This window comes from Catenulispora yoronensis (assembly GCF_039531695.1).
Taxonomy (GTDB): Bacteria; Actinomycetota; Actinomycetes; order Streptomycetales; family Catenulisporaceae; genus Catenulispora; species Catenulispora yoronensis.
The window spans coordinates 1-115343 of sequence record NZ_BAAAQN010000031.1 but is presented as its reverse complement, the minus strand read 5'-3'; the positions used below and the strand labels follow the sequence as shown (position 1 = coordinate 115343).

The following is a 115343-nucleotide window of genomic DNA, read 5'->3' as shown; positions in this document are numbered from 1 at the left end:
ACGACCTGTTCGTCAACGGCTGGGGCGCCGGCAAGCTGTGGGGCGCGCACTACCTGATGGGCTGCTACGCCGACCTGGCCGGCTGCACCGGCATCGGCCTGGGCGCGGTCAACCGCAACGAATACGACGTCTGGCTGGAGTTCTTCGCCGAGCGCAAGGTCACCTCCTTCGGCGGCACCCCCAGCGTGCTGCGCCCGATCATCGGCCGGGCCCGCGAGATCGGCATCAAGCTCCCCGAGCTTCGCAGTGTCCTGTATCTGGGCGAGGAGTGGAACCCGGGCCTGGACGAGGACCTGCCGCTGGTCGCCCCGAACGCCAAGCGCTGGGGCCTGTTCGGCAGCACCGAGACCTGGGTGGCCGGCACCAACACCCCCGAATGCGCCGCCGACACCTGGCACCTGCTGCCCTCGCAGCTGGTGCACGTCGGGGAGAACCAGATGCTCGACTTCACCTCGCTCAAGCCGCACGGCCTGAACCCGGTCCTGCGCTACCAGACCGGCGACGCGGGGGAGTGGGTCACCTGCACCTGCCGCGAGTCCGGCCCGGCGCTGCGCGTGCTCGGCCGCCGCGACGGCGAGGTGAAGTTCCGCGGGCTGCTGCTGAACGCCGACACCCTCACCGCCGAGGTCTGCGCGCACAGCGGCGTCTCCCAGGCCCAGCTCGTGCTCACCGAGTACGCCTCGCGCGGCAGCACCCTGGAAGTCCTGATCGTGCCGTCCCGCGACGCCGTCGCCGGCCTGGCCGAACGGGTCCGCGACCACATCCTCGGCTCGGCGTTCGGCGGGCCCTCGACCGCGTTCCACCGCGACCCCGAGGCCCTGGTGGTGCGGCTGGTCGAGGAGCTGATCAGCAACGAGCGCACCGGCAAGACCTCCAAGCTCGTGCAGCGGCGGGAGCCGTGAGCGCTGCCGCGGCCGGATCGGCCCCCAAGCCCCCAAAGCGCCCGGAACACCCGGAACGCCCGGAGCACCCAGAGCGCCCGGGCCGCCTGGGGCTGGGCCGCCAGTTCAACCTGCTGTGGGCCGGACAATCGGTCAGCTACATCGGCGACAAGGTCAACATCTTCGTCGTCCCGGCCGTGATGATCCTGCTCCTGCACGCCTCGGCGTTCCAGGTCGGCCTGGTGGCGATGGCGCAGTACCTGGCCATCCCGCTGCTGTCCCTGGTCGCCGGGATGCTGGTGGACCGCTGGGACCTGCGGCTGACGCTGGTCGCCTGCGACCTGATCCGGTTCGCGGTCATCCTGCTGGTCATGGCCGCCTACTGGGCCGGCCACCTGTCCGTGGCGCTGCTGTTCTTCAGCGTCGCGATCGTCAACGCCACATCAGTGTTCTTCAACATCGGTTACACCGCGACCATCGCCAACGTCGTCCCGGTCGAGGGCCGGGTCTCGGCGTACTCGAACATGGAGACCTCCCGGACCGCCTCCGAGGTCGTCGGCCCCGCCGTCGCCAGCCTGCTGTACCAGCTGATGGGCATCGCCGCCCTGCTCGTCGACGCCGGCAGCTACCTGTTCTCGGCCGGCGCCATCCGCTCCATGCGGTCCTACGGCGAACGCAAGAAGATCGAGCAGACCATGTGGCAGCGGCTCAAGGCCGGCGTCGCCCTGAACTGGACCGACCCGGTCCTGCGCGGCACCCTGATCGGCACGTTCATCATGAACGTCGGCGGGCCGGTCTACGTCACCGTCATGCCGATCCTCGCCTACCGCGGCCTCGGCCTGTCGGTGGGCGTCTACGGCATCGCCATGTCCGTCGCCGCCGCGGCCGCGCTGGCCGGCGCCCTGGTCGCCCAGCGTGTCAGCAGGCTGATCGGCCCGGCCCGGCTGATGCCGATGGCGGTGTTCGCCCACTCGGCCGTCGGACTGGGCATCCTGCTCGCCCCGCGCCTGCCCTCGGCCGTCGTCGTCGGCGCCGTGCTGTCCCTCTACGGCGTGACCATGGTCTGGTACAACGTCTGCACCGCGGCCGTCCGGCAGGTCCGGATCCCGGTCGCCGACCAGGCCGTCTCAGCCGCCGCCTTCCGGACCCTGACCTGGGGCATCATCCCCGTCAGTGCCCTGATGGCCGGGGTCTTCGTCGAGATGCTGACCCCGGGCCACGGCATCCGGAACGCCTGCAAGATCACCATGGTCTGCGCCACGCTGATCGGCACCCTCTTCGCCTGGCCGCCGGAGGCCGGGATCCAACGCAAGCTGAACCGTGAGAAGGCGCTGGCCGAGGCGGCTCCGGCCGCCGGCACCGCCGCGCCGGTGGGGAGCACCGCATGAGCCGCGACAACCGCGTAGTCCTGATCACCGGATGCTCCTCGGGCATCGGCCTGGAGACCGCGCTCGCCGCCGCCGGCGCCGGCTGCACCACCGTGGCGACGATGCGCGACCCGGACAAGGCCGGACCGCTGCTCGCCGCGGCCGCCGAGGTCGGCGTCACCGTCGACGTGCGCCGGCTCGACGTCACCGACGAGCAGTCCATCGACGCCTGCCTCAAAGAGGTCGTCGCCGACCACGGCCGCCTCGACGCCGTGGTGAACAACGCCGGCGGCGCCAACACCTTCGCCACCATCGAGACCGCCTCGATGGCCGAATACCGGGCCAACCTCGAAGTCAACTTCTTCGGAGTGGTCGCCGTGACCCGCGCGGCCCTGCCCCATCTGCGGGCCTCCGGCGGCCGCGTGGTCACCGTCGGCAGCAGCCGCGGCCTGATCGGCCAGCCGTTCAACGAGGGCTACTCGGCGGCGAAGTTCGCCGTCGAGGGCTTCATGGAATCGCTCGCGCCGACCGCCGCCGCGATGGGCGTCTCGATCGTGCTCGTGGAACCCGGACCGGTGCTCGGCACCGCCTGGGGCCCGAACTCCGGGCTGACCCGCCAAGGACTGCTCGACGCCGCCGGCCCCTACGCCGAAGTGCTCGAACGCTACATGGACTGGGTCGCCCACTCCGGCTATCCCGGCGCCCAGAACGGCGCCGAGGTCGCCGAGGTCGTCTGCGACGCCCTGATCGCCGAACACCCCGACTTCCGGATCCCGACCTCGGACTGGGTCGCCGAGTACGCCGCGCTGAAACTGGTCCAGATCAGCGGCGCGGACCTCCAGGACATGGCGCGCTCATGGCTGACCTGACCGGAACCCGCCCCGCGTCGCAGGCTGCTGACCTGACTAAAGTCCCTCCCGCGTCGCAGGCCGCTGATCTGATTGAAACCCGTCCGGCGTCGCAGGCCACTGACCTGCTCGCCGACTTCGCCGCCGCGGTCCGCGCCCACCCGGACCGGATCGCGGTCCTCACCGACGGCGTCCCGCTCACCTACGCCGAGCTGGCCGAGAAGGTCGCGGCCCGGGCCAGCGAACTCGGCCCCGCCCCCGGCGCCGTCGAAGTCCCCACCGCCCGCGCCCCGGAGACCGTCGTCGGCCTGCTCGGCGCCCTGACCGCCGGCGGCGCCTACTGCCCGGTCGACCCGGACTTCCCCGCCGAACGCCGCGCCGCCATGCGCGACGCCCTCGACGCCGACCTGCCCGCCGACACCGCGTACGTGCTGTTCACCTCCGGCTCGACCGGGGCCCCCAAACCCGTCCTCACCCCGCGCACCGCGATCAGCACCGTCGTCACGGCCCTGCGCGGCCTGTTCGAGCTCACTCCCGATGACAGGGTCCTGCAATTTGCGTCCCTGAACTGGGACACCTGCTTCGAGGAGATCCTGCCGACCCTCACCGCCGGCGCCACCCTCGTCTTCGACCACGAAGCCCACACCGGCTCCTTCGCGCGCTTCCTGCGCATGATCGAGCAGCACGGCGTCACCGTCGTCGACCTGCCCACCGCGTTCTGGCACGAACTCGTCCGCCACCTCGCCGAGGACGGCCGCGGCCTGCCCGCCTGCCTGCGCCTGGCCGTCATCGGCGGCGAGGCGGCCAACCCGGCGCGGGTCACCGAATGGCTCGCCCTGGCCCCGGACGTCCGGCTGCTCAACACCTACGGCTGCACCGAGACCACGCTGATCACCCACGCCTGCGACGTCGACGGCGTCCCGGTGCCGATCGGGCGCGCGCTGCCGCACGTCAGGGAGCTGATTACGGACGACGGCGAGCTGCTCGTCGGCGGACCGGCGCTGGCCGCCGGCTACCTCGGCCGCCCCGAGGCCACCGCCGAGCGGTTCGTGGTCCGCGCCGGCGAGCGCTGGTTCCGCACCGGCGACCGGGTCCGGCGCCGCGCCGACGGCCTGCTGCTGCACGAGGGCCGCCTGGACCACGTCGTCAAGATCCGCGGCGTGCGCGTCGACCCCGGCGAGGTCGAGGCGCAGCTCACCCGGCACCCGGCGGTCGACGCCGCCGCCGTGGTCGGAACCGCCCTGGCCGGCCGCACCGCGCTGGTCGCCTACGTCGTCGCCCGCGACCGGAACGACGACCTGCTCGGCTGGCTGCGCGCCCGGGTGCCCGCGCACCTGGTGCCCAGCCGCCTCACCTACGTCCCCGCCCTCGAACTCACCGCGAGCGGCAAGGCCGACCGGGCGGCGACGCACCGGCGCCACGCGCCCGTACGAAAGGCAGAGAACCGATGACCACCGCCGACGTCCTGGCGATCTTCCGCACCGTGCTGGAGACCGAGGACATCGCCGCCTCCGACGACTTCTTCGACCTCGGCGGCGACTCGCTGCTGGCCACCCGGGTGCTCAGCGCGCTGGCCCGGGCCGGCGGGGCCGAGCTCACGATGGAGGACTTCCTGATGGCCCCGACCCCGGAACTGCTCGCGGCCCGGGCCGCCGGGGCCGCCGGGGCGGTCGTGTCGTGAGGGTCCTGATCGTCGGCGCCGGCCTGGCCGGCCTGGTGGCCGGCGACCGCCTGCGCCGGTCCGGCGCCGCCGTCACCGTGCTGGAGGCGCGCGACCGGGTCGGCGGCCGCACCCACGGCATCGAGGTGGCCCCCGGCGCCTGGGCCGACGCCGGCGCGGCCTACCTCGGCGACCGGCACACCGAACTGCTCGCGCTGCTCGCCGAGCACGACCTGAAGACCACGCCGACCAGCACCGAGGGCGCCAGCCGCTTCGAGCTCGGCCCGGCCGCCGACGGCCCGCTGACCCGGCCCGGCCGGTTCCCGCCGCTGAACGCCGTGGCGCTGGGCGAGCTGTTCGACCGGCTGGCCGACCTGACCAGCCTGGTCGACGTGGCAGAGCCCTGGCACACCCCGGGCGCCTCCGACCTGGACGGCACCACCGCCGCCGAATGGGCCGAGGCGAACCTGCGCCATCCCGACGCCCGCGTCTTCTTCCCGCTGTTCCTCGGCGAGATGATGGCCGCCGACCCCGCCGACATCTCCGTGCTGCACATGGCGTTCTACCTCCGCTCCGGCGGCGGGCTGCGCTACCTGAACGCCTTCGAGGGCGGCGCGCAGGAGTACCGCGTCGACGGGGGAGCGCACCGGCTGTGCGAGCGCCTGGCCGCCGGGCTCGACGTCCGCCTCGGCTCGGTGGTGACCGCGGTGCACCAAGACGCCGCCGGGGTCCGGATCCGGACCGAGGACGGCGGCGCTTTCGAGGCCGACCGGGCCGTGGTCGCGGTCCCGCCGGTGCTCGCCGACGGGATCGACTTCGCCCCCGGGCTGCCCGCCACCCGCTCCACCTCCCGCACGGCCCCGGGCTGCGCGGTGAAGGTCCACCTCGTCTACCCCGGGCCGGCCTGGCGCGACGAGGGCCTGTCCGGCTGGTCGGTCAACGCCCGCGGCCCGCTGCTGTCCACCGTGGACGACTCCCCGGCCGATTCCGCGACCGGAGCCCGGGTCGGGGTCCTGACCGGCTTCGTCACCGGCGCCGAGGCGCACCACTTCTCCGCGCTGCCGCCCGGGGAGCAGCGCGACCGGGCCCGGGCCCAGGCCCGGCGCCTGTACCCGGGGCTGCCGGAACCGGTCGCGGTCCACGTCACCGACTGGATCGCCGACCCGCACGCCCGCGGCTGCTACGCCGCGCTGTTCGGACCCGGCGACTGGCTGCGGCTGGGGCCGCGGCTCACCGCCGCGCACGGCCGCGTCCACTGGGCCGGCACCGAGACCAGCACCGAGTTCTTCGGCCTCATGGAGGGCGCGATCCGTTCGGGCCGGCGCGCCGCGGCCGACATCCTCAATCAGCCCGGAGCCTGAAGGAGATCGCGATGAGCGACACCAGTCCCCTCGCCCCGCTGTCGGTGCGCGAGAACTTCATGACCGAGCCGGACCTCGGCGCGGGCAACTTCCTGGACTACGCGCTGCGGGACAACCCGAACCGCGACGTCCCGTATCTGTACAGCCACAAGACCGATCACCGCGGCCAGGTGGTGCTGCGCGGTCACAGCCTGACCGACCTCGCCGCGCTGCGCGACCGCTACGCCAAGTGGTACCACGCCAACGGCGTCCGCCCCGGCGACCCGGTCGGCGTGCTGGTGCCCGAGGGCTTCGAGCCGCTGGTGCACTTCCTGGCGCTGTCCGCGCTGGGCGCCGTCCCGGCGATGATCAACGACGCGATGCGCCCCGACGTGCTGGTCCGCTACCTGGACCACGTCGGCGTGGTCGGGGTGGTGGCCTTCGACACCACCCGGCTGGCGGCCGCCTATCGCGAGGATCCGCGCAGCCGGCCCCGGTTCCTGGCCCTGGCCAGCGAGGTGCAGGCGTTCGACGCGTCCAGTGCCGCGCTGCCGGAGCAGTACCCGTACCGGCACGCCGCCGACGATGTCGTGGCCCTGATCCACTCCTCGGGCACCACCGGCATCCCCAAGTCCACCATCCTCGGCCACCGCCAGTTCTGGGACGGCAAGCAGCCGCGCATGACCCGCTTCCCGGCCGAGCCCTACGACAAGCTCATGTCGCTGATGCCGCACACCCACGCCGGCGGCCTGAGCTACTTCCTCACCGCGACGCTGCTCGGGCTGCCGACCGTCGTCATGGGCGACTGGACCCGGGCCGGCGTCGAGCCGGTCATGGAGGCCTTCCAGCCCACGATGATCGCCTCGTTCCCGCGCACCTTCGTGGAACTGGCCACCGGCGACCTCCCGGCCAAGGGCGCGGCCCGGATCCACAGCTGGTTCAACACCGGCGACTCCGCGCACTACGGCCACATCCGCCGCCTGGTCACGCTCGGCGAGCGCCCGGCCGGGCTGATCAAACCGTGGCTGCTGCCCTCGGAGCGGGCCGCCGAGCAGGCGCAGCCCGGATCGCAGTACGTCGACGGCCTCGGCTCCTCCGAGATGGGCATGGCGAACTTCGGCCAGGTCTGGACCCCCGAGAGCGTGCGCGACGACCGCTGCGTCGGCAAGAAGCTGGAGACCGTCACCGAGGCCGCGGTGCTCGACGGCGACGGCAACCCGCTGCCGGACGGCGAGGTCGGGCTGCTCGGCGTCAAGACCCCGTCGCGCACCCCGGGCTACTGGAACGCCGCCGAGCTGACCCGCTCCTTCGAGCTGAACGGCTACTGGCTCACCGGCGACGTGGCCCGCCGCGACGCCGACGGCCGCTTCTACCACCTGGACCGCACCGTCGACGTGATCGACAGCGTCGCAGGGCCCGTCTACACCCTGGAGCTGGAGGAGGTGCTGCTGGCCGACGTCGACGAGTTCGTGCAGGACTGCTCGGTGTTCGGCGTGCCCGGCCCGGAGGGCGCGCAGGTGCCGGTGGCGATGGTCCGGTTGCAGGCCGGCGCCGCCGAGGCGACCGAGGAGCGGGTGCTGGAGGCGGCGAACAAGCAGCTCGCCGACGCCGGCCGCACGCCGCTGGCCGCCGTCCGCATCGCCCGCCGGGCCGCGGACTACCCGCTGGGCCCGACCGGCAAGGTCCTCAAGCGCGAACTCCGCACTCGGTTCGCGACCTTGTTCACCGCCCAGACCGGCCTCTGATGGCGCCGGGGACCGACCTGGCGCGCGAGGAGCCCTACCGCTATGTCCGGCCGACCCTGGTCGAGCCGGACTGGCGGCGGCTCCCGGGCTGGCACGGGGTCACCGCCGAGCAGTGGCGGGACCCGCAGTGGCAGCGCGCGCACAGCGTCAAGACGGTCGCGCAGCTGCGCGACGTCATGGGCGGCCTGCTGTCCGAGGCCTTCTACGACGACCTCCAGGCCGACCGCGAACGCTTCGCGACCATGGCGCTGCTGGTGCCGCCGCAGATGCTGAACACGATGGTGCCGGACGCGCCGCCGGACGACGCGTCGTTCCTGGCCGACCCGGTGCGCGGCTATCTGCTGCCGGTGGCCTCCGACCGGGACCCGGACTGGCCCAGCCACCCGCACGCCCAGCGCGACTCGCTGCACGAGGCCGAGATGTGGGTCGTCGAGGGCCTCACCCACCGGTACCCGACGAAGGTGCTGGCCGAGCTGGTGTCCACCTGCCCGCAGTACTGCGGGCACTGCACCCGGATGGACCTCGTCGGGTCCAGCACGCCCCAGGTCGCCAAGAATCGGCTGGTGCTGCGGCCGGCCGACCGCCAGGAGGCGATGCTCGACTATCTCAAGCGCACACCCGGCGTCCGCGACGTCGTGGTGTCCGGGGGCGACGTGGCGAACGTGCCGTGGCCGCGCCTGGAGGCGTTCCTGCTCCGGCTGCTGGAGGTGGAGTCGGTGCGGGACATCCGGCTGGCCACCAAGGCCGTCGTCGGGCTGCCCCAGCACTGGCTGCAACCCAAGGTGCTGGAGGGGATGGAGCGGGTGGCGCGGCTGGCCGCGCGGCGCGCGGTGAACCTGGCCGTGCACACCCACGCCAACCACGCCAACTCGGTGACGCCGCTGGTCGCCGCCGCCGCCCGGGCGCTGCTGGACGCCGGGGTGCGGGACGTCCGCAACCAGGGCGTGCTGATGCGCGGGGTGAACGCGACCCGCGACAGCCTGCTCGACCTCTGTTTCGCCTTGCAGGGCGAGGCGAACATCCTGCCCTACTACTTCTACATGTGCGACATGGTGCCGAACGCGGAGCACTGGCGAGTGGCGCTGGGCGACGCCATCGCATTGCAGGACTCGATCATGGGCTACCTGCCCGGCTACGCCACGCCGCGGGTGGTGTGCGACGTGCCGCTGGTCGGCAAGCGCTGGGTGCACATGGTCCAGGCCTACGACCGGGAGCTGGGGGTGTCGACCTGGGACGGGCAGCAGTACTACGACCCGATCAGGACTCTGCCGGAGGCGGGGCGGCAGTGGTGGGCGGCGCGGCAGGCCGTCCCGACAGCATGACGCTCTGCCCCCGGAACTCGGCGATCACCGCGCCGTCCTTGGGCCGGCGCACCGTCACGTCGTAGACGCCGGTCCGCCCGGCCCGCTCCCGCTCCACCGCCTCCGCGACCAGCTCGTCGCCGGGCCCGGCCGGTCGCAGGAACATCACCTGGGCCGACTGGGCCACGGCGGCCGGGCCGTGGGAGTTGCACGCGTACGCGAACGCGGCGTCGGCCAGCAGGAACAGATATCCGCCGTGGCCGATGCCGTGTCCGTTGACCATCCGCTCGGTCAGGCGCATGGACAGCACCGCCCGGCCCGGCGCCACCTCGTCCAGCGCGATGCCCAAGGACTGGCAGGTCAGGTCCTGGGCGAGCATCGCCTCGGCGCGTTCGCGGACAGTCATGGGGCTCCGTTCGTCGTGCGGGGGATCGGGCCGGCGGACCTGCCGGGGGTCGCGCTGGGAGTCAGCCCGGAGGCCGTCTCGGGGTTCGAGTGCACCGCCGGATGCGGAGCCGGGCGCGGAGCCGGATGCGGAGCCGGGCGCGCCGCGCCGCCGGCCGCCGGGCCGTCCCGGCGCTCCGAGCCGCGCAGCGCCGGCAACGCCTGGCCGATCGCGATCATCGTCCGGGCCAGGGCCCGGTCCGGCGCGCTGACCCGGGGCGCGTCCAGACACCGGCTCAGATGGCTGAGGAAGTCCTCGCCGGCCCGCCCGCCCGACGCGGCCACCGCCCGCTCGAACCGCCCGCCGACCGCCGCCTCGCCCAGGATGAGGGCCTGGGCGAAGCGTTCCTGGCCTTTGCGGACGCGCCCCGACCCGGCCAGGACGTCGGCGTACCCGGCCAGCGCGATCGCGTACGACAACGGCTCCCGGCCCGGATCCAGGCAGCTCAGCGTGTGCTCCATCGTCGCGCGCGCCTCGTGCGGCCGCCGCTGCCGGGCCCGCAGCCGGCCCAGCCCGAACGCCGCGGCGCACGACAGCCGGTCGCTCTCGGCCTCCAACAGCTCCGCGGCGCGCGTCAGATGCCAGTCCACCTCGGGCAGCTGCCCGGGATCGGCCAGCAGCGCCATGCCGAGCTGCGCGTGCGCGGCCCCGAGCAGGCGCGGATCGTCCAGCTGCGCGGCTGCGGCCAGGCCCAGGCGGCACACCTCGACCGGCAGCGCGGGCTCGGTGTCGCCGGCGAACTTGACGAACCGCCACGTCAGCTCGGCGTCGTCGCGCCCGGCCAGCCAGCGGGCCACCGGCACCAGGTTCGGGCGCTCGAAGTCGAGGAACAGCGAAGCGTCCTCGCCGGTGAACGGCAGCCACTCGGCCGGACCCTCGGCGTCCCGCGCCGCCTGCGGTTCGCGCGGCCGCGGCTGTGCCGGGTCGCGCAGCCAGGCCGGCCCGGGCCCGCCGCCCGGCTCGGTCTCCAGGGCCACGGCCCGGGAACAGGCCTCGAAGGCCTGCACGTACCAGCGGGCCACCCGCTCCTCGACCACGTCCCGGTCCGGCAGGTCCGCGCCGCAGTGCCGCGCGTATCGCAGGACCATGGCATGCAGCCAGTAGCGGTCCGGGCCGGTCTCGACGACCAGGTTGGCCGAGATCAGCTCGTCCAGCAGCCGCCGGGCCCGCAGCACCGAGACCCCGGCGGCGGCCGCCGCCAGCTGCAGGCAGGCCGAGCCACCGGGCAGCAGGCCCAGCTGCCCGAACAGCCGCGAGGCCGCCGGGCCGAGCCCGGCGCGGGTCTCGGCCAGGGCCGCGCGCACCGTGCGCGGGTCCCCGGCCACGGTCAGGGTGTCGACCCGCTCGCGCAGCTCCTCGGCGAACGACGCCGGCGACTGCCGGGACCGGGCGGCCAGCGTCGCCCCGGCGATCCGCAGCGCCAGCGGCCAGCCGCCGCACAGCTCGACCAGTTCGGCGACGCCCGCGCCGCTGAGCCGGTCCGGGCCGACGATCGCGCTCAGCAGGTCCCGCGAGGGATCCGGGCCCAGCGGCTCGATGGTCAGGGTCCGGACGGCGTGATGGATGGACAGTGCCGTGAGCCGGCTGCGGCTGGTCGCTACGATCAGGCTGCCCGGCGTCGGGGGCACCAGCGGCAGCAACTGGCCGACCGCCTGCACGTCGTCGGCGACCACCAGGACCCGGCGGCCGTGGACCAGCGTCCGGTAGAGCGCGGCCCGCTCCTCGGTGCTGACCGGGAGCTTGTCGGCGCTGACGCCGAGCGCCAGCAGCACCGCGCCCAGCGCCGCCCCGGCCTGCGGCGGGCCGCCGGACCGGGCCGGGCGCAGGCCGACGAAGATCTGGCCGTCCGGGAACCGGTCGGCGATCGCGTGCGCCCAGCGGACGACCAGCGCGGTCTTGCCCAGGCCGCCGGCGCCGGAGACGACGAGCACTCGCGGCTCGTCGCGCGGCCCGGGCAGGGCGGCGGTCAGCGCGGCCAGATCGCTGTCCCGGCCCAGGAAGTGCCCCGAGCTGGCGGGCATCTGCGCCGGCGGTGGGGCCGTCGGCGAAGTCTGCGCGGCCTGGGGGCCTTCGGAGGACTCCGGCGGGGAGCCGCCGGACTCGGGGTGGTGGGACTGGTGGTGGGAGCGGGGGTGGGACCGGTGGTGGGAGTCGAAGACGTCCGATTGTCCAGCGTCCGCCTCGAATGCGGACCCCAGATCGTCCTCCGTCCCCGGCTCCGCCGCATCCGGGAGAACGGTCTTCCGGGTCTGCGGCGCGGGGGCCGTCCTCGGTGCCGGGGCGGCCGGCCGGCTGTCGTCGGAAAACGCGCCGGGTCCGCCCGCACCGGACGCTCCTATATTCGGATGCGGCGGGCCGTTGCGGCCCTTCTTGATCTGGGCCGCCAGACTCACGGCGGCGCCGGGGTCCTCGGTGAGGGCGGCGGTCCGGGGCCGGGGCACGACGGCCGGAGCCGGCGGAGCAGCTGGAAGCGCCGGGGGTGCCGGAGCTGCCGGAGCCGCGTGAACCGATGGAGCCGCCGGAGCCGCCGCGGCCTTGCCGGCGCCCGGAAGCGGCTCGCCCCGAAGAATCAGGGCCCGCAGTTCGCGGACGGCCGCGCACGGCTCGGAGCCGAGTTCCTCCTCCAGCCGTTCCTGCAACGCGACGTAGGCGCGGACGGCATCGGCCTGCCGATTGCACTTGTACAGCGCCGCCATCAGTTGCAGGACCAGCCGTTCGCGCAGCGGATACGCCGACACCGCCGCCGCGAGCTCGCCGACGACCTCGGCGTGCTGGCCCAGCGCCAGCTCGGCCTCGAAGCACTGCTCCATCAAGGAGACCCGGAGCTCCGCCAGCCGGGCCCGCTCCGGATCCGCGCCCGGCGCGCACGCGCCGTCCAGCGGCTCGCCGCGCCACAGTCCGAGCGCCGACCGCGCCAGTTCGGCCTTTTCCCTGGGCGCCGGCGCGGCCCTGACCCTCCGGGCCAGCGCCTCGCAGCGTCCGACGTCCGTCGCCGTGGCCGGCAGGTCGAGCAGGTACCCCGGCTGCCGGGTGACCAGCGCCGCGCCCACCTTCCGCCGCAGTCCGGATACCAGGCCCTGGACCCGCGAGCGGGGCGCGGCCGGCGGCCGCTCGCCCCACAGCCCGTCGATGATCCGGTCGGTGGACGACACCGTCCCCGGCTGGAGGGCCAACAGTGCCAGCAGGTCCCGCTCCAGCGGGGCCAACGGCACACGCACCGCGCCGGCCCAGACCTCGACCGGCCCGAGCAGGAGAATCTCCATCAACGCAGCATCCTCCCCAGAATGCCCAATGCTCACCTTGACCCGAGCGTGACGACGAACATCGCACCGCGGATCCGGCACTCCTGGTACGGTCCGCGGCCGAGCGCGGTTCAGGGCCCGGACGACCGGTACGGACACACACCGCGTGTCCGCCCTTGGGTGGCATGTCAGGCGTCTCGCTATTCGGATCGTACAGCCGTACAGCCCAAAAAAGTGAGATCGAAGAAAGCTGATTCACAAGACGTCCGAGAAGGATTGAACGGCCGGTGGCAGGGGTAAGCACGGCGCCGGTATTGCGCCCGGATCACCTGCGAAGCCGTTGGCAACCGAAGGATATCGTCCGGTGACGGAGCGGAATTGTTCCGCGCCTGTCCGCGACGGTTTCCCTAGGTAATCTTCGGGTTGCCGACGTTGCATTCTTGGGCGATATCAATGCATTGCGCGTGGCTGGCGGGCGCCGGGCTCCGCATCCGGAAAGGGTGATTCCCACCGATATGATGCGTGGAATGGGAAGAATGCCCGGACAGCGGCCGACTCGATGAAGCGGATCAGGCCGCGACGGTCTCCGCGGTGACGTACTTGTATACGTAACCTGCGACAGCTCCGCCGACCAGCGTCGCGACCAGCCAGAGCCAGATCTTCGCCCAGGAGAACAAGCCCATGGTGGCGGCGCCGAGCGCCACGGCCGGGTTGAAGGCGCCCCCGGAGATGCCGCCGACGGCGAACGCTCCGGCGGCGACGGTGAAGCCGATCGCCAGGCCGTAGAAGGAGTTGTCCTTGGTGTCGTCGCTGGTGGCGACGTTGAGGACGACGTAGGCCAGGGCGAAGGTGAACAGGGCCTCGGCCGCCATGGCCTGCCAGAGCGCGCGGCCGCTGGGGGACAGGGCCTTCACAGCCGGCGGATCGACCAGCCACTTGGCGACGGCGGCGGCCAGGAAGGCCCCGGCCAGCTGGGCGATCCAGTACCCTGCGACGTCCTCCCGCGAGATCCGGCCGCGGACGAGGACGGCGAGGGTGACCGCCGGGTTGAAATGCCCGCCGGAGATGTGGCCCCCGGCGTAGACCATGGTCATCAGCACCGCGCCGATGGCCAGCGGAGCCAGAGCGACCTGGCCGAGGACGGCGACGCCGACGGTGAGGACGAGGAAGAAGGTGCCGATGAACTCCACGATGTATCTGCGCACGGGGTGCCTCCGGATGGGTGGTCGGGGTCGGCTGTGCCGGGGGTCGGAGCGGTCAGGGGTGGAACGGTCAGGGGTGGAGCGGAGACCAGTGGAGCGGTCGAGGTTCTAGCGGTCGAAGTCCTGGTGCTCAAGGTCCTGGCGCTCAAGATCGAACCGGTCCAGCTCCATGACCTTGCTCCAGGCGGCGACGAAGTCGCGGACGAACTTCTCCTCGGCGTCGGCGCTCGCGTAGACCTCCGCGAGCGCGCGGAGCTCGGAGTTGGCGCCGAAGACGAGGTCGGCACGGGTCCCGGTCCACCTCCGCGCCCCGGACGCGTCGTGCGCCTCGAAGGTGTCGGCGCCCGCAACCGCGGTCCAGGTGGTGGCGACGTCGAGCAGGTTGACGAAGAAATCGTTGGTGAGGACGCCGACGCGGTCGGTGAGGACACCGTGCGCGACGCCGTTGTGGTTGGCGCCCAGGACCCGCAGGCCGCCGATCAGGACGGTCATCTCCGGCGCCGACAGGGTCAGCAGGTTGGCCTTGTCGACGAGCAGGTATTCGGCCGGGAGCCGAGTGCCCTTGCCCTGGTAATTACGGAAACCGTCGGCCGATGGTTCGAGGGCGGCGAAGGATTCGGCATCGGTGTGCTCCTGGGCGGCGTCGGTGCGGCCGGGGCGGAACGGCACCACGGCCTCGTGGCCGGCGGCCCGAGCCGCCAGTTCGACTCCGACGTTCCCGGCCAGGACGATGAGGTCGGCGAGCGAGACGTGGCGGCCGTCGGTGGCGAAGTCGCTCTGCACGGCTTCCAGGGTGCTGATGACGCCGGCCAGGTGGTACGGTGCGTTCACCTCCCAGGTGTTCTGCGGGAGCAGCCGGATCCGGGCCCCGTTGGCGCCGCCGCGCTTGTCGGAGCCGCGGAAGGTGGAGGCCGAGGCCCACGCGGTGGACACCAGCTGCGGCACGGTCAGGCCGGAGGCGAGGACGCGGGACTTCAGGTCGTCCACGTCGGCGTCGGTGAGGGCCGCCCCGGTGGCGGCCGGGAGCGGGTCCTGCCAGAGCAGTGCCTCGGCCGGGACCTCAGGACCCAGATAGCGGACCACCGGTCCCAGGTCGCGGTGGGTGAGCTTGAACCAGGCGCGGGCGAAGGCGTCGGCGAACTGGTCGGGGTGCTCCAGGAAGCGGCGGGCGATCGGCTCGTAGACCGGGTCGAAGCGCAGCGCCAGGTCGGTGGTGAGCATGGTGGGGGCTGCGGCGTCGGCGTCGTCCTCGGGCTTCCACTGGTGCGCGCCGGCCGGGCTGCGTGTCAGGACCCAATCATGCCGGAACAGGATCTCCAGGAACGCGTTGTCCCAGCGGGTCGGGGTCGTGGTCCACGCGCCTTCGAGCCCTGAGGTGATGGTGTCCGCCCCGGCGCCGGACCCGTGGCTGTTCTTCCAGCCCAGGCCCTGGGCCTCCAGCGGGGCGGCCTCGGGGTCGGGACCGAGGTGGCCTTCGGGGGCGGCGCCGTGCGTCTTGCCGAAGGTGTGGCCGCCGGCGATCAGGGCGACCGTCTCCTCGTCGTTCATCGCCATGCGCCGGAACGTCTCGCGGATGTCGCGGGCCGCGGCGATCGGGTCGGGGCGGCCGTCGGGACCTTGCGGATTCACGTAGATGAGGCCCATCTGCACCGCGGCCAGCGGAGTCTCCAACTCGCGGTCGCCGGTGTGGCGGCGGTCGTCGAGCCAGACGCTCTCCGGGCCCCAGTACACGTCCTCGTCGGACTGCCAGACGTCCTCCCGGCCGCCGCCGAACCCGAAGGTGGCGAAGCCCATGGTCTCCAGGGCGACGTTCCCGGCCAGCACCATCAGGTCGGCCCAGGAGATCGACTGCCCGTACTTCCGCTTCACCGGCCACAGCAGGCGGCGGGCCTTGTCCAGGTTGGCGTTGTCCGGCCAGCTGTTCAGCGGGGCGAACCGCTGCTGGCCGGTGCCCGCGCCGCCGCGTCCGTCGTGGATCCGGTAGGTCCCGGCGGCGTGCCAGGCCATCCGGATCATCAGCGGCCCGTAGTTCCCGTAGTCGGCGGGCCACCACGGCTGGGAGTCGGTGAGCACGTGGGCGATGTCCTGCTTCACGGCGGCCAGGTCCAGCGCGGTGAAGGCGGCGGCGTAGTCGAAGTGCTGGTCGAGCGGGCTGCTGGTACCGGGCCCGGCCAGGATTTTGAGGTTCAGCCGCTCCGGCCACCACTGCCGGTTGCCGCCGCCTTGGGTGGGGTGCGGAGCGCGCACGTCATGGTTCTCGCTCATGGGATTCTCGCTCATGGGATTCCTTCCGAACTGGTCGGATGTGGCTAGGGTTGTTCCCGGAATCCACGAAACGCCTGGAATAGCAGCCTGGTTCGAAGGCTGTGACACCGGCGGGACGAGCGAGGCGAGGCCTATGCGGTAGCAGACAACTGATATCCGTCGGCCTGGAGCCGGAACAGCTCGGCGTACGCGCCGCCGGAGGCCATCAGCGCCTCGTGCGTCCCCTGTTCCTCGACGACGCCGTCGGCCAGCACGACGATCCGGTCGGCGGTGCGGACCGTGTTCAGGCGGTGGGAGATCAGCAGAGTGCTGCGATCGGTGCGCAGCCGGCGCAGGCTGTGGTGGATCTCCTGCTCGGCGCGGGCGTCCAGGCCGGACGTCGGCTCGTCGAGGATCAGCAGGTCGGTGTCGGAGCGCAGGACGGCGCGGGCGATCGCGATGCGCTGCCATTGGCCGCCGGACAGGGTTACGCCGGGATCGCTGACGGTGCCGTTGTTGCTGTTGCTGCTGCCGCCGCTGCCGCTGAACATGCGGCTGAGCATGGTCGACAGGCCGTGGGGGAGGCCGTCGACGAGGTTGGTCGCGCCAGCCGTGGCGGCGGCCTGGTGCAGGCGGGGGTGGTCGTCGGCGGCGGTGAGGTCGCCGACCGCGATGTTCTCGGCGGCGGTGAGGTCGTAGGTCATGAAGTCCTGGAAGACGGCGCAGATCCGGGAACGCAGGTCGCTGATGTCGTGATGGCGGATGTCGACGCCGTCCCAGGCGATCTCGCCGCGAGTCGGTTCGTAGAGGCGGCACAGGAGTTTGACGAGTGTCGACTTCCCGGCGCCGTTCAGCCCGACGAGGGCGACGGTCTGGCCGCGAGGGATGGTGAGGTTGACGCCGCGCAGGATCCAGTCGTGGTCCTGGTGGTAGCGGAACCAGACGTCGCGGAGTTCGATGCTGGTGGTCAGGCGGGGGTGGCCGGCGGGTGTGGTTTCTGGTGTCGGATCTGGAGCTGATGCCGGTGTCCGGGTGAGCTGGACATAGTGGCCGAAGAGGATCAGCATCTGGTTCGCGGTGCCGAGTTGCGCGACGATCCCGGCCAGCCCGCCCTGCACAGCGGCCAACGCCGCGATCAGAATACTGAGGTCGCCGATACTGCCGTGCCCGGCATGGATCCGCGCGACCGTCATCAGCAGCGCCACGCCGGACACGACGGCGGTGAGCGTCGACAGCCCGGCGTCGACACGCAGCGTCGTCCGATCGACGGCGCGCTCGGCGGACTGGATGGCCGTCACCTCGGTGAGCATCCGCTCCCGCAGGAACCCGCCGAGGCCGAACAGCCGGATCTCCTTGGCCGCGCGATTGTCGGTGAGCAGCATCGAGTAGAAGATCTGCCGCCGAGCGCGAGGAACGGTACCCACGGTGACCTCGGCCCGCCGTCGACTCAACGCCAACTGCGCCCCCAACGTCGGCCCGGCCGAAGCCAGCACCAGCACCGCGACCAACGGCGACATCGCCACCAACGTGACCACGAACCCCGCAATAGTCAGCCCGGCCTGCCCGATCGCCAACAGCGACCCCGCCAGCAACTGCGGCCCGTTCTGCGCCGACTGCTGCGCCAACCGCAACCGATTCTGGAACTCGGGATCCTCGACCTCCGCCAACCCCGGCAACCGCGTCACAGCGGCGAACACCTCAGCCTGCGTGAACCGACTGACCCGACGCGCGATCTCCCGATCCGCATAACCACCGACATGCTGAACAACCGCACCAGCAGCGGTGACGACCGCGATGGCCGACGCGCTGGTCCACAACGAGAGTCCACCACCGTCCCGACCGGTGAGCTGGTCGAGAAGCCCCTTGGTCAGCCACGCGACGACGACCGGCGCCAGGCCGGTGACTAGCACCGAGACCAGACGGAGCGCGGCAGTGAAGGGCGCAGCGCGGATGTAGACGCCGAGCGCGGTGGCCAGGAGACGCAGGGGAGCGGGAGTCGAGTCTGCCGCAGACCTCTGCTTCCGCCGCGAGATCAAGTTGCGCAGCCGGCTCGCTGACTTGCTTATTGCTGCCCTGCCCGCCATCGGCTCGCCCGCTCCCGACTTACTCACTCCGGTTCGCTGCCATGGCTTGCTGGTAACGAGCCTGCGTGTCTTTGTGCTGCTTGTCGCGGTCGGCCAGTCTCGGTGACCGGTCGTACCACCCGGCCGACCAACTGTCGGGCGTCGAAGTAGCCGTGTTGTCTTGAATCCGAGCTGTGTTCGGTGTTGTCGCCGAGCAGCACCAGCTTTCCTTGCGGAACAACCAGCTCCGCCGCGTCGGCCAGGGCCGGGACTTCTGTGCGCGGCACCGGGTCCCCAGGCGCGGCCGCGACCCGCTTGACCAGCCAGAGCCGTCCCGGCACCGGGTTCGACAGCGGGTCCGGCGTCAGCACCACCACGTCGCCGGCCCGGATCCGCCCCGGCGCGGTTCGGCCCACTACGAGGCGGTCGCCGGGGCGGAAGGTCGGCGCCATGCTGAGGCCGGCCACCGTGACCACCACGTAGCGTCGGCGCATGGTCAGGGCGGTGGTCGTCAGGGCTATGAGGAGCGCCGAGCCCGCGCCGATCGCCGTGATCGTGGCGATCCCGGCGAGGGTCACGAGGCGCTCGCCGGGACCAGGGTCGGGCGCGGCCGGATCGCGTCCAGGGAGGCGCCCGCCGCCTCCACGGTCCCGTCCGGTCCCATGCGGACCAGGGTCGGGAAGCCCGACAGGTCGAATGCGCGGACCATCGGTCCGTCGGGTGCCTGTACCACGACCCGTGCCACGCTGCTGAGCTGCGCGATCATCGCCTCGTCGGCGGCCGGGGTGGTCGGGGCGGTCGGGGCGGTCGGGGCGGCCAGCACGGCCACCACGTCGTCCGGGTCCACGCCGAGACCGGCCACGTGGTCGACGAACCGCGGCAGCAGTTCCTTGCAGGGCGCGCAGTCGGTGGTGAAGAAGCCGACGAGGGTGCCGGCGGTCAGCTGGTCGCGCTCGACGGGTCGCCGGGCCAGATCGGCGGCGGCGAAGTCGTCCACCTGGTGCCCGGGTCCCGGCCGCAGCGGCGGCCGCCCGGCCATCTGCGCGTCGAGCAACTGCGTGTGCTGACGCAGCCGGCGGATGACCCCGGCCGTGAGCAGCAGATCGAGCAGGCACAGGACGCCGACGAGCGCCACGGCGGCACTGAGGTAGGCCATCGGGATCATCTCCTTGGGTGGGGCGGGGGACAGCCACGCCGAGGCTAGGCCGGGCCCGTACACGATCCGTATACTCCGGCCGCGCGGCCAGGTCACAGCACCGGAAACGCACCGAATCGGCTCGTCCCGCGTCCTCGGCGTGGTGAATCGGCGAACACACCTTGTCCGGAGCATGTACGGGCCTTGTATCTCCGTGGTACGGCGCCTCGTTACGTTGCGGTCACCACCCACTGAAAGGAGATCAGGATGAAGCGACTCACCCAGGTCGCCGACCGGATGCTCGACCGGTTCGCGCCGAAGGCCACCGCGATGGCGGCGGTCTGCCCGCTGCCCTCGGACTGCTACTACACCGGCCACCGCTCCACCGGCCCGTGCTCCGGCGGCTACATCTACGAGGTCCAGTGCGGTCCGCGCGAGGGGTACGCCCACTGGTTCCAGTGCCACTGCTGATCGGCTGATCAGCCGCGACAAGGGTCGGGCCGTCGCCTCCGGGTGGTGGCCCGACTGCGCGCGAAAAATTTCGAACTTCTGTCAGAATCTTGCAAGCCCACCTCGGTACTCGCTACCCTCACCGCTACACGGGCACTGCACACGCACAGCGAACGCGCTGCGAGTGCATAACGGCCGGGAAGGACCCACGGGGTGAGAAGGGACATCCGGCGCGCGCTCCGCCACGCTACGCACCAGTCACGCACCGGCCTGCCGGCCACACTGGTCGCGACCGCCGCGGCGCTGGTCTTCGCGACGCTCGGAACGTTCGTCACGGCACTGACACGCTCTGAACCGGCCGCGGTGCTGCACGCCGCCCAGCCCGCGGACCGCGTGATGCGGTACCTCGGCTCCTACCGCGCGGACATGGGCACGCAGGACGCGGCAGTCGCCGACGCGGCGCGACGGTTTCTTGGCGACGTGCCCGGAACGGTGTACCGGATCGACGCTTCGCGGCCGCTCGCGGTGGCCGGCGAAGGCGCGGCCGGGGGAGCGGCGGAGCCGTTCAGCGACGGTGCCGTGGCGATAGCGAGTGCTGATATTGCCGGCCACGCGACGTTGACGGCTGGTCGGTGGCCAGCGGCTCCGAACTCGGCGGCTTCGAGCTCGAACGCTGCGAACTCTGCTGCTCCGAGCTCTGCGGCTTCAAGCTCAGCCGCTCCGAGCTCTGCGGCTTCGAACTCGGCCGCTCCGAATTCGAACCCCAATACTCAAAGCACTGCGAAATCGTCGGGAACTCCCGCTCCCGTCGAAATAGCCCTCCCCGACGCGTTCGCCGGCGCCCACCACCTCCGCCCCGGCGCCACCCTGACCCTCGCGCCGCCCGCGCAGCTCACCGACCCCGGCGCCGCCCGCACCGTCACCGTCGTCGGCACCTACCACCCCGACTCCACCGCCTTCTGGCAGGCGCTCCCGCCCGCCGCGCTCCCGCAGACCGCCCTCCGCCCCGCGCAGGTGCTGGCCGTGGACCCGGCCGCGCTGGCTTTCCCCGACGGACTCGGCCAGGCCGGCACCGTCACCTGGATCGTCGACCCGCACCTGGACGGCCTGTCCCCGGACCGCCTCGCGTCCCTCGCCACGCGCGCCGACGACGCGATCGTCCACCAGGACGCCCGGGCACTGGCCGGCGCCGCGCCGATCAGCCCGCCGGTCATCGTCTCCTCCGCCCTCCCGGCGCAGCGGGTCGTCGCCCGCCGCGCGACCCTCGCCGGGCAGGCCGAGCTCGCCGTCCCGGTCGGCGTCCTGATCCTGCTCGCGGGCACCGCGATGGTCCGCGCGGCCCGCACCGTCGCCGCGCGCCGCCGCGCGGATCTGGCCCTGGCGCGCGGACGTGGCGCGGGGCCCGCGAAGCTGCTGGCCGCTGCCGGGCTGGAATGGCTCGCGCTGGCGGTCCCGCTGCTCGCCGTCGTCCCGGTCCTGGCGCCGCTCGGGGCCCGGCTGCTCGGTGCCGCTACGCATGTCAGAGGACTGGTACATCCTTCCGCGACCGCGCTCGCCGTGCTGATCACGGCCCTCGTCGCGGTCGTCCAAGCTGCCCTCGCCGTGGCCGCCACCTGGACCGACGCCGTCGAGCGCGCTCCCGGCTCCGCCCTCCGCCGCCGAGGCGCGCGGGTCGCCCGCTTCCAGCGCGCCGGGACCGATCTCGTCCTGGCCGCCGTCGCCGCCTGGGGCCTGATCCAGCTCCACCAGTACCGCTCCCCGCTGGCGTCGCGCATCAGCTCTCGGACATCCTCGGGCGCGTCGTCCTCGTCGGCCGGCGGCGCTGATTCCCTCGATCCGGTCCTGATCGTCGTCCCCGCCCTGGTCGCCGGAGCTCTCGCGATCCTCGCCATGCGCCTGCTCCCGCTGCTGACCCGGCCCCTGGACCGGCAGGCCCGGCGGCGGCGCGGGATGACCGGCGCGTTCGGGATGTGGCAGGTCAGCCGCCGCACCAGCCGTCTGACCGGGGCGCTGCTGCTGATGGTCATGGCGATCTCGGTCGGCGCGCTCGCCCTGACCGCCACCGCCATGCGGACTCACAACGCCGACGACCAGGCGGCGTTCGGCGTCGGCGCCGATGTCCGCGTCGACAGCGGTTCGCTCCCGCCTGCGGGACGCCGCGCCGCATATATATCAGTGCCCGGAGTCACCGCCGCGACGCCGCTGTGGTCGACACCGGCGACCACCGCCGACGGGAGCCAGACCGCGACCACGCTGATCGGGGTGGATCCGCACAGCGTCGGGACGGTCATGGCCTTCGGCCCCGGCACCGCGAGCCCGGCTGCGCGCACGGCGCTCACACACCTCGGCGGCGCCCCGCTCGGCGGCCTGCCGCTGCCCGGCCGACCGGTCCGGCTCACGGTCGCGATGACGACTGCCGTCACGGATGGCGCGTTGCCGTCCGAGTCAAAGTTCGAACTCACTCTGGCTGACGCCGACGGGCTGACGGTGACTCGCGCCGTGCCGCTCACTGCGAACGGTGACGTGACGTTCGACCTGTCCGACGCCGGGACGCTCGCCTATCCGCTTCGAGTCACGAACGTCAGCGCGGTGGTGCCGGAGTCGAAGACGGTCCATCGGGTGCAGATCGACATCCACGCCATTGCCGGGACCGATGTTCATGGAGCGGCCACCGATGCCGCCGCCGCGCCCGCCGATGGACGCGCCTGGCAGGTCACTGCGACCCAGCCCGGCATGCCCGGCGACGGGGCCCACGGTGTCGAATGCCCCGATCCGGTCCAGCAGCCGCAGCCCGGGACCGAGGGCGGCGGCATGCTGTGCCAGGTCACGGCGCCGCCTGATGTGCTGTTCACGCTGGCGTTTCTCACTCCAGGGATCACCCTCCCGGTGCATGACGGCACGACCGCCGCGCCTGGAACCACCGCGCCCGGGGACACGGCACCCGGAGCCACGGACACCGACGAAGCCACCGTCCTCCGCCTGCACGGCGCGCTCACCGTCGCGGCCGTCCTGCCCCAACCGCTCGCCGACGGCCTGCCGCCCGCGCTGCCCGCCGTCGTCAACCAGGACCTGCTCACCAAGACCGGTGCACGCGTCGGCGACACCATCGCCCTCACCCCCGACGACGCGACGGTGTCCCACCAGCTGCCCATCGCGTTCGAGGCCGCGCCGCAGCTCAAGGTCCACATCACCGGCGTCGTCGTCGCCATCCCGGGCCGCCCCGCCGGCCCCGCCGCGCTGCTGGACCTCGCGACGCTCGCCGACCAGCTCCCGGGCCTCGGCGTCACCGTGCCGACCGACGTCACCTGGCTGCTCAAGACCGCGCCGGGCAGCGAATCAGGGATCTCCCACACCTTCGCCACCCACCCCGACCTCGGCACCCCGCTCCTCGCGAACACAGCCACCACAGCCCTGCGCCACGACGTATTCCGCGCCGGCTCCGCCGCCCTCTTCACCGCCTGCGTCATCCTCGCGCCGCTGTTCGCCCTCCTCGGCTTCGCCATGGACACCGTCATCTCCATCCGCGAACGCTCCCGAGGCTTCGCCGCCCTCCGAGCCTTCGGAGCCCGCCGCCGCGAACTCGCCTCAGCCCTCCTGATCGAACAAGGCGTCATCGCCACCCTGGCCCTCCTGGCCGGCACCACCATCGGCGCCCTGGTCGCCGCCATCACCGAACCCCTGCTCGCCACCTCCACCACCGGCGCACCGCCCCAACCCGCGATGGCGGTCCTGATCCCCTGGCTCCGCACCGCCGCCCTCGGCCTCGGCACAGTCGCAGCCCTGATCACGGCCCTCTACGCCATCGCCCGCGCCGCCGCCGCACTCGACCTCGCGAAGGTACTGCGCGCAGGAGACGACATATGAGAATCCCGCTCCGCACCCGAACCGCACTCCGTGACCTCCGCGCCGACCGGGCGCTGCTCACCTGCCTGGCCGTGGTGATAGCCATCGGCACACTGATAGCAACGGCCGGCCCGGCACTGGTCGCACGCCTGGATGATCGAGCTCTGCGAAACAGCGTCGCGATGGCCTCCGCCCAAGGACTCGGACTGACCGCGACCTTGAGCGTGGTCGGCATCGATCCGACAGGGCTGGGCCAGGAGAACCCCGCCGCTGCTCCCGCCGCGACTACGCCTCTCGCTGTGGAGACCACGGCAAGTCCGACTGCTGCTTCTGTCGCGACCAACACCAGCACCACCAGCGCCAGCGCCAGAACCACAAGCGCCAGAACCACAAACGCCAGCACCGGCACCGCGACCAGCCCCAGCCCCAGCCCCAGCGCCAGCCCCAGCACCTCCCCCCTCCCCGCCCCCCTCACCACATTCGCCACCGACATCCTCGCCCCCCTCCCGCCCTGGGCCCGCTCCATGCTCGGCCCCCCGACCGTCGACCTCGCCACCCCCTTCGTCGACGCCGCCGGTCCCGGCCTCGCCACCACCGGTGGCGTGCCGCCCGAACTCCGCGTCGAGTACGCGAATCCGATCCCCGGCGGCGTGCGCTACGTCGAAGGCAGCGCGCCGCCGCTCGGTCCGCTCGCGCCCGGGGCGCCCGCGCCGATCGCCGCGTCGACCGCGACCCGCGATGTGCTGCACCTCGCCGTCGGCCAGGTCCTTACCCTCAGCCGGGCCGGATCCCCCGTCGGCGCGGCGCCCGCTGGCGAAGCAGCCGCTCCCGTCACCGCTCGCGTCGTCGGTTTCTTCGAACCCGTTGACACTCTCTCCCCGGCCACCGCCACCTTCTGGTACACCCACCCGTGGCTCCGCGCCCCGATCGCCGGTCCGGGCCCGCCGCGCGATGGATTCAGTCCCCTGATCCAGCGCGCCTCTGTCCTCACCAGCGCCCCCGGCATCCTCGCCGTCCTCCCGGCCGCCGCCTCCGCCGGGCCGGTCACGGCTACCATCGCCTTCCCCCTCGCGCCCGGCGAGTTGACCGCCGACACCGCCGCCGCGCTCGCCACCCAGCTCGGACGCCTCACCGATCCCGCCGCCGGACGCCCCTGCACGCCGGCGGTGTTCGCCCAGCCTGTGCAGTGCGGCCCGTTCGTCGCCACCAGTGCCGGGCTGAGCGTCGCCGCCGACATCAAACCGACTCTCGATCGGTTCGTCGCGGCGCGCGCCGAGGTGTGGGTCGTCGACTCGTTCTCGTTGGCCAGTGTGGCGACCGTCGCGCTGATCACGCTGTTCAGCGCCGCGCGGCTCGCGGTCGGGCGGCGGGAGCGCGACCTTGTGCTGCACCGGGCGCGCGGCGCGTCTATCAGGGACCTGATGACGGTGCGCGCCGCGCACGGCATCCTGCTCACCGTCCCGGCGCTGCTCGTGGGCTGGCTCGCGGCTCGTCTCCTGCTCCACATCGGCCGGCACCGCGCGCAGAGCAGCGGTCCGGGCGCGGGGTGGATGCTTGCCGCGATCGCCGTCGCGGGCCTGGTCGTCCTGCCCGCCCTGACCTGGGCTCGCAGTCGTCCGCGTCCCGATGTCGCGGACCGGGCCGTGGCGATCCGCCGCCGCCTCGCCGTCGAGATCGGCATCCTGGTCCTCGCCGCAGCCGCCGTCGTCTCGCTGCACGGTCGCGGTGTCGACGGCCTGCGCAACGCCGGTATCGATCCTCAGATCAGCCTGGTCCCGGCCCTGCTCGGCGCGGTCGGCGCCGCGCTTCTGCTCCGCCTGCACCCGCTGCTGCTCGGCGGCTCGCTCCGCTGGGCCCGACGACGGCGCTCGGCCGTGCCGGTCCTGGCCTTCGCCCAGGCGCGCCGCGGTCCCGGTCTCGGCGCCGCCGGTCTGCTGGTCCTGGTCCTCACTCTGGCCGGCCTGGTGTTCGGCGGCCTGGTCACGCGGACCGTCACCGGCGCCCACGCCGACGTCGCGAACTCGGTCGGCGGCGATGCCGTCATCCAGGGGCGGGGACTGATCGAGGCGGTGCGTTCGGACGTGGCCGGGGTGGCCGGCGTTCAGCACGTCATCGCCGAGCAGACGCTATGGCTGACCCCTGATACACCGGCGGGGTCGGCCTCAGTGACCTCGGCGCCGACAGCCGTTCCCATCAAGACCGTCGCTGTGGATGTCAAAGCTCTGGCTGCCGCAGATCCGAACTCCCGCCTTGTCCATCTGCTTAGCGGCTCAGCCTCCAGCAACAGCCCCATCTCTGCCTACGCCTCCGCCTCAGCGGTCCGCCAGAACTCCGCCACGCTCTCTGTCGCCACCCCGACCGGCTCGGCCGCTCTCAACCTCACCGCCGTCGGCACCCTCACCCTTGCCGACCTACGCGTCATCGGCGCCGAACTCGGCGACCTCACGCCGCAGGACCCGTTCCTGGTCGTCCCGTTGACCGCGGCGGCCCGCCTGGCTCCCGGCTCGGACCCCGACACCCTGGTCGTCGACGGCCCCGGCATCGCCGAGACCGAGCTGCGCGCGGCGCTCCCGACGGCCGTGACCTACCAGGTCCAGACCCACAGAGCCCTGATGAGCAGTCTCGACACGGCCACCCTCACCGATTCGCTCGACCTGGTCGCCTTCGGCAGCGCCCTGCTCGCCTCGGCCTTCGCTCTGCTCGCGGTGGTCCTGGAGCTGCTCGCCGGTGCCCGGGCCCGTGGGCAGGCGGTCTCGTTCCTGCGGACGATGGGCCTGCGCAGCCGGTCGGCGACGTCGATGCTGATTCTCCAACTGCTGCCGCCCGCCGTCCTGGCCGCCGTCGCCGGCGTCGGTCTCGGAGCCCTGATACCGCGCCTGCTCGGCTCGGCCCTGCGGCTGCGCGCCGTCACCGGCGGCACCGCCGAGCCGCGGATCCGCGTCGACTTCGCCACCAGCGCCGCGCTCGGCGCCGGCGTCGTCGCCCTGGTCCTGCTGGCCGCCCTCATCGACCACCGCCTGGCTCGACGCCGCAAGCTCGGCGCCGTGCTGCGCTTCGACTCCCGATAGCCCCGACCGCCCCGACAGCCGGAGGTGACCATGCCCGCTGGGCCGATCCCGACCACTCTGGACGACCTCGAAGCGGACGCCGTCCGCCCGCGCCCGCGCTACGGGCACGACGCCCACATCGTCTGCGACAACCTGGTCCGCATCTACCGGACCGAGGGCGTCGAAGTGCAAGCCCTGCAAGGCCTCGACCTCCTCGTCGGCAAGGGCGATCTGGTGGCGGTGGTCGGCGCCTCGGGCAGCGGCAAGTCCACGCTGCTCAACATCCTCTCCGGCCTGGACGCGCCGACCGCCGGCGCCGCCTCCGTCGCGGGCTGCGACCTGCTGACGATGAAGGCCCGCGACCGCCTGCGCTACCGCCGCGAGGTCGTCGGCTTCGTGTGGCAGCAGACCGGCCGGAACCTGTTCTCCCATTTGGACGCCATGGACAACGTCATGCTCCCGATGAGCTACGCCGGCACGCGCGGCGCGGCGGCCGAGCGGCGCACCGCCGAGCTGCTGGAGATGCTCGCCGTCGGCCACGTGCGGGACCGTCGTCCCGGCCAGCTCTCCGGCGGCGAGCAGCAGCGGGTGGCGATCGCTGTGGCCCTGGCCAACGCGCCGGAGGTGCTGTTCGCCGACGAGCCGACCGGCGAGCTGGACAGCGCGACCGCCGAGCAGGTGTTCGAGGCGCTGCGGACGGCCAACCGGGAGCTCGGCGTGACCGTGGTGGTGGTGACCCACGACGCGCTGGTCGCCGGCCAGGTGCGGCGCACGGTGGCCATCCGGGACGGCCGGACCAGCTCCGAGACCGTGCGCGAGGCGGTCGTGGACGCGGACGGCGCGCAGCGGGACGTCGCCGAGGAATACGTGATGCTGGACCGGGCCGGCCGGATGCAGCTGCCGCGGGAGTTCGTGGAGCGGCTGGGAATGCGGGACCGGGTGCGCGTCGCGCTGGACGAGGACCACGTCAGCGTATGGCCGACCGCTCGGGAGACGACGGGGGCGCAAGCAGCACCGGGGGAGCCGGCCGTGTAACGGGGATAATCAGCATTCTGCGACCCGGCCCGGGGGCGGAGGGCCGGGCCTTCGGCCTGCTCCAGCACCGGAAAACGGCCCGACGCGCTGATTATTTCAATGATGTGTCGATAGTTTTCTCGCTGTTGTCGAACCCTTGTGATGTCAGAGTCCTGTCGTTACGCTGAGGCAACTTGCTTCGCATCGCACGTGGGCGATGCGCACGCCTCGACGGGGGGATGCGGTGCGCTTTCAGCTCCTCGGCCCGCTCGGCGCCTGCCGGGCGAACGGGCCGCTGCCTTTAGGCACCTCCAAACAGCGCCGGCTGCTGACCGCGCTGCTTCTCGACGCCAACCGCTCGGTGCCCATCGACCGCCTGATCGCGTCGGTCTGGGACGACGACCCGCCCGCCTCCGCGATCGCCAACATCCGCACCTACGTCTCCCGCCTGCGCGGCCTGCTCGTCGACGACCGCGGCAACGAGCGCATCACCCGCCGCGGCACCGGCTACGCCGTCGACGTCGCGGACGAGGAACTGGACCTGGCAGAGTTCCGCGCACTGGCCCGCGAAGGCCGGGCCGCGGCCGCGACCGGCGACGTCGAGCGCGCCGCCGCCGTCCTCGGCGCGGCGCTCGCGGTGTGGCGGGGCGAGCCGGCTGAGGACCTGCCGCCGTCGGACTTCCTGCGCCGCCGCTTGGAGCCGCTGGCGGAGGAGCGGCTCACGGTCGTGGAGGAGTGGGCCGAGGCCCGGCGCCGCGCCGGGGGCGATCCGCGGCTCGTCGCAGACCTCAGATACCTGGTCGAGGACCATCCGCTGCGGGAGCGGCTATGGTACGAACTCGTCCTCGCGCTCTATCGGCGCGGCGACGCGCCCGGCGCGCTTCACGCGTACGCGCAGGCTCGCAAGGCACTGATAGACGAGCTCGGCATCGAGCCGGGCCCGGATCTCGCGCGCCTGCACCAGGCTGTGCTGACCCGAGACCCCTCGCTGGAGGCTCCGGTCCGGGACCTGGGACGGCCGGGGACGTCGGGGGAGCGGTCGGCGGGACAGCCGTCCGGGCAGGCGGCGGGGCCGTTACCGAAGCGGTTGCCGGAGCGGCTTTCGGAGTCGCGCCGCGCCCTCGTGATCGTCGTCGTCGGCGAGGCGGACCCGGCCGATCTCGGCGAGGTGCTGTCCCGGCTCGGAGGCGGCGGTCCGGGTGTCGACGTGCACCGGATTCCGCACGCTGGTCCTCGTCCTCGGCGTCGCCACTAGACGCACTGCCCGGCCCGGCCCGGCCCAATTAGGCGTAGAGGTCGGCGATCTCGTCGAACAGCACCAGGACGAGCGCCCCGACCGCCCCGACCAGCGCGCACAGCACCCAGGCCGGCACCGAGACGCCGTCCCGGCCCTGGTTCCCGGCCGCCCCGGCCAGACCGATCAGCGCGACGGCCCCGAGCAGCAGGTCCCGTACTACGTGGCGCATCCCGAACTCGCGCGGCGTGGTGCCGAAACAGTTGCAGGAGGCTGATGTGCCGCTGCGCAGCACCTTGAGAATCACGACCAAGAAGCTCGTATCCAGGATCACGGCCAGTGCGAAGCCCCACACGATCGTCATGGGCGCCGCCAACAGCGCGGCCACCGCGGCTTCGGCGACGATCACCCCTGGCGCGGCGAGCCCGCCGAGCCCGCCAAGGACTCGCGGCACTCCTGGAAGCTCTCGGACCGAGGCGGCGAATCCCTTCACATCGCGGGCTTTTCCGACCGCGGCCACCAGGAACACGACACCGACCAGTACCCGGGCCGCCGAGACCACCAGATCCACAAGACACCGCCGTTCCGCGACGAACCGCACTCTGAGCTTCCGGCACGGTATGCCCGGCGCGCACATGCGGGGTACATGCCGGATACACAGGCTGGATGGCTAGGCCGCTGGACGGGACTGGATGGCTAGGCGCGGTAGGCCACCACGGACCCTTGTCGTCGACCCTCGCCGCACCCTCGTCGAAACCCTGCGATTACGGACCTTGCGTGTCCATATCCTGCCATGTCATCGCCAACCTCATGATCCGTCAGTACTTTCTCCGGTGATGCCGCTTCATTGTCTTCCCACCGGAGGAACCATGAGATCAGCACGCATACGGCTGGGGGCGGTCGGAACCATCCTCGCCCTGACCGCCGCGCTCCTGACCACCCTGTGGAGCTCGCCCCAGACCGCAACGGCCGCCACGGCCGCCGCCGCGGCGCCCGGGGCCGCCTGCACCCCCGCCCAGGTGATCGGCAATCCGGGCCTGGAGTCCGGAAGCACTCCGTGGACCGCGTCGCCGGCCGGCCTGATCGGGTCGTTCAGCGGCCAGCCCGCACACGGCGGCAGCCGGGTCGCCTGGATCGACGGGAACGGGTCGGCGGCCACCGAGTCGCTGTCCCAGTCGGTGACGATCCCGGCCGGCTGCACCACCGCGAGCCTCACCTTCTGGCTGCACATCGACACGGCCGAGACGACCACCTCGGTGCAGTACGACAAGCTCACCGTCAAGTTCGGCGGCACCACGCTGGCGACCTACTCCAACCTCAACGCCGCGAGCGGCTACCAGCAGCGCACGTTCGACGTGTCCGCCTTCGCCGGCCAGACCGCGAGCCTCAACCTCACCGGCGTCGAGGACGCGAGCCTCCAGACCAGCTTCGTCGTGGACGACTTCGCCCTGAACGTCGGCGGCGGCTCCACGAGTCAGAACCCTGTGGTGACCAACCCCGGCCCGCAGACCTCCACCGTCGGCACCGCGGCGAGCCTCCAGATCCAGGCCACCGATCCGCAGAACGACGTCCTGACCTACTCCGCGACCGGCCTGCCGGCCGGGCTGTCCTTGAACAGCGCCACCGGCCTCGTCTCCGGCACCCCCACCACCGCCGGATCGAGCACCGTCGTGGTCACCGCGACCGACCCGGGCTCGAACGCCGGGACCGCGAGCTTCCAGTGGACCGTGAACCCGAGCGGCTCCCCGGACGCCACCCGCACCCCGGCGCAGGGCTCGTACACGCTCGACCTGACCAGCAACGCGACCGGCACGAACTGGACCGGGCACGAGGGGATCAGCTTCACCAACGTCGCGGCGACCCCGCTGACCGAGGTCTACCTGCGGCTGTGGGACAACGCCCACGGCACCTGCCCCTCCAACCAGCCGATCACCGTCACCAACGTGACCGGCGGCACCGCCGGGGCGCTCGAAGTGAGCTGCACGGCCCTGAAGGTCACCCTGCCGGCGCCGCTGGGCCAGAACCAGTCCGCCAGCATCGGCTTCGACGTCACCATCACCGTGCCCAGCGGCACCGACCGCTTCGGCAGCGACGGCTCCTACAACTTCATCGGCAACGCGATCCCGGTCCTGGCCGTCCACGACGGATCCGGCTGGCACCTGGACCCGTACACCAACAACGGCGAGAGCTTCTACCAGCTGATCAGCAACTACTCGGTCCGCCTGGACCACCCGACCTCGGTCCAGACGCCGACCACCGGCACCGCCACCGAGACCCCCGGCGCCAGCGGCCGCACCATCACCACCGCCACCGCGACCAACGTCCGCGAGTTCGCCTGGGTCGCAGGACCCTTCGTCAAGACCACCGCCACCACCTCCACCGGCGTCGTGGTCAACATGTGGCGCACCTCCGGCGTTTCCGCCTCCACCGCGGCCAGCCTGCTGTCCACCGCCACCTCCGCCATGGTCGGCCACGCCTCCCGCTGGGGCGCCTACCCCTACGGCGAGGTCGACGTGGTCCTGGACAACAACTTCTGGTTCGGCGGCATGGAGTACCCGGGCCTGACCCTCGACACGACCAGCGCCACCGCCCTGATCCACGAACTGGGCCACCAGTGGTTCTACGGCATCGTCGGCGACGACGAGTACAACACCCCGTGGCTCGACGAGGGCTTCACCGACTACATCACCGACGTCCAGCAAGGCATCACCGGCGACGGCTGCTGGACCGGCTCCTGGGCCAGCAGCGCCGAGAAGATCACCAACTCGATGGCCTACTGGGACGCGCACTCCAGCCGCTACAGCACGGTCGTGTACGGCTACGGCAAATGCGCCCTGCACGACCTGCGCCGAACCATGGGCGACACGGCGTTCAACACCATGCTCCGCAACTACGCCCAGTCGCACTGGTACGGAATCTCGACCGTCGCGGACTTCAAGGCGGCGGCGCAGGCGGCGACTTCGGTGAATCTGACGTCGTTCTGGACCACGCATCGGATTGATGGGTGAGGGGTGAGTTGTTGATTCGGTAGTGCTGCGCCCGGTGGTCGGGGAGACCGGCTACCGGGCGCAGCCCATTGCCAATCAGTGCCAGTGAAATCGCCCATTCTCCAGTACGCAGGTCAATGTATTCCCGTGGTCATCCTTCGCGGTCTGACCTGCGTCGGCGTCCGGGCAGTACTCACCACGTCGCGGGATGCCGGAGGTCGCACTCGTCGCGAGCTGAGTCAGACGTCCTTCGACGATCGCTCCGTTCTGGACCACGTAGAAGCCTTCGTAGACCTTGGTCGATCCGTCGGACTGGAGTGCTTCGAGGTGTACCTGCACAGTGTTGCCCTGCACGCCGGTGATGGTGAGCGTGTCGTGCGCCGTGCCCGCGAATCCTGCTGCGAATGCGTCGTAAGTGAAGCCGAGGTTGTCGCCGCCAAGTTGCCAGGCGGTGGCGTAGTTCTGGGCGTTGATCGCGGCGTAGAAGGCTGTCACCACGGCTGCGGCGCCTGGTGCCGGTACCGGTGCTGTTCCCTGCTTCGCGGTCGCGGTCGCGGTTGCGGTCGGCGTTGAAGTCGGAGTCGGAGTCGGAGTCGGCGTCGCGGTCGGGGTCGGGGTCGGCTGTGGGCTGGGCGCCGCGGTCACCGTGACAGTGCTCTGCGGCGAGTTCGTAGTAGTCGTTCCAGAAGCGCATGCGGCGACGCAACAACCCGCCACCGCCACCAGCGCTGCGAACCGGGTGTGCATGGTGTCACCTCGGCGGGGAGCGGCGATCTTCCACCGGTTCCATCATCCGCCTGGAGCAACGGTCCCGCACTTTGGCCGGCGGGTGCGCGGTAGCAACCTAGGTGGCTGATCATCCATCCACTAGGCATGGACCTAGAACGGCGGACGTTGATCCGCATCGCCGGGGCGATGCTCGGGGTGGCGGGGATGGCTGCCGCGTGTGAGCGTTCGGCGCGGCCGGGGGGTTCGGTGGGCGCCGCCGGTGGTGGGAGCGCGACGTCTGCCGCATCGGCTACCGGTAGCGGAAGCGCCACCTCCACCGCCGCTGCGTCCTCGTCGACCTCGTCGACCGCGTCGCCGACCCCAGCGGCACCGCCCGACTCGACTGCCAGCGCGACAGCGCCTGCCTCGTCTGCGCCATCCGTACCCGCGCCATCCGTACCCCCGGCGACGTCCTCCGGCGCGCCGGACTGGCAAGCCCTCCGTGGCAAGCTTCCCGGTGGCCTGGTCCTCCCCGCTGACTCGGCATACACGCAAGCGATGCGGCCCAACAACGCCCTCTTCGACGAGCGCCGTCCCGCCGCGATAGCCCGCTGCTCCACCCCGACCGATGTGCAGGCCTGCCTGTCGGCCGCCGCCGGCCGGGTGCCTGTCGCGGCGCGCAGTGGCGGGCACAGCTACGTCGGGAACTCGGCGCCGGACGGCGGCCTGGTCCTGGACCTCTCGGCCATGTCGACGGTGCGGATGCAGGGCGGCAACGCGGTGATCGGCGCCGGGGCGCGCCTCGCGGACGTTTACGCGGCGGTGGCCTCGGCAGGGCGCGCGCTGCCCGGCGGTTCCTGCCCGACCGTCGGCGTCGCGGGTCTGACGCTCGGCGGTGGCGTCGGCGTGCTGTCCCGCGCATACGGTCTGACGTGCGATCACCTCGTTGAGGCGCAGATCGTCACCGCCGACGGCACGGTCCGGACCGCGTCGGCGGCCTCCGAGCCCGACCTGTTCTGGGCGTTGCGCGGCGGTGGGGGCGGCAACTTCGGTGTCGTCACCTCGTTCACCTTCGCGACCTTCCCGGCGCCGTCGCTGTCAGCCTTCTACATCCGCTACCCGAGCGCCGCGTGGAGCGCGCTGATACCCGCGTGGCAGCACTGGGTCGCGAACGCGCCGCGGCAGCTCTGGTCGATGCTGCACATCGACGCCGGAGATCCGGCCGATATATTCGCCGTGGGCAGCTATGTCGGGAGCGCCGCCGGTTTGAACAAGCTCCTCGATACTCTGACGTCAGAGGTCGGATATGCGCCGGCTGCCTCGTCCGTCCGCAGCTTCGGCTATCTCGACGCGATGCGCTACTTCGCGGGCACGAATGTCCGCGAGGGGTTCGTCGCCTCCTCGCGCATGCTCGCCAAGCCCCTGGCGGACCCGCAGCGCCTCCTCAACCTGGTCCACGCCCATCCCGGTCTGTCGCTGCTGATCGACTCGGCGGGCGGCGCCATCGCCGACGTGGCCCCACAGGACACCGCCTTCTGGCATCGGCAGGCGCTGGCGACGGTCCAGATCTACGGCAAGGCCACCACGGCCACCCGCGCCGCGGTGACGGCGCAGGTGGCGGCGATGGGCGCGGGCCTGTCGGCCCTCGGCGCGGACGGCGGTTACGTCAACTACCTCGACCCCACGCTGCCCGACTGGCTGAAGCAGTACTACGGCGGCAACGCCTCCCGGCTGCTGGACGTGGCCCGCCGCTACGACCCCGACCGCGTCTTCACCGGTCCGGGACTCCTGAACAGCGCGCTGTAGACCTGAACGAACCTCAGCGGATCACAGCTGCGAACACTCAACTGTGAGTATCCGGCCGCGACGCCTTCAACACCGTCAGCGCCTTGCTGAAGACCGAGTCCTTCCCGGCCGCGATCTCGTCGTCCGGGAACACCGGGATCCGGATCTGCGGCGGGATGCCGGTGACGTCGAAGCTGGGGCCGTTCCGCGTCACCGGGTACACCTCGTTCGGCAGCGCGAACTCCCAGCCGTTGGGCAGGACGCAGTTCAGCGTGTCGGAGAACACCCCCTGCGTGTTCTCGCCGATGCGGACCGGAGCCGGGCTTCGGCCCATGAGCGCCTGCGCGAACGTCTCGCCCGCGCTCACCGTCGAGCCGCCGGTCAGCAGCGCGATCGGGCCGTGGTAGACGGGCTGCTCGGACGGCGCGACCCGGATCGGTTCGGGCTTGCTGAACCGGCTCGCGTCGTTCGGGTCGTCGCGGTGCTTCTTCCAGTAGGCCGTATAAGGCTTCGAAGTCAGACGCGACACGACGTCCAGCGCGAGGACGTCCGAGCCGCCGCCGTTGACCCGGTCGTCGATGATGAGGCCGCGCAAGGCGTTCGGCCCCTGGACCCGGTCCCGGGTGAAGATCGTGTCCAGCGCCTTGGTGAGCTCGGCCTCGTCGTCGGCGAAGCCCTCGCTGCCGTCCGCGCTGGTGTAGCCGGTGAAGGAGGAGAGCCGCAGGTAGCCGATGCCGCCGGGAAGGTCCGCGTAGGCGATGTGGCCGCGACCCCATTCCTGGAGCGGCGTCGTGACGTCGTGCGCCTGCACGAAAGCCAGGATGCTGCGATCGTAGGCGCGGCTCGGGCCGATGGTGCCGGGCCGGGTCGGGGCGACGATAGTGGTGCCGTCGCTCAGGCCGGTATGCGCGTCGTTCAACGGGGCGAAGGCCTCGGTCAGGATCCGGAACAGGTCGGCGTCGGTCGTCGTCGGCGTGATCTCGGCCCGCAGCCGCTCGCGCGTCGCTTCCCAATCGACGCCTCGCGCCGCGAAGAACGGATAGTTCTCCTTGTAGGTCTGCCAGAAGACGTCGAACACCGAGCGGGGATCGGCGGGCGCCGGCTGCGAGCAGCGCGCCGGGAGGGCTGCCAGCCGGATGAGGTGCCGGGTCCCCACCGATTCCTGGATCGTCATCGACACCTGCCGCGCGGGCCGGTCGGGGCGCAGGGTGAAAAGCAGGTTCCCCACCGCGAAGGTGGCCTCGCCGTGCGGCCCCGTGGCTCCCACTCGAGTACCGGCGAAGTTGGGCAGACAGCTGATAGCGGTGGTCTGGTAGGCGGTGACGGCGGTGCCTTCGACGCTGAGGACCAGGCCGTAGCCGTCCATCCGCCACACCCCGTCGAGCGCGGGCCTGCCCACCGCCCTCGCCTCGGATCCGACGGCGGTTCCGGCCACCACCAGCGCCGAGGCGGCGGTGACGGCTCCGACCCGGCCGAGCGTCCGGCGGCGGGACGTGCGTCGCATGCTGGTTCGGTTCATGCGATCAGCCTGCTGCGACCGGGCACAGCCGGGCATCGGCCGTCGGTTCTCCGTCTGCCTCATCCTCAGGGATGACCGGCATGGGACCAATGGCTGATCCATATACCCAGCGTTCGAATCCCGCCAAGAACCGTCGAACTTCGGCCATCGATCATCGCGCTGCCGTTATTCTGACTGTGGAATAACGTGCCCGCCGCGGGGGGCTGTCGACGGGAGAAATCACGGGATGATCACTGCTTCACCGCGCGCCGAGATCTTGATCGCCCGAGAAGTCGGCGATGATCAGGCCCGGCGGCTGGTCGATCTTCTCTCCGAGTTCAGCGTGGAAGCCGAGGTCAAGCGGGAGCGAGGGCATCGCGGGGCGGAGGAACTGGGCTGGCTGGTGCTCCTGGCCCTGCCGCTGCACGGATTTCTGAGCGGACTCGGCGAGGAGGCGGCCAAAGGCTTCTATGCTCGCCTATGCCGTACCTTCGGGCGGGGGCATGGAAAGCACCGTTCGGGGACGCCGGTAAATGCATCCAATGCGTCCAATGCGGAGCTCGAAGCCGATGACGCTCCCGACAAGTCCCTGACTTTGCAGGATTCTGTCAGCGGATTGCGAATCGAACTGGAATTCGCGTTGCCGGACGAGGCGTTCGACCAGCTCGCCGTCCTCGATCTGGGCATCTACGGTTCCGCCCGGTTGCGATACGACCGCGAGGCCGGGCTGTGGCGGGCCGACAGCGATCCAGCCGCGCAGTGAGCCCGCACCGTGTTCCCGGGGTCGAAGCTTCGCCGTGGCCGTCGTGCGCTGGAAGCCGGCGCGCGCGCGTTCAGTGAAGGCCGCCTGAATGAGGCGGAAGACACGTTCGCCAAAGCCCGTGACCACGTCCGCGAGGCGGTCGGCACGGACACCACAGCCCGCGCGATCATGGCGCGCGCCGAGACCGGGATCGGGCGCGTCCGGCTGCGGCGCGGCGAGTTCCCTTCCGCCCGCACAGCCTTCACCGACGGCTTGCAGCAGGGGGCGAAGACACGAGGTGACTTCTTCTGGGCCGGATGCGCGGCCGCGCACTGCGGTGACTACTCGCAGGCCGCCGTGCTGTTCACCTCGGCGATCACCACCGAGCCCGGCCTGCCCGGCAGCGCCGAGCCGTCCGGCGCCGCCATCGCCGACGACGCGCCCGCGCTGGGCCGCGTCTACCGCCACCGGGCCTACGCGCACCTGAAACAGGGTCTTTATGACCGTGCTCTCGCCGATCTCCTGGTCGCGGAGAAACAGTCCGCGATGTTGGACAACGACGCGCGGGCCGTCATCGCCTGGCTGCTGTCCCGCAAGGGGCGCTGGACCGAGGCCGGCAAGTACCTGGGGCCTGTCAGGAAACCGAAACCGGCCGCCGTGGACGCGCTCATGGCCTATGTGGCCTTCGGCGAAGGGCGTCCGTTCCAGGCGTTCGATCTGTTCCGGCGAGTATGTAGCAGAGACCGGGAGAACGCGGACCTGCTGCTTGCCTATGGTGTCGCCGCCTATGAGACCGGCAAGTACGACATCAGCCGCGTCGCCTGGGAGCGGGCCCGCCTGGTCGATCCCACCGATTCCCAGTACCAACGACTGATCGAGTCCGCGGAGCTGGCCCGCATCCGCCAGCTCGCGACAGAGGGCGATTACGAGGCGGCCATCGGCCAGTTGCGCGCCATCGACCCCAACCACCGGGCCATCGTCAGCCTCCGGTTCATCGCCGCCTTCGAGGCGGTGTCCAAGGGCACGGCCAGCGCCGCGCGGCTGGCCCAGCTCGCGGAGAGCAGCTTGCGCGGCCAGGGCGGCCTGCGTGGCTTGCGCGGCCAGGGCGGTCAAGCCGGCGCCGACGACCCGAAGCTGTGGCGTTGCCTCGCCCTGCTGAACGCCGTCGAGGGTCTCCACGAACAGGCGCGCGAGTACTGGGAGCGCCTGCTCGCCCACGATCCCGACGACCGGCTCGCCCGCCTCGGCGCCGCCCTCGCCGCGTTCCACCGCGGCGACCCGAAGCGGGCCCTGGCCGATCTGGGGGTGCTGATCGGGGCGGCCGCCCAGGACGACGACATCGGACGGCGGGCTGTCCACGCGGCCGTGGCGCACCACAGCCGGAACGGCGACTGGAAAGCCGTCCTCGCCACGCTGCCGAAGTCCGGGCCGCTGGCCGGCCGGGAGTCGCTCGCCCTCATCGCCGAGGCGGCGTACCGGACCGGCCGCCACGAATGGGTGCTGGCCTCGCCCGACCATCCCGAGTACCTGCCGTGGAAGGCCCTGGCCTGGCTCCGGCTCGGGGCGCCGGGGTCCGGGCCCGAGGCGCCGGAGCAGGCGTTCGTCGCCGCCGCGCTGGCCGACCCCCGGACCCGCGGGCAGCTCGCCCCGCTCGCGCACCCGATCCTGGCCCAGCAGCTCGCCGACCAGAACTGGGACCGCGTCTCCTATCTGCTGACCTGCTTCGGCCCGCTGGCCACCGGCGATCTGGCGCCGGGGCCCACTCCGGTGACGATGTCCGCCGAAGCGGTGGTCCACGTCCTGGCCGGGAACCGGCGCGCCGCGGTCGAGACCATCGAGCGGGCCGGCCACCTGACGCCGCGCAACCACCGCATCGGCTATCGCAGGGCCCTCATCCTGCTGCACAGCGCGAGCGCGTCCGACCTCCAGGCCCGGAAGGTCGCGGACTGGACGGCGTGCATCGCGGCCTGGGTCCAGCTGCTGCACAGCGACGAGTTCTGGAACACCTGGAGGCAGCGGGCCGAGAGCCGCTACGGCGAGCCCGTGACGCCGCGGATGGTCGACACGCTCCAGGATTCCCTGCGGGAGCTGCTCGAAAGCCGGATCGCCGCGAACGACGGGCCCCGGGCCTGGCTGATGGCGCAGTGGAACCGGGAGGACAGCGCGGCCACGATGCTCGCCGCGCACGGCGGCCTGCCGCTGCCGCGTGCGCGCGGCGGCGGGGACCTGGTGTGCGGGCCGCTGCGCATCAGCGAGCTGGAACTGCACCGCGATCTCGGGGACCACCTGTTCACCGGTCCGAAGACCAGGAAACGGGCCGTGTCGGCGACCGACATGTCCTACCAGTTCTCCCGGATCGGCCTGGCCGCCGCGCGGCTGGCCGCCGGGTTCCCGGCCGAGGTCGTGGACCTCGCGCGCGACCTGCGCTGCGCCGAGTGCCGGCGGACCCGCAAGACCAAGGCCTCGACCGTCCCGGCCCGGCCGCAGGTCTGCCACGACGAATGCCCGACGTTCGAGCTCGAGAACCCGGCTCTGAGCGCGTTCGATCCCCAGGCGGCCCGGTCCATGCTCAGCAGGCGGGCCTCCGAACTGTGCGTCAAGGCCCTGATGGAGATGGCCAGGGCGGCGGTGGCCGTCCAGCCGCTGGACAAGGGGGCGCTCCAGGGCCATTGGCGGGACGCGGTCGGGTACGCCGGCTTCACCGGTCAGCAGCCCGCGACCCGCCGCTCGGTCTCGACGATGGCGCTGGGCCGGGCCGTGGTCCTGGCCGCCGACAAGAAATGGGACGACGAGGTCGCCGTCCTGGACGCCGCGCTGGACGTGATCGGCGAGGACACCAAGGCCGATCGGGACAAGGTGGTCGTGGCCCTGGCGCGGTCCCTGGAGAACCGGGCCTGCGAGCTCTACAACGGCACCTACGCGACCTCCAAGCCCAACCTCGCGCGCATCGAGCAGGCCGTCGCCGACGAGCGCCGTTCGGAGTCCTACCGGCCGCACGTCAAGCAGACCACCGAGAACCTCGGCATCATGCTGCGCTTCCTGCAGAATGTGCGGTCCCGCAACAAGGAGACGGGCGCCTACCGGGCCCTCCTGGTCGAGGAGGAGGAGCTCTACGCGCGGGCTCTGACCTTCCGCAAGGACGACGCGGACCTGGAGCGCCGGCTCAACGATGTCAGGGCCCGCATTCTCAAAGAGTTCGGGGGCTGACGCGCCGTGCTGGACTACGAAGAACTGCGCGTGCGGGCCCGCCGGGTCGGGCCGGACCGGTTCCTGCTGCTGGCCAACGGCCCCTCGGCCGCCGCGACCGTGGTGACCGTCGAGGCGGCCGACCCCGGCCGGCTGCGCGCCGATTTCGACCGGCTGATCAGGATCGAGCTGAACCTCCAGCCCAGCGTCGGCACCGACGTCCGCGAACGGCTGCGCGCCCTGGGCCGCACCGTGTTCGGGATGCTGTTCCCGGAGCCGCTGGCCGAGTGCCTGCCCCGGCAGCACGCCGCCGCGGCCGACGGACCGGAGCGCAACCGGCCGCTGCGCCTGCGTTTCGACCTGCCGCCGGAGCTCCAGGACCTGCCGATCGAGGCGCTGGCCGCGCCGACCGGCATGCAGACGCTGGCGCTGCACTCCCGGCTGTCGGTGGTGCGCACCGTGGCCGGGGAGGCGCCGGACCTGCCCGCCGCCGACGAGGACCCGGCGGCCGTCGAGCTGCTCGTCGCCGTCGCCTCCCCGGCCGGGCTGGACCCGCTCGGCGCCGAGGCCGAGATCGACCGGCTCACCAAGCTGCCCAAGCGCAGCGTGCGGCGCACCGTGGAGCCGCACGCCACCCGGCGCCGGATCGAGGACTGGCTCGTCGACCACGCCGACCGGCCCGCGGCGATCCTGCTGATCGCGCACGGCGCCTACGACGCCGCCGGGAACATGGGCACGGTCTACCTGGAGACCGAGGACGGCGGCCCGGACCCGGTCTCGGCCGAGCTGCTCAGCGGGATGCTGGCCCGCGGCCGCCGGCTGCGCCTAGTCGTGCTGAACCTCTGCTCCGGCGCCACCACCGGTCCGGCCGAGCCCTACTCCGGACTGGCCCAGGCGCTGATCGGCCGCGGCATCCCGGCCGTGATCGGCATGCGCGCCGAGTTCACCGACTCCGCCGCCGCGCTGTTCGGCCCCAAGGTGCTGGCCGCGATCGCCGCGAACACCACCGTCGACGAGGCGGTGGTCTCGGCCCGGCAGCAGATCCACACCATCCCCGACCAGACCGCGATCGAATGGGCCACCCCCGCGCTGTTCCTGCACGAGGCCTGCGGCCACGGCTGGCTGCTCAAGGTCCCGGTGGTGCTCGACGACGGCGAGGTCGACGAGGACCCGCTGCGCGACGGGCGGGCGGCGCTCGACCAGGTCCAGGACGCGCCCCGGGTGCGCTCGGCCGACCTCGTGCCCGCCGCCCGCTACCTGCGGGTCCGCCGCGACTGGCCCGGCGTCGTGGACCTGCTCGACATCGGCCGCCGCGGCCCGGAGCAGGCCGCGCTGTTCGCCGAGGCGGACCTGGAGACCGTGTGGCCCGGCATCGAGCGGTTCTGCGCCCTGCTCGCCGCCGGGCACGACCTGGACCTGGCCGAGGAGATCCTGACCGCCGCCCGGCCGCACCTGCCGGCCCCGGTCGCCGACTGCCTGCGCGCGGAGATCGTGCGGTGCCGGGCCGACGCGGCGTACACGGCCGCTGAGAACGCCCGGCTCGCCGAGCGCTGGGCCGACGCCTCCATCGCCTATGCCAGGGTTCTGTCGCTCAACGTCGACGAGCGGCCGCAGGTCCACGCGCACGCCGCGTATGTGCAGGGCCGCACCGCGCAGGCCGACGAGGACTGGGTCCTGGCCGCCGCGGCCTACCACAAGTGCGGCGACGTGCTGGACGCGCTCGGCCGGGCCGCGTACGTGCTGGCCCGGGCCGCCCTGGCCCGCCACGACCGGGCCGAGGCGGCCCGGCACTTCCGGGCCGCCGCCGAGGCCGGTATCGCGCGGGACGAGTGGTTCGACTGCCCGGAGCCCGAGCCCGGGGCGATCCCGGACACCGGCTGGGGCGATTCCGGCGCGGGCCCGGCCGAATCCGCCGCCGACGCCGAGGCCAGATCCGGATACGTGCTGCTCGAAGCGTCGATCGCCGACGAGGACTGGTCCGCGGCGATCTCCCTGGCCGGCGCGCTCGACGGCCTCCAGGCCCTGCCCGCCGCCCGGACCCTGACGACCTACGCGTTCGGCCGGCTCGCGGAGAGCGCCGAGGAATGGGGCGAGGCGGCGGACCTGTACAACCGCTGCCACAGCTACGCCGACGCCGCCGCGCGCGTCCAGTACGCCCGGGGCCGCCAGCTGGAGGGCGAGGCGCAGTACCGGGCCGCCATCGAGTTCTACGCGCACGTCCCCGCGTCCCTGCTCAGCGACGCCGCCCAACGCTGCCGACGGCTGGAGGCGCTGCTGGCCGTGCTGCCGCTGGCCGACCGGGTCGCGGGCGTCCCGCTGGTGGCCGATCCGCTGCTGGTCCGGGACCCGGCGTACCCCTACCGCGTGCTGAGCACGGTCCGGGTGGCCCCGGGATCCTCGACCGTCGAGGTCCGGGACGCGGCGTTCGTGCTCATGACCCTGGGCCTGCTGAACGAGAAGACCAGGCGCGCGTGGGACGACCTCCGGGACCCGGCCAACCGGCTGATGCTCGACGCGCTGTCGCTGCACGGTGTCCGGGATCCCAAGACCCTGATCGACGCGTTGCGCGACGGGCCCGCCGACGCGGCCGCGGTCCAGCTCGCCGACGCGCCGCTGGCCGCGCTGCTGCTCGGCGACCGGGAAGGCGCCCGCGAGGGCTGGCGCCGCCGGCTGGTCCAGGACCCCGCCGACATGTCCCTGGCCCACAGCCTCGCCGTCGCCGCGCTGGCCGATGCCCGCGAACAGGAGGACGCCGGCGAGGAGCTGTCCCAAGCCTTGTGGCGCACCGTGATCGCGTCCTGGGTGGCGCTGCTCAGCGACGAGGCCTACTGGAGCCGGTGGGGCCGGCAGCGCGCCGCCTGCTACGGGGACGTGGGCACCTCCTACGACCCCGCCGTGCTGCGCCCCAGCCTCGGGCGGCACCTGCACGACGTGCTCTCCGGCTACGCCGAGAAGCACATCGTCGCCGGACGGCCCGCCCAGGCCGCCGGATATCGGGAACTGATCCAGCTGCTGGAGGCCGAGCTCGACGCCGCCCGGGTGCTCGGCGAGGTCGAGGGGCTCCCGGGTCCGGAGCCCGGGTCGCCGGAACCACGCCGACTGGTCTGCGGCCCCCTGTACCTGCGGATGGCCGAGCTGTCGGAGCGCTTCGCGCGGTTCGTCGCCCGCGCCGAGGACGCCCCGGACCCCGACGCCGTCCGCCGCCGGTTCCGCCGCGTCCGCTGGGCGTTCTCCGAGCTGGGGCAGGCGTTCTCCTCGACCGAGCACTACGAGTACGACTCCGCGCGCCACCAGGTCGCCGACCTGCTGCACCACCGTCTCAACGACCTGCCCCCGGACTGCGCCGGACCGGCCGCGCACGCGCCCGAGGAGCTCGCCGCCTGCCCCGGGTGCGGTGCTTTCCTCGCCGACGATCCGGCCTACGCCCACCTGCCGCGCCGCCGCGCCCGCCTGCTCCAGGACACGGTCGACCTCTCGATCCGCGTCAACCTGTTCATCGCCCGCGACCTGCTGACCCGGCCCGGGCGGCACGAGGCCGCGCTGGCCCGGATCGCCGACGCCCTGGCCTCCTCCGACCGCGGCCTGATGAGCGCCCGCGCCGACGAGGCCGCGGTCTGGCTGGTGCTCGGCCGGGTCGACGCGCTGACCAACGTCCAGGAGATCCGGATCGACCGGGTCAACGAGGCCATCGACCTGCTGGAGCGGGCGATCCCGGTGGTCCGCCGGACCGGGGCGCAGACCCTGACCGTCCGGCTGGCCGCGCTGCTGACCACCCGCGGCATCTGGTTCGGCACCTCGGCCGACGAGACCGGCGTGGCGCCGGACTACCGCCGCGGCGTGGACGACCTGCGCCGGGCCGCCGAGGCCAACCCCGAGTCGCTGCGGGCCGCGCTCGGGCTGGCCGTCACCCTCGCCTACGACCTGGACCACCTGCCGGGCGGCGACACCGATCAGGGCCGTGCGGCGCTGCTGCGCGAGGCGTTCAGCACCCTGGACGGCGCCCTGAGGCGCTCGACGCGGGCGGACCTGGTGCGCTGCGCGGGGGAGATCCTGGACCTGCTGGACGACCTGGTCCTGGCCCGGCTCCCGGCCGAGGCGCTGACCGCGATGATCGAGGACGGCGACGCCGTCGGCGCCGAGGCCGACAACCCGGCCCGGGCCGCGGCGCTGACCGCCCGCGCCGACGCGGCCGCCGGACGCGGCGCCGTCGCCGAGTACCTGCACCTGCTGATCCGCGCCACGGCGGCCGTTCCGACGAGCGAGCGCGTCCGCGCCCGGCTCATCGCGGTCCTGAAGGAGGAAGAGGGGTTGTTCGCATGATCCGGGATCCGCTCGCCGAATGGGACGGCCCGTACCCGTACGACGAGCTCGCCGACATCGGGGTGACGCCCGACTACACGCACAAGGCGATGGGCGAGGTCACCTTCACCCTGATGACCCAGTCCAAGCTCAGCGGCCGGGCCCGTCAGGCCTGGCACGAGCTGAACGACCTGCAGAACCGGCTGCTGATCGACTTCCTGCTCTACGACGTGGACCTCGTCGGCGAGATCCAGGCGGCGCGCGGCCGGACCGCGCCGGAGCCGGTCGAGCTCGACGAGCCGCCCCGGCTGGCCGGCGCCACCGAACTGCCCAGGGAGATGCTCACCGGACTCGCCGACGAGTTCCGCGCGACGACCTCGCTGGACGAACTGCTCCCGATCCGCGTCCTCCAGGACGTCGACATGTATCCGCCGCTGTCGGTGATCGACGGCTTGCTCCGCTTCGACAAATAAGGATGTCCATGCTTTCCGAGACGCCCGGGACGCCCGACGCGGCGGGGCCGGCAGAGACGGCGGACCCGATGGATCCGACAGGCCAAGCCGACACGACAGGCCAAGCCGACACCACAGGCCAGATCGACACGACCCAGATCAACACGAACCAGATCGACACGACCGGCCCGAGAAACACGACAGATCCGATAGACGCGACGGAGGGACCAGTGACACCCGAGTCGCAGCCGCCAGAACCCGATGCGCCACCGCAATCCGCGGAACCCTCCGCCCCCGGCCCCCGCGCGCAAGCTCCCGTCGAGGCGGTCTCCCCGCTGTTCGACGCGCTCGCCACCCACCGTGCCGGCGTCGTGGAGCTGGTCTACCAGCTGACCCGGGTCGAGGAGGCCCACCGGCGCCTGACCCGCGACATCGTCGACGTCTTCGACCACTTCGTCGAGGTGGAGCGGCTGGCCCGGGAGGGCGACCCGCTCGTCTACCACGCCAGTATCCGCACCAGCATCAACAAGTTGAACGGCCTGCTGAGCGCCCAGCGGATCTCCGTGTACGGCGAGCGCGGCGAGATCGCCCGGCCGACGACCCACGAGGTCATCGGCGTCCAGTACCACCCCGACGCGCCGGAGAACACCGTGCTCCAGGTGCACCACCACGGGATCAGCTTCGAAGGCCGGGTCGAGCGGCCCGCGTCGGTCACGGTCTCGACCCGGAAGACGTCGGACCTCCAGGAGGAGTCATGACCGCGATCGGCATCGACCTCGGCACCACCAACTCGGCGGTCGCCGTCCACGACAAGCAGACCGGAGGGGCCCGCGTCCTGCGCAACGGCGAGGGCCAGGTGCTGACCCCCTCGGTGGTCGGCGTCCACACCACCGGCGCCACCGGCGTCCAGACCTTCGCGGTCGGCACCCCGGCCGTGAACTGGGCCTTCCGCGAGGCCCGGGACACCATCTTCTCGGTGAAGCGGCTCATGGGCCGGGACTTCCTGGACGACGCCGTCGTCGAGACCAACCGGCACATGAGCTACGACATCGTGCCCGGACCGGGCCAGGACCCGCGCGCGCACGTCATGCTGGCCGGTCAGATGTACTCCCCGGTGCAGGTCTCCACCATGATCCTGGAGAAGCTGGCCGAGGACGCCGCGGCCCACCTGCCCGAACCGCCCACGCACGCGGTCATCACCGTGCCCGCGTACTTCAACGAGGCCCAGCGGGTGGCCACCCGCGAGGCCGGCGAGAAGGCCGGCCTGGTGGTGAAGCGGATCATCGACGAGCCCACCGCGGCCGCCGTCGCCTTCGGCGTGGACCTGCGCGAGGGCGACAAGCGCCGGGTCCTGGTGTTCGACCTCGGCGGCGGCACCTTCGACATCTCGATCCTCAACGCCACCCGCGACGCCGCCGGCCGCAACCACCTCCAGGTGCTCGACTTCTCCGGCGACAACTGGCTCGGCGGCGACGACTTCGACCTGCTGATCGTCAAGCGGATCATCGACTGGGTGAAGGAGACCGCCGACCTGGACCCGTCGCACGACGCCAAGTTCCTCTACAAGGCCAAGTACGAGGCCGAGAAGGCCAAGCGCCAGCTCAGCCAGACCCAGGTCGTCGACATCATCATCCCGGCCGCCTACCGCGCCGACGGCGTCATCGTCGACATCGACCTGCAGCTGACCCGCGCCGAGTACGAGGTGATGATCGCCGGGCTCGTCGACACCACGATCGGCCTGGTCCGCGCCGCCCTGGACCGGCAGAAGCTGGTCCCCGACGACATCTCCGACGTGCTGCTGGCCGGCGGCTCGACGCTGACCCCGAAGGTCTACGAGTCCGTCGAGGCGCTGTTCGGCCGGGACAAGGTCCGCCGCAACGTCGACCCCATGGAATGCGTCGCCCTCGGCGCCGGCATCCTGGCCGGCACCCAGCACGGCATCGAGTGCGGCGACCCGGCCTGCGCCACGGTCAACGACGAGAAGGTCACCGAATGCGTGGCCTGCCACCGCCCGCTGTTCGACGCCCGCGCCGTCGGCGACACCAACCTCTACGAGGTCACCGGTCAAGCCCTGGGCATCGCCGCGGTCTACGGGATGAACGGCGACTCCTTCGTGTCGATCATCCCGCGCGGCACGCCCTACCCGGTGACCCAGCCCCTCAAGCGCACCTTCGAGGCCACCAACGGCCGCAAGATCGTGGTCCCGGTCTACGAGGGCGACGACCCGGTGGCCAGCCGGAACCAGGAGATCGGCCGGCTGGACTACGACCTGCCGCACGAGATCGCCGCCCGCGCCAAGGTCGACGTGGAGTTCCTCTACGACCGCAACCGCACTCTGTTCATCTCGGTCATCGTGCCGGGCACCGACCTGCGGCACTACGCCACGCTGCGCCACGACGCCCCCCGGGAGGGGACCGAGCAGGTCACGGTCCTGACTCCGGGCGAGGACGACGAGGCCGACCAGATGCGCCAGCTCCTGCTGCACGTCGTCGAGGCCGCCGAACGCTTCCAGCTGCGGTACCAGCCCTACGTCGACCCCAGCCAGTCGGTCAAGATCCAGAAGGACCTCGAAGGCGCGCGCCGGGTGCTGAGCTTCCCGGACCCGGACGAGTGCCGCACCATGATCAACGCCCTGCGCAGCCACCTGTTCGAGTCCGGCCTGGCCTCCCAGCTCTACCTGGCCGAGAGCACCGCCGACCGGGCCACCCAGGAGGACGCGCGCAAGATCTACTCGCTGGTCGCGATCATCCGCGGCGAGTTCCAGGAGGGCCGGCACAAGGTCGCCGAGGACAAGGCCCGGCTGCTGCGCGGGCTGATCACGCAGATGAGCCAGCAGACGGAGGTGCCGGAGATCCGGGACGCCGCGGACTTCGGAGGACTGCTGAAGATTCTCGACAGCTAGTCGTCCGAACTCTGATGCTCTTGGCCGAGCGGCCGTCGGCGGCACTGTGCGTATCAGGCCAGTGACAACCGACACTATGTCAGACCTCGGATATATATCGATCTTGTATCGATCGGCGGCGGGGGGTGCCGCGGAACCCCGCCGCGCATGATCTTGAGAGCTGTGAGAACGAATAGCTCCGGCGCTCGCCGCCGGACCGGGGTGTTCGCCGCGCTGCTGGTCTGCGCCACGATCACGGCGTCACCAGCGGCCCGGGCCGCGTCCGGTCACCGATCGTCGGCACCACCGCCGACAGCCGCCACGAAGTCATCCTCGACGCCGCAGTCCGCGCCGGCGACGGGAGCGAACCTGGGATCGGGCCCAGGGTCGACCCCGGTGCCGCCCGCGGCGGATCCGGCACAGCATCCGCATCCTTATATCGCCGTGGCGCCTGATCCGCAGGCCGCCGCCCGCGCCGCCGCGGCCAAGAGCCGGCCGGCCGACTTCGGCCCCGGCGAGCGGATCGTCAAAGCCTGGTACGCCAAGCGGATCAGCACCGACGAGATGATCCGCTACGGCTACGCCTCGATGTTCGCCCCGGACCAGGTCCCGGCGGACCTGCGGCCGACCGCCGCGCTCGACGAGGACTCGGCGGCGTACCTGGCGTTCCTGACGGCACACGAAGCCGAGGCCACGCCGCAGACCCGGGACTGGACCGCCGGGATCCGCACCGCGCTGGACAAGCCGGTGCCCCGGGCCAAGACCATCCTGAAGCCGACCAAGGACACAACGGCCAAGGCCGGTGCCGCCGGCGCCGGGCCGCTCGCCGCCGTGGCGACCGGCCTGGAGACCGATCCCGGCTGCTCGACCACCGACACCATCAGCTATCCCGACGTCCCCTTCTACAGCCACGACTACCACTGCGAAGTCAGCACCGACCACTTCAACATCCTCTACAACCACGGCAACCTGCCCGAGGACGCGGGCGCCAACGGCCGCCTCACCGCGATCGTCGACATGGTGAACGCGGTCGAGTTCGCCTACACCGTGTACACGACCGGAGATCCGCTGATCGGCATCCCCGGCCTGAACTTCCCGGCGCCGACCTCGAAGCCCGTCACGATCCTGATCGGCGACACCCTGCACGACCACGGCCGCATCAAGCCGAACGTGGCCGCGGTGCTGCCGATCGGGCCGGGCAGCGCGCCGTCGATCTGGATGCCGGAGGATCCAAAGCCGTACGACGCGCTGATCCGGCACGAAGCGTTCCATGTGTTCCAGTACACGTTCCTGCCGGACATCTACTGGGACTTCCCCACCATGGCGCTGACGGGTGACTTCCCGTCGCAGAACTGGTGGATGGAGGCCACCGCGCAGTGGGCCACCGACGAGAGCTACCGCCTTGTTCCCGACGGCTGGAGCCAGACCAACCGGGACTACTACTACAAGAACATCCGTGACTACCTGGGGACCGATCAGGGCCCGGACAGCCAGGGCAACCCGACCAACGGCGCGCACCGGCCGATCAACAGCTTCGACGGGATGGGCGCCAACCGGCAGTACGGGGTGTTCCCGCTCGCCGAATACCTGACCGAGGCCGGCCAGAAGGCGTCCGGCACCGAGAGCGACCGCTCGGCGGTGTTGAAGACCTGGCAGCTGGTCGGGTCCGGGAAGCTGCCGCTGGACGCGATCAACCAGGTGCTGGCCGGTTACGGCTACAACGTCAACCAGACCTGGCTCCAGTACGCGGTCGCGAACTACCGCCTCGGCACGCCGTCCGACCTGGCGCCGGCCGGACAGGCGGTGCCCGCCGACGGGTACACCGAGACCGGCTCGGACGGCCCCGCCGCCTGGGTCAAGAGCTTGAACGGCCGGCCGACGCGGGACCTCCCCACCGTCGCCGGCTACGACGTGACGAAGACCGACGCCATCTACGATCTCGCCGGTGGCGGACAGGCCTTCGTGGACTTCAACCCGCCCCCGCCGACGGCGGGCATGGCGGCGGACGCCGGTACCGCGCTGACCGTCACCATCGACCCGAAACAGGCGCCGGGGGTGCAGTGGGAGCTGGTGGCCTGGCAGCCGACGCTGAGCCCTTACACGACCCCGATCCCGCAGATGATCGCGCAGCCCGACGCCAGCGGCACGGCGTCGGTAGTGGCCCCGCCGCCGCCCAGCGCCGGCGATCCGCCACCGTACTTCAGCCTGATCATGACGAGCACCTCGTTCGTCGCCAACTCGGCCGACGCGGCGGACAAGGGCGGGATCACCGTCCCGTACAGCCACACCATGACCGCGGTCGCGCACCTGGCCACCGACGGCTCGGCGGCGACCACGGCGCGGTTGGCGTCCCCGCAGCCGCAGTGGATGTACTTCACCACCAGCCAGGCGCAGATCGCCCTGTCCTGCAACCTGTCGTTGGGCACCCTGGAGAGCGCCTGGAACCCGGACATCGCGGTCTTCGCGCCGAACGCGCAGAAGGTGCAGTCCAGCAACAACGGCTGCCGGACCGACACCGCGAAGCAGCTGGCGCTGGACAAGGTCCCGACGAAGGCTCCGGGCCTGTACCTGGTGCGGTTCACGCCGCCCGGCGGGAAGTCCGGCACGCTGTCCGTGACCGCGTGGGCCAGCACCGACGCCTCGGCGACGAACCCGGCCGACGGGTCGCAGAGCACAGCGACGATCGCGACGATCGGCCAGGACGGCGACATCCTGTTCACCGGGCAGCAGGGCGCCCGGGTCGCGATCGCCTGCGGGGTGGTGTCCACGACGAAGTGGGACCACCTGCCGCTGGTGCTCTACGACCCGAGCGGCAAGCAGATCGCCTCGGTGGCGCAGAACAACAGCGTCGAGGACTGCTCCAAGGACGGGACCAAGCAGAGCTTGGCGCTGGACTACGTCAAGATGCCCGTGGACGGCCAGTACCGGCTGCACCTCGGGGTCGAGGGGATGCAGCTGGGCCAGATCACCGTCTGGGTCTGGCAGTCGACCGACGTGCTGCTGGCGGCGGTCGCGGACGGGACGCCGGCCACCGCGACGATCACCACCGTCGGGCAGGACGCCTACGTCACGGTCTCGGCGGTGGCGGGCCAGTACCTGACCGTCGCGTGCTCGTTCAACGCGACCCCGGCCACCAGCCACCTGCCGCTGTGGCTGCTCGACGCGAGCGGGAACACCGTCACCTCGATCGACACCAACAACAGCGTGGAGGACTGCTCCCGGGACGGGACGAAGGACCGGCTGGCGGGCACCCACATCAAGGTCCCGGCCACCGGCGACTACCGGCTCCGCCTGGGGCCGACCGACCTGACGGTGGGCACGATCACCGTGTGGATCTGGGCGTCGAGCAACGTCACCGGGTCCGCCACCGCCGCCGGGACGCCGACCACGTTCCAGATCACCACGCCGGGCCAGTACGCCGACCTGACGGTGCCGCTGGCGGCCGGTCAGCGGGTCGCCGTCACGTGCTCCACGGCGTCCACCCCGGCGACGACGCACATGCCGGTCGCGCTGATCGACCCCGGCGGCACCCAGATCGCCTCCGCGGCGATCAACAACACGGTGGAGGACTGCTCCACGAACGGGAGCCAGGACCGGCTGGCGATCGCCGGCGCGGACGTGAAGACGGCGGGGACCTACCACGTGTGGTTCTATCCGCCGCCGTTCTACGCCGGGTCGGTGACGTTCTGGGTCTACTCCTCCACGCCGATCACGATGACCGGGACCGTCAACGACGGCGTGGCGGCGTCCGCGGTGCTGACCACGCCGGGGCAGGACGAGTGGCTGACGTTCACCGGGACGGCCGGCAACCGGTTCGTGATGGATTGCAGCATCCTGACGTCGTCGGGCACGAGCTGGGAGCCGTACTTCCAGCTGTACGACCCGAACAACGTCCAGGTCGCCTCGCTGTGGGCGGGCGGGACGAAGCCGGGGTTCGGGTATCCGTGCTCGCTGGACGGTTCGCAGCAGGTGGCGATGGACGGCGACCTCCAGCTGAAGCTGACCGGCACCTACCGGCTGCACATCGACCCGCAGAGCGTGTACGGGACGGGGCAGGTGAAGATCTGGATGTGGTCCGCGCCGGATGTCCAGGCGTCGTCCCCGACCACCGGGGCCCAGGTGGCGACGACCATCGCGGCGCCCACGCAGGACGGCTGGCTGCAGTTCTCGGCGACCGCCGGGCAGCACCTCGCGCTGTCCTGCTCGGTGACGTCGTACAGCGGCGGGAGCGCCTGGCAGCCGAACATGCAGGTGTACGACCCGGCCGGGAAACAGGTCAGCTACCTGCTCTACACCCCGACCGGGCCGTGCGGGGCGGCGGGGGTGATGAAGTCCGCGTGGAACGGGCTGGCGCTGTCGAGTACGGGGACGTACACGCTGCACATCGATCCGCCGGGGACGGCGACCGGGACGGTGGTCACGTCTTTAGTGGTGTCCTGATTCACGAAGACGGTGTCCTGATTTAGGAAGCAGATCGGTGAAGGCCCCCGCGTGCGCGGGGGCCTTCACCCAGCTGATCAGCTGATCAGCAGTTCACTCGGTCGTCTCGGATCAGCAGCTCACTCAGTCGTCGCAGTCCAGGCTGTTGCCCAGGGCCGCCGTCAGCTGTCCGTCGGTGGTGTCGCCGTCCAGCGACCAGACCATCGTCCCGGCCAGGTCGTTGTCGCAGATGTAGCGGCCCTTCAGGGTCAGGGACCGCGGGTCGTCGTAGGTGTAGAAGGTTCCGGACGCCGCGTCGTACTTGTACGGCTCGCCGGCCCGCGTGTCGAAGTACGTGGTCCCCGGCGCGGCCACCACCGCGGCGTAGTTGGGAGTGCCGCCGCCCGCCGTGGCGGGCTGGAACAGGCCGTCGCCGTTCGGCCCCGGCGTGACTCCGGTCCAGGTGTGGGCGTAGTACGGCATCGACAGCGAGATCTGCTCCGAGTCGATCCCGTGCTGCTCGAAGTAGCGCACGGCCTGGCTCACGGTGTACCGGCTGGCCGGCGGGTTGGGGTCGCGCGGGTCCTGCCGCAGCGCCGAGGCGAAGTCGGTGGGCCCGGCCGGCTCCCAGCTGCCGTGGTAGTCGAAGGTCATGACGTTGAACCAGTCGACGACCCGCGCCAGCTGCGGCAGCTGGAGCTTGTCGGCGTACGCCGGGTTCGCCGAGGTGTTGGCCAGCAGCAGGTAGCGGTGCCGCGTGCTCTTGGAGACGGTGTCGAGCTGGTTCCGGAACTCCCGCATCAGCGCGGTGTAGTTCGGGGTGTCCTGCGGGCTGTAGGGGTTGTTGTTGCCCGGCTCGCCGGGGAACTCCCAGTCGACCGCGAAGCCGTCGAAGATGCCCGCGGCGGCGCCGGCCGGCTGCCCGGGGATGTTGCCGTTGATGTACTGGTCGATGCACGACGCGACGAACTTCTGCCGGCCCGCGGCGGTGGCGGCCAGCCCGGAGAACTGGCCGGACCAGGACCAGCCGCCGATCGACATCACGATCTTCAGGTGCGGGTACTTCGCCTTCAGCTCCTTGAGCTGCTGGAAGTTGCCGGCCAGCGGCTGGCCCCAGGTGTCGGCCGTGCCGTCGACGGACTCGTTCGCGGCGAACGGCCGCTGGTAGTCGGCCCACGCGTCGCCGCTGGCGCAGGTCCCGTCGGGAGCGATGTTCGAGAACGCGTAGTCGAGCTCGGTCAGGTGCGAGATCTCACCGCTGCTGATCAGGTTCTTCTCGAAGAACCCCGAGTAGATACCCCACTGGGTGAAATACCCCACGAGTTGCTTGCCCGACCCGTCGTGACCGTGGCCGCCGCCGTTGCCGGACGAGGCGTGCGCGGCGCCCGGCAGGGCGGCGAGTGTCAGGGCCGACGCGGCGATCGCGGCGGCTACCCGGCGGCGCCGGGCGGACAGGGCGGACTTTTCGGTGGCGCGCATGGGATCCCCTTCATGGATTGCCCGACCCGGGACCCGGTTCGGACAGGTGGCGACCAGTGCGGGACGAACTTCGGCAGAACCCGGACGTCGGTGGGACAGCGAGGGCTGTGGTGTAGACCATCCAGACGATTGGTGTAGTCCATTGCGGCGGGAGCGTCAATGGGCCGAGCGCCGGATCGGAGGTGCTAGGGGATATCCCGCAGCGAGGTTTGGACAGCCCTGAGTACGAGCCCTGACCTGCGGCGCATAGGATGCCGGTCAGGCCGGACAGAGGAGGCGTGCCGTGATCGAACTGGCCACTGTGGTACGGGATCTGCGCGACGAGATCGAGCGTGCGATCGAGGCGGGCCGCGGCGAGGATCTGCGGTTCGAACTCGGGACCATCGAGCTGGAGGTCGCCGTCGCCATCCAGGAGTCCACGGGCTCGTCGGGCAAGGTGCGGTTCTTCGTGGTCGACTTCGGGACCGACGGCAAGGTCGACAGCACCACCACCCACCGGGTCAAGCTCTCGCTGACCCCGCACGTCGCCTCGGCCGGGGCTGCGAAGGTGTATATCGCGGGACAGGCGCTGCCCGGGGAGGAGTGAGTCCGGGGACTGATTCCCGGCCGGGTCAGAGCCACCCGCGCAGCACTGCCTTGCGCCCCGCGTCGAACCGGCCGGTCGCCTCCAGCCGCCCCATCAGATCGCTGACACGGCGGCGGACGGTGCGCAGCGAGACGCCGAGCCGGTTGGCGATGGCCTCGTCGGTGAGTCCCGTCCCGAGCAGGGCGAGCAGTTCGAGATCGGCGTCCGACGGACGGCCGTCCGGGCCGGGCGGGCACGCGGTGTCCAGGGCCACGGCCCGGGACCAGGCGTAGTCGAAACCCGCGACCAGGGCCGCGACGACCCCGGGCTCCGTCACCTCCACCGCGCCTTTGGCGGTGTCCGCGGGATCCACGGGGACCACGGGGACCACGGCGATCCGCGCGTCGACGGCGAACATCGGCGACGGCAGGACCGGCGCGGTGCGGACGTGGCCCCCGGCCTTGGTCAGCCGGCGGGCGTGGTCCAGGCTGTCGCGGTTGGCCGTCATCGCGTCCTGTGCCAGGACCCTGACCTGAGCGCCGCGCTCCAGGACGGCGGCGGCGATGGGCTGGATCCCTTCGAGGACGTCCTTGTGCGGGCCCGGTCCCGGGACGACGGCCAGGATGTCGGCGGCCGGCTGCGCGAGTTCCTCCAGCCGCGACTGGACCGCGTCCACTCCGAGCAGCAGCCGGGACCGCGGCGCTCCGGCCGGCGGATGGTGCCCGGCGAAGTCCGCGACCAGACCGGCCGCCGCGACCTGGCCCCGGGCCAGCTCCTGCCGCCGCCGCACCAGATCCAGCTCCTGACGGCGGACCAGCACCTCCAGCCCGACGCGCGGGCTCACCGGACGCAGCCCGCCCGGCGTCTCGCGCGAGGCCCGCAGCAGCTCCAGCCGTTCCAGCGTCGCCAGGCACTCCCGGATCCGCGCCACCGGCACCGCGAGCCGCTCGGCCAACTCGTCGATCCCGGCCCGCGGATGATCCAGCAGAACCCGATAGACCTGCTCCGACAAGCAGTCCAGACCGATCACGCCGAGCATCAGCCCGCTCCCCTCCGCCATGTCGGCCGTCGGCCGCCCGCCTGCCTGCCCAGCCGCCAAGCTGCTCGCCAGCCTGCACGCACGCACGCCTGCCTGCACGCCTGCCTGCACGCCCAGTCGCCTGCCAGGCTGCCAGCCTGCACGCATGTTTGCCAGCCCAGCCGCCTGCCAGCCCAGCCACCCAGCCACCCAGCCACCCAGCCGCCCAGCCGCCTGCCAGCCAGCCCGCCTGACCGCCTGCCCAGCCTGCCTGCGAGCCCGGCTGCCTAGCCGCCCACCTGCCTGCCTGCACGCCCAGCCGCCAGCCTGCCCGCCAGCCCAGCCGCCAAGCCGCCCGCCCCCCCCGGCCGCATCCGGCCACGGCCACATGATGCCATGTCAGGGGCCTTCCATACCGTCCCGCCGGCCCGCGAACCTGGTGCCACCACGACATCCGTAGGGGAGGGCCATGGAGAGCGGACGACGATTCAGTGTCACCGCGGTGACCGCGCTGGCGCCGATGATCTGGGGGAGCACCTACCTGGTGACCACCGAGTGGCTGCCGCCCGATCGCCCGCTGCTGGCCACCACCGTGCGCACGCTGCCCGCCGGGCTGATCCTGCTCGCGTTGGTCCGCACCCTGCCCGCCAGGCGGTGGCTGGCGCGGGTCGTGGCGCTCGGGACGTTGAACATCGCGGCCTTCAACTTCCTGCTGTTCGTCGCGGCCTATCGGCTGCCCGGGGGCGTCGCGGCCACGCTCATGGGCGTGCAGCCGGCGGTCGTGCTCGTCCTGGCGGCGTTGCTGATGCGCGACCGGGTCCGGCCCGCGCACGTGGCGGCGTGCCTGCTCGGGATCGCGGGTGTCGCGATGCTGGTGCTCAAAGGCTCCTCGGCCCCCGACCCGGTCGGGGTGGCGGCGGCCCTGGGCGCCGCGGTGTGCCTGGCCGCGGGCATCACCCTCACCAAGTACTGGGGCCGGCCGGACGGCGCCGGGCTGCTGGCCGGCACCGGGTGGCAGCTCACCGCCGGCGGGCTCGTCACGCTGCCCCTCACCCTGGCCGTCGAAGGGCTCCCGGCATCGGTCAGCGGCGAGAACCTCGCCGGCTTCGGCTATCTCATCGTGCTCGGCGCCGTCGTCAGCTACGTGGTCTGGTTCCGCGGCATCGAGAAGCTGCCGGCGCTCGCGGTCTCCGTCCTCGCGCTCGTCAGCCCGATCTCCGCCACGGTGCTCGGCTACCTGGTCCTGGACCAGACGCTGTCACCGGTGCAACTGGCCGGGATCGTCGTGATCATCGGCTCCACCGCGCTCGCGCAGCCCCGGCGCGCATCCGGGACAACGACACCATCACAAGAAGGGCAGAACACCATGCCGAAGACCGTCGCACCGCGCACCGTGGCAGTGATCGGAACCGGGAAGATCGGCCAGGCGATCGGGAGGCTCTGGCTGGAGTCCGGCCACGCCGTCGTCTTCGGTTCCCGGTCCCCGGACCTGCGCGAGGCCGAACTCCGCGGGCTGGGCGGGCGCGCCGTGGTCGTGACCCAGGCCGAGGCGATGGCGGCGGCCGAGGTCGTGCTGCTGGCCGTGCCGGGCGAGGCCGTCGAGGCGTTGCTCGACGAACTGGGCCCGGGCCTGGCCGGCAAGGTCGTCATCGACGCCACCAACCGCCTGACCTACGTCGAGGGCCGCTGGGCCTCGGCTTTGGAGCCCGGCCTCACCGAGGGCCGCTGGATGGCTCGCAGGCTGCCGGACAGCCGGGTGGTCCGGGCCTTCAGCCACGTCCCCGACGAGCTGCTGTGGACCCGCGGCGCGCTCCAGTCCCACTACTGGGCGATCGCCATCGCCGCCGACGACGCCGAGGCCAAGCAGACGGTCGCCGCTCTCGTCCGCGACTCCGGCTGGACTCCCGTGGATCTGGGCGGCCTGGACGATTCGGCGGCCCTGGACCCCGGCGGCGCGGTCTTCCATCTCTTCTACACCCCGACCGAGATGCGGGATGTGATCGGCGCCTCCGCGGCCGTGTTGTAACCGGCGCGCACCGCGGACGCGCACCACAGACACCCGGCGTCTCAGTAGTCATTCGGATGCATGTGAGGACGCCGGGTGCGTAGACTGGATCTGTTGGCCACTTGTGGTCGATCTGCCGGTCGGCGGGGCCGCTCTCACAGCCCTTCGGGGTTACTGTGTCCCGCCGACCCATTGCTGTAGCGGAACGAAGAGGCTCCCGGGACCGCGTTCCGGGAGCCTCCTCCCGTGTTCAGCCGGTGTTGCCGACGGCGCACTTACCGGATGTACCGGACTCACCCGGACCTACCGGAACTCCCCGGGTGGTCGGTCCCCGGCGGCGGGCATCGCGTCGATCGCCGCCTTGGCGGTCTTGAGCGCCAGTCCGCAGTGGATCTGGAGGAACGCGGCGCACAGGCCGGGGTTGTCGTCGCGGCCGGTCCGGAAGGCGTCGGTCAGGTACGCGGCGCACACCCAGAGCCAGGCCGCCTGGTGGAGTTCCTCGACGACGGCCTCCGGCACGCCGGGCATGTCCACGATGATCTCGGCGGCGTTGATCAGGTCGTCCGCGTCGAGGGCGCCGAGCGTCCCGCCCGGGCGGCTCAGGACGCTGACCGGCAGCGGCAGCCGGTGGAACAGGTCGGCCAGGATCAGGCCGGTGACGGTGAGGCGCTCGACCAGGCTCCCGAGCCGGGCGGTGTGGTCTTCGGACATCGTGTGCTCCTCGTGGTGGTGTCGATCTGCCCGCCGTCCGGGCTCTCACCCCCTCGCGGCGCTACTGGATTCTTAGCACTTTCTACTGGATTTGAAACGAAGCGGAGGCAAGCTCCGCCCATCAGGGCTCGGACATGGGACGACGGGACATGACAAGTCCCGACGGCCACGGCAAAGCGGAAGGCCCCCGGAGGAACCGGGGGCCTTGGGGGCGGCGGTTACGGGGCCCCGGGGGCGGCGCGCGTCAGGTCTTCGCGCACGGCCTTCATCGAGGACCCGCATTCGATGAGGATGTATGTCGCACACAAGCCGGGACCGTCTTCGCCTATCGCCTGGAACCAGGCGACGATATAGACCGCGGCGACCCAGTGCCAGGTGGCGCTGCGCAGTTCGCGGGCTGTCGTCTCGGTGATCCCCGGCATGTCCCTGAGGATCTCGGCCGCGTGGATCAGGTCCGTGGCGGCGATCTCCGGCTGGCTGCCGATGCTGAGCTGGATCGGCAGTGGAAGCATGGTGTACAGGGTGATCAGGGACTTCGCGGCGAGGGTGATCCGGTGGTTGAGATCCTCGACCCGGGCTTTGTGGTCATCGGACATTTCGTCCTCCCTTGTGGTGTTGTCAATCTGCCGCCGTCCGGGCTCTCACCCCCGGGTGGCGCTACTGACTATACAACACTTGTTGCTGAATTTGCAACAACTTCATGGAAGAACGCTGTGATGCCCGGTCTATACCCGTGCCGCATGGGATATGCGCGTACGGGAGCATCAGCGCCGGAACTCGGCAATCTATGCCTGTGTCTTGCGATAGGCGCGACGCTTGGCGATGATCGCGGCGACCTGGTCGGCGGGGAACATCCGCACGCCGTTCTTGACCACCGGCTCGCCGAGCCGGCCCCGCGAGGCGTCCACCCGGACGGTGCCGTAGTCGAGTCCGAATAACTCGGCGATCTCCTGCTGCGTCAGCGGCTGCGAGCCGAGCGCCTTCACGGTGTCCGGGACCTTGTGGAACCGGCGGCCGACCACCGCGGCCACGACGTCGGCCCGGTCGTACTCGACGAACCGGCCGCGCTTGCCGATCGGCTCGGGCCAGTCCGCGGCCCGCACCCAGTCGTTCACGGTGCCCGGCGGAACCCCGTAGAGCTCGGCGATCTCCGGCTTGATGATCCCTGGCCTTTCCATCCTTCGCTTCTCCTCACAGTCGATCGGCGCCACGGGAATCGGCACCACGGGAAGGGCGCCCCGGTGGCTCCGGGGCGCCCTCGCGCCTCACCGCTGTCCGGTGAACCGCTTCGGCGGCCAGTCGGCTCCCAGCTCGACCACCGCCTGGCGCGCGAAATCGTAGGCCAGATCGGTGTGGTAGAGCGCCGACCGCAGGCCCATCTGGGGTCCGTAGAGACTGCGCCCCTGGGTCAGCAGCATCGCCGCGGTGACCCAGTTCTCGACGCTGTGCCAGGTGAGGTATTGCGCCTTGTCGTCGGCGGTGATCCGGTCGGAGAGCAGATCCCCGGTGTCCCGCAGGGTCCGGACCGCGTCCGGCAGGGTGGCCTTGCGGGCGATGTAGATCGGCTCCGGGAGAATCGTGAGCAGCTCCGCGATGATCTGCACCAGTTCCAGCAGATGCCGGCCCGCCCGGGCCCGCTTGACGCCGATGTCCTCTGACACCTTGTCCTCCTTGTGGTGTTGTCAACCTGCCGCCGGCGGGCTCTCACTCCCGCCCGGCGCTACTGATTATACAACTTTAACTACTGGTTTTACAACACCACACCGCTGGGCCCGGCGCCCGGGCACCGCCCTCAGTCGAGCGTGAACCCGGTCAGCTCCCCGCCGGTGACCAGCGCGGTCGCCTCCAGCCCGGGGAGCTGCTCGACCGGGACGCCGAGTTGCTCGGCCAGCCGGCCGGCCGGGAACCACAGTTTGTCGCCGCTGGGCGGCACCACCAGCGCCCGGCAGTCCGCGCCGCGTCCCATCGTCAGCGAGATCCGTACCGGCACCCGGCCGTCGGCGCCCGGAGCCATCCCCCCGGCCGCGTCCGCGCCCGGTTCCGCGCCCGGTTCGGCGCCCGGCTCCGCGGCCGGCTCCTCGACCAGTTCGTCGATCCGGCCCAGCAGGACATCCAACTCGTCTATTTCCACGCTATCCAGTCTCCCATCCGGGGCGTGACGGCATCGGCGACCGGCGGCGGAGGCGGGGTCGCGGCCGTGCGCCCGGGCCCGGGGCGGTCTGGCTGGGGGCTCGGCCGGGAGCGCGTCGGCGGCGTGCTCGTCCCATGCCGATCCAAGCCAGGATTGCCCGCGTGGAGGCTGCCAAACGCGCTATGAGTCAGGAGGCGCAATAGTGCCCGGAAAACCGTCCGCGAAACCAGCCGGACGGGACAAAAAGAGAGGCGGACCCCCGAACTCGGGGATCCGCCTCGTACTACTGGTGGGGCTTAGCAGGCCCCGCCGTCACTCCACACGGCCCACGACTGCGGGTCGGTCGGAACCGCCCCGGTCGAGTACCAGGTGGACTTGTACAGGTGGCCGTTGTAGGTCACCTTGTCGCCGGGGACGTAGGAGGAACTGGCGCTCCACGCGGACACGCCCGCGCAGTTGCCGCCGCCGCCACCGCCGGAGACCGTCAGCGTGAACGTCGCGGTGTGCGTCGCCGTGCCGGATCCGGTGATGGTCAGGGTGTACGTCCCGGAGGCCGCGGTCGCGGCCACCGCCACGCTCAGCGTCGCCGAGCCGCCGGAGGTCACCGAAGTCGGGCTGACCGACGCGGTGACGCCCGCCGGGGCGCCGGAGACCGACAGGCTCACGGTCTGGGCCGCGCCGGAGACCGTCGCGGTGGAGACGGACGCCGTGGTGGAGGCCCCGGGCGCCACGGTGGCGGAGCTCGGGGACACGCTCACGGAGAAGTCTTGACCGGGGTTGGTGGTGGTGACGTTGACCGTGTAGGACGCGGTGTGCGTCCCGGACGGCGCGGTACCGGTGACGGTGACCGCCTTCGAGCCCGTGGCGGCGCCGGAGGAGGCGGACAGGGTCAGGGTGCTGCTCTGGCCGGCGGTCACGGTGGCCGGGTTGAAGGACGCGGTCACGCCGCTGGGCAGACCGGACGCGGTCAGGGTGACCTGCTGGGCGCTGCCGGTGGTGACCGCGGTGGAGACCGTGGTGCTGACCGTGCCGCCCTGGGCCACCGAGCCCGAGCTCGGGTTGACGCTCACCGAGAAGTCGCTGGTCGGCGTGCCGGTGCAGGTCGCCTCACCGGACTGGGCCGGCACGCTCACCGCGGTCCACGCCGCCTTGACGGTGTTGAACAGGCCGCAGGAGGCGTCGAGGTTCTTCGCCGACTGCAGCGTCCACTTGCGGTAGTTCAGGTACGACGAGGCCGAGGTCTTCATCAGCATCGCGTTGTACATGATCTTCTCGGCGTTCTGGATGCCGACGCCGGTGACCGTGGAGCTGTTGCAGGTCGGGCTGCTCGGCTGGCCGTTGGTCGGGCTGGTGCCCTCCGCGACCAGGTAGAACCAGTGGTTGCCGGGTCCGGCCGCGGAGTGCACTTCGCCGCCGGGCACCGAGCTGGAGTAGCAGTTCGGGTCGCCGAGCGCCGAGGGGTTGTACATGTTGCGGATCGGGCCGGAGCCGGTCAGGTTGATCTGCTCGCCGACGGTGAAGTCCGGGACGTCATAAGGCGCCGGCTCGTTGGTGAACCACTCAGTCGCCGCGCCGAAGGTGTCGGCGACGAACTCCTGGGTGCCGTTGCCGGAGATCCCGCCCGGGGTGTGGTCGTCCACGCCGTGGCCCATCTCGTGGGCTATGACGTCGATCGAGCCGATCCACTGGCCGGCCTGGTTGTGGCCGACCTGGACCTGGGAGCCGTCGTAGTACGCGTTGACGTCGTTGAGGCCGACGCGGATCGGCCAGGCGCCGCCGTTGCCGTCCATGCCGTTGCGGTTGTCCCACTGCGCGAGCATCTTGAACTCGCTCTGCGCGCCGTAGAGCGCGTCGACGCAGCCGGTCTCCTTGCTCGACCCGCTGCCGTTGCCCCAGCTGTCGGTGGACTTGGTGAACGTGCTGTTGCTCGCCGCGTCCTGACAGGGCATGTTGCTGATGTTCGGCGTGTTCATCGAGTACGAGCCGGCGGAGCCGGAGGTGTCGATGTGCACCGGGTTCGGGCCGTTCCAGGCGCTGGTGCCGCTGCCGTGCATCACGTGTTCCTGCGTGTGCAGCACGGCGCCGGTCCTGGCGTCGACGTCCACGCTCAGACGGCTGTAACCGTCGTCGCCGGTGCCGTCGACAGTGGTCTGCCAGGCCAGGGTGGCCGGACCGGTGCCCAACGCGTAGACGACCAGCTGGGTGCCCTCGACCTTGGTCACCGACTTCAGCTGCGCGGACGCCACCGCGGCGCCCTTGTCGCTGGTGAGGGTGGGGGTGGTGGACAGCGAACCGATGGCGTGCTCCTGGGCCACCGAGTTGGTGATGACCGAGCCCGAGCTGTCGGTGACGACGACGAAGTCGCCGCCGACCACCGGCAGGCCCGAGTACGTGCGCAGGTACGGCACGTACTGGATGCCGCTGGAGGAGATGACCTGCTGCCGCTGGAACTGGTCGTTCGCGCTGGCGAACAGCGCCGCCGGCCGAGCGGCGACCAGCGCGTCAGCGCTCGCCGCGGCCAGGGACTGCGCGTTCGGTGCGACCGGCGCAGGGGTGGCCGCCGTGGCGGGTGTGACGGCCAGCGCGGTGATACCGGCCGCTACGGCAGTGCCGGCGGCCAATCCGACGGCGAGCATCCTCGACGTCGTCCGGCGCTTGTTGAGATGTGGCGATCTCACGAGTTTCCTTTCGCGGGAGTGTTGCGAAGGGTGTGCGGAGAGTACGCGCGCCCATGCTTGGTGGCAGGGCGCGACGCAGAACGCAGGTATCTCGACCCGGTGCCGGATTCAGGTCGCGAACGCTGACGTCCGCTGGGGAACGTAATCGCGTGCATGCCGGACGTCAACGGGTATCAAAGCGTTAAATCGGCGGCGCCCGGCCCCGGTCCGCCGGTCCGGGTCGTGACCTCGGTGAACGCCGCTACTACATGGCATCCCTACGCCTTGTATCAGGGCACGTCTTGGCGACTCTTGTTTCTGGAGTTCGCCCCCCACGCCCCCACCCAGCACGGAGAAACGACTGATGCTCAGGGTCTGACAGCACGAGTCGTAAGCCATAAGCCACAAGTCGTAAGCCGCAAGCCGTAGGTCCATCGGCCGATGTCCGCCGCCGGCCGTCCGGGAGATCATGGCAGCCGGGAAGCTGGGCAGCCATGCGGAGAGGAACAGGCGGATGGATGCGGTGGACTGGGTCGACATCCCGGCCGGATTGCTACGCCGGGGAACACCGACCGGCGAGATCGCGAGTGTGGCCGAGCGCTATGCCGACACCGGTGTGCCGGTGCAGTGGTATCTGAAAGAGGCGCCGCGCGCAGAGGTCCATGTCCCGGCGTTCCGGATCGCCCGCACTCAGGTCACCGTCGCTCAGTGGACGCTGTTCGCCGAGGCCACCGGGAGGCCGGCCGCGCACGGCCCGGCGGACCACCCGGTCATCGGCGTCGACTGGGAGTCGGCGACGGCGTACTGCCGCTGGCTCGGCGCCCGGCTCGACGGCCAGGACGTGCGCCTGCCCACCGAGGACGAATGGGAGCGTGCGGCCCGCGGTGACGACGCCCGCGAATTCCCCTGGGGCGACCACTATCGGATCGGCCTGGCCAACCTGATGGACCTCGGCATCGGCACCACCACCCCGGTCGGGTCCTTCCCCGACGGCGCCAGCCCGTTCGGCGTGCTGGACATGGCGGGCAACGCCGACGAGTGGACCTCCACTCCCTATGCGCCGTATCCGGGTGCCCCGGCCGAGGTACCCGCCACCGAGGACTGGGCCTTCGACCGGCACATCACCCGGGGCGGCGCGTTCCGCCACGACCGCGACCTGGCCCGGTGCGCGCGCCGACATGGCGTGTACGAGCAGGACTTCGCGGCGATCGGCGTGGGCCTTCGCCTCGCGGCGTCAGCACCGGCAGCTGCGTAAAGCGTGGGGCGGACGTGCTGCTGCCGCCGCCCCGACGTCAACGTGCTTCGGCGAGTGCGTGAGTAGCGGATCCCCCGTGGTCGCTGTTGTCCTTACCGCTGCTGGTCGCTCGGCACCGCGTCCGCGGCGAACGTCCCCTGCCCGGGGATCGCCGGTGCGACGCCGAACTTCTCCGCCCCCTCCACCGCGTGCGGCATCGCGGCGATGAAGTGCTGGATGTCAGCGTTCCAGATCCGGTGGAAGTTCAGGCGCGACGGCTTCAGCTCGCCCGGGAACAGGAAGTGCATCCGGCTCCACAGCAGCCAGCCCTTCTTGATGTCCGAGATCGGCGAGGCGGCGATCGGCACGGCGAACATGAAGTCCTTCGGCCGGTTCGTCAGCCGCGCCGCGCGGTGGACCACCAGGCTGGTGTTCGTCAGGGTGATGAAGTAGTACTCCCGCGACGAGTAGATCGCGATGCCGATCAGCCCGCCCACCAGCGGGATCCGCTCCAGCAAGTGGGCCAGCCACGGGCTCATGCCGGTCTCGACGTGGACGCAGGCCACGAACTCCTCACCGGGCGGAGCCACCTGGGAAAGGTTCTGGACGACTTGCTTGCGCATTCCGGCACGCGTCAGCGGCACGGTTCCCCCCTGAGTCAGATGTGTCGCGACCGTGCCCGACACCGCGGAAGCGGAGGTCGGGGCCGCGAAGGCATGCCGAAAGGTATCGATGTTGCGGGCGCGATTCAAGATGAGAATCAGTGCGCGGCAAATACGTCCGAAGGCTCTCGTCCCCTCACAACCTGGCCGAAGTCGCCGGTCGGACGGGACCCGGGCGCCGGGCGGTCCGCAGTGGTATTCGAACGTCAATGCGGTGTGTTCCGCCGGCGGATCCGAAACGCGGGGGAGGGGTTCGCGATGACGCCCGGGAATATTAAGACCGGAACAACGTGAACCATTTCGTAGGTGTTCTCCCGCAAGGGGTTTCGCTATGTTCGAAGTCTGACGAGATTGGCGATAACCTTGCGGCGAAGCGGCTTTGGTACGGAGTCAAGATCTGAATGCGATCGGGCTGACGCATTCTTCCGACGCGGGCTCAGGATGGCCGCGTTCTCCTAGGACCCCGCAGGTCCGTCCCCGGATGCCTCCGTGATGGCCGAAAAAACTGAATTGTGCTGGGGGGATTCTGGGATGCCTGACGGTTTCGAGGCCGACTCCACGTTCCCTGAAATACCAGGGTTCACTGTCAAAGCGAGGATCGGCGCGGGCGGATTCGCGACGGTCTATCTCGCGATGGAGGACGCGTCCCGGAGGGCGTTCGCGCTGAAGGTACCGCATGGCGGCCACGCCCCGAATGAGGACGCGATTCGGCGTTTCACCCGCGAGGCGATCCATTCGCAGGTGGCGCTCGCCGGATCGCTGGTCACCCGCGTCCATTCCTACGATCTGGAATCGAAGCCGCCGTGGCTCGCCACGCCGTACGTTCCTGGTCCGTCGGTGAGCGAGGCGGTGCGCACGGCGGTGCAGGCGACCGGCACCGGATTCCCGACGGAGTTCACCTGGGCGCTGGCGGCACTGCTCATCGACGCGGTCTCGGCCATCCACAACGCCGGCAAGCTGCACCGGGACATCAAGCCCGCGAACGTGCTGCTGGACCGCACCGCGCCGACCATCATCGACCTCGGTCTGATGGGCTTCCTCGTCGACGGCGGGCCCTCCATCACCAGCCATCTCGACAAGATCGGCTCCTACGCCTACTGCCCTCCGGAGCAGATCAGCAAGCTCCTTGAGGCGCGGGAGCCCGCCGACGTCTACGCGCTGGCGGCCACCCTCTACTACGCCGCCACCGGACGGCCGCCGCTTCCCGGGTCCGCGATGGAGGTCCTCGCGGCGCACCACGCCAAGGACTTGCCGAGCGGCGAAGGGCTCAATCTCAAGCTGTGGAAGTTTCTTGAGCCTTGTTTCGCCAAAGAGGCGTCCGCGCGCCCGACTCTGGAGCAGCTGGCCCTCCAGCTGCCGGCCGGCGCGCGGGAGTGGTTCAGCGAGTGGATCCCCGAGACCGTCGCCCTGGAACACCAGCGGTTGCAGCGGCTGCTCGCCAAGCACGAGCTGCTCGAACACACCCGGGAGTTCGGCCCGGAGCTGATGACGCAGATGTTGTTCCCGTCCCAGCGCGAGCCCGAACCCGAGGCCGTCGACCGGACGAAGATCCTGGCCCCGGCCGTGGACCAGACGCCGACCGAGGTCTACACGCCCACCAAAGTCCTGGAGGCGGACGACCTGGAGGGGCCCGGCGGTCCTGGCGCACCGAACCAGCCGAACCAGCCGAACGTGCTGAACCAGCCGAACGTGCCGGATCCGTCGAACGCGCCGGACCCGTCGGCCCTGCCCGACGCGCCTGACACGCCCGACGCCCCCAGCCACAGCGCCGCCCCCGGCATGCGCTTCCGCCCGATGGGCCCGGCGGTGCCGGTGGCCGACGTCGGCCAGGCCGAGGCCCGCGCGCGGCGCGGTCGCGTCCTCAAATCCGCGGCCCGGGTCCTCGGCGACATCCCGGGGGCCTCGCGGGCCCGGCTGGCCCGCCTGGTCCGGCTGGCCGGGGTCGACGACCTCGACGACGCCGAGGCCGACACCGCGCTGCTGGCGGCCCAGGGCGCCGCGGCGGCGGTCCCGGACCGGAACGCCGACCTGGAGGTGCTGATCGCGGCGGTGGCCGAGGGCCGGCTGCCCGGCGCGCTCGTCGCCGAGGTCACGGCGTCCGGTCTCGTTGTGCGGCGCCTCAGCGGCTCGCCCGCCGGCGGGATCGCCGAGGCGGTGGCCACCGTGCCCTGGCCCGGGCAGGGCGGCGGTACGGGCCGGGCGGATCAGAGCCCTGCCGTCCCGGGCCACGCGGGCCATGCCGGCCACCCCGGCCACCCCGGCCACCCGGACCACCCCGGCCACCCAAGCCACGCCGGCCACCCGGGCCACGCCGACCCGGACCTGCTCACCCTCGTCCTCGCCGGCGAACCCCAGGACGCGCCCCTGGACCTGGTCCTGGACCTGGTCCCCGGCCGGCCCGCGGACGGCCCGCTGGACCTGCTGCCGGACCTGCTCCCCGACACCCCGCCGGACCTGCTGCCGGCCGACGGCGCGCCGGACGGTCTGCGGCTGGTCCGCCGGATGGTCCTCCAGGCCCTGCGGGCCCTGCTGGACCTCGCCGCCGACGCCGCGCCGGACACCCCGCTGGTCCTGATCCGCCGGCACCCCGGCTGGCCGCTGCTGAACCTGGTCGCCGACGCCGTGCGCTCCGCCCGCCGGCCGCATCTCGACGCGGCTCTGCGACCCGGCCGCGGCGTGCCCGACATCGTCGCGTCGGTGCTGCGGGTGCTGCCCGCGGCCTGGCCGCTGGCCCTGGTGACGGCGCGCGTCGACGAGGCGACCGGCGAGGTGGCGGCGTACCCGGTGCCCCTGTTCGGCACCGCCGTCCGCCCGGGCGCCGCCGACGCCGTCGTGACCCGGACCCTGCGCGCCCCCGAGGCCACGGCCGAGCCGCTGCTGCTGCCGGTGGTGGCGATGCGGGGCCCGCGCCCGGAGGACTGGGAGACCATCTCGGTCTGGCTGCTCGATCCGCCGCCGCCCGGGTCCGAGCTCAACCTCTCCGTCGCGCTGACGGCCCGGGACCAGGTGGCCGTCCACGTGCCCGGCCGGCCGCCGGGGACCGTCGTCGACGCCGCGAGCACCTGGCAGGCGGTCCGCGGCCGGCTGCCCGCGCGCGCCACCCGGACCCACCGGATCGGCGCCCCGCCCGTGGACCTGGCGGTCACCGTCGAGCTCGGCGCCTCGGACGAGAACCTCGCCCCCCGGCTGCGGTTCCTGGCCGAGGTGCTGGCCGCGGCCGCCGAGGCCGCGGACACCCGGGTCGCGATCGTCGCCTACGGCGACCACCTGCTGGACCCGACCGCGCCGCCGCGCCGCCCGCGCTGGGAGGTCGAGCCCGCCGAGGTGCGCCGCCTGCACGACCCGGAGCTGTTCGTCCGGCCCTTCGGCGACCCCCGGACCGCCGCGGCCTGGGTCGGCGGCCTGAAGCCCGCCCTGGTCGAGCACGACCTGGCGGCGCCGCTGGAGGAGGCGCTCGACGTGCTCGCCGCGCCCGGCTTCGGCTGGCGCCTCGGCGCCCGGCACTCGGTGCTGGCCATCGCCAGCCGTCCGCCGCATCCCCCGACCCACGACGACGTCCACGTCCACCACTGCCCGAACCGGACCGACGCCACCGACGCACTGCACCGCCTCCAGGCCGTGGCCGGCGTCCGCGCCACCGCCGTCCTGGAGCCCCTGGACGCCCACCTGCCGCCGCTGCGCTCCATCCCCTACGACGCGGCCCCGAAGGCCGCCGCGATGTGGGAGACGTTCCTCGGGGACCACACCGGGCCGCTGGCCGGCGCGGACGCCCGCGAGGTCCTGCGCTCGGTCAGCGCCTGGTCCCCGGTCCAGGACGTCGAGGAGGCGGTGCCCATCCCGTTCCTGCTCCACCCGCGGCGACCGCAGGGCCCTGCGACCGCGTGAGTTGAAGACCCCATCCGCCTCGGCGTCCGACAGGAGCCACCCGAAAATGACCTCGCCCCAGAACGACCCGCCGACTCCGGCCCCGAACCCGAACCCGAACATGCATCAGAGCCAGAACCCGAACCAGAACCAGAACCAGAACCCGAACCAGAACCAGAACCCGAACGAGGCCGAGGGATCCGATCCGGCCGAGTCCGCCGGCCGGCGCGCGGTGCCCGGGTTCGGGGGCATCCCGCTCCAGGGCGCCGAACTCGTCGGCCCGCCCGCGCGTCCCGTCGCGACCCGTCGGCTCGCGAGCGAGTCGTCGGTGCCCGCCTCGACCGCGCGTCCGGCGCTTGCTCCGACCACCCCCGCCACCCCGACGTCCGAACCGGACCCGTCGGCCGCGGCGGGCCGAGCGGCGGCCGCCGGTACCGGCGCCGGTGTCGGCACCAGCGGCACGAGCGGCACCAGCACCAACACCGCCACCCCCGCGGGCGCGACCGCCGGTGTCGGCACCGCTGCCACCGCTGCCACCACCGGCACCGCTGCCACCCCCGCCACCGGCCCGACCCTGCACGATTCCACCGCGACCCCGACCGCGTACGACTCCTCGGCGATGACCGCGCCGCCGGAGCGGAACCCCGCGTCCGCGAACGGCGCCACCCGGTCTCCCGCGGCGACCGCCAAGATCACCCTGTGGGGCGGCCCGGCCAGCGGCAAGACCACCTACCTCGGTGCCCTGACCTTCGCCGTGGAGAACTCCGCCGCCGCCGGCCTCGGCGAGTGGACGATGACCGGCGACGACGGCCCGAGCAAGCGCTTCCAGTCCATCGAGCGCAACGGCCTGGTGATCGCCAAAGCCTTCACCACCCACACCGAGACGGTCACCAACCTGAGCTGGACCATGCGCGGCGAGATCGGCGGTTCGCGCATGTCCCGCAAGCGGTTCGCCCTGCGCAAGGCCAAGCCCGAGGGCGAGTACGTCGAGTTCCAGCTGCGGGTGCCCGACGCCCCCGGCGAGGCGTTCGGCAGCGAAGCCCACGACGCCAAAGAGACGATCGTCGACGCCCTGCTGCACTCCGACGGCATGATCTACCTGTTCGACCCGACCGCCGAGCTGCGCGACGCCAACTCCTTCGACTACGTCAACGACGTCCTGGAGGAGCTGAAGTCCCGGGCCCAGGACCTGGACCTGTTCGTCGGGGCCCGGCTGCCGCACCACGTCGCCGTGTGCATCGCGAAGTTCGACGACCCGGTGGTGCACGAGCTGGCCAAGAAGGCCGGGATGCTCGGCCAGGACAGCTTCGGCCAGCCGACCGTCCCGCACAAGCACGCCGAGGCGTTCTTCGACCTGGTCTGCGAGCAGACCAGCCAGTCGGCGACCGCCGTGCGCAACACCCTGCGCGGCGCCTTCCGCGCCGAGCGCCGGCTGTACTTCGTCACCTCCTCGGTCGGGTTCCAGCAGCTGCCGCACAAGAGCACCGGCTACGAGACCTCGGGGCCGTCCAACGTCAACATCTCGGCCAACGGCGACCCGGTCATCAGGACCATGATCCGCCCGATCAACGTGCTGGAGCCGGTGCTGGAGCTGGAGCAGCTGATCCGCCGGAACGGGGCCCGATGAGCGGTCGCGTCCCGATGGACGTCGACTGGGCCTACAGCTCCAAGCGGCCCGGCGACCAGGGCTACCGGGTGCTGTGGGCCAACGGCGGGCCGGACCGGTTCGGATACTTCACCCAGGCCATCGGCTGGATCAACCCCGGCGTCCCGGACCGCCGCCGGGGCGACGTCGGCCAGCCGCCCTGGGTCTCGTTCATCGGGCTGCACATCAAGAACGGCGACCAGTACTTCTCGATGACCGGGATGTCCGTCGTCGACTACGGCGAGGGCCGGGACTCCGGCGGCCGGCCGATCACCGGCACCCGGTTCTTCCTGTTCCCGACCGAGGGCCGGCCCTACCGGTACCGGGCGCTGTGGGCGGCGGCCCGCGAGCAGCGGCTGCCGGAGGGCCTGGACGGGATGCTCCCGCTGTCGGTCGAGGACGGGCCCGAGCCCGTCCCCCACTACCCGGTCAAGGGGCCGATGAACTTCCGGTGGGCGGCCGGGGTGGCCGCGGCGATGCTGGACCGGCGGGTGGTCGTCACCGGTCGGCGCGGGTCGGACCCGGACCGGGCGCTGGCCGATCTGGAGGCGATCCTGGCCCTGCTGCCCGCCGGCTACCGGACCACGCTGCGGGTCGGCACCTGGACGGCGAACAGCCAGATCGTGACCGATCTGGCCTTCGGCGACGAGGACCTGGGCGACAGCAGCACGTACTGGGAGGTGCGCTGGGGCGCCGAGACCGCGGTGCCGGTGGAGCTGCTCAGCGGGACCGCGCAGGACTACTTCCGGCTCCTGACCGGCCTGCACGCCGAGTACGACGGCCGCGGCGACCACATCGTCGCCGGCCTGGCCGTCGCCGACCGCCCGCACGCCCTGGCCTCCGAGCCGGCCTGGGCCGTCGAGGTGGTCAGCACGCTCAACCTGCCGTTCAGCGTCTACCGGCGGATCACCGAGAACGACGTGCTCCGGACCCGCGACGGCGTGCTCGACCCGGACATCGCCGACGACCGGATGCTGGACCTGGTCCTGACCGTGCTCGGCCCCTCCACCCCGGAGGCGTTCGCTGTCGAGCGCCGGACCGCGTTCGTGGACTATGTGCTCCTGCATCCGGACCTGCGGGCCCTGGCCGAAGTTCCGGAGGCCTGGTGGGAGGCCGCGGCCGTCCGGCTGGCCCACCTGGTCGCGAGCACCGAGAACTACGCGGACTACGTGGCCAAGGGCGGCGAGTTCGGCCCCTTTGTCAGCCAGTTCCTGGACGCCGCCGACCTGCTGAGGATGTCCGATCCGGAGGCCGCGGCCCGGCGGGTCGACCGGCTGTGGCGGGTGCTGTTCGGCGCCGTCGCCGGTCCGCACGCGGCGCTGGAGCCCGTCGTCGAGCAGTGGCGGGACTGGCCGGAGCGGTCGACCGCCCCGCTGACGTCGGCGATCGCGGCCCTGGCCCGGGTCCCGGAGCTGATCCGGGCCCTGCTGTTCGACGGCGAGGAGTCGGTCCAGCACGCCCAGGTGCTGGTGCGGCGGCTGGTCACCGAGGTCGGCGCCGAGGACGTCTGGTTCGCCCCGCTGCGGATCGTCCTGCCGGAGAACGACCATCCGCTGCTGTCCACCGACCTGGTCCACTTCGTGCGGCGGGACGAGCGCAACCTGTCCCTGCTCCTGTGGCTGACGCTCGACGGCCGGACCGTCGACACCGTGCTGAACACGGTGGGGGAGTACTTCGTCGGCGAGGCGGCGAAGGCGTTCCGGAACGGTGTCGACGTCCGGCCGACGATGACCGCGTTCGTGACCCGCACGCTGCCCGTGGACACCGGGGACGCCGCCCGGGTCGTCGTCGACTATGTCCGGCTGCTCCTCGATCTGTCCGTGCACCTGTCGCTCGTCGACGGCGTTTCCGTCGACGGATACGCCGCGGAGCTGTCCGCCTTCCTGCGGACCGGCCCCACCGCGCACCTGGACGCCGAGTACGTCACGGAACTGGCCTATGTCGCGTTCACCGGGTCGACGATCCCGAGCTGGGCCGACGCCCTGTTCACCAGTGCCCTGACGGCCGGGTCGCCGCGGGCCCAGGAGACCCTCGTCAACGCCGTCGCGCAGCAGGTCGCCGTTCCCGGCCACGGCGACCGGATCGTCAGCAACCTGGTGTTCAGTCCGGAGTTCTGGGCGCTGCTGCGCGAGCTGGCGCCGGTCGAATACGTGCACGTCATCCAGGCGCCGCTGATCAGCGCGTTGGCCCACGCCGCACAGCGTCCCGCGCCGACCGAGGACCTCGCCCAGACGGCGGCCAGCGCCCTGGCCGGCGGTTGCACGCTCGACGCGGTGTTCAGCGCGCTCGGGAACTGGAAGCACACTGAGGAACCGGCTCACGTGTGCGACCTGCTCGAACGGCTCGCATCCCACACCGCGATGTCGTCGGCGGCTTTGCAGGACCGGGTGGTGCTCGGTGCCTGGGGCGACTCCGCGGCCCAGCGGCTCGCCGATCACCTCGTGACGATCCTCCACCTGACGCTCAAGGACGAGAGCACGCAGAGCCAGGAGACGATCACCACAGCGCGCCAGACCAAGGAAGGCATCCGGAACGAGCGCAACCGGTTCGCCGACTGGAAGAAGAACCAGCAGCGCTCGTTCGAGCAGACAAAGCGCGACGCCCATGCCGACGCGAAGCGAGAGATGGAACGCGCGGTCCTGGAGGCCTCGACGACGTACGAGGCCGCGATCACCAAGCTGGAGGCCAACGCCAGAAAGCGAGCGTTGGCCTGGGACAAGGGCGACCAGCAGGTCCAGGAGGAGATCGCCGCCGCCGAGCAGCAGCTCAAAGTGGCGCAGGAGAAGTACCTGGCCGAGATCGACCGAGTCCGCGAGCTGTACGACAACGGCCAGGCGCGGACGCTCGCCGTGCCCTTGCCGCCGCCGCCCCGCCGCACGGGCCGGGGCCGTCGGAGCGTGCTGCCGCCGGTGACGTCCGGTGGTGGCGGTGGTGGCGGTGGCGGTACAAGCGGTGGCAGTACTGGCGGTGGTCTTGCCGGTGCTGGCGCCGGCCACCCAGCTGCCAGACCGGATCCAGTAGGGCCGGACAACCAGCGGCCGTCCACGTCCGGGGCGTTGGAGCGGTACTCGCCCAAAGGCCCGGCGGACTCCCAACCCGGTGTTCCGACCGACGACCCGGGCACGCACGCCGAGCCGAAGCAGAAGAAACGTCGCTTCCGCAAATTCTTCGGGCTCGCGGTCCCCGGCGCCGAGGACCAGCAGCCCGACCCGTCCGACCAGCAACGTCCGAACGTCGAGAGCTGACCGCGACCGGCCCACCGCACTTGCTGGCTGCCCCGTCGGCAGCCCCGCGGCCGGCCTCGCCAGCACCGACCCCACCCCGACCCGCCCCACGGGTCCCACGGCAGAACAGGACACCCGAGCATGTCTCACCGACGCAGCGGAACCCTCCGCCGCCGGGTGGCGGCGCTCCTCGCCGTCACCGCCTTCGCCTGGACCTCCGCCGGAGGTCCCTCGGCCGCCGGGACGGGGAACGCGGGACCGGCGCCGGCGCCCGCCCTCCCAATAGCGCACGCCGCCCCGCAAGCCACTATCGAGGAGATCATCTCGGCACTGGGCGCGGACAAGGTCCCAGTGAACTACGTCGTCCTCGTCGACGTGTCGGGCTCGATGCTCCAAGACCACCTCTACGACAACGTGCGCACCGCGCTGCCGGACCTCGTCGCCGCACTGGGGCCGGACGACAAGATCGCGATCGACACCTTCGGCGACGGGCCCGACCCGATCCGCCCGCTGGCGCCGGCCGCCGCCTTCCCCCCGGCGGCCAAGGCGCTGGACCACGTGGAGGTCGACTCCACCGCGAGTACCGACATGGGCGGCGCGCTGGCCATGGCGCTCAGCCAGCTGTCCGCGAAGCCCGTGGCCCAGGTCGGCGTCGTGCTGCTGCTCACCGATGGCAAGCCCGACATCAGCCCGGCGATCAGCAAATACGCGATGGCCGGGGTCAACAACGACAGCACCAAGGACGCCATCGCGGCCGGTATCGCGAAAAGCCGACCCTGGCTGGACATCCGTGACGGATTCGCCGCCCTGGCCGCGCCCCCCGACACCATGACCGTCCTGGGCTGCGGACTCCCGCTGCGGCCCGGCCAGGAACTCAAGGACGACTTGGGCGCGGTCGTCAGCAGCGTCTTCACGAACGCCTATGTCGACAGCACCCCCGGTGCCGCCACACTGCACGACTTCGTCCAGACCGCGCAGTCCACGGCCCGGATCCAGCAGGTCGCCGCCAAGGTCAAGGGGGACAACGGCGCGACGGTGACCGCCGCGCTGAAGATCGCGGGGCTCGACGACCCGACCACCCCGCTGGACCTGAGCACCGGAACCGCCGCCGCGACCGTGACCCTGACCAACACCGCGGCCGCCATCCCGATGACCGTCTCGAACCTGCGCCTGGACCCGTCCGGAACCATCGGGATGTCGGTGACGGGCCTGGCCGCGTCGTACGACCTCGCGCCCCGCCAATCCCTGCCGATCCCGGTCACGCTGCACTGGCCGGTGCCGTCCGCCAAGAGCCTGGGCGGCGACCCGGTCGACCGGGCCGGCGGGCTCCGGCTCAGCGGCACCGTCGGCTCTCCCTGGACCAAGGCGATCACCGAGAAGGTCGACAACACCTTCACCACCAAGACCGCCCTCGCCCCCGTGGCACTCAGCATCGCAGGACACGAAGCCGGGACGGTCGACACCATGCAGATCGCGCTCATCGTCCTGATCGTGCTGGCGCTCGCCGCCCTGGGGGTCGTCGCCTGGCGGCTGGCCCCGGCCCCGCTGGCCGGCCGGCTGGAGGTGGAGGCCAACGGCGCCACCCACACCTACGACCTCACCGGCCGCCACCAGAAGCTGGGCACCGTCAGCCTCGGCGGCGCCGAGGCGACGATCCGGCTCCGCGGCCCGATCCGCGACCGCGGCCAGGGCGGGGCCGGCGTGCAGTGCCGTCCGTCCGAGCGGGCGCGCGGGCGCAAGTCCGGGTTCTGCCCGCGGAACGACGTGCTCATCCTGACCGGCCGGTGGCAGTTCCGGCACCTGCCGGACTGACGCCCTCCCGCTCCCGCGACGGGCGCCGCCCCGTGCCACGGGACGGCGGCCGTCGCGCTGAGCCCGCCGCGCCGAAACCGTGAAACCGCCTGTGAAACCGCCCGTGAAATCAGCCGTGAAGGAAAATTCGCACCGCCACGTCTTCGTGAAGGTTCATTGACCGGCCCGAGGCGGGTTCCTACTTTCACATCTCGTAACAGGCCGCGCAGCTGATCCCGGAACCCTCACCGGGACCGCGGCCGACTCCCTGGTGCACCGCGACGGCGATACCGGCTTGCCTTCCGCCGGCCCATCGACCCGCGCGGCGCCCACGAGATGAAAGGTCCGTTCCCACCATGAGTGCGAGATCTTCCGCTCGGCAAGCGCGGTTGTGGGCGCTTCCCCTGAGCGCCGCCGGGGCGGTGACAGCGGCGGCGACCATCCTGTCGGTCGTCCCCGCCGCCGCCTCGGCGGCCCCCGCCGGCCCGGCCGCGTCGCAGACCACGAACGCGGTCGGGGTCGCGTCGGACGCGGGCCACCCGGCGCGCGCGGCGCGCGTCGGCGACACCGCCGCCGCCACGCCGATGTCCGTCGCCATAGCCCTGCGCCCGCGCGACGCCGCCGGTTTGGAGCAGTTCGCGAAGGACGTCAGCGACCCGGCGTCGTCGCTGTTCCGGCACTTCATCACCCCGGCGGAGTTCAACCAGCGGTTCGCCGCCACGCCGGGGCAGGTCGACCAGGTCCGGCGGTACCTGGCGGCGCAGGGCCTGACCGTCACCGGGGTCTCCGGCAACCGGCAGGTCGTCGACGCGACCGGGTCGGCGGCGCAGATCTCGGCGGCCTTCGGTACGCACGAGGCTGACTACACGCTCGGCGGCCGGAGCTACCGCATGGCCGAGGGCGTCGTTCGGCTGCCGGCCGACGTGGCCGGCCTGGTGAGCTTCGTCGGCGGCCTCTCGGACGCGCCGGTCGCGACGCACGGTGCGCAGGCCGGGCAGAACGCGCAGTCTGGCCAGCTCGGGCAGGTCGGGCAGAACGCGCAGTCCGGCCAGTCCGGCCAGTCCGGCGCCGCGCAGCCGGGCGGTTCCGGCCCGAGCGGCGGCGAGAGCCCGTCGGACCTGATCAACGCCTACAGCATGAGCAACACCGTCTCCTCCCAGGGCGGCAGCGGAAAGACCGTCGGCATGCTGGAGTTCGACGGCTTCAAGCAGTCCGACATCGACACCTTCACCCGCCAGTTCAGCCTTCCGGGCATCACGCCGACCGTGGCCAAGGTGGACGGCGGCGTCACCAGCCTCGGCAGCGGGCAGATCGAGGTCACGCTCGACATCGACTCGGTCGCCGTCTACGCGCCCAAGGCCGCGCAGATCGTCTACGAGGCCCCGAACACCGACTCGGCGTGGACCGACGAGTGGGCCAAGGTCGCCAGCGACAACAAGGTCGACGTCTTCTCAGGGTCCTGGCTCCTGGGCGAGTCCTGCGAGTCCTCGCCGATCGCCGCCACCCACGACGACGTCAACCAGATGGTTTCGCAGGGCATTACCATCGTCTCCGCCTCCGGCGACTGGGGCGGCCACGGCTGCGGCTACAACGGCGACAACTCCACCATCACCGCCGACTACCCGGCCAGCGACCCCGGCATCACCGGCGTCGGCGGCACGCACCTGACCACCGGCTCCGGCGGCGGCTACTCGGCCGAGTCGGTGTGGAACAGCGGTTCCACCGGCAACACCCGCTCCGGCGGCGGCTACTCCTCGGTCTACGCCACCCCGTCGTGGCAGAGCGCCGTCAACAGCAACAAGATGCGCGGCGTGCCCGACGTCGCCGACGCCGCCGACCCCAACGCCGGCGGCCTGTCCATCAACCTGAACGGCGGCTGGGAGAGCGTCGGCGGCACCAGCGAGGCCGCGCCGCTGTGGGGCGGCTACCTCGCCGACGCCGGACAGCTCGCGGGCAAGCGGCTGGGCAACCTCAACCCGACGATCTACCAGGTCGCGGGCAGCTCCAAGTACGCGACCGACTTCCACGACGTGACGCAGGGCAACAACGACACCTACAGCGCCACCACCGGCTGGGACCTGGCGACCGGCTGGGGCACGCCGATCGGGGACAAGCTGATCGGGGACCTGACCAACGTCAGCACGCCCCCGCCGCCGACCAACGACTTCTCGCTGACGCTGGCGCCGGCCTCCGGCTCGGTGCAGGCCGGGCAGTCGGTGACGAGCACGGTGACCACCAAGGTCACCAGCGGCTCGGCGGAGAGCATCACGCTGTCGGCCTCCGGGCTGCCGACCGGCGCCACGGCCACCTTCAACCCGGCGTCGGTCACCGGTGGCGCAAGCAGCACCCTGACGATCGCCACCACGTCGTCGACCCCGGCCGGCACCTACACGGTGACCGTCACCGGCGCCGACACCGACGCGACGCACAGCGCCGCCTTCAGCCTCGGCGTCACCACGCCCGGCGGGGGCGGTGGCAACGACGTCAAGAACGGCGGCTTCGAGTCCGGCACCCTCGGCAGCTGGACGCGCAGCGGCACCGCGAGCGTGGTGACCGCGCCGGTGCACGGCGGCGGCTACGCGGCGAAGATCGGCCCCGGGGGCTCGGGCAGCTACACCTCCGGGCTGTCGCAGACCTTCACCGCGACCTCCGCCGGGCCGTTGAACGTCTGGTACGCGCAGGCGTGCGTCGGGCAGTTCCCGTTCGGCTTCGGGAGCATCACGCTGACCGACAACACGTCCGGGACGTCGCAGACGCTGGCGCAGCCGCAGTGCAGCAGCCCGCGGGCGGCGAGCTACGTCAAGGCGAGCGCGAACCTGGTGTCAGGGCACAGCTACACCCTCGCGGCGCAGAACCAGGACTTGTCCTCCGCGTACTTCGGGTCGTCGTCGGTGCTGTACCTCGATGACGTGACCGACGGGAGTTCCGTCTAGCGCCGGCCGGGCCGGACCGGCCAGGGACGAGCCGGGGCGGAGCTGTGAAACTTCACAGCTCCGCCCCGGCGGCGCGGTTCCCGCCGAGGCCGGCGCGGGTGCTCCTTCACAGCGGCCCGCCCGGCCTTCACAACGGCGGGCCGAGCCGCGCGCCGAGGCGGCGGCACGCCTTGCTGGTGCCGGTCCGGGGGAGGATGCTCAAGGGTCTACGAAGGTCGGGCATCGGGAAGTCCGCGCAGATTCGCACGCCGAGGTGGTGGCCAGATGGACGATGCGGCGCTTCCGGGGAGCCTGCGGGCCGAGGTGATGCCGGCGGGGGCGGGCCGCGACCTGCGGAGCCCGTGGCATCAGCGCCCTGGGACAGCCCCGATCCTCTCGCCGGACTTCGCCGCCGCACTGCGCGGCGGCCCGCTGCACACCGCACTCGACCTGGCGATCAAACGCCGCGGCATCAGCCTCGAAGCCCTGCAACGCCGCCTGGCCGAACGAGGCGTCCACGTCGGGCTGTCCACGCTCAGTTACTGGCGCCGCGGCCGCCGCCACCCCGAGGGGGAGCGCTCGGTCCAAGCGCTGCGCGCCCTGGAAGCCGTCCTCGGCATCCCCGACAACTCCCTGGTCGCCCACACCGCCGCCACCCCGGGCGGCCGCCGCTCCACCGGCCGGCGCCCGTCTCCGGTGACCCTGGACCACACCATCGGCCTGACCCGGGAACGCATCGCGGCCATGTCCGGCATCGACCTCGACGCGAACCTCCGGCTCGACCTCATCCAGACCCACTACGTGGTCTCCATCGACGCCGACCGCGCCGAACGGCACATCACCTTCAGCTGCGCGGTGAGCTGCCGCACGGACGGCGCGGACCGGTACACGATCCTCTACGACACCCGCGCCGCCTCCACGACACCGGTGATCGAGAAAAGCACGTCCTGCCGCATCGGCCGCATCCGCACCGAACCCGGCCACGGCGTCCTGGCCGCGGAAATGCGCTTCGACTATCCGCTGCACACCGGCGAGACCTACATATTCGGCTTCGACATCTCCGTCGTGGGGGAGCCGACCCAGAGCGCCTATTTCGAGCACGGACTGCGAGTCCCGTGCCCGCAGTTCCTGCTGGAAGTGCACTTCGACCGCGCGACCCTCCCGGTCGGCGCCTACCGCTACGTGCGACGCGGCCAGGAACCGACCGAGGACTCCGCCGCCGAACTGACGCTGGGCGCCAGCGCGACGGTGCACGCGGTGACCCTGGACGCCCAGCCGGGGGTCCACGGAGTGCGGTGGGACTGGGAGTAGTGGCTCATGATTGTTCCAGCCGTCCAGGGAGGGAACCCCATGAACCAACTGCACGCCTACATCGACGCCTGGCGCCGCCACGACATCGCCGGAGTGCTGTCCACCCTGACCGAACAATGCGTGGTCATCGAATGCTACGGCCCCATCTACCGAGGCCACCCCCGGATCGAGCAATGGATGCGCACCTGGTTCGACACCGGCGGCACCGTCGACGACTGGAAGATCACTACCCACACCGAGTCCGGCACCACCCTGACCGCCGAATGGATCTTCTCCTGCACCTCCCACGGCGAAGCCGCCACCTTCGAAGGCGCGACCATAGCCAGACTCGACGGCGCCAAGATCGCCTACCTCCGCGAGTACGCGACCTCGGCGCCGCTCTACGATTGGACGGGGGTTTGGCGGGATTAGAGCTTAACAACAAATTGATTTACGAGCGCTGATTCAAATGCTCAACGCCCCTGGAGCGTCGCCATGGACGCGGCCGCATTCGGTCATCGCCAGCCAGCCCGAGCCTTCCTTGACCGTCCGCGGACCGAGGCCGGACGGATCGACCGAAGTCCGGCCGGCGATCGTGGCGCCGTCGCATTTATCGGGAATCTTCAGGTCCCGCTTCACCTGGAGATAGCGGCGGTGGAACGCACCCGGCTCGCTGAGATCCACATCGACGAACGCGTCCAGCGGGAACAGGTTCTCGTGGGGGAGGGCGAACCCGATCTCCGCCTCGTGGCGCCCTCCGACCAGCGCGGATGGTGCTGAGCGCCGCGCAGCGGGCCTTGACCAGATCGTGGTCATCGCTGTCCGTGCTCTCGGTGCGGCCTCCGGGATGGAGGTCGTCCGAAGGAGCACCGAAAACCAGCCGCCATCCGTCGAGTACTGGAGACACGTAGACCCGTTGGTGTCGGGCATGCGGTGTCTTGTGAGCCAGGGCGTGACGGTCATGGTTCCAGGCGCTCGCACCCAGCCGCATGGTCACCGGAACCGGGTCGGCTCAGGTATCTCAGTGAGCTGTTTCACCGCGACGAGACGCTGGAGTGCGGCGCGGTTCCGGGCGTCCAGCGCGTCCCGGCCGCCGATCTCCGCCAAAGCTGTCAAAGCCGTCATCCGTCGCAGGCGGTCCGTACCCGGCGTACGCCTGATGCGCCGCAGGGCCGCCGCCACCGGCTCGCCGAGCGACCCGAGAGCCCACACGGCGCGCTGCCGCACTTCCTCGTCCTGGTCGTCGAGCAGCTCCAGAAGCAGGTCCGCGTAGGCGATGCCGTCAGCTCCCAAATGTTGCACCAGCACCCCGGCGTTCATGCGTACCCTCCACCGCGGCGCAGGTGCTCCGGCAGATCGGAGACCCGGCGGCGCGGCCATTGATCGACATCATCGACCATTCGATCGGCGAACTCTCGTCGCACAAGTGCTCGATCAGCGGCGTGACCGCCGCGGCCCCGTAGCCGCTCATCGCCCGCGCCGCCGCCGATCGGATGTCCTTGTCCGCGGACCCCAGCGAACGTATCTCCGCCTCGAAGACCACGAATCGGCACCTCGCCCTTCCTGCTCACGGTTCCGCGCGGGGCTCCGCTCCCGGAAGCGGCTGCGCGTTCGGTCCTGGGACCCTACCGCGCGGCGCATCCCCGCACCGGGTCACCAGTTGACGCCACCCGACCCCCCTCCTTATTCTCTCCCCACTAACCGTCTGGAAACTATCCAGACGATTAACCGCCCAAGGAGGGAAGCATGTCCGTCAGCCGTCGCGACCTCTTGCGCAACGCCGGACTCGCCGCGCTGGCGCTGCCCCTGGCCGCCTGTGTCACCGACAACAAGGCCAAGAGCGGCACCGCCGCCTCGCCCAGCACCGTCCTCAACTCCGGACCCGTCTCGGCGTCGAACCCCTTCGGGGTGGAGGCCGCCCGCCCGCTGGAAGTCGTCGTCTTCAGCGGGGGCAACGGGGAGAAGTACGCCACCGAGGTCCACGAGGTGATGTACAAGAAGGAGTTCCCGCAGTCCACGATCAAGCACGGGGCCACCCAGAAGATCGGCACCACGCTGCGGCCCCGCTTCATCTCCGGCGACGTCCCCGACGTCGTGAACAACTCCGGGCCCGAGGCCCTGGACGTGCAGGCGCTGGTCGCCGAGGGCCAGGTCGCCGACCTCTCCTCGCTGTTCGAGGCGCCGGCCATCGGCTTCGACGGCAAGAAGATCAAGGACGTCGTCATCGGCGGCGTCTACGAGAGCTCGCTCATCGACGGCGTGCCGCGCGTCCTGCAGTACTCGGTCGGCCACCGGGCGCTGTGGTACAACGCCAAGCTGTTCCAGGCCAAGGGCTGGAAGGTGCCGACCACCTGGGAGGAGTTCAAGGCCCTCGGCCAGACCGCGAAGGCCGACAACCGCACGCTGTTCGCGTACCCGGGCCAGGTCGGCCCCTTCTACCAGCTGTGGAACCTGCTCTACACCGCCGCGAAGATCGGCGGCAACAAGGTCATCGTCGACATCGACAACCTCGGGGACGGCGCCTGGCAGGCCCCGGCGATGATCCAGTCCGTCTCCGCCTGGGTGGAGATCCAGACCGACTTCGGCGACAAGTCCTACTTCGGCCTGGACCACACCCAGACCCAGGTCCGGCAGCTCCAGGACAAGGTGCTGTTCTACCCCTGCGGGTCCTGGATCGAGGGCGAGATGGCCAAGGACAAGCCGGCCACCTTCGAGTACGCCCTCGCCCCCATCCCCAGCGTCACCGCCTCCGACGCCATGCCGTACGGCGCGTTCATGGTCGCCGGCACCGAGGCCTACTTCGTCTCGGCCAAGGGCAAGAACCCGCAGGGCGGCCTGGAGTACCTCCGCCTGATGCTCTCGAAGGAGGGCTCCCACGGCTACACCGAGAAGACCGGCAACCTGACCGTCGTCCCGGGCACCGCCGACGGCCTGTCCCTGACCTCCGCGCTCACCAGCGCCGACAAGGCCATGCAGGCCGCGGGCAAGAACATCATCACCGACGCCCGCTTCGAGACCTGGTACAAGGAACTCTTCGACGAGGGCAAGACCCAGGTCAACGCGGTCATGTCCGGCCGTATATCGCCGCAGCAGTTCTGCGACGCCATGCAGAAGAAGGCCGACGCCCTGAAGAAGGACTCCTCGGTCGCCAAGCAGACCCGGACCGCCTGATGCGCAAGCGGCTGCGCGCGTACGGCTTCGTCGCCGCCTGCGTCCTCCCCGCGCTGGCCCTGTACGGCGTGTTCGTCATCAGCCCGTACGTGCAGGCCTTCCAGATCGCGCTGACGGACTGGCGCGGGGTGTCGGCGGACGTCCACTACAGCGGTCTGGACAACTTCCGCCGGATGTTCGACGACGACGCCTTCTGGCAGGCGCTGCGCAATCACGCCATCCTGCTCGTCGCGCTGCCGCTGCTGACGATCGTCCTCGCCCTGGTCTTCGCCTTCCTGCTGAACGCGGGCGGGGGATCGCGCGGGGGCGAGATGCGCGGGGTGAAGGGCTCCGGCTTCTACCGGGTCGTGTTCTTCCTCCCGCAGGTCCTCGCCGTCGCGGTGGTGGGCGTCCTGTTCAAGGCCGTCTACCGCCCCGACACCAGCGGCGTCATCAACGGCGCCCTGGACAAGCTGGGCATCGGCCCGGTCGGCTGGCTGACCGAGCCGAAGCTGGCGCTGTGGGCGATCATCGCGGTCATGGTCTGGCAGGCGGTCGGTTTCTACGTCGTCCTGTTCTCCGCCGCGATGGCCGCCATCCCGAAGGATGTCTTCGAGGCCGCCCTGCTCGACGGCGCCGGCCCGTTCCGCCTGTTCACCCGCATCACCGTGCCGCTGCTGCGCGACACCGTCCAGGTGGCCTGGGTCTACCTCGGCATCGCCGCCTTCGACGGCTTCGCGCTGATCAACGTCCTGTCCTCGGACCAGGGCGGCCCGGACGGCGCCACCACCGTCCTGGCCACCGAGATCTACAAGAACGCTTTCAGCTATTCCCGCTTCGGCTACGCCTCGGCCCTCGGCGTCGCCCTGTTCTTCCTGACGCTGACCTTCGCCGCCCTGACGATGCGCGTCACCCGCAGGGAAAGGATCGAGTACTGATGGGCCGCCGCCGCCTGTTCCACACCGCCGCCCAGATCGTCCTGGTCGTCTGGACGCTCCTGATCGTCGGCCCGCTGGTCTGGACGCTCCTGGCGTCCTTCAAGAACAACACCGAGATCTTCGGCGACGCCCTGCAACTGCCCGGCTCGCTGCGCTGGGACAACTGGAGCCGCGCCTGGGCCAAGGCCGACATCGGCCGCTACCTGGTCAACACGGTGATCGTCGTCTTCTTCGGCGTCACCGGCACCATGGTCCTGAGCTCGGCGGCCGCCTACGTGATCGCCCGCTACCGCTGGCCGGGCCGCCGCCTGGTCTCCCTGGTGTTCACCGCCGGCATGGCCTTCCCGGTCTTCCTGGCCCTGGTCCCGCTGTTCTTCACGGTGGACAACCTGGGCCTGGTCGACACCCGCCTGGGCCTGATCCTGGTCTACATCGCCTACTCGCTGCCGTTCACCGTGTTCTTCCTGACCTCGTTCTTCCGGGGCCTGCCGGACGCGGTCGCCGAGGCCGCGGCCATCGACGGCGCCGGGCACGTGCGGACCTTCGTGCAGATCATGCTGCCGATGGCCCGGCCGGGCCTGATCTCGCTGACCATCTTCAACGTCCTGGGCCAGTGGAACCAGTACCTGCTCCCGCTGGTGCTGCTGCCCGGCGACAAGAACAAATGGGTGCTCACCCAGGGGATCGCCGACATCTCCACCATCGCCGGCTACGAGGCGGACTGGCCCGCCTTGTTCGCCGCGCTGTGTATGAGCGTCCTGCCCGTGGTCGCCGCCTATATCGTCTTCCAGCGGCACATCCAGTCCGGGCTGACGGCGGGAGCGGTGAAGTAGGGCATGTCCACAGGGAATCCGACGGTTTTGCGGACGCTGAACGAACGGGCGGCGCTCACGCTGCTGCTGGAGCGCCACACCCTCACCCGCGCCGAACTGGAGGCCCACACCGGGCTGTCCAAGGCGTCCGCGGCCGAGGTGCTGCGCCGGCTGGAGCGCGGCGGGCTGATCCGCAAGGCCGGCACCCGCCCCGGCAGCGCCGGACCGGCGGCCCAGGCCTACGGCCTGGACGGGACGGCCGCGGCGGTGGCCGGCGTCGACCTGACGGCGCGGGCCGTCGAGGTCGTCGTCGCCGACCTGGCCGGGACCATCCGGGCCGCCCGCTCGGCCCCGGCCCCCGAGGCGCCGGGGGAGCAGGAGGAGTTCCTGGCCGACACCATCGAGACCGCGGCGCTGGACGCCGGGGTGAGCCGGCTGGACCAGGTGGTGATCGGCGTCCCGGGCATCGTCCGGGCCGACGGCCGGGCCCTGACCCAGGCCGTCCAGCTGACCGGCTGGTCGGGCCTGGGCGACCTGTCGGGCCTGCACCGGCGGCTGCCCGAGGTCCACCTGGAGAACGACGTGAACCTGGTGGCGCTGCGTGAGCTCGACGGCCGGGGCGGCAGCTTCGTCCTGCTCTGGCTGGGCGCCGGGGTCGGGGCCGGCACGGTGCTGGCCGGCGAGCTGTGGCGGGGCGCCACCGGCCGCGGCGGCGAGATCGGCTCGGTCGTCGTCCCGGACCCGGTCTCCCGGGGCCGCAGCTACGGCGTCGACGGCGGCCCGCTGGGCGAGCTGCTCGGCGCCGGCCCGCTCGCCGCCCTGGCCCGGGCCCACGGCCTGGACCCGGACCCGGGCCTGGCCGGGATCGGCGCCCTGCTGGCCGACGCCCCGCCGGCCTACCTGGCCGACGTCGCCGCCCGGGTGACGCTCGGCGTGACCGCCGCCGTCGGGGTCCTGGACCCCGGCCGCGTGGTGCTCGGCGGCCCGCTGTGCGTGGCGGCCGGCGAACCGCTGCGCGCCCTGGTGGCGGCCCGGATGCGAGCGACCGCGCTCGCCGAGGTCGAGATCGAACTGACGGCCGTGGAGGGCAACGCCGTCGTGGAGGGAGCGCTCCACGACGCCCTCCACCGGACCCGGGAACGGGTCTTCCAGGCCGGCACGGCGGGCCGTGCCGGCACAGACGAGTAAGGACAGTGATGTTTCGCACGCTTGTGATCGCCGCCCACCCCGACGAGCCCGAGATGTACGCGGGCGGCACCGCCGCCCTGCTCGCCGCGGCCGGACACGCGGTCAAGTTCCTCACCCTCACCAACGGCGACGCCGGCCACCACGAACTGGAGCCCGGACCGCTCGCCCGCCGCCGGGCCGAGGAGGCCGTCCGCGCCGCCGACGCGCTGGGGGTCACGACCTACGAGATCTTCCACGACATATCGGACGGCCGCCTCGAACCCGACGTCCCGACCCGCCTGCGGGTCCTGCACGCCCTGCGCACCTGGCGCCCCGACCTGGTGATCGCCCTGCACGGCGACGACGCCCCCGGCCACGCCGACAACCGCGGCACCGGCCGCCTGGTGGCCCAGGCCGTCGAGTTCGCCACCGTCCGCAACCTCGACCCGGCCGCCCCGCTGCCCCGCCAGCCGGTCTGCCTGCTGATGACCGACTACGCCTCCAACCCGGTCCACCGGCCCGACGTGGTGATCGACGTCACCCCGACCCTGGACGCCAAACTGGACGCCTGCCTGGCCCACGCGTCCCAGTTCCTGGAGTTCGCACCGTTCCAGCGGGGACTGCTGGGGAAGGTGCCGGGCGGGGTGGGGGATGGTGCGGGAGCTGATGTGGCAGCCGATGCGGCAGCCGACGTGGCAGCCGACGTGGAGGAGCAGCGCCGTCGGTTCGTGCGCGAGCACTGGGAGTTCGGGGTGCCCGAGGCGGCGCGGCCGGGCCTGGTCGCCCGGTACGGAGCGGAGCGGGCGGAGGCGGTGGAGCATGCCGAGATCTTCCAGTTCGCGCCGTACGGGCAGGCTGTTGACGAGGCGCACCTGAGCCGGCTGCTGCCGTTCTGAGGCGCTGGAGCCGGTGGCCTGTTCAGAACACTGAGACCATCTGAATAATCCTGAGACAGTGGGTGGGAACAGCACATTCGTGCCGTTCCCACCCACTGCTGTGAGTCAGAGCTTTGATGTAATAGGTGAGACTCGCCGCGTACCTGGGGACGGTAAGCGCTGAAAGGCGTCGCGTCAACGAGGCGCGGTTCACGGAATCGTTATAGAAGCCAGCCGCGCCAGCGATCTTGATGCCGGGCTGTGTACCCCGCAAAACACCACAACGCAGGGTAGATCTTCAGCAAGTGAAGGATCGACGGCTACGTTCGGTGATGGCGACGCCCGATCGGGCACAGCGGAATCGTTACCTTCTTCCCGGCGCCGGCGTATCGGCGATCGACAGTATCGCAGAGCCCATATACAGTGCCGAGAGCTGCCGTCGGACGACGGTCGGCGCTCATCATGCTCGATTACGGGGTTCGGTGGTCTCATGGGGGCTTGGCGTTCTACGGCATCGACTGGTTCTGGGCATCGGATACGGCGAGCGCGCACCGCCTCGCTATGGACGGCGGCGTTGACCGCGGTCGCCGTGGCGCTGCCTGTGATCTCCGCGCCGCCGGTCATAGCGGCCGGACGTGCATACAAAGGCAAGATCTGGCAGCCGCGGCCGGTGGTGAAGGAAGCCGCGGTACCGTCGCAGGGCGGGTTGGCGACGAAGCGTTCGGCGCCGCAGAACCTCCCGGGATACAACGCACCCGTACCCGTATGGCCTGCCGCCGCGACTGCGACGGTCGATCTGGCCCCCGCCACGACGGCCGCGCCGCTGAAGCCGTTGGCCGCCGGTGCGGCCTCCGATGCCGCCGCCGGTTTGGCGCCTATTACCGGAATGCCGGTGAGTATCGCAGCACCCAGCGACACTACGGACGCGATGCGCACCACGAAGGCGCCTGGTGCGTCAACGCAAGCGGCGCCGACGCCGAAGGTGACGGTGAGCGTCACGGCGCATGACGCGGCGCAGCAGGCGGGTGTCGCGGGCATGATCGTCACCGCGGTCCGGGCCGACAGCGGGGCCACCGCCACGCCCGCGACGGTCGCGGTGGACTACTCCGGCTTTGCCACGGCCTTCGGCGGCGACTTCGCCGACCGCCTGACCTTGGTGGCGCTTCCCGCGTGTTCGGTGACGACGCCGAGCGATCCGGCGTGTCGCAAGCAGACCCCGGTGTCCTTCACGAACGATCGGCAGCACCGCAAGCTGGTCGCGACGGTGAGCGTCCCGGCCGCTGCCTCGGCGGCGCCGCTGGTGCTGGCGGCCAGCTCGACTCCGTCGGGGATGAACGGTTCCTACACCGCGACCTCCCTGAAGCCGTCCGACACCTGGACCGGCGGCGGCAACGAGGGTTCGTTCACCTACACCTATCCGATGACCACCCCGGCATCGCTGGGTGGCGCCTCGCCGTCCGTGGCCCTGTCCTACGACTCGGCGAGTGTCGACGGCCGGACGTCGGCCTCCAACGCACAGGGTTCGTGGGCCGGTGATGGCTGGGACTACAACCCGGGCTTCATCGAGCGTTCCTACAAGCCCTGCTCCAAGGCCGGGTTCGCCACGTCCGGCGACGAGTGCTGGGGCATCCCGAACGCGACGGTGTCCCTCGCCGGTCACAGTGGCGAGCTGGTCCGCGACGACACCAGCGGCACGTGGCGGTTGGCAGGCGACGACGGCACGCGGGTCGAGCAGCTCAGCGGCGCGACCAACGGCAACGCCGGCGACGGCGGCACGTATTGGCGCCTGACCACGACCGATGGCACGCAGTACTACTTCGGCGCGAACCGTCTGCCTGGTGGTACGAACAGCGGGACCGAGCCGGTGACGTACTCGGCCTGGGGCGTTCCGGTCTTCGGCGCCGGCAGCCCGGCGGGCTCCAAGTGTGCGGATCCCACGACGGCGGTGGCCACTGACTGCCGTACCGGGTGGCGTTGGAACTTGGACTTCGTGATCGACCCGCACCACAACCTGACGCGGTACACCTACGCCCGCGAGGAGAACTTCTACCTGCGCGGCGCGGCCAACAGCCCGACCGAGTATCAGGCCGGGGGGTTCCTGCGGCAGATCGACTACGGCTGGCGCAGCGACGACTACTACAACACCGCGATTCACCCGGCTTCGACGGTGGTGTTCAACCCGGTGGCTCGCTGTATCAGCGATGTCAGCCAGGCCGGGCATGACAGTCGCTGCCCGACGGGTGCGGTCCCGGTGTCGAGCGGCATCGCGCAGACCGGCATCACTGCGGCGAACGCGCCATCGTTCGTCGACACCCCTTGGGACCAGGCGTGCACTTCCGCCGGCACCAAGGACGGCACGGCCGGTGGCACGAAGTGCATCGACTACTGGCCGTCGTTCTACAACACCGAGCGTCTGGACTCGGTGACCACGAACGTGTGGAACGGATCTGCCTACCGTCCGGTGGATAAGTACACGTTGATGCACCAGTTCAACGCGGTCCCCGACCCTTCCACCGCCGGAAACCAGCCGACGTTGTGGCTGGCGGGGATCAAGCACAGCGGTTGGGTGGTGAACCAGGACGGCAGCACCACCCAGGCCGATGATCCGACGGTCTACACCTACGGCCAGTTCTTGCCGAACCGGGCTGCGACGCACTCGTTCAACGCCTCCAACAACGCCTCGGACTACAACCGCCTCCGGATGGACGCGATCACGGACACCACGGGGTCCGAGGTCGATGTGTCCTATGCCGATCCCAGCACATTGTGCCCGGGTTCGACCGCGCCGACGATCACCGCGAACTCAACCCTCTGTTATCCGGAGTACTGGGGTCTGCCTGGCAGCACGTCGTCGACGCCGACGTTGGACTGGTTCAACAAGTACATCGTGACCTCGGTGACTCGGTACGACGACACGCTGCTGGCGCCGATGCGGCAGGTGAACTACAGCTATCTCGGCACTCCGGTCTGGCACACCAACGACTCCGAGCAGGCTGACGCGCAGTACCGCACCTTCGACCAGTTCCGCGGCTACGCGCAGGTGCAGTCGGTTGCGGGCAACGAGCCGGACAACAGCAACACCAAGATCGTCACGACGTACTTCCGCGGCATGGACCAGGACGGCAACGCCACCTATCCCTTCCAGGACGCCAACAAACACGTGTGGGTCGTCGACGGCCACGGCGACGTCTTCGCCCCCGGCGTCCCCGGGCTGCGCGACGACAACTCGCTGGCCGGCCAGGTGCTGGAGACCCAGACCTATGCTTCCGCCACCAGCAGCGACGTCGTCTCCGACACGGTGAACATCCCCGTCGACCCGACCAGCTCGGGCCCAGCGCACGTGGTGAACCTGCCATCCGGCGGCCCCGACCCGGGCAACATGGTCACCGCCGCGCACAATCGCGGCTCCGGCCTGCCAATGCAGCGCGCGCACTTCGCCCACATCGCGAAGACAGTCACCTATCAGAAGGTCAGCACCGGTACCCGGCGCAGCGAGGTCGACTTCGACTACGACAACACCCTGCCGAACCCCGCCACCAATACCCCCGGTGGCAACGGCCGGTTGTTGATGACCGACGACAAGGGCGACGGCACGGTGCAGGAGTTGTGCTCCATCACCGGCTACGCGTTGCAGACCTCGAACACCCAGCGCACGTCTATCCCGTGGGAGACCACGAAGACGCTGGGGCCGTGCACCTACAACATGACGTTGACCACCGCCAACCTGATCTCCGACACCGTCACCCTCTACGACGGCTCCCCGAACAACGGTGAACTGTCGGGGGCTGGCGATCCGACCACGGTCAAGACCGCCAAGGGCATCACTCTCACCAACCCGGTCACGAACACCTACACCGAGTCCTGGGCCGTGACCGGCGCCAGTTTCGACACCACCTATGGCCGTATCACCTCGGCCACCGACGCCGACCAGCGCACCACGCACACCGACTACGCCCCGACCGGCGGCGCGCTGCCGACCAGCTACAAGGTGACCAACCCGCTGGGCTGGGCGAGCACCACCACGCTGGACCAGGGCCGTGGCATTGCGGAGACGTCGACGGATGCCAACGGGCATCTCACCACCGAGGTGCTGGACGGCATGGGCCGGTTGAAGGGGGTGTGGAAGCCGGATCGGCCGTGGGCGTCGAACAAGACCTCGCCGAACATCCGCTTCACCTACCTGCTCAACGGCACTACGCCGCATTTGGCGACGCCGTCGCAGCCGGCGCAGCCCAACGGGTACGCCGAGACGGAGACGCTCTTGGAGGACGGCAGCTATGCCGCCACCTTCAATATCGTCAACGGCTTCGGCGAGATGGTGCAGACGCAGTCGCCTGCCTTGGACGAATCCCAAGGCAGGATGATCGTCAACACCCGCTACGACACGCTCGGCCGGGTTATGGAGACCAACCTGCCCTACTTCGACCAGGGCGCCACGACCCCGACCGGAGTGTGGGCCTCCTGGAACGACAACTTGCCCGCGCAGACGGTCACGACGTTCGACGGTTTGTCCCGTCCGGTGACGGTCACGCAGAAGCACAACGGCTCCACCATCCCGGGCATGGTGACCACCACCTCCTACCCGGGGCTGGACCGCACCGATGTGGTCGGCCCGGCGGGTAATGGCACCGGCGCCTCCTCCGCGATCTCGACGTTCACCGATGTCCGCGGCCGCACCACGGCGCTGTGGACGTACAAGAACAGTCCGCTGAACCCGACCGGCAACGCCAACGATGCCGATGTCACCAGCTATGGGCTGACCTACAACCTGAACGGCAGCGAGGGCACCACGACCACGGTCACCGACGCCACCTCGCACAACGTCTGGACCACTACCAGCTCCGACCTGCTCGGGCACCAGATGGCCAAGAACGACCCGGATGCCGGGTTGTCCACCAGCTATTCCGACGATGCCGGTCTGCTGCTGGCCACTGCCGACGGCCGGGGTCACGTGCTGGGCTACACCTACGACCCGTTGAGCCGTAAAACCGGTGAATACGATGGCGGCACGGTCACCGACCGCAGCATCGGCGCTTTGGCCGCCGCCGGTGTGCAAGCCACCAACAACAGCGCGGCGCAGCTGGTCGGCTGGACGTTCGACCCGGCAGGGAACAAGGGCCAGCCTGACGCCTCGACCCGCTTCCCGGGCGGCAATGCCTACAAGCAGCAGGTCACCGGCTACGACGCCGACTACCGGCCGTTGGGCAACAGGACCATCATTCCGGCCAGTGAAGGTGCGCTGGCCGGGACGTATCAGAGCAACAACTACTACACCTCGATGACTGGGGAGCTGTCCTACTACGACACCCCGGCCGTTCCGAACGCGGGTATCGCCTCCGAGACGATCTATAACTCCTACAACCGGTTCGGGCTGCTCCTGTTCACCGGCGGCAACGCTGATTATCTCGTGAGCACCATCTACGACCGTGACGGCAAGACTCTGTCCCGCACTCTCGGCGATTACCCGTACCAGATCGTGCAGCAGAACCTGTACGACGCTGGTACTGGCCGCGTCACTAACACTTTCGTCGACACGACGGCTGGTCAGAGCACGGTTAACCCGACGCAGCTGAACACCTACAGCATCGATGAAGTCTCCTACGACTACGACGCTGCGGGCCGCCTGACTTCGACTGCCGACCTCCAGAACTGGTCGGTGTCAGGGTCCTACAACCCGGGTCCGGCGCAGCGGGACATCCAGTGCTACACCTACGACTACGCCAGCCGTCTGACCAACGCCTGGACGGACTCCGGTGACCAGTCGCCGTCGGCGACCACCAACCCGAACAGCCCCACCACCGCTACCGGTGCTTTGGGCTCCTGTGCGTCGTCGAGGACCAACAACCCGCCGACCGATGCCAGCTCCACCACACAGATCGGCGGTCCGGCACGGTACTGGCAGTCGTACACCTACAGCGGTGCCGATGCCCAAAGCGGCAACCGCACCTCGGTCACCGACCACGACCCGGCCGGGGTGACCACCAACAACGTCACCCGCACCTCCAGCTACGCCGCACCCGGCACCGTCAACACCGGCGGCGCCACCAACCCCGGCACCGGCCCGCACCTGCTAAGCCAGATCACCAAGACCGGCGGAGCCACCGTCAACTACGCCTACGACGGCGCCGGCAACAGCACCCTGCGACCCAACGGCACCGTGCTGGGTCAGCAGCTCACCTGGGACGCCGAAGACCGCCTCAAGCACGTCGACAACAACAACGGCACCACCGCCGACTACCTCTACGACGCTGAAGGCGACCAGCTCATCCGGCGTGACACTGGCGGCGCGACCGCGGGCACGACGCTGTATCTGGGCGCGACCGAGGTCTACCTGGCCGGCACGAACACCGTCACCGCCAACCGCTACCTCACCTACCCCGGCGCCCCCGACATCATCGAAGCCAGCAACGGCGCCATCACCTACCAGGTCAACAACAACGAAGGCACCGGCGGCACCACCGTCAACGCCGCCACCGGCAAAATCATCGCCCGCCGCTACACCAAACCCTTCGGCGACACCCGCGGCACCCCCATCACTCGAACCACCACACCCGCCTGGGTCGACGACCACACCTTCCTCGGCAAAACCACCGACGCGTCGACCTCGCTCGTCGACGTCGGTGCCCGGAAGTACGACCCCGTCGCTGGAGCCTTCATCTCCGCGGATCCGGAGTTCCATGCGAACAGCCCGCAATCTGTCGGCGGGTACTCGTACGCGGGCAACGATCCGGTCAGCAACAGCGATCCGACAGGGCTTCGTGCGGAGGACGACGATGGCAACACGGCTCCACCCGCCCCGCCTTCCCGGCCCTCCAACCCGTGCGATGGGCTGAGCGGCTACAACAAGCGGCAGTGCCTGATGGGCGTATCCGATGACAATGATTCAACCGATGTCGACGCTTCGCTGAACGACTACATAGCCAAAGCCGCGGCGTTGGTCGCTTACAACGTCGTCGACAAGTGCCGTATGGGTCCGGTGTCGGTGGCGACACACTGCACGTCTCCGGCTCAGCGCGATGCCAACAAGGCGCATAACCAAGCTTTCATGCAGGCGCTTGAAGACGGTGGCGCGAACGTATTGCGTGACCTGGCTCAGGTTGCCGGTGGAGGTGCTGGCACTATTCTCGGTGGCGGCCTGATGGCCAGCGGCATCGTTGAATGCGGTACGGGTGTCCTGTGCTTGGCCGGGGCGCCCTCGGTCGCCGCCGGCGGTGCCATCGGTGCGGGCAGTGGGAAAGTGCTGACGAGCGGAGCCAACAACCTCGGCAGCGATCTTGCAAAGATGCTCAATGAGACGTCCCAGGCAGACGGGTCGTCTGACGCGGCCTCGGCTGATGAGATGCGTATGGCGCGAATGCTCAGCGATGCGTCCAAGCAGAAGGGAATGTCAGGTATCGGTGAGGCGAATCAACTCGAAGCGATGATCATGGGTCGCGCGTGGGTGGGTGAGGGTTATACTTTTGCCAGTGATGGCAAAACCATGCTGAGCAAGGATGGACTTCGGCAGTATCGCCCGCCGTCGTTCAAGCCGAGTAGGCCCGCTGAATATGGTGGCCCCGGCTACCAAGCCAACTTCGAGTGGCGCACGGCCACGCGCGGGGAATGGCAAGCGGATGCGCATCTGGATATTACGGATATGTGATGAGACCTGTCGTTCGATACTTCATGAGTCCTGATGTCGACCTGGACGACTTCCAGCCGGAGGACCCGGAGTGCTTTTCATTCCTTCTTCAGGTGATTGTTGGGCCGCGGGATTCCGAAGGTGAAGAGTCGGTCATGATGACTGTCTGCACGCCACGCGGTCTTGAGGACCGGGTCCGCCAATCGGGTGGGGTGCTCTTTGGTCGCTCCCTGCTCATTGTCGACACTCCTGACGTTCAAGTGATCAAGAAGGCGGTGACGCGAGCCATCGAAAGGATCGACTGCCCTACCTGGCGCGAAATTGCCTATCGGCTGTCTCGGCTGGGGATCCACGAGTTCGAGGATCACCTAGGGTGACGAAGGTATTCTGACTTCGATGTCAGCAGGCTGCCGATTGTCACAGGCTTCGCCGCCCGGAAAAGGGCGGCGAAGCTGAGTGCGTCTGGCTGAGACGGCATGCCAAGCTTGGCGTAGGCATGGTGGTAGAGGGTTCGGCCGGACTGCCTCGGCGGCCCAACCATCACACCATGATCACTTCACCATGCGGCCACGTCACCGACGTGATCATTCCAACTCGCCCTTATAGAACTGGGCGGGCGCGGCGGACATGATCGTCGGCGGACCACATGGAGTCATCATGCGAAGGTTCACGAGCGGGCAGCTCATCGTCACTCTCGCCCTGGCCGGGGTGGCCTCGGCTACGGCGGTCACTACGGCAGCAGCGGCACCTGTGCAGGCGGCGTCCGCGCTGTCCGCAGTCGCCGTCGCGGCCCCCGGGCAGGCGGACGGTATCTGGAAGCTGGTCGGCAAGGACGTGTTCGTCGGTGACGCTGGGAACGCGCGCAACCAGGGTGTCACCACTGACGGCAGCCGTTGGTACTTCTCCGGTACCAACGGTCTGGAGACCACCGATCTGCGCTACAACACCCTCACCAAGAGCCTGCCGGCCATTCCGCCCGTTCTGGCGAACCCGTCGCCGCTCGCGAGCAAGGGCCTGAACCACATCGGCGACATCGACTACGCCGGGGGCAAGCTGTACATCTCGCTCGACAGCAGCAAGCGCGATCCCGGTACCGGCAACCAGTACGACACGCCGGTTTTCGCCGTCTACAACAGCTCCGACCTGGGCTTCACCGGCCAGGCCGCAGCTCTGGCGCCGCCGCATGGCGTGCAGGACATCGCCAGTTGGGTCGCTGTCGACGCGGACAAGGGCCTTGCCTACGGCATGGCGTACGACAACGCGACGGAGCTAGCCGTCTACAACCTGCGGGACTGGACGTTCAACCACTACGTCCCGCTGTCGCAGCCGATCGACCAGGCTCAGGGCGGCAAGGTCCACGACGGCTGGATGTACTTCGCCTCGGACAACGACGCCAAGACCATCTCGCGCGCCAACCTGACGACCGGGCAGGTCCAGAACCTGTTCCAGCTCAAGGTTCCCTACGACCAGGAGATCGAGGGGCTGTCCTTCCTCCAGACCGCGGACGGCCTGACTCTCAATATCCTCAATCGTGAGCAGCCGGACCCGAACGGTCCGGAGAACGTCACCTTCTACCACTACCTGCTGGTCGACGTACCGGGCACGCCGACCATCGAGGGCTCGTCGAAGGTCGGCGGCTTCGTGACGGCCACGCCTGGCACCTGGAGCTCGGACGCGCGGTTCGCCTACCAGTGGCTCGTCAACGGCCAGGCCGTTGCGGGCGCGACCGACGCACGGTTCCACCTCGTGGGCAAGTACCTCGGCGACGCCGTGTCCGTTCAGGTGACCGGCACGTGGGCGGACGGACGGTCGGCCACCGTCGAGTCCGCGCCGCTGACGGTGGTGAACGGAGCCGGCGCGAAGAAGTAGGGGAAGCCGTCGAAGTAAGGGTATTGCGCGCTGCGGGCCGCGATCGATGAGACGACGATCCAGATGCTCCACACTGGAACCCTGATCGAGCGGCCCGCAGCACCTTCGCGGAGAAGGAGTCGGATGATGCCAATCTGGGACCAGCGAACGGCCGAAGACGTCATCCTCTATGTCGCGATGACACAGGGCTATCTCAACGAAGCGATCACGCATTACGGAGCCCGGAGCAGCTGGGCGGAGACCGGAGACTTCCACGTTCCGAACCGCCTGACCTTCGAGGAGATGCGAGCGCTGGTCCCGCAGTTCGCCACTTCGGCCGCCGACCTGATCGACCGCGACATGATCGAGATCCGTGAACCGCTCGACGGCGATTGGGACGACGCACCGCAGCTCAGCCGCGCTGAGATCGATGCCGTGCTGGCCGATCCCGATACCTGGCTTCGGTCTCCTGACAGCCACGAGAACATCCGCATGATCTGGGTCCTGACCACAGATCGCGGCGACCTGCTTATCAGTGAACGAACCCCCGCACCAGGCGATGACACCCTTCCCGTCCTCTAGGCCGGTCCCTCCCGGCCCTGCAAAAGCGTCCCAGCCTCGACCAGCTGCGCGTACGTGTCGACCGTCCCCCTGACCCGGTACCGCGCAGTGCCGCCGACCACGGCCGCGACCAGGGCCGCAGGCCACCACCAAGCCGTGAGCAGCAGATACAGCACCGCCCAGCCACCGAGCGTCGTGGCCCGCGTCAACTCGCCCCGCGCGGCGGTGATCTCCTTGCGCACGCTGTCGGGGAACGTCAGCCAGAGCCGAGGCCATTCGCGGGGGAGATCGATGCCTGATTCCCCCAGCTGGGTCGTGACCGCGTGCATCCGTTCCCCGCTCCACGTCGGCCGTTCCGGCCGGCCCTCGGAGATCCGCAGCATCATCGCGTACGCGCGGTCACGCTCGGCCCGATCCGCGCGCCGCCCGAGTTCCAAAGCCGCGCGGGCCTTCTCCCGCTCGGCCTGATACGCCGCCTCGGCCTTGTCCCATGCGGCCGCGCGTCGCCGGATGCGCCAGCGGGCGACGGCCCGCAGCGGGCGCGGCCAGGTGTACCAGTCGGCGGCGAGCACCGCGTGCTCGACCACGCGGCCGGAGACCTGGGCGGCGAGGCCGACGAGAGCCGCCGCGGCGAGGGCCGCGACCAGCAGGACGATCTGGCCGGTGCCGTTGGCCACCGCCGGATTCCTGGCCGCCGCCGTGATCCGCCGATGCAGGCGCCCGACGTCGAGGGCATGCGCCTGTCCGAGCGTGGTGGCGACCCCGATCGCGGCCAGGTAGAGAGCGCCAGGGATGACGAGCAACGTCAGCCATCGCTCGGCCATCTTCTGGCCGAGCGTCTGCCAGAACGATCCCACCTCTACAACCGTGCTTCGCTGAGGGGAGCGCCGGTCAGGGCGCACCGCTCAGAAGGAAGACCGCGAGGACCAGGCGTAGCGGCAGCACCGCCACTGGCGCCCGGCACCGGCCATTGGGCGCGCGAGCACAACCCGGCCGGGCAAACCAGCACAGCTTCATCCTTCGCAGGAGGCGCCTTCGCAATCCCGGCCACGCTCAGCCCTCGCGCATCAGCCCGAAGCCGTCCGTACAACCCCAGCGCATCGCCGTCCTCGCGCAGCGTGGCGTCGATCGCGTCCAGAATCGGCTGGACCGCATCGCCCGCGGCCAAGGCCGCGTCCAGGACCTCCAGCAGCGACGCCGGATCGGCTGCGAGGCCCCGGCCCGGTTCGACGTCGGCCAACTCCAGCCGCAACGCGTCCCGGTGCACACAGACGTACGCCAATGCCAGCTTGACATCAGTCATCCGATCAGCTCACCGCACCTTCGAGTCAGAATGCTGCGAGACTATCCTGAGCTCGGGACGTCGGACTCACAAGGCGGGGGCGCTCGTGGACCTCTGGCAGGAGCACTTGGCCGCGCTTCGTACGCTGCTCAAGCGGTCTGCCGAATTCGGCCGCCTGGACCTCCTGCTGTCCGCCGAGGCCGCCGAGCACATCCGGGGCCTGGACCTGATGCTCGCCGAGCTGAGCGACCACCCGGCAGCCCTCGAAGTCAATTATCTGATGGGCTGGGCCCGGTGGTATCGCTACCACGCCCTGCCGGACGGCCAGGGTGAGGACGAACTCGCGGCCGCGATCCGGCACCTACGGATCGTCTATATGACAGCACCGGATCCCATGCCTCCGCTGCCAGAGAGCCTGATCCCCTTCATCGTCCCGCAGGGTACTGCGTCGGGGCAGCCGCGACTCGTACGCACCACCTCGATATCGGACCTCCGCCAAGACGTCGCCGTCCTGCGTCAGACCTTGGCCACCATCCCGGAGGGGCATCCCGACCACAGCAGGAACCTGATCGAACTCGGAGCATCACTGACCGGGCTCGGGAACCGCCTGCGGGAGCAGTTCGAGGAGACCGGGGTCTTGGCGGACCTGGACGAGGCGATCGCTGCCGGGCGGGAAGCGATCGAGTGCTTGGCCGATGATTCCGCCGCGCCCTTGTCCAACTTGGGCGTCGCGCTGTCGATCCGATACGGCTACACCGGGGACCCGGCCGACCTCGACGAGGCGCTGGCCGCCGGTCGCGCGTCGGTCGAGGCGACGCCTGAGTCCGAACCCGGGTACGCCGGTCGCCTGACCAACCTCGCGAAGACGATGGAATTACGCTTCCGGCGCCAGGGCACGCTCGACGACCTGGACCAGGCGATCACGGCGCACCGGAAAGCTGCTGCCGTGGCCGCGGCTGCGTCAACGGCAGCGTCAACGGCGGCCTCAACAGCAACCGCAGCGCCGCAGAACGGCGATCGTGACCGGGCCATCTGCTTGTCCAACCTGGGCACGGCCTTGATCGCCCGGTCCGATTTCACCGGGTCGCTGCACGACCTGGATCAGGCCATTGAGGAACTCCGCAATGCCTTCCGGGCGGCCGGCGGCGACCGCGTTCTGGCTGCCGGCCTGGCCGGCAACGTCGGCAGCGCGTTGCTGACCCGGTTCTACCGCACCCGATCGATCGAGGACGTGGACGAGGCCGTCGCCTTCTGCCGCCTCGCCGTCCAGCAGACCGGGCAGGGCCATCCCGACCACCCGGGCTACGCGACCAACCTGGCGACGGCGCTGAGCGCCCGGTTCGGCCACTCCCGATCGGACGAGGACCTCGAAGAAGCCGTCGCCGCCGGGCGGGTGGTCACCCGGATCAGCAACCTCGACCGCGCTGAACACCTCGGGATGCTGTCCAACTTCGGGCAGGTGCTCTGGTACCGCTTCGAGCGTTTCCAGGACCTTCGGGATCTGGACGAGTCCGTCGCCGTTCTCCGGCGTGCCCTTCAGGCCTGTCCTGATGATCGGCCGGTCCGTGCGACGATCCTTTCGAACCTGGCCATGGTCCTGGCCGCCCGGCACCAGCATGCCAAGGCGGCCGGGGACGCTGATGGCGACTCCTATCTTCGCCATGCAGTGGCCTGCAACCTGGCTGCCGTGGAGGTGCAAAGCGCCCGGCCATCGACGCGGGCCCGGTCCGCGTTGGTGGCCGCGTTGTGGAGTACGGCGGAGGACGATGCGCAGGCCGTCACTGACGCGCTGGCGACCGCCGTCGGACTGCTCCCGCGCATTACCCCACGATTCCTGCAACGATCCGATCAACAGCACGCACTCGGCGGCCTCACCGGGCTCGCATCGGAGGCGGCCGCGTTCGCCTTGGAGGACGTCCGGATTCCCGAACACCAGCGGCCTGCGCAAGCGCTCCGACTGCTGGAGGCGGGGCGTGGTGTGCTGCTCGCCCAGACGCTGGAGATCCGCAGTGATTTCGCCGAGCTGAGCCGACACCACCCGGAACTCGCCAACCGTTACGCCGCGCTTCGCGAGCTACTGGACGAGGCCGTGGAGCCGCTCGCCCCATCGGCATCCGTCGACCGGCGCGGCCAGCGTGATCCGCGCGACCAGCACGACCCGCACGACCGGCACGACCAGCGCGACCAGCACGACCGGCACGCGGTGTCCGCGGAGTTCGAGGCCCTGCTGGCCGCCATCCGTGCGCTCGACGGGTTCAGCACCTTCGCCGGCCTTCCCGCAGTCGACGAGTTGCTCGCGCAGGCCTCGGCCGGCCCCATCGTCACGTTCAACATCGCCGCCCGGCGCAGCGACGCGCTCTTGCTGACCACCGACGGTGTGCGGTGCGTACGACTCCCAGGCTTGGACCACAGCGACCTGATCGAGATCATCCGAACGTTCCACATGGGCCTGCTCATCGCCAGCGATCCCGAGCTCACCCCGGCGGACCGCAAGACGGGCTCGGCCGGCATGCGAGCCGTATTGGAATGGCTGTGGGAAGTAGCCGCCGAGCCCGTACTCGATGCGCTCGGCTATCACGACTCCCCTCAGGGTGGGACCTGGCCGCGAGTGTGGTGGGCCACCGGCGGACTTCTGGGCCTGCTGCCGTTGCATGCGGCAGGACTCGAAGATCCCACAGCGACGGGGCAGTCCGTGCTCGACCGCGTCGTCTCCTCCTACACGCCGACGATCCGCGCGCTGGCACATGCCCGTCGTCAGACCGCCTCCTCCGGTACGACCAATGCCCGCTCGCTGATCGTCGCCATGCCCGTCACCCCCGGTCTCGATCAGCTCGCTGCGTTGCCCCACGCCGCGGACGAAGCCGCCCAGGTCGCCGCCCGACTGCCCAATCCCGTCATCCTCGTCGAACCCGCGGCCGACCACCCAGGATCCGTCGTCCCGACCCGACAAGCCGTCCTGGACCTTCTTCCAAATTGCTCCTTCGCGCATTTCGCCTGCCACGGCGTATACGACCCCGAAGATCCCTCCCAAAGCAGACTCCTGCTTCACGACCACGCGTCGTCCCCGCTCACCGTCGCCGCGCTGGCCTCGATCCGCCTCACGAACTCCCACCTGGCCTACATCTCCGCCTGTCGCACGGCGTTCCACGGCCCCACGCTGATGGACGAGGCGATCCATCTGACCTCGGCATTCCAGCTCGCAGGCTTTCCTCGGGTCATCGGCACCCTCTGGGACATCCCGGACTCCGCCGCCGGCGCGCTCGCCGACACGTTCTACTCGCTGTTGCTGGATCACTCGAACGGCCTCGGCCCCGACGCTGCTCATTCAGCACGTGCGCTCCACGACGCCGTGCGCCGGCTGCGCGGAGCCCATCCGAAGGTGCCGAGCCTGTGGGCGTCGCATCTCCACGTCGGCGCGTGAATCCCCACATCGCGGCGTGAGTCTCTACGTCGGCGCGTGAGTCTCCACATCGGCGCGTGATCTTGGCGGCGAAGCCGTGGGACGCGGCGGCGTGGCAGGATCATATAGGAGGATTCCGCCCGGATCCTCCTCTTTGATCATGGCGCCACCGATCACGACACCGCATAGGAGAGCACTGATGTCTCAGGCCGAGCCGACCGTGGAGTTCAACGGGGATTTCAGCGAGCCGGGCGCCACCGCCCGGCCGTGGGCCGAGGTGGCCGAACTGTTGTCGAGCTCTGAAATGTTCTGGTTGTCCACCGTGCGCGGCGACGGCCGGCCGCACGTCGTGCCGCTGCCGACCGTGTGGCTGGACGGCGTGCTCCACTTCGCCACCGGTCCCGGGGAGCAGAAGGCCGTGAACCTGCGCTCCAACTCCCACTGCGTCCTGAGTACCGGTGCCAACCACTTCCGCGAAGGGCTCGACGTGGTGGTCGAAGGGGACGCGGTCCGCGTCACCGACCGGTCCCGCCTCGAACAGCTCGCGGTGCTGTGGAAGTCGAAGCTTGACTGGACCTACGAGGTCACCGATGACGCGTTCCGCGACGAGGACGGTCCGAGCGGGGACATCCTCGTCTTCGCGGTCGTGCCGGCGAAGATCCTGGCGTTCGGTAAGAGCCCTTACAGCCAGACTCGGTACCGCTACGGCAACTGAGTTGATCACTGCGGCGCGTCAAGCCCGCGCGCGCCCGCGTCGATCACTAAAGTCGGCAGGGCCGAGGCAGCAATCTGTGAGCGACGTTCGAGCTCGCCAGCGGGACCAGGCGGTGAACTCGACACAGGCATCGGCGTCATGACCGCATATGCCGATGGGCAGTAGGGCAAGGAGCCACAGCGATGCCGCTGGTCCGGGTTCACAATTTCACGATCTCGCTCGACGGCTTCGCGACCGGCGAGGGCCAGAGCTTCGACGCGCCGTTCGGCCACGCCGGCCAGCGTCTGCATCAGTGGTTCTTCGCCACCAGCACGTTCCAGGGCATGTTCGGCCCGGGCGGCGGGAGCCACGGCGTCGACGACATGATCGCCTCCGCGTGGAACGAGGGCGTCGGGGCCGAGATCATGGGCCGCCGCAAGTTCGGGCCGCAGCAGGGCCCGTGGGACGAGAGCGAGGAGTGGAACGGCTGGTGGGGCGAGGAGCCGCCGTTCCACACCCCGTGCTTCATCATGACCCACTATCCGCGGCCGTCGGTCGAGATGAAGGGCGGCACCACCTTCCACTTCGTCTCCGCGGAGCCCGAGGAGGTGCTGCGCCAGGCCCGGGAAGCGGCCGGCGACCTCGACGTCCGCATCGGCGGCGGCCCCACCACCGTGCGCGCCTTCCTGGCCGCCGACCTGATCGACCTCATGCACGTGGTGGTCGTGCCGATCATCCTGGGCCGCGGGGTCCGGCTGTGGGACGGGCTGGAGGGGCTGGAGGAGCGGTTCGACATCGAGTCGGTCTCCAGCCCCGCCGGCGTCGTGCACATGACCTTCCAGCGCCGGCCGAGGGAGTGAACCCGGTCAGGCGCGGCGCATCTCCATGCACTTTCTGCCTTTCAGAGTGGCCGTCAGCACTGTTCCGTCCCACGAGACGTCGAAGTCGAGGCTGTAGTTGTCTCTGTCGTCACTGGTGCGGGAGTGCGGAGTCGCCGAGCCGGGGGTGTCCACGCGCGCCGGAAGCCCGCTGAGGCTGACGGACGCGCCGTTCCCGAGCTCGTCGTTCATGTTCGGGTCGGAACTGGTCACGACGATCGTGCCGCCGTCCGGGCTCAGGGCCCAGTCGCCGAACACCGAGTGCCCGGGCTGCATGCCGTAGGTGGAGGACCGCTGCTCCTGGTCCGGCGCGTTGGTGGAGCGCCATTTGCCCGGTGACAGCTCGATCGTCATCCGGATCGTGCGGAAGGTGATCCAGCCGGTCCAGGTGCCGACGAGCCATGCGCTGAGCTGCGGCGGTTCTTTGGGAGCCCCGTTGAGGAGCCCCGACCCTCCGGTGTGCCCGGTGGCGTCCGCCGTTCCCGGCGCGCCGGTCGTTCCCGAGTCGGAGCATCCCGCGAGGACGAGGGCTCCGAGTGTCAGGGAGCTTATGCGGATCACTGATCGTCTGGTCAATGGTGCGGTGTCCGACATCCCACTCCGATCTTGGCGCTGTGAGTGCGGCCCAAAGGATCTCTGATGCGCGGGCGGACTGTGAGTCGGGAGAAACCCTCGAAGGCGGGAGCCTGTCATCAGAGCGAACTCTCGGAGATGTGCGGAAGTCGTCGGGCCGAAGGCGACGGCGCCCGGCCGGGAAATCCCGACCGGGCGCCGCTTCGCTATTCGCTTGATCGCGATGCGGTCGCTCGTTGATCGACCGCTCGCCCTTTTGACGGACTAGCTGAGGGTCGGGAGGTCCCAGTAGCAGTCGGGGTGCAGCTCGCCCTTCGGGTCGAACGAGTGGATGATCTGCCACAGGCGGTCGCCGGTCCGGGGGCCGACGATGCCGTCCTGCGACAGGCCGTAGATCCGCTGGATCGCCACGACGCCGTTGGCGGTCAGCTGGCCGAACATGGCGTCGGTCCGGACCGTGGCGACCGAGCCCGGCCACCAGTTGTGCGCGTAGTTGATGGCCACTTGGACGCAGGAGACGCCGCTGCCGGTGTCGCCCTTGCTGAGCCAGTCGGCGGTGGTGGAGGCGTGGGCGCCGGTCTGGGCGGTGACCGTCAGTGCGGCGGCGGACGCCAGGGTCGCGGCGGCGCCGGCAATGCGCTTGGAGAGTCGCATGGACTTCCTTCTGGTCGAAGTTTGTCTTGGACGCTTTCAACGTCGCCGGGGCCTCTAATGCCGCTCTAACGATCAGGTAATCCGTGGTGGTCAGCGGGATATCGAGGAGTGCTGTTGTTGCGCAGGTATTGATGTCAGGCCTCGATGGCTCTTGGGGTGTTGGCGAAAGGGCAGTGAATCACCGGTGAAATGCCGGTGAAAAAAGCGGTTCAGGGGGTTGAGTAGCCACTCGATCACGCAGGGTGACGGAGTGGTCTCGCCCGACGCGGCCGGGGCGGCGTCGAATGGCGCCCACCGGCTAGCGGCTGCGCAATAGCCAAGTCAATCGAGGCAATCCCTATGTATCGCAGTCCGGTAATGCGAGATAGTCAGCGCTCTTATTCATCGGGCCCCGTCCGGATCCCCGATGAAAGTCGGAAGTCCGAACGTCTCCGGGTGGCCGTTCCGCGCTTTCCGGCACTGCGCTGAGTCAGTGGGCCGTGACCCGGCGTATCGGGCGAAAAGGTGTGAGTCACCTCAGGCGACTGTGTCAAGTCTCAAACGGAGTCAATCTCGCAAGGTGGACTGCCCGCCACGCAGAGTCGTGGCAAAAAGGTACGAACAGCACAGTTCGATTTGACTCTCCGTGCATAACGGCGCCAAACCCGGCCCCGAGGGTCAAAACCCGGCCCGCCTTGGCATATGCTGCCTGGCATCCCAGCCGTATCGACTTGCATTGGTGCCGGAGCTCCATGACCGAAGCCCTCTCCCGCGACGCGGTGGCGGCAGGTCGGCGTATGCCGCACCTGCCGTTGATCATGATGTACCACTCGGTGGGCGTCCGCGCGCACGACCCGCACAACCTGGCCGTGACCCCGGACCGGTTCGAGGAGCAGATGGCGGCGCTGAAGCGGCGCGGCCTCAGGGGCGTCTCGGTGGCCGAACTGCAGGCCGCGCGGGCTGCCGGTTCGGCGCGAGGCCTGATCGGCCTCACCTTCGACGACGGCTACACCGACGTTGTCGACAACGCGCTGCCCATCCTGCAGCGTTACGGCTTCTCCGGGACGTTCTACGTCCTGACGGGCCGGCTCGGCGGGGCGAACGAATGGGACGAGGGCACCCCCTGGCCGTTGGTGGACGAGTCCGGGATCCGGCGTTGGGCTGACGCCGGGTTCGAGATCGGCTCGCACGGCTCGATGCACGTCAAACTGGCCGGTGCGGACCAGGACGTGCTGCGCGAGGAAGTGGCGGACAGCCGCCGGAAGCTCACCGAGATGCTCGGGAAGGCGCCGACCGGCTACTGCTACGCCTACGGGTCGATGGACGCCGCGGCCCGCTCGGCCGTGGCCGACGCGGGCTACGACTACGCCTGCGCCGTCATCTCCCGGGTGGGTCTGGGGCCGCACGCGCTGCCCAGGATCTGGATCGGGCAAGTGCACACTTCCAAACATATTCTCAAAATGCTCTACACCTACCGGCTTCATCGCCGGATTTCAGGGCGTGATGCCTTATGATTTCGAGGCCGACCGCCACCGACGGCACGGCGCCCCCGACAAGTTCGAACGCTTGTGGCAGGACTCGAACTACTTGTCATCTGGTGCCCCCTGAATACAAGCACCATGTGTAGCTCCGCCGTAACCTTCCGCCACTTGCCGATTCCGGTGACAGAGGCGAAGGTCCGCCGCCTTACCGTTCCTTTGGGGGGACTCGAATGCGATCGTTGTCGGTCGTGATCCCGGCTTATAACGAGGCCGAGAACATAGAAGCTGTAATCGCTTCGATACCGGTTTCGCAGTTGGCCGAGCTCGGCTGGACGACGGAGATCGTCGTCGTCGACAACAATTCCAGCGACGGCACCGGGGAGCTGGCCCGGAGCTGCGGCGCGCGGGTCGTGTTCCAGCCCGAGAAGGGCTACGGCAACGCCTACAAGGCCGGCTTCGCCGCCGCCGAGGGCGAGGTGATCGCCTCCGGCGACGCCGACCGCACCTACCCGTTCGACCACCTGCCCGAGCTGCTCGCCACGCTGGACGACTCCGGCGCGGACTTCATGACCACCGACCGCCTGCACTCGGCGAACCGGGGCGCCATGAAGCACTCCCACTTCTGGGCCAACCACCTGCTGAGCTTCGTCAGCCGGCTCATCTTCCGGCACGACATCAGGGACTCGCAGTCGGGGATGTGGATATTCCACCGGCACGTCTGGGCCGGGATCGACGTCCGCTCGCCGGGCATGGCCTTCTCCCAGGAGATCAAGAACGCGGCGGTGCTCGCCGGATATAAGGTGACGGAGACTCACATCGAGTACCGCGTGCGCGGCGGTGACGTGAAGCTCAACTCGGTCCGCGACGGCGTCCGGAACATGGCCCACCTGGTCGGTCACCGGATCCGGCACGAGAGCCCGGCCTCCGAGGACTCCTACCAGGGCGTCCCGGTCCGGTCCGGGGCCGAGCGCGCGCGGTTCCCAGCGATGCGTTCGGCGAGCGCGTCCGAGGCAGAAGGAGCAAGCCCGGGATGCCAGACCGGCAGTGGCACGGCCGCCTGAGCGAGGTGTTCGCCCGGCTGTTCGCGGCACGGTCCCAGCGGGAACCGGTCTACGACGATCCGGTTTTCGACGAAGCGGGCGCCGACGAGGCGGTCCCCTTCGACACGCGGTCCTTCGACCCGGCCCCGACGGCCGGGTCGGGCGGGCCGCTTCGGCCTGACCAGGCACGGTCCGCGCCGCCGGATCCGAGCCGTCCGGCTTGGCAGTTGGCCGCGCTCAAGGGGCGCGATGTGGATGTGGACGCGACTGCGGCCGGTACCGGTACCGGCGATGCTGGAGCCGATGCCGCGCGCACTGATGCCGCCGGTGCCGACGACACTAGTGCCGACGATACTGACGTCGACATCGCCGCGACCGTGGCTGACGACGCCACCGTTGTCATCCCCTCGGTAGTCGCTGACGGCCCCACCGCCGACGACGCACCGGTTCGCTCGCGCTCTGCCCGTTCCGCCGCTGCCGCCGAAGCCGCCGCCGCCGCTCCCGCTCCCACCGAGCCGCAATCGCAACCGCAACCTCAGCGGTTCACCCCGAGCGACCTCTGGCAGCGTCGCCACCAACTCGCGGCGAACGCGCTCCAGCACCGCCGACGGCTCGCGGTCGGCATGGCGGGCGTCGTCGCCGTCGGCGCCCTGCTGGCGCTGCCGCCGGTCCGGGCCGAGCTGCGGGACTCCTTCACGCGCACGCCGCAGCCGTACACCGCGCTCTACTTCACATCCCGGCCGCAGGTCGACGGCACCGTGCTCACCGTGCCGGTCAGCGTCCACGCCGTCGACACCGGTACCGACGCCTACAGCGTCCGCGTCTGGACCGTCGACGCCAACGGCGGCCAGGTCGACGACAACCACGTTGCCGACCTCACCTGGGACGGCCAGGCGATGAGCACCGTCGTCAGCATGCCCGTCAACCCGGCGGCCGAATACGTGTGGGTCTCCCTCGTCGGCAGCGACCAAATCCTCCACTACAAGATCGCGGTGGCATGACCGAGCAGAGCTCCACGGAGCACATACCCGTCGCCGGCTCCGCGGCCGGCTCCCCGTCGGGCCCGCGCCGACGCGTCGTCCAGGTCACGCCGAACTACCCGCCGCTGCTCGGCGGCGTGGAGCGCGTGGTCCACGTCCTGGCCACCCGGCTCGCGGCCCGGAACGACGTCAGCGTGGTCACCACGGACAACCAGGCCGGCAGCGCGCCGCGCCGCGCGGTCGAGGCGGGCGGCGTCAAGGTCCGGCGCCACCGCTCGGTGACCGTCGCGCACACGTCGCTCGCCCCCGGCATGTTCGGCTCGCTGCTGCGGATCCGGCCCGGCACCGTGATCCATCTCCACTGCTCGACGGCGGTCGTGCCGGAGCAGGTCTGGCTCAGCGCCCGGCTGCGCGGTCTGCGCTACCTCCTGCACTTCCACATGGAAGTCGACGCCTCGGGACCGCTCGGCCGCCTGCTGCCGTTCTACAAGACGCACCTGTTCGGCCGCGTCGTCCGGGGCGCGGCGGGCATCATTGTGCTCACCGAGTCGCAGCGCGACTTCCTGGCCGAGCGCTACGGTGCGGATCCGGCGAAGGTCTACGTGGTCCCCAACGGGGTGGCCGAGGAGTTCTTCCTGCCGCCCCGCGTCGCGAGCCCGGAACCGGTGGGCGAGGTCGGGCCCGACCCGCTGCGGCTGCTGTTCGTCGGCCGCCTGGACACCCAGAAGAACGTCGCCCGGCTGCTCGACGCGCTGGCGCTGGTCACCGAGCCGGTGCGGCTGCGGCTCGTCGGCGACGGCGACCTGGGCGCGGACCTCAAGGCGCGGGCGACCCGGCTCGGGCTGGACGACCGGGTCGAGTTCGTCGGCCGCAAGCACGGCGAGGACCTGGTCAAGGAGTACGCGGACGCCGACCTGTTCGTCCTGCCGTCGGACCGGGAGGGCATGGCGCTGGTGGTGCTGGAGGCCATGGCCGCCGGCGTGCCGGTGCTGGCCACCGCGGTGCCCGGCAACATCGAGACGGTCGAGGGCGCGGGCCGGCTCGCCGAGCCGACGCCGTCGGCCCTGGCGGCCGCGATCGACGGCCTGGCCCGGGACCGCTCGGAGCTGGCCGCGCTGGCGGCGGCGGGCTCGGCCCGGGTCGCCGACAGCCGTTGGGACCGTGTCGTATCGGCGATCGAGGACGTCTACCGGCAGGTGGGATTCTGAACACGGAGAGCTCGAACGGGAGGACGGCGCTTCTGGGGAGCGTCGTCCTCGCCGCTGTGGTCGCCTGCTTCGGCGCCTACTACCTGCCGGGCCCGCTGGCCACGCTGGCGGGTCTGTGGCTCATCCTCGGCGCGCCCACCACGCTGTGGCTGGGCCTGGCGCGGCGCGTCGTGTCCCGGCTCGACGCCGCGCTGCTCGTGGCGTTCGGCTTCGCCCTGGTCACCGACTTCGCGGTGGTGCTGCTCGTGAACTTCGGCGCGCCGCTGGTCGGTTACCGGCGGCCGCTCGCGACGGTGCCGCTGGCGGCCGGGTTCGCGCTGGTCAACTTGCTGATCGGGGCGCTCTCCCCGCGATGCGCGCCGGTGGCCTGGTCCCGCATCCGGCAGTTGGCGGGCCTGCGGGTCGTCGCGGGCTACGGCGTGCTGTGCGTGGTGCTGGCCGTCGCGGGCGCGACGCGGCTGAACAACGGGCTCGGGCCGCAGGTGAGCCTGGTGGCGTACACGGCCATCGCCGGGCTGCTGGCGCTGATGCTGATCCGGCACGACCGGTACGCGGTCGAGGTGCTGGAGCTGGGCGTGTTCTTCGGCGCGGCCGCTCTGTTGCTGCTGACGTCGCTGCGCGGGTGGCTGATCACCGGGCACGACATCCAGGTCGAGTACGAGGTCTATCGGCTGAACCTCGGCGGCGGGCACTGGGTGATCTCGGACTACCCGACCGCCTACAACGCATGCCTGAGCATCACCTTGCTGCCGCTCGCGCTGACCAAGCTCACCGCGATCTCGGCGGCCGGGGTGTGGAAGATCGTCTTCCCGCTGATGTTCGCGGTGGCGCCGGTCGCGCTGTTCCGCTCGGTCCACAACCTGGCCTCGCGGCAGGTGGCTCTGCTGTCGTCGGCGTTGTTCTTGACGTTCCCGACGTTCTTCACGGACATGGCGTACATGGCACGCCAGGAGATCGCGTTCATCGTGCTGGGCGCGGCGGTCGTGGTGATGTCGGAGCGGGAGGGGAATGTTCGGCTGCGGCGCTTCGCGCTGATACCGCTGATGGTCGGGATCGTGCTCGCGCACTACTCGACCGCTTATGTGCTGGTGATGGTTCTGGGGTCGGGGGTCGCGGTCACGACGGCCTGGCGGTTGTTGGACCGGGGTGGTGTGTGGTGGCGGGGGCGGGCTGGTGCGGGGGTCGCGGGTGAAAGCTCAGCGCATGAGATAGCGACCACCTTCGGTGGAGACACTGTGCACCCTGCGTATGCGGCTGATGTCACGGATACCGTGATCATCCCGTTCGGGGCGGTCACTGCGAACGCTGCAGGTGTTGTGGAAGCGGGCGCGGAGGAAGGGATCCGGCGGCGTTCCGGTACTGGTCGGGCCCCTGGCGCTCCGGGGGCTGCGGCGACAAAGCCCATTACCTCCGTACTTGGGTCCGGTTGGAGGTCCAAGTTCGGGCCGAAGCCCGGGTCGCAGTCCGAAGCGGCGGCACCGGCGTTCCTCACCGTCTGGCTGGTCGCCGTCACCGCCGTCCTGGCCGTGGGCTGGGCCGGTCCGGTCACCCACACCAGCGGGCAGCTGACCAGCACCCTGACCAGCGCGTGGCAGGAGGTCATCGGCGGCCGCTCGTCCGACGTCGGCTCCGCCGACACCGCCAACAGCCTGGTCGGCGCCTCCCAGGTCACTGACGAGCAGCGGATGGACGCCTATCTGGCCGAGACCCGCGCCCAGACCGCCCACGACCGCGACCAGGGCGTCTACTTCCCGGAGGGGGTGATCGACAAGTATCCGAGGCCGATCACCTCGATCCCGGACCTGCCGCTGACCTCGGTCGGCAAGGGGCTCCAGAGCCTCGGGCTGCCGGTGGCGAACCTCAACGGCCTGGTCCGGTTCGGCATCGCCGCCGGGATCCAGCTCCTGCTGCTGCTCGGCACGTCCGTCGCCCTGCTGGGCCTGCGGTATCGCCGGGTCCGGGCCGAACTGACCCCGACCCGGGACCAGGCCGCGTTGGCCGTCGGCTCGATTGCGGTGCTGGCCCTGCTGACCCTCGTGCCGCAGCTCACCGTCGACTACAGCGTCTTGCGCGCGCTTCAGCAAGGCATCTTCTTCTTCGGCCCGTTCATGGCGGCCGGTCTGCTTTGGGCGCTGCGCTGGTGCGGCCGGTACCGGACGCCGGTGCTTGCCGCGGTGATCGCGCTGATGGCCATCGACCTCACTGGCGTGGTGCCGCGCATCACTGGTGGTTATCAGCCACAACTCGGGCTGTCGAACGCCGGTATCTACTACGACGAGTACTACCCGACCGCTCCGGAGATGGACGCGGCTGCCTGGTTGCAGAACGTCTACGACCAGAGCCCGCCGGATGCGCAGGAGACCATGCTGGTCCAGACCAGCCAGGAGGTCTTCCAGCGGATCCAGACCGTCTACCTCGGTCCCGTCGAGGGCACGACCGATCCGCTCCAGCTGCAACCAGGAAGCTACGTCCTGCTGGGGCACGCGGAGGTGGACGAGGACCGGGCTTCTATCAGCTACCGGGGCACCGCGGTCGAGTACGTCTACCCGATCAAGCTTCTCGATGACCTGATGGACAAGATCTATGCCAGTCCCGGAGTGGAGATCTACCGATGAGTGACGTCACTGCCGGCCGGCTCAAAGTCCTTCTCGTCTGTCACTACTACCCGCCGCACCTGGGCGGTATAGAGAACGTCGTGCACGCCGAGGCCAAGCACCTGACCGCCGCCGGGGTGGAGGTGACGGTGCTCACCAGCGGGAACCGCAACAGCGTCACCGACGAGGCCGGGGTCCGGGTGGTGCGGGTCCGGGCCTGGAACGGGTTGGAGCGCAAGGCGGATGTGCCGTTCCCGATCCTGGGACCGAAGCTGCTGCGGCGCGCGGTGAAGTGGGCGCGGTGGGCGGATGTCGTCCATATACATGACGCCTTCTATCTGACGTCGTGGGCGGCGCTGACCGCCGCGAAGCTGACTCGCACTCCGGTGGTGGCCACGCAGCATGTGACGCTGGTGCACCACGCGTCGGCGGCTGTGGGCCTGGTCCAGAAGGCCGTCTACGCGACGGCTGGGCGGATGCTCATGCGGACCGCGCGCACTGTGTTCACGCTGAACTCGGACGTCGCGGCGTTCGCCCGGGGGCTCGGCGCGCGTCCGGAGCTGATGCAGCATTTGCCGAACGGGGTCGACACGGAGTTGTTCCGGCCGGTTCGGGACGCTGTGGAGCAGGCGGCTGTGCGGGAGCGGTTGGGGCTGCCGCAGGATCGGGTGTTGGTGCTGTTCGCCGGGCGGTTCATGCCGAACAAGGGGTTCGACATGTTGCTGGCGGCGAATGATCCGGCTTATGGGTTGGTGTTCGCGGGGGGTCCGGAGGAGGCGTTGACGGAGGCGTTGGCGCGGGGGGTGGCGGGCGCTGGGGGTGGAGACTCGGTTATCTACCTGGGATCTCTTGGTTCCGCCGACATGGCCGCGGCCTATCGGGCCTGCGACATCTTCGCGCTGCCGTCGATGGCTGAGGGGTTCCCGCTCACCGTCCAGGAGGCGATGAGTTCCGGGATCGCGGTCGTGACCACGGATCTCAGTGGCTATGCGGCCTACGACCTGGATCGTGATCGCGTATCGTTGGTGCACCGGGACACGGAGACGCTCCGAGTCCGGCTGCGGGAGATCGCGGCGGACTCCGAGGTGCGCGGACAGATGGGCAAGTACGCGCGGGAGTACGCGGTGGAGCGTTTCGCGTGGCCGGATCACGCTTCGAGGCTGATCGAGACCTACCGTTCGGCGATCCGTCCGGGGAAGAGTACTGCCGACCGGGGATGACGAATGAGGACGATGTATCGGCCCGCCGCTGAGACGCTGATGGTCGCTGGGCTGCTGGGCTGGGGCTACGTGGCCCTGGTCGCGGTGCTGCGGCCTGATGTGCTCAGCACGCCGATCTCGACTGTGCTGCCGATACGGCGCGATACGTTCGGGGCGTTGGGGCTGGCGGTGTCGTTCGCGTGTGCGTGCGCGTTGCGTGCTCGGACGGGTACGTTCTGGGTGCGGAGGGCCGGGCGGCCGGATGTGGTGGAGGCCGGGCTGGCGGGGGTTGGCGGGTATGCGTTCTTGGTGTGGGTTTATCTGTGCCTGAATAATCTGTCCCATCCGATGACCACTGGGTATCGGCTCACTCACTTTCTGGAGTATCCGTCGGAGGGGACGACGGCGGTTCTGTGTTTTGTGCTGCTGTCGGTTTGCTTGTTCGGTCTTCGGGTTCGGAAGGCGCGGCATGGCTAGGGGGACCAGGGGGCGGCATCGGCCGGGGGTTGTGGAGTCGGATGGGGGTGCGGAGTTTTCTGACTCTCGGTATCCGGGTGCTGACTATGTGGAGTCGGGGGTGGGGTCGGGTCCGGGGTCGAGGTTGGAGTCCGAGCCTTTTGTTTCTGATCTTGATGCCACGCATGTTGCTTTGATGCGTGTCGGGGATGTGGATTTTGAGGGTGCGGGGGTCGGTGGGAGCACCAGGAGTGCGGGGAGCGTGGGTGCCGGGAGCGTCGATGTCCGCGACGCGGACGCGGGTGTTCGCGAGGCGAGGGCCGATCGGGCGGGTGCGGATCGGGCGGGTGCTGAGCGTGATGGCGCGAAGGCCGAGAGTGGCAACGCCGGCACGAAGATGCTCCGGAACTCGATGTTCCTCATGGTCTCGGCCGGGCTTACCGCCGGCATCGGTTTCATCTTCTGGGCGCTCGTCGCGCACCTCTACAACTCGACCCAGATCGGCCTGGCCACCACGCTGCTGTCGGCGATATCGCTGATCTCGTTCCTGAGCACCTTCGGGTTCGGGGCCACGATGATCCGGTTCCAGGCGCGGGGTGCGGCACGGAACCGGCAGGTGTCGGTGATGCTGGCGCTCGTGGCGGGCGCCAGTTTCGTGCTGGGTACGGGCTATGTCCTGATCGTGAAGCTGATATCTCCGGATCTCGCGTTCGTTCACGACAAGCCTGTCTACGCGGTGGTCCTGATCGGCATCTGCGTGTTCGCCACGGTCAACCTGGTGACGGACTCGGTGTTCATGGCCGCGCGGCGGGCCGAGTACAACACGCTGGTCGACGGGTTCATCCAGAGCCTGGCCAAGCTGGTGATTCCGGCGGCGGTGGTCGGCATGGGCGCCATGGGCATCGTGGCGGCGTCCGGGACCGGGTATGTGGTTGCCACGCTGGCGTCGATCTACTTGATGTATCGGAGGCTGGGGTTCCGCTTCTCGTTCCACTTCGGTGGCACGCGAATACGCGAGACGGCCAGCTACTCGGCCACTACGCACTTCTCGTCGCTGCTCAACCTGATACCGCAGCTGGCGTTGCCGATCATCGTGCTGCGGTGGCTGGGGCCCGACAACGTTACTTACTACTACCTGGGTTCGCAGATCGCGGCGTTGTTGTCGACCGGTTCGTATGCCATCGGGGATGCGCTCTTTTCGGAGGGGGCGCACGACCCCGATCAGCTCCGCAGCTTGATGAAGCGGTCCGCGAAGATCATGACCGCCGTGATGCTGCCGGGCGTCGCGGCGGTGATCCTGGTGCGCAAGCCGCTGCTGAGCTTGTTCGGGGGGAACTACCCGGAGCATGCGCAGGGGTTGTTGACGGTGTTGGCGTTGGGGGCGTTGGCGGTCGCGTTCCACACGTGGGCCAGCAGCGCGCTGCGCATCACGGGGCGGATGAAGCCGCTGCTCGGCAGCAACGTGGTGTATTTGGTGGCGACGCTGGCGTTGGCGCTGGGATTCGCGCACCGGGGGCTGAACTGGGTCGGTTGGGCCTGGGCGCTGGGCAACTTGGCTTCGGGGCTGTTCGCGGTGGCGTTCGTGCCGGGGGCGAAGCCGGTGATGGTCGGCGAGGTCGGCGAGGTCGAGGACGACGAGGGGGTTTACGACGAGGAGGAGCTGGAGGGGGTCGACGACGGTCCGCGGGTTGGGGATTGGGTTCCGGTCGGGGCTGGGGAGAGGGTTGGAGCGGGGGCTGGGGCTGGGGCTGGCGTGCCGCGTAGTGGGCTGCGGGAGCGTCCGCGGGTGCCGGCGCGGCAGAGTCCGTGGGTCGGTGTCGGGGACTCGACCGCGGTTACTGAGCCGATGTTCTTCCCGTGGAATCGGCCGGAGGCGCGGGGGCGGAGCGATCGGTTTGATGCTTATGGGTCGGATGACGATGGGGGCTATGCCACGCCGCGGTTCTATGGGCGGGAGAGTAGTTGGCGGCAGGGGCGTCCTGGGGGCGGCGGGAGTGGTGGCAGTGGTGGCAGTGGTGGAGGCGGTGGAGGCGGCGGTGTTGGCGGGCTGAGGGTGCGGCCGCGGTCGATGCCTCGGGGTGGTGCGCGTGGGGATGTGGGGGCTGGGCTTGGCGCGGGTGTGAGTGGGCCGAGGGGAGAAGGTTCTGGTGCGCAGGCGGGACCGGGCGTGCAGGCTGGACCAAGCGTGCCGGGCAGCCGGGGGGAGCAGGCGGGGCGGGAGTTTGCGGCGGGCGGCCTTGCCGGTTCGCTGTTCCGCGATGAGCCGCCGAGGCGTGTTCAGCCGTCGGCCGCGGATGCGGAGACGGAGATTCTGCGGCCGATTGTGGTGCCTGATTCGTTCTTCCGGCCGGAGCCGGATGAGCGGGAGGGGGAGCGAGGGCGCGAGCGTGAGCGTGAGGCTGAGCGTGAGCGGGGTGGGCAGGGGGAGCCGGGGCGGCGGCGGGCTAAGCCGCCTGGGGTGGATGGGTGATGGACAAGATCAAAGTCAAAAGCTGGGTAAGGCAGGCGCCTCCGGCGAGGGCCTCGGATCCCTCGGGGAACTGGCGCCGGCTCCATAGGGGGGTGGCTGCTAGTCCCTGCGCTGGCGGTTGGTGAGGTGGGGGTTCGTTCCCCTCGGTCCCGTCGTCAGCCCTACGGGTACAGCGCCGCCGCCCGGGTGTCAAGTCCACGCGCTTGCTTTTGAGGTGTTGGCGGCGGTTGCGTACAGCGTGGACTGGACACCCGGTCGGCGGCACTGTAGGCAAAGC

Annotated in this window: 77 protein-coding genes and 1 pseudogene (1 of these 78 running past the window's edge); 53 read left to right on the top strand and 25 right to left on the bottom strand. The window is 70.7% G+C overall.

The annotated features are described in order from the left end of the window. The 8 genes in view from ABD481_RS24580 to ABD481_RS24545 are tightly spaced (at most 11 nt apart) and all read left to right on the top strand, a layout consistent with a single transcriptional unit that may run on beyond the window. Positions 1-902, top strand: the 3' portion of a protein-coding gene (locus tag ABD481_RS24580; RefSeq protein WP_344668108.1) for an AMP-binding protein. Its footprint begins 322 nt before the window's first position; the window shows 902 of its 1224 coding nt (coding positions 323-1224); the start codon falls outside the window, past its left edge; its stop codon occupies positions 900-902. Continuing rightward, complete coding sequence (locus tag ABD481_RS24575; protein ID WP_344668107.1) at positions 899-2269, top strand: MFS transporter; 1371 nt, start codon at positions 899-901, stop codon at positions 2267-2269. The genes ABD481_RS24580 and ABD481_RS24575 overlap by 4 nt, the downstream gene beginning before the upstream one ends. After that, entirely contained in the window at positions 2266-3117 is an 852-nt protein-coding gene (locus ABD481_RS24570; protein WP_344668106.1) for an SDR family oxidoreductase, read from the top strand. The genes ABD481_RS24575 and ABD481_RS24570 overlap by 4 nt, the downstream gene beginning before the upstream one ends. Further along, on the top strand, positions 3105-4547 hold the full coding sequence (locus ABD481_RS24565; RefSeq protein ID WP_344668105.1) for an amino acid adenylation domain-containing protein: 1443 nt from the start codon (positions 3105-3107) through the stop codon (positions 4545-4547). The genes ABD481_RS24570 and ABD481_RS24565 overlap by 13 nt, the downstream gene beginning before the upstream one ends. Then, entirely contained in the window at positions 4544-4777 is a 234-nt protein-coding gene (locus tag ABD481_RS24560; RefSeq protein WP_344668104.1) for a phosphopantetheine-binding protein, read from the top strand. The genes ABD481_RS24565 and ABD481_RS24560 overlap by 4 nt, the downstream gene beginning before the upstream one ends. After that, positions 4774-6117 carry a flavin monoamine oxidase family protein gene (locus ABD481_RS24555; RefSeq protein ID WP_344668103.1) on the top strand — a complete coding sequence of 448 codons (1344 nt, stop codon included), beginning with the start codon at positions 4774-4776 and terminating at the stop codon, positions 6115-6117. Before ABD481_RS24560 ends, ABD481_RS24555 begins: the two co-directional genes overlap by 4 nt. 11 nt (positions 6118-6128) lie before the next feature. Next, on the top strand, positions 6129-7841 hold the full coding sequence (locus tag ABD481_RS24550; protein WP_344668102.1) for a class I adenylate-forming enzyme family protein: 1713 nt from the start codon (positions 6129-6131) through the stop codon (positions 7839-7841). Next, on the top strand, positions 7841-9163 hold the full coding sequence (locus ABD481_RS24545) for a KamA family radical SAM protein (RefSeq protein WP_344668101.1): 1323 nt from the start codon (positions 7841-7843) through the stop codon (positions 9161-9163). Before ABD481_RS24550 ends, ABD481_RS24545 begins: the two co-directional genes overlap by 1 nt. Here ABD481_RS24545 and paaI read toward each other — a convergent pair. The 7 genes from paaI to ABD481_RS24510 form a co-directional block, all read right to left on the bottom strand. Then, on the bottom strand, positions 9099-9548 hold the full coding sequence (gene paaI, locus ABD481_RS24540) for a hydroxyphenylacetyl-CoA thioesterase PaaI (protein WP_344668100.1): 450 nt from the start codon (positions 9546-9548) through the stop codon (positions 9099-9101). The two genes, ABD481_RS24545 and paaI, sit on opposite strands and share 65 nt — an antisense overlap. Beyond that, positions 9545-12850: an AfsR/SARP family transcriptional regulator gene (locus tag ABD481_RS24535; protein ID WP_344668099.1), complete on the bottom strand. Its 3306-nt coding sequence runs from the start codon at positions 12848-12850 to the stop codon at positions 9545-9547. Before ABD481_RS24535 ends, paaI begins: the two co-directional genes overlap by 4 nt. Positions 12851-13398: 548 nt before the next feature. Further along, entirely contained in the window at positions 13399-14034 is a 636-nt protein-coding gene (locus tag ABD481_RS24530; RefSeq protein WP_344668098.1) for an MIP/aquaporin family protein, read from the bottom strand. A 105-nt stretch (positions 14035-14139) separates the two neighbouring features. Further along, complete coding sequence (katG, locus tag ABD481_RS24525) at positions 14140-16296, bottom strand: catalase/peroxidase HPI (RefSeq protein WP_425559271.1); 2157 nt, start codon at positions 16294-16296, stop codon at positions 14140-14142. Between the two features lie 131 nt (positions 16297-16427). Further along, positions 16428-18311, bottom strand: coding sequence for an ABC transporter ATP-binding protein (locus ABD481_RS24520; RefSeq protein ID WP_344668096.1), 1884 nt, complete (start codon positions 18309-18311; stop codon positions 16428-16430). Between the two features lie 71 nt (positions 18312-18382). Further along, positions 18383-18916 (bottom strand): S26 family signal peptidase, encoded by a 534-nt coding sequence (locus tag ABD481_RS24515; protein WP_344668095.1) that lies wholly within the window; start codon positions 18914-18916, stop codon positions 18383-18385. Continuing rightward, the gene (locus tag ABD481_RS24510) at positions 18913-19494 is read right to left on the bottom strand and encodes a TlpA family protein disulfide reductase (protein WP_344668094.1); all 582 of its coding nucleotides are present in this window, start codon (positions 19492-19494) and stop codon (positions 18913-18915) included. The genes ABD481_RS24515 and ABD481_RS24510 overlap by 4 nt, the downstream gene beginning before the upstream one ends. A 246-nt stretch (positions 19495-19740) precedes the next feature. Between ABD481_RS24510 and ABD481_RS24505 the strand changes: the two genes are divergently transcribed. The 5 genes from ABD481_RS24505 to ABD481_RS24485 all read left to right on the top strand — a co-directional run bounded on the left by ABD481_RS24505 (position 19741) and on the right by ABD481_RS24485 (position 29082). Then, the gene (locus ABD481_RS24505) at positions 19741-19944 is read left to right on the top strand and encodes a hypothetical protein (protein WP_344668093.1); all 204 of its coding nucleotides are present in this window, start codon (positions 19741-19743) and stop codon (positions 19942-19944) included. Positions 19945-20136: 192 nt separating this feature from the next. Next, complete coding sequence (locus ABD481_RS24500) at positions 20137-23787, top strand: FtsX-like permease family protein (protein ID WP_344668092.1); 3651 nt, start codon at positions 20137-20139, stop codon at positions 23785-23787. After that, positions 23784-26834 (top strand): FtsX-like permease family protein, encoded by a 3051-nt coding sequence (locus ABD481_RS24495; protein ID WP_344668091.1) that lies wholly within the window; start codon positions 23784-23786, stop codon positions 26832-26834. The genes ABD481_RS24500 and ABD481_RS24495 overlap by 4 nt, the downstream gene beginning before the upstream one ends. A 30-nt stretch (positions 26835-26864) precedes the next feature. Beyond that, entirely contained in the window at positions 26865-27848 is a 984-nt protein-coding gene (locus tag ABD481_RS24490; RefSeq protein WP_344668090.1) for an ABC transporter ATP-binding protein, read from the top strand. 223 nt (positions 27849-28071) lie between these two features. Then, the gene (locus tag ABD481_RS24485; RefSeq protein WP_344668089.1) at positions 28072-29082 is read left to right on the top strand and encodes an AfsR/SARP family transcriptional regulator; all 1011 of its coding nucleotides are present in this window, start codon (positions 28072-28074) and stop codon (positions 29080-29082) included. A 28-nt stretch (positions 29083-29110) separates the two neighbouring features. On the opposite strand, the gene ABD481_RS24480 is transcribed toward ABD481_RS24485, so the two are convergent. Further along, complete coding sequence (locus tag ABD481_RS24480) at positions 29111-29632, bottom strand: MauE/DoxX family redox-associated membrane protein (protein WP_344668088.1); 522 nt, start codon at positions 29630-29632, stop codon at positions 29111-29113. Positions 29633-29930: 298 nt separating this feature from the next. On the opposite strand from ABD481_RS24480, the gene ABD481_RS24475 reads away from it, so the two are divergent. Further along, positions 29931-32069 (top strand): putative Ig domain-containing protein, encoded by a 2139-nt coding sequence (locus tag ABD481_RS24475; RefSeq protein ID WP_344668087.1) that lies wholly within the window; start codon positions 29931-29933, stop codon positions 32067-32069. A 75-nt stretch (positions 32070-32144) separates the two neighbouring features. Here the strand turns inward: ABD481_RS24475 and ABD481_RS24470 are convergent, their stop codons facing one another. Beyond that, complete coding sequence (locus ABD481_RS24470) at positions 32145-32546, bottom strand: hypothetical protein (RefSeq protein ID WP_344668086.1); 402 nt, start codon at positions 32544-32546, stop codon at positions 32145-32147. A gap of 768 nt (positions 32547-33314) precedes the next feature. On the opposite strand from ABD481_RS24470, the gene ABD481_RS24465 reads away from it, so the two are divergent. After that, positions 33315-34562, top strand: a complete 1248-nt coding sequence (locus tag ABD481_RS24465; protein WP_344668085.1) for an FAD-binding oxidoreductase — start codon at positions 33315-33317, stop codon at positions 34560-34562. A gap of 37 nt (positions 34563-34599) precedes the next feature. On the opposite strand, the gene ABD481_RS24460 is transcribed toward ABD481_RS24465, so the two are convergent. Next, positions 34600-36060 (bottom strand): S41 family peptidase, encoded by a 1461-nt coding sequence (locus ABD481_RS24460; protein WP_344668084.1) that lies wholly within the window; start codon positions 36058-36060, stop codon positions 34600-34602. 226 nt (positions 36061-36286) lie between these two features. Here ABD481_RS24460 and ABD481_RS24455 point away from each other — a divergent pair, with 226 nt between their 5' ends. From ABD481_RS24455 to ABD481_RS24425, 7 genes are all read left to right on the top strand, one after another. Beyond that, positions 36287-36802: a hypothetical protein gene (locus ABD481_RS24455; protein ID WP_344668083.1), complete on the top strand. Its 516-nt coding sequence runs from the start codon at positions 36287-36289 to the stop codon at positions 36800-36802. A gap of 9 nt (positions 36803-36811) precedes the next feature. After that, complete coding sequence (locus tag ABD481_RS24450; protein ID WP_344668082.1) at positions 36812-39988, top strand: tetratricopeptide repeat protein; 3177 nt, start codon at positions 36812-36814, stop codon at positions 39986-39988. Positions 39989-39994: 6 nt separating this feature from the next. After that, positions 39995-44287, top strand: a complete 4293-nt coding sequence (locus ABD481_RS24445) for a CHAT domain-containing protein (RefSeq protein WP_344668081.1) — start codon at positions 39995-39997, stop codon at positions 44285-44287. After that, entirely contained in the window at positions 44284-44739 is a 456-nt protein-coding gene (locus ABD481_RS24440; protein ID WP_344668080.1) for a hypothetical protein, read from the top strand. Before ABD481_RS24445 ends, ABD481_RS24440 begins: the two co-directional genes overlap by 4 nt. 209 nt (positions 44740-44948) lie before the next feature. Continuing rightward, positions 44949-45476, top strand: a complete 528-nt coding sequence (gene grpE, locus ABD481_RS24435) for a nucleotide exchange factor GrpE (RefSeq protein WP_344668079.1) — start codon at positions 44949-44951, stop codon at positions 45474-45476. Then, complete coding sequence (locus ABD481_RS24430) at positions 45473-47620, top strand: Hsp70 family protein (protein ID WP_344668078.1); 2148 nt, start codon at positions 45473-45475, stop codon at positions 47618-47620. The genes grpE and ABD481_RS24430 overlap by 4 nt, the downstream gene beginning before the upstream one ends. A 162-nt stretch (positions 47621-47782) precedes the next feature. Then, positions 47783-52039 (top strand): hypothetical protein, encoded by a 4257-nt coding sequence (locus tag ABD481_RS24425; RefSeq protein WP_344668077.1) that lies wholly within the window; start codon positions 47783-47785, stop codon positions 52037-52039. Between the two features lie 123 nt (positions 52040-52162). Here the strand turns inward: ABD481_RS24425 and ABD481_RS24420 are convergent, their stop codons facing one another. Next, on the bottom strand, positions 52163-53497 hold the full coding sequence (locus tag ABD481_RS24420; protein WP_344668076.1) for a glycoside hydrolase family 18 protein: 1335 nt from the start codon (positions 53495-53497) through the stop codon (positions 52163-52165). A 283-nt stretch (positions 53498-53780) separates the two neighbouring features. Between ABD481_RS24420 and ABD481_RS24415 the strand changes: the two genes are divergently transcribed. Continuing rightward, positions 53781-54083, top strand: a complete 303-nt coding sequence (locus ABD481_RS24415) for a trypco2 family protein (RefSeq protein WP_344668075.1) — start codon at positions 53781-53783, stop codon at positions 54081-54083. A gap of 25 nt (positions 54084-54108) precedes the next feature. Here ABD481_RS24415 and ABD481_RS24410 read toward each other — a convergent pair whose 3' ends face one another. Further along, positions 54109-55101 (bottom strand): helix-turn-helix domain-containing protein, encoded by a 993-nt coding sequence (locus tag ABD481_RS24410; protein ID WP_344668074.1) that lies wholly within the window; start codon positions 55099-55101, stop codon positions 54109-54111. Positions 55102-55549: 448 nt separating this feature from the next. On the opposite strand from ABD481_RS24410, the pseudogene ABD481_RS24405 reads away from it, so the two are divergent. Beyond that, a pseudogene (locus tag ABD481_RS24405) lies at positions 55550-56413 on the top strand (DMT family transporter); the annotation flags it as partial. A 33-nt stretch (positions 56414-56446) separates the two neighbouring features. After that, the gene (locus ABD481_RS24400; protein WP_344668117.1) at positions 56447-57106 is read left to right on the top strand and encodes an NADPH-dependent F420 reductase; all 660 of its coding nucleotides are present in this window, start codon (positions 56447-56449) and stop codon (positions 57104-57106) included. 282 nt (positions 57107-57388) lie between these two features. Here the strand turns inward: ABD481_RS24400 and ABD481_RS24395 are convergent, their stop codons facing one another. The 6 genes from ABD481_RS24395 to ABD481_RS24370 form a co-directional block, all read right to left on the bottom strand. After that, the gene (locus ABD481_RS24395) at positions 57389-57796 is read right to left on the bottom strand and encodes a hypothetical protein (protein WP_344668073.1); all 408 of its coding nucleotides are present in this window, start codon (positions 57794-57796) and stop codon (positions 57389-57391) included. A gap of 218 nt (positions 57797-58014) precedes the next feature. Then, on the bottom strand, positions 58015-58392 hold the full coding sequence (locus tag ABD481_RS24390) for a hypothetical protein (RefSeq protein WP_344668072.1): 378 nt from the start codon (positions 58390-58392) through the stop codon (positions 58015-58017). A 189-nt stretch (positions 58393-58581) separates the two neighbouring features. Further along, positions 58582-58974 carry an RNA polymerase sigma factor sigma-70 region 4 domain-containing protein gene (locus tag ABD481_RS24385; RefSeq protein ID WP_344668071.1) on the bottom strand — a complete coding sequence of 131 codons (393 nt, stop codon included), beginning with the start codon at positions 58972-58974 and terminating at the stop codon, positions 58582-58584. An 87-nt stretch (positions 58975-59061) separates the two neighbouring features. Further along, positions 59062-59457, bottom strand: coding sequence for a hypothetical protein (locus ABD481_RS24380; protein WP_344668070.1), 396 nt, complete (start codon positions 59455-59457; stop codon positions 59062-59064). A gap of 131 nt (positions 59458-59588) precedes the next feature. Then, complete coding sequence (locus tag ABD481_RS24375) at positions 59589-59927, bottom strand: hypothetical protein (protein WP_344668069.1); 339 nt, start codon at positions 59925-59927, stop codon at positions 59589-59591. Between the two features lie 296 nt (positions 59928-60223). Then, on the bottom strand, positions 60224-62563 hold the full coding sequence (locus tag ABD481_RS24370) for a M4 family metallopeptidase (protein ID WP_425559270.1): 2340 nt from the start codon (positions 62561-62563) through the stop codon (positions 60224-60226). 535 nt (positions 62564-63098) lie between these two features. On the opposite strand from ABD481_RS24370, the gene ABD481_RS24365 reads away from it, so the two are divergent. Next, positions 63099-63839 carry a formylglycine-generating enzyme family protein gene (locus tag ABD481_RS24365; RefSeq protein WP_344668067.1) on the top strand — a complete coding sequence of 247 codons (741 nt, stop codon included), beginning with the start codon at positions 63099-63101 and terminating at the stop codon, positions 63837-63839. 92 nt (positions 63840-63931) lie between these two features. On the opposite strand, the gene ABD481_RS24360 is transcribed toward ABD481_RS24365, so the two are convergent. Further along, entirely contained in the window at positions 63932-64462 is a 531-nt protein-coding gene (locus ABD481_RS24360; protein WP_344668066.1) for a hypothetical protein, read from the bottom strand. Positions 64463-65011: 549 nt separating this feature from the next. On the opposite strand from ABD481_RS24360, the gene ABD481_RS24355 reads away from it, so the two are divergent. The 7 genes from ABD481_RS24355 (at position 65012) to ABD481_RS24325 (ending at position 79638) form a co-directional block, all read left to right on the top strand. Continuing rightward, a complete protein-coding gene (locus tag ABD481_RS24355; RefSeq protein ID WP_344668065.1) occupies positions 65012-68365 on the top strand; it encodes a protein kinase domain-containing protein in 3354 nt (1117 codons plus the stop codon). A gap of 46 nt (positions 68366-68411) precedes the next feature. Next, positions 68412-69971 (top strand): hypothetical protein, encoded by a 1560-nt coding sequence (locus ABD481_RS24350; RefSeq protein ID WP_344668064.1) that lies wholly within the window; start codon positions 68412-68414, stop codon positions 69969-69971. Next, a complete protein-coding gene (locus tag ABD481_RS24345) occupies positions 69968-73234 on the top strand; it encodes a hypothetical protein (RefSeq protein WP_344668063.1) in 3267 nt (1088 codons plus the stop codon). The genes ABD481_RS24350 and ABD481_RS24345 overlap by 4 nt, the downstream gene beginning before the upstream one ends. A 120-nt stretch (positions 73235-73354) precedes the next feature. Beyond that, entirely contained in the window at positions 73355-75025 is a 1671-nt protein-coding gene (locus ABD481_RS24340) for a VWA domain-containing protein (protein ID WP_344668062.1), read from the top strand. 335 nt (positions 75026-75360) lie between these two features. Next, positions 75361-77937: a protease pro-enzyme activation domain-containing protein gene (locus tag ABD481_RS24335; protein ID WP_344668061.1), complete on the top strand. Its 2577-nt coding sequence runs from the start codon at positions 75361-75363 to the stop codon at positions 77935-77937. 264 nt (positions 77938-78201) lie between these two features. Further along, positions 78202-79227, top strand: coding sequence for a helix-turn-helix domain-containing protein (locus tag ABD481_RS24330; protein ID WP_344668060.1), 1026 nt, complete (start codon positions 78202-78204; stop codon positions 79225-79227). 39 nt (positions 79228-79266) lie between these two features. Continuing rightward, the gene (locus tag ABD481_RS24325; RefSeq protein WP_344668059.1) at positions 79267-79638 is read left to right on the top strand and encodes a nuclear transport factor 2 family protein; all 372 of its coding nucleotides are present in this window, start codon (positions 79267-79269) and stop codon (positions 79636-79638) included. A gap of 33 nt (positions 79639-79671) precedes the next feature. Here ABD481_RS24325 and ABD481_RS24320 read toward each other — a convergent pair whose 3' ends face one another. The 3 genes from ABD481_RS24320 to ABD481_RS24310 all read right to left on the bottom strand — a co-directional run bounded on the left by ABD481_RS24320 (position 79672) and on the right by ABD481_RS24310 (position 80749). Continuing rightward, entirely contained in the window at positions 79672-80136 is a 465-nt protein-coding gene (locus ABD481_RS24320; protein WP_344668058.1) for a hypothetical protein, read from the bottom strand. A 63-nt stretch (positions 80137-80199) separates the two neighbouring features. Beyond that, positions 80200-80526, bottom strand: coding sequence for a HEAT repeat domain-containing protein (locus tag ABD481_RS24315; RefSeq protein ID WP_344668057.1), 327 nt, complete (start codon positions 80524-80526; stop codon positions 80200-80202). Beyond that, a complete protein-coding gene (locus tag ABD481_RS24310) occupies positions 80489-80749 on the bottom strand; it encodes a hypothetical protein (RefSeq protein ID WP_344668056.1) in 261 nt (86 codons plus the stop codon). The genes ABD481_RS24315 and ABD481_RS24310 overlap by 38 nt, the downstream gene beginning before the upstream one ends. Before the next feature lie 203 nt (positions 80750-80952). On the opposite strand from ABD481_RS24310, the gene ngcE reads away from it, so the two are divergent. The 9 genes from ngcE to ABD481_RS24265 all read left to right on the top strand — a co-directional run bounded on the left by ngcE (position 80953) and on the right by ABD481_RS24265 (position 96199). Next, complete coding sequence (gene ngcE, locus ABD481_RS24305; RefSeq protein WP_344668055.1) at positions 80953-82377, top strand: N-acetylglucosamine/diacetylchitobiose ABC transporter substrate-binding protein; 1425 nt, start codon at positions 80953-80955, stop codon at positions 82375-82377. Further along, positions 82377-83294 (top strand): carbohydrate ABC transporter permease, encoded by a 918-nt coding sequence (locus ABD481_RS24300; protein ID WP_344668054.1) that lies wholly within the window; start codon positions 82377-82379, stop codon positions 83292-83294. Before ngcE ends, ABD481_RS24300 begins: the two co-directional genes overlap by 1 nt. Next, a complete protein-coding gene (locus ABD481_RS24295; RefSeq protein ID WP_344668053.1) occupies positions 83294-84127 on the top strand; it encodes a carbohydrate ABC transporter permease in 834 nt (277 codons plus the stop codon). Before ABD481_RS24300 ends, ABD481_RS24295 begins: the two co-directional genes overlap by 1 nt. 3 nt (positions 84128-84130) lie before the next feature. Next, positions 84131-85294 (top strand): ROK family transcriptional regulator, encoded by a 1164-nt coding sequence (locus ABD481_RS24290; protein WP_344668052.1) that lies wholly within the window; start codon positions 84131-84133, stop codon positions 85292-85294. A gap of 8 nt (positions 85295-85302) precedes the next feature. Further along, positions 85303-86169 carry a PIG-L deacetylase family protein gene (locus ABD481_RS24285; protein WP_344668051.1) on the top strand — a complete coding sequence of 289 codons (867 nt, stop codon included), beginning with the start codon at positions 85303-85305 and terminating at the stop codon, positions 86167-86169. 553 nt (positions 86170-86722) lie between these two features. Continuing rightward, a complete protein-coding gene (locus ABD481_RS24280; RefSeq protein WP_344668050.1) occupies positions 86723-93790 on the top strand; it encodes an RHS repeat domain-containing protein in 7068 nt (2355 codons plus the stop codon). Further along, the gene (locus ABD481_RS24275; protein ID WP_344668049.1) at positions 93790-94146 is read left to right on the top strand and encodes an Imm8 family immunity protein; all 357 of its coding nucleotides are present in this window, start codon (positions 93790-93792) and stop codon (positions 94144-94146) included. Before ABD481_RS24280 ends, ABD481_RS24275 begins: the two co-directional genes overlap by 1 nt. Before the next feature lie 280 nt (positions 94147-94426). After that, positions 94427-95638 (top strand): hypothetical protein, encoded by a 1212-nt coding sequence (locus ABD481_RS24270; protein ID WP_344668048.1) that lies wholly within the window; start codon positions 94427-94429, stop codon positions 95636-95638. A 123-nt stretch (positions 95639-95761) separates the two neighbouring features. Further along, entirely contained in the window at positions 95762-96199 is a 438-nt protein-coding gene (locus ABD481_RS24265; protein ID WP_344668047.1) for a hypothetical protein, read from the top strand. Here ABD481_RS24265 and ABD481_RS24260 read toward each other — a convergent pair. Continuing rightward, entirely contained in the window at positions 96196-96981 is a 786-nt protein-coding gene (locus ABD481_RS24260; protein WP_344668046.1) for a hypothetical protein, read from the bottom strand. The two genes, ABD481_RS24265 and ABD481_RS24260, sit on opposite strands and share 4 nt — an antisense overlap. Between ABD481_RS24260 and ABD481_RS24255 the strand changes: the two genes are divergently transcribed. From ABD481_RS24255 to ABD481_RS24245, 3 genes are all read left to right on the top strand, one after another. Further along, positions 96913-100881 carry a CHAT domain-containing protein gene (locus ABD481_RS24255; RefSeq protein WP_344668045.1) on the top strand — a complete coding sequence of 1323 codons (3969 nt, stop codon included), beginning with the start codon at positions 96913-96915 and terminating at the stop codon, positions 100879-100881. The two genes, ABD481_RS24260 and ABD481_RS24255, sit on opposite strands and share 69 nt — an antisense overlap. Positions 100882-101059: 178 nt before the next feature. Then, positions 101060-101575: a pyridoxamine 5'-phosphate oxidase family protein gene (locus ABD481_RS24250; protein ID WP_344668044.1), complete on the top strand. Its 516-nt coding sequence runs from the start codon at positions 101060-101062 to the stop codon at positions 101573-101575. Between the two features lie 182 nt (positions 101576-101757). Continuing rightward, positions 101758-102414 carry a dihydrofolate reductase family protein gene (locus tag ABD481_RS24245; RefSeq protein ID WP_344668043.1) on the top strand — a complete coding sequence of 219 codons (657 nt, stop codon included), beginning with the start codon at positions 101758-101760 and terminating at the stop codon, positions 102412-102414. A 6-nt stretch (positions 102415-102420) separates the two neighbouring features. Here ABD481_RS24245 and ABD481_RS24240 read toward each other — a convergent pair whose 3' ends face one another. Together ABD481_RS24240 and ABD481_RS24235 are read right to left on the bottom strand one after the other, a co-directional pair. After that, the gene (locus tag ABD481_RS24240; RefSeq protein ID WP_344668042.1) at positions 102421-102993 is read right to left on the bottom strand and encodes a hypothetical protein; all 573 of its coding nucleotides are present in this window, start codon (positions 102991-102993) and stop codon (positions 102421-102423) included. Positions 102994-103269: 276 nt separating this feature from the next. After that, positions 103270-103659 carry a peptidoglycan-binding domain-containing protein gene (locus ABD481_RS24235; protein ID WP_344668041.1) on the bottom strand — a complete coding sequence of 130 codons (390 nt, stop codon included), beginning with the start codon at positions 103657-103659 and terminating at the stop codon, positions 103270-103272. Positions 103660-104390: 731 nt separating this feature from the next. Between ABD481_RS24235 and ABD481_RS24230 the strand changes: the two genes are divergently transcribed. From ABD481_RS24230 to ABD481_RS24195, 8 genes are all read left to right on the top strand, one after another. Further along, on the top strand, positions 104391-105152 hold the full coding sequence (locus tag ABD481_RS24230; protein WP_344668040.1) for a polysaccharide deacetylase family protein: 762 nt from the start codon (positions 104391-104393) through the stop codon (positions 105150-105152). A gap of 197 nt (positions 105153-105349) precedes the next feature. After that, on the top strand, positions 105350-106180 hold the full coding sequence (locus tag ABD481_RS24225; protein ID WP_344668039.1) for a glycosyltransferase family 2 protein: 831 nt from the start codon (positions 105350-105352) through the stop codon (positions 106178-106180). Then, entirely contained in the window at positions 106150-107160 is a 1011-nt protein-coding gene (locus tag ABD481_RS24220) for a hypothetical protein (protein ID WP_344668038.1), read from the top strand. The genes ABD481_RS24225 and ABD481_RS24220 overlap by 31 nt, the downstream gene beginning before the upstream one ends. Then, positions 107157-108347 (top strand): glycosyltransferase family 4 protein, encoded by a 1191-nt coding sequence (locus ABD481_RS24215; protein ID WP_344668037.1) that lies wholly within the window; start codon positions 107157-107159, stop codon positions 108345-108347. The genes ABD481_RS24220 and ABD481_RS24215 overlap by 4 nt, the downstream gene beginning before the upstream one ends. Before the next feature lie 56 nt (positions 108348-108403). Continuing rightward, positions 108404-110962, top strand: a complete 2559-nt coding sequence (locus ABD481_RS24210) for a hypothetical protein (RefSeq protein WP_344668036.1) — start codon at positions 108404-108406, stop codon at positions 110960-110962. Beyond that, entirely contained in the window at positions 110959-112161 is a 1203-nt protein-coding gene (locus tag ABD481_RS24205; RefSeq protein WP_344668035.1) for a glycosyltransferase family 4 protein, read from the top strand. The genes ABD481_RS24210 and ABD481_RS24205 overlap by 4 nt, the downstream gene beginning before the upstream one ends. Before the next feature lie 3 nt (positions 112162-112164). Beyond that, positions 112165-112617: a hypothetical protein gene (locus ABD481_RS24200; protein WP_344668034.1), complete on the top strand. Its 453-nt coding sequence runs from the start codon at positions 112165-112167 to the stop codon at positions 112615-112617. A 241-nt stretch (positions 112618-112858) separates the two neighbouring features. Next, entirely contained in the window at positions 112859-115066 is a 2208-nt protein-coding gene (locus ABD481_RS24195; protein WP_344668033.1) for a lipopolysaccharide biosynthesis protein, read from the top strand. Positions 115067-115343 lie beyond the last annotated feature (277 nt).

Excerpts from the sequence above, each read along its gene's own strand:
- ABD481_RS24440 (WP_344668080.1), top strand. The coding sequence starts at position 44,284 with ATGATCCGGGATCCGCTCGCCGAATGGGACGGCCCGTACCCGTACGAC.
- ABD481_RS24245 (WP_344668043.1), top strand. The coding sequence starts at position 101,758 with ATGCCGCTGGTCCGGGTTCACAATTTCACGATCTCGCTCGACGGCTTC.
- ABD481_RS24335 (WP_344668061.1), top strand. The coding sequence starts at position 75,361 with ATGAGTGCGAGATCTTCCGCTCGGCAAGCGCGGTTGTGGGCGCTTCCC.
- ABD481_RS24330 (WP_344668060.1), top strand. The coding sequence starts at position 78,202 with ATGGACGATGCGGCGCTTCCGGGGAGCCTGCGGGCCGAGGTGATGCCG.
- ABD481_RS24410 (WP_344668074.1), bottom strand. The coding sequence starts at position 55,101 with ATGCTCGGCGTGATCGGTCTGGACTGCTTGTCGGAGCAGGTCTATCGG.
- ABD481_RS24340 (WP_344668062.1), top strand. The coding sequence starts at position 73,355 with ATGTCTCACCGACGCAGCGGAACCCTCCGCCGCCGGGTGGCGGCGCTC.
- ABD481_RS24200 (WP_344668034.1), top strand. The coding sequence starts at position 112,165 with ATGAGGACGATGTATCGGCCCGCCGCTGAGACGCTGATGGTCGCTGGG.
- ABD481_RS24270 (WP_344668048.1), top strand. The coding sequence starts at position 94,427 with ATGCGAAGGTTCACGAGCGGGCAGCTCATCGTCACTCTCGCCCTGGCC.
- ABD481_RS24420 (WP_344668076.1), bottom strand. The coding sequence starts at position 53,497 with ATGCGCGCCACCGAAAAGTCCGCCCTGTCCGCCCGGCGCCGCCGGGTA.
- ABD481_RS24565 (WP_344668105.1), top strand. The coding sequence starts at position 3,105 with ATGGCTGACCTGACCGGAACCCGCCCCGCGTCGCAGGCTGCTGACCTG.
- ABD481_RS24560 (WP_344668104.1), top strand. The coding sequence starts at position 4,544 with ATGACCACCGCCGACGTCCTGGCGATCTTCCGCACCGTGCTGGAGACC.
- ABD481_RS24535 (WP_344668099.1), bottom strand. The coding sequence starts at position 12,850 with ATGGAGATTCTCCTGCTCGGGCCGGTCGAGGTCTGGGCCGGCGCGGTG.
- ABD481_RS24325 (WP_344668059.1), top strand. The coding sequence starts at position 79,267 with ATGAACCAACTGCACGCCTACATCGACGCCTGGCGCCGCCACGACATC.
- ABD481_RS24545 (WP_344668101.1), top strand. The coding sequence starts at position 7,841 with ATGGCGCCGGGGACCGACCTGGCGCGCGAGGAGCCCTACCGCTATGTC.
- ABD481_RS24390 (WP_344668072.1), bottom strand. The coding sequence starts at position 58,392 with ATGTCCGATGACCACAAAGCCCGGGTCGAGGATCTCAACCACCGGATC.
- ABD481_RS24400 (WP_344668117.1), top strand. The coding sequence starts at position 56,447 with ATGCCGAAGACCGTCGCACCGCGCACCGTGGCAGTGATCGGAACCGGG.
- ABD481_RS24505 (WP_344668093.1), top strand. The coding sequence starts at position 19,741 with ATGAAGCGACTCACCCAGGTCGCCGACCGGATGCTCGACCGGTTCGCG.
- ngcE (WP_344668055.1), top strand. The coding sequence starts at position 80,953 with ATGTCCGTCAGCCGTCGCGACCTCTTGCGCAACGCCGGACTCGCCGCG.
- ABD481_RS24490 (WP_344668090.1), top strand. The coding sequence starts at position 26,865 with ATGCCCGCTGGGCCGATCCCGACCACTCTGGACGACCTCGAAGCGGAC.
- katG (WP_425559271.1), bottom strand. The coding sequence starts at position 16,296 with ATGAGCGAGAACCATGACGTGCGCGCTCCGCACCCCACCCAAGGCGGC.
- ABD481_RS24345 (WP_344668063.1), top strand. The coding sequence starts at position 69,968 with ATGAGCGGTCGCGTCCCGATGGACGTCGACTGGGCCTACAGCTCCAAG.
- ABD481_RS24510 (WP_344668094.1), bottom strand. The coding sequence starts at position 19,494 with ATGGCCTACCTCAGTGCCGCCGTGGCGCTCGTCGGCGTCCTGTGCCTG.
- ABD481_RS24315 (WP_344668057.1), bottom strand. The coding sequence starts at position 80,526 with ATGAACGCCGGGGTGCTGGTGCAACATTTGGGAGCTGACGGCATCGCC.
- ABD481_RS24350 (WP_344668064.1), top strand. The coding sequence starts at position 68,412 with ATGACCTCGCCCCAGAACGACCCGCCGACTCCGGCCCCGAACCCGAAC.
- ABD481_RS24455 (WP_344668083.1), top strand. The coding sequence starts at position 36,287 with ATGATCACTGCTTCACCGCGCGCCGAGATCTTGATCGCCCGAGAAGTC.
- ABD481_RS24215 (WP_344668037.1), top strand. The coding sequence starts at position 107,157 with ATGACCGAGCAGAGCTCCACGGAGCACATACCCGTCGCCGGCTCCGCG.
- ABD481_RS24275 (WP_344668049.1), top strand. The coding sequence starts at position 93,790 with ATGAGACCTGTCGTTCGATACTTCATGAGTCCTGATGTCGACCTGGAC.
- ABD481_RS24300 (WP_344668054.1), top strand. The coding sequence starts at position 82,377 with ATGCGCAAGCGGCTGCGCGCGTACGGCTTCGTCGCCGCCTGCGTCCTC.
- ABD481_RS24460 (WP_344668084.1), bottom strand. The coding sequence starts at position 36,060 with ATGAACCGAACCAGCATGCGACGCACGTCCCGCCGCCGGACGCTCGGC.
- ABD481_RS24395 (WP_344668073.1), bottom strand. The coding sequence starts at position 57,796 with ATGTCCGAAGACCACACCGCCCGGCTCGGGAGCCTGGTCGAGCGCCTC.
- ABD481_RS24290 (WP_344668052.1), top strand. The coding sequence starts at position 84,131 with ATGTCCACAGGGAATCCGACGGTTTTGCGGACGCTGAACGAACGGGCG.
- ABD481_RS24285 (WP_344668051.1), top strand. The coding sequence starts at position 85,303 with ATGTTTCGCACGCTTGTGATCGCCGCCCACCCCGACGAGCCCGAGATG.
- ABD481_RS24225 (WP_344668039.1), top strand. The coding sequence starts at position 105,350 with ATGCGATCGTTGTCGGTCGTGATCCCGGCTTATAACGAGGCCGAGAAC.
- ABD481_RS24465 (WP_344668085.1), top strand. The coding sequence starts at position 33,315 with ATGCGGCCCAACAACGCCCTCTTCGACGAGCGCCGTCCCGCCGCGATA.
- ABD481_RS24550 (WP_344668102.1), top strand. The coding sequence starts at position 6,129 with ATGAGCGACACCAGTCCCCTCGCCCCGCTGTCGGTGCGCGAGAACTTC.
- ABD481_RS24235 (WP_344668041.1), bottom strand. The coding sequence starts at position 103,659 with ATGCGACTCTCCAAGCGCATTGCCGGCGCCGCCGCGACCCTGGCGTCC.
- ABD481_RS24205 (WP_344668035.1), top strand. The coding sequence starts at position 110,959 with ATGAGTGACGTCACTGCCGGCCGGCTCAAAGTCCTTCTCGTCTGTCAC.
- ABD481_RS24385 (WP_344668071.1), bottom strand. The coding sequence starts at position 58,974 with ATGGAAAGGCCAGGGATCATCAAGCCGGAGATCGCCGAGCTCTACGGG.
- ABD481_RS24265 (WP_344668047.1), top strand. The coding sequence starts at position 95,762 with ATGATGCCAATCTGGGACCAGCGAACGGCCGAAGACGTCATCCTCTAT.
- paaI (WP_344668100.1), bottom strand. The coding sequence starts at position 9,548 with ATGACTGTCCGCGAACGCGCCGAGGCGATGCTCGCCCAGGACCTGACC.
- ABD481_RS24475 (WP_344668087.1), top strand. The coding sequence starts at position 29,931 with ATGAGATCAGCACGCATACGGCTGGGGGCGGTCGGAACCATCCTCGCC.
- ABD481_RS24230 (WP_344668040.1), top strand. The coding sequence starts at position 104,391 with ATGACCGAAGCCCTCTCCCGCGACGCGGTGGCGGCAGGTCGGCGTATG.
- ABD481_RS24370 (WP_425559270.1), bottom strand. The coding sequence starts at position 62,563 with ATGCTCGCCGTCGGATTGGCCGCCGGCACTGCCGTAGCGGCCGGTATC.
- ABD481_RS24495 (WP_344668091.1), top strand. The coding sequence starts at position 23,784 with ATGAGAATCCCGCTCCGCACCCGAACCGCACTCCGTGACCTCCGCGCC.
- ABD481_RS24220 (WP_344668038.1), top strand. The coding sequence starts at position 106,150 with ATGCCAGACCGGCAGTGGCACGGCCGCCTGAGCGAGGTGTTCGCCCGG.
- ABD481_RS24295 (WP_344668053.1), top strand. The coding sequence starts at position 83,294 with ATGGGCCGCCGCCGCCTGTTCCACACCGCCGCCCAGATCGTCCTGGTC.
- ABD481_RS24250 (WP_344668044.1), top strand. The coding sequence starts at position 101,060 with ATGTCTCAGGCCGAGCCGACCGTGGAGTTCAACGGGGATTTCAGCGAG.
- ABD481_RS24365 (WP_344668067.1), top strand. The coding sequence starts at position 63,099 with ATGGATGCGGTGGACTGGGTCGACATCCCGGCCGGATTGCTACGCCGG.
- ABD481_RS24320 (WP_344668058.1), bottom strand. The coding sequence starts at position 80,136 with ATGCCCGACACCAACGGGTCTACGTGTCTCCAGTACTCGACGGATGGC.
- ABD481_RS24355 (WP_344668065.1), top strand. The coding sequence starts at position 65,012 with ATGCCTGACGGTTTCGAGGCCGACTCCACGTTCCCTGAAATACCAGGG.
- ABD481_RS24570 (WP_344668106.1), top strand. The coding sequence starts at position 2,266 with ATGAGCCGCGACAACCGCGTAGTCCTGATCACCGGATGCTCCTCGGGC.
- ABD481_RS24430 (WP_344668078.1), top strand. The coding sequence starts at position 45,473 with ATGACCGCGATCGGCATCGACCTCGGCACCACCAACTCGGCGGTCGCC.
- ABD481_RS24255 (WP_344668045.1), top strand. The coding sequence starts at position 96,913 with ATGCGCCTGTCCGAGCGTGGTGGCGACCCCGATCGCGGCCAGGTAGAG.